Here is a 113729-nt window from a genome sequence, read left to right on the forward strand (position 1 = left end):
CCGCGAACGACCACTCAGCACTCAGGAATCACCAAAGCGTTCCAGTCGGTGGTTCGGCCGCCCGCAAGGCACACACCTAACCTAAATGTCGGTGGACGGTTCTAGGGTGGGGTCATGACTGTGAAGCTGGGTGCGCACGTCGATCAGCAGGACCCGCTGGCCGAGGCGGCCGATCGGGGCGCCGACCTGGTGCAGTTCTTCCTCGGCAACCCGCAGGACTACAAGGCGCCGAAGCTCGCGTACGCCGACGGCGAGGAGGCACTGCGGGAGCGGTCCGCCGCCGCGGGCGTCGACTTGTACGTGCACGCGCCGTACCGGCTGAACGTGGCGAACACGAACAACCGGATCCGGATCCCGAGCCGCAAGCTGCTCCAGCAGACCCTCGACAAGGCCGCCGAGATCGCCGTCAAGGGCGTGATCGTGCACGGCGGGCACGTCGGTGACGAGGACGACCCCGAGGCCGGCTTCGACAACTGGCGCAAGTGCATCGAGCGGGCCGAGCTCCCGGTGCCGCTGCTGATCGAGAACACGGCCGGCGGCGAGAACGCGATGGCGCGTCAGCTGGACCGGATCGCGCGACTCTGGGACGCGGTCCAGTCGTCCGGCAACGACCGCCTGGAGAACGTCGGCTTCTGCCTCGACACCTGTCACTTCCACGCGGCCGGTGAAGAGCTGCCGTCGATCGTCGAGAAGGTGCTCGCGATCACCGGCCGGATCGACCTCGTGCACGCCAACGGCTCACGCGACGAGTTCGGTTCCGGTGCCGACCGGCACAGCAACTTCGAGGAGGGCCACATCGACCCGGCCGACATCGTCGCGGTCGTGCAGGCCGCCGGTGCTCCGGTCGTCGTCGAGACGCCGAACGCCGACCACGGCCAGAAGGCCGACATCGACTACCTCAGGGCGCACCTGAGCTAGTCGGCTCGAGGTTGTGCAGCCAGTAGGTCAGGCCGAACGGGAGCAGTAGCGCAAGCCCAGTGCTGTTCCGCGTGGGTATCAGGACGCCGGCGACGATCGCGACGAGGAGCAGGATCGTCGTGAGCTGGAAGACGTCGACTCGACCGAGCACCCGGGTGCGCAAGGTGAGACGGCCGATGGCGCACGCACTGTAGATGACGACCAGCGCGAGCAGGCAGATCCCCGCGACGGCCACGCCGACCCAGGCGAGTACGTCGTACCCGTCGGCGCCACTGAGGATGCCGGAGAGCTGGAAGACACCGACGAGCACCGTGAGTCCGGCAGCGGACCACAGCAACCGCGCAGTGGTACGACGAGCCCGCTCAGGATCAGGCACGGGGTCCGGTTCCGAGGGCGCCATGGGGGCGACGGTAGCGCAGGGAGACAATGGCGCGCATGCAGACCTGGGCCGAGCGGTTCCCCGAGCTCTTCGCGCCGGACCACTGGGCCTGGGGCGAGCTCGACGTCCGGTACTCCACCGAGCGCGCGCCGGACGAGCTGATCAGCAACGTGCACGTGGTCGGCCGCGCCGACGGCGGAATCGTTGTCTGTAGCAACGATCTGGGCTGGCGCTTCCTCCCCGGCGGTACTCGCGAACCGGGCGAGACGATCGAGCAACTCGTCCACCGCGAACTCCTCGAGGAGGCCGGTGCCCGGCTGACCGGTCCGTTGACGTGGCTCGGCGCCCACCGCGCCGAGCACGGCCGGCCCGCTCCGTACCGTCCACATCTCCCGCACCCGATCTCGTACTGGGCCACCGTCGTCGCGGACGTCGTGGTCGACGCACAGCCGACCAACCCCGACGACGGCGAGCAGGTGGTCGAGGTTCTCGTCCTGCCACCGGACCAGGCGGCCGGCTACCTCGACGCCCAGGCCGACGGCGGGGCGATGGGCAGCCAGGTCAGACTGGCTCAGGCAATGGGGCTGGTTTAGCAGACTGCCACGGCAGTACGGCGGCACTCACCGCACAGCAGCCACCCGCGACCCACAGCGCGCCGCGAAGCCCGACCAGCGCCGCGAGCACCCCACCGAGCGCCATCAAGGCAGGCTGCACGCAGCGCGAACTGATCGACCACGCACCGACCACCCTGGCCATGAACCCGTCCTCGGTCACGTCCATCCGGTACGTCGCGAACGACGGGTTGAACACACCGGAGGCCACCAGCAGGCAAGTCTCCGCCGCAGTGAGCAGCACGAAGCCGCCCAGACCGTGTGGAGCCAACGGGAAGAGCAGCAGCCACGGAGCCCGCAGAATGCCGAACACGATGAGCATCCGATGCAGTCCGTGCCGACGCGTGAGCCGAGGCGCCAACTGGGCGCCCAGCACGCCACCCAGGCACGCGAGACCGAGGAACAACCCATAGCTCCACGGCGCCAGGCCGAGGTCACGCAGCATGAACACCGTCAGCAGCGGCACTGTCATCATCACCGGCCCGCCGAACAACTGCGAGTTCCAGAACAGTGCGCGCAGTCCGCGATGGCCAAGGATGTACCGCCACCCGGCGGTCACATCCGCCTTCCCGTCCCGCCGTACGGGCGTCGGCTCGGGCTGCTCGATCCGCCGGACGCCGATCGCGGACAGGAGAAACGACACCGCATCGACCGCCAGCGTGGCGGTCGCGCCGACCAGGCTGACCAGCGCACCGCCGATCGCCGGACCAATGCTCAGCGAGATCCAGTTGGTCTGCTCGAACCGGCTGTTCGCCTCGGCCCGCCCCTCGGCCGAGATCAGCGCCTTCAAATGTGCACCGCTCGCCGACTGGAACGCGATCATCGCGGCGGCTTGCACGATGCCGACCACGCACAGCTGGACGTACGTCAGAACGTCGAACACCGCGGCCAACGGAACAGAGATCAGTACGACGAACCGCACCAGGTCCGCCGCGATCATCACCGGCCGCTTCCGCCGCTGCTCGATGAAGTCACCCATCGGCACGCCGAGCACCGCCCCGATCGCGGACAGCGCGGCGAGCATCGAGACCTGGAACGTGCTGGAGTCCAGAGCGAGTACGGCGATCAGCGGCAGGGCACCGAGGCCGACCGCCGATCCGACAGCGCTGACAGTGAACGCGAGCCACAACCGGCGGAAGTCCCGACCCAAAGACATCCCGCGATCGTAGGAGGCGGCACCGACAGAATCAGCGCAGGTTCAGGCCGCCGTCCAGCAAGATCACTTCGCCGGTCAGATACGTGTTGTGGACAAGGGCGGAGATCAGGTCGGCGACGTCCGACGGCTGAGCCGCTCGGCGCATCGGGCTGGCGGTTTTCCACAACTCCTGGGCCTCGGTCCACGAGGCGGTCAGGGGTGTGTCGACCAGACCGGGCGCGACCGCGTTGACGCGCACCGATGGTCCGAGGGCGGCGGCCAGCAGCCTGGTGACGTGGTTCAGCGCGGCCTTCGAGGCGGCGTACGCGACCGAGCTTCCCTTCGGCCGGACGCCTGCATGACTGGTCACGTTGACGATGCATCCGCCTGATTCGCGGAGCGCGGGCAGGGCCGCCGTACACAGCAGCCACGGCGCGATCAGGTTGACGTCGAGCAGCCGCCGCCAGTCGTCCGCGGTCAGGCCGTCGAGCTCGGCATGCGGCACCGGCCAACTGATCCCCGCGTTGTTCACCAGTACGTCGAGCCGCCCGTGCTCGGCCACGACCTGAGGGACCAACTCGGCCGCCGCGGCGTCGTCGGCGAGATCAGCCTGGTGGTACGACCCACCGAGCTCGTCCGCCAACGCGATCCCGGCCTCCCGGCTGCTGCGCGAATGCACCGCGACCGTCATCCCGTCCGCCGCCAACCGCCGAGCCGTCGCCGCACCGATCCCCGAAGCCGATCCCGTCACCAACGCCACTTTCTGCACCGGGTCAGCCTACGAAGGTCGGTGGCGGAGCCCGTCCAGCAGGAGGTTGACCAAGCGATCGGCCTGGTCGCGTTTGGCACCGGCGGCGAGGACGATGCCGCTGAGGCTGACCAGGACGTCGTCCGCCGAGACGTCGGGACGGATGTCGCCGGCTCTGACGCCCGCGTCCAGCAGGGGTTTGATCGCGCCGACCAGGAGCTCGAAGCTCTGGGCGTACGGATTGGCCCCGGAGGCGATCACGGCCCGGAGCGCGTCGGCCATGCCGAGCTTGCGGGTCATGTAGTCGATGTAGCGGTCCATCCACGTCCGAAGCGCGTCGGCCGGCGACAACTTGTCGAGCAGCTCGGGGGCCGCGGCGCAGACGGCGGCCAGCTCGTTCCGGTACGCCGCCTCGATCAGCAACTCGCGGGTCGGGAAGTGCCGGTACAGCGTGCCGATCCCGACGCCGGCGTCCTTGGCGATCCCCTCCAGCGTCGCCTCGAGACCGCATTTCGAGAACGCCCGGGCAGCGGCGGCCAGGATCTGGTCGCGATTGCGCTGGGCGTCCGCGCGCAGCGGGCGCTCACCGGTGCCCGTCATGTCCCCCTCCTCCATGGCGTCCTCAGACCCTAGCGGACTTGTTAACCGGAGGTTCCTCCGGTTAACTGGGTTCATCCGGAGGATCCTCCGTTTAAGCGTAGCTCGCAGAACAGGACAGCCCTGATGAGCAGGATCACCACACCTTTCACGCATGACTCCACCGCCGCCGAGGTGATCGACGGCGTCGACCTGACCGGTCGGCGGGCCGTCGTCACCGGCGGCGCTTCCGGTATCGGCGTCGAGACCGCCCGCGCCCTGGCCGCGGCCGGCGCGCAGGTCACCCTCGCCGTCCGCAACACCGCCGCCGGCGAGCGCACCGCGGCCGGGATCATCGAGAGCACCGGCAACAACCACGTCTTCGTCGCACCGATCGAGCTCGCCGACCGCGCGTCCGTACGCGCGTTCGCCGCCAACTGGGACGGCCCGCTGCACATCCTGGTGAACAACGCCGGCGTGATGGCCGAGCCACTCAACCGCACGCCGGAGGGCTGGGAGCACCAGTTCGCCACCAACCACCTCGGCCACTTCGGCCTCGCGCTCGGACTGTACGACGCCCTGGCCGCGGCCGGTGACGCCCGCATCGTCTCGGTCAGCTCGAGCGCGCACCTGCGCTCGGACGTCCACCTCGACGACCTCCACTTCGAACATCGGCCGTACGAGGAGTGGGCGGCGTACGGGCAGTCGAAGACGGCCAACGTGCTGTTCGCCGTCGAGGCGGCCAAGCGCTGGGCGAGTGACGGCATCATCACCAACGCCCTGATGCCGGGCGGGATCCGGACCGCGCTGCAGCGGCACGTGGACCCCGAGGTGCAGAAGGGCTGGGACAGGTTCCAGTGGAAGACCACCGAGCAAGGTGCATCGACGTCGGTGCTGCTGGCTGCCTCGCCCCTGATCGCCGGCGTCACCGGCCGGTACTTCGAGGACAACAACGAGGCCTTGCCGAACACGGGTGCGGAAATGAGTGGCGTCGCGGCCTACGCGCTCGATCCGGAGTCGGCCACTCGGTTGTGGGATATCTCGGAGACGCTGCTCGCCGGCTGACTTATCCACAGGCTTGATCAGGTCACCGGCCCAACCTGGGCCGCTAGGGTCTTTGGCTCCGGGCCGGTAACCTGACCGACCGTGAGTGACTTGAGCATCCGGACCATCTCGGCCGACGAGCATGCGGCGTACATCGCGACGCAGCCGTCGGCAAGCTTCCTGCAGACCCCTGGGTGGGCGGCGGTGAAGAGTGAGTGGAAGGCGGAGTCACTCGGCTGGTATGACGCCTCGAACCCGAGCGAACTGCGCGGCGTGGGGCTCGTCCTGTACCGGCAGATGCCCAAGGTGAAGCGTTATCTCGCCTACTTGCCCGAGGGCCCGGTGATCGACTGGGACGCCGTCGACCTCGGTGTGTACCTGCGCCCGCTGGCCGCTCATCTGCAGCAGCAGGGGGCGTTCGGCGTACGGATGGGTCCGCCGGTGGCGACGCGGCGGTGGGGCGCGAAGACCATCAAGGACGCGATCGCCGGCGGGCAGCAGCCGAAGCTCGGCGACGTCCGGCCCGACGTGATCGAGCCGTCCGGTGCGACCGTGACCGGCCAGCTGCGCACGCTCGGCTGGAAGGCGCCACGCGTCGGTGAAGGATTCGCCGCCGGGCAACCGCAGTACGTCTTCCAGGTCCCGCTGGCCGGCCGCGGCCCGGACGACCTGCTGAAGGGCATGAACCAGTTGTGGCGGCGCAACATCAAGAAGGCGGAGAAGGCCGGCGTCGAGGTGACGCAGGGTGGCGTCGAGGACCTGAAGGCCTTCCACCAGTTGTACGTCGAGACCGCGGAGCGGGACCACTTCACGCCCCGGCCGCTGCCGTACTTCGAGAAGATGCACTCGGCGATGGCGAACCAGCCGGCCGACTGTTGTGACTTCCGGATCTACAACGCCTACCACGAAGGCGATCTGGTCGCGTCGACGATCTGGGTCCGGGTCGGCGGTCACTCCTGGTACTCCTACGGAGCCAGCTCGACCGCCAAGCGAGACGTCCGTGGATCGAACGCGATCCAGTGGCGGATGATGTCGGACGCGCTCGCTGCGGGCGCATCCGTGTACGACCTACGGGGCATCACCGACACCTTGGACCCGAACGACCCGCACGTCGGGTTGATCCAGTTCAAGGTCGGCACCGGCGGCGAGGCCGTCGAGTACGTCGGTGAGTGGGATCTGCCGTTGAACAAGGCGCTCTACACCGCATTCGACCTCTACATGAGACGGCGTTGACACCATGCCCCTAGTCCTGCACGTCGATTCCGATCGCTGGCGTGATCACCTGCGTTCCACGTGGAACCCCGACATCGTCCCGGTCGCCAAGGGCAACGGGTACGGCTTCGGCAACCAGCGGCTGATCGCGGAGTCGCGCGCACTCGGCGCCCGCACGGTCGCGGTCGGCACGTACTTCGAGGTGCCGCCGGACCCGCGCGAGGACATCGTCGTCCTCTCGCCGTGGCGGCCGTTCCTCGAGGTCCCGCAGAGCAAGAACGTGATCCACACGGTCAGCCGGCTGGCCGATCTGGTGTCGATCCCGGCCGGCAGCCGGGTGCTGATCGAGGTGATGACCTCGATGCGGCGGCACGGTATCGGCGCCCGCGAACTGCGGCACACGATGCTGCTCAACGCGCTCGACCGGATCAGGTTCGAGGGCTGGTCGCTGCATTTCCCGATGGGCGCCGGCGGTACGTCGGCCAACCTGAGGGAAGCGCAGCAGTTGGCCAAGGCGGCCCTCGATGTCCGCAAGGGCACGCTGTGGGTGTCGCACGTACCGTCTCAGAAGCTGGCCGACATCGGCGAGAGCGTGAAGCTGCGGATGGGCACCGGGCTGTGGCTCGGTGACCGCGGTGCGCTGACGGTTCGGGCGACGGTGCTCGACGTGCATTCGGTCCGCCGCGGTGAGCGCGTCGGCTACCGGCAGCGCCGGGTCAGCGGAGACGGCCACATCCTCGTCGTGTCCGGCGGTACCGCTCACGGCGTCGGCCTGGAGGCACCGACCGCCGCCGCGACCGTCCGTCAGCGGGCGATCGCGATGGCGAAGGGCAGCCTGGACGCGGCCGGCATGGCGCTCTCCCCGTTCACCATCGAGGGCAAGCAGCGCTGGTTCGCCGAGCCCCCGCACATGCAGGCCAGCATGCTCTTCCTGCCGTCCTCGGTCGCACCCCCCGCGGTCGGCGACACCGTCGGCGTGGACGTCCGCTACACCACCACCTCCTTCGACAAGGTCTCGATGGACTAGCTCACTGTTGACTTCAGGTGGACCTGAAGTTGCAGCGTGATCTCATGAGCTTTCTGGAACGGATCGAGGAGCGGCCCGGAGCAGCGGAGCTCCGGGCGGAGTCGTACCGGTTGCTGGGCCTGAAGCGCGGTGCGACCTGCGTGGATGTCGCGTGCGGTGCGGGCCATGCGGTTGCCGAACTGGCGGCCAAAGGGCTGAAGGTGACCGGGGTGGACACCGACCCCGAGGCGATCGACGCTGCCCGCGGCCGTGCGCCCGGGGCAATGTTTCACGTGGCACGGTCCGACGACCTGCCGCTGGAGGACGAGTCGGTGGACGGCTATCGCGCGGTCCGGCTCTTCCATCTCCTGGAGGACGCCGGGCCGACCGTGGCCGAGGCGTGGCGGGTGCTCCGACCGGGCGGGCGGATCGTGCTCGGCGGTCAGGACTACGGGTTCCTGCTCGTCGACAGCGCTGACCAGGACCTGACCGACGTCATCCTTCTGGGCCTCGAGTCGCGGTCGGTCTCTCCTCGCGCGGCGCGCAGCCTCCGCGACGTGCTCCTCGACACGGGCTTCCGTGACGTCGAGGTCGTCGTACACACGGAGGTCGTGACGGACCACCGGTTGATGGCCGGTCAGCTCGAGGGCGCAGCAGCCGCCGCGGTCGAGAAAGCGCTGATCACCCAGGAGGACGCCGACGCTTGGCTCGCCGAGCAGGCGGACCGAGGCCGGGACGACAGGTTCCTGGCCGCCCTCCCGACCCTTCTTGTCAGCGCACGCCGTTAGCGTTGTTTCAGGTGGCCCTTCCAGCGGACGGTCGGTAGCAGGGCGGCCGGGTCGACGCGGTCCTTGTTCGCGGCGACGATGTCGAACATCGAGTCGATCAAGGTGTCCGACAGCAGGTGCGGCTGCAGGCCGAGGCCGACCAGGCCGGTGTGCTTGACGTTGTAGTAGTGCTCGGCCTGCTCGACCCGCGGGTTCTCCAGGTGCTCGACCTGGACCGGGCCGGGGAAGCACTCAGCGACCTTGTCCGCGAGCTGGGCGACCGAGTAGCTCTCGGTCATCTGGTTGAAGACCCGGAACTCGCCGGCGTCGGCCGGGTTCTCGACCGCGAGCCGGATGCACTCGACGGTGTCCCGGATGTCCAGGAAGCCACGGGTCTGGCCGCCGGCGCCGTACACGGTCAGCGGCTCGCCGAGCACGGCCTGGATCGCGAACCGGTTGAGCACCGTGCCGAAGACCGCGTCGTAGTCGAACCGCGTCGCCAGCCGCGCGTCCCGGACCGTCTGATCGGTCTGCTGCCCGTAGACCACGCCCTGGTTGAGGTCGGTGACTCGCATCCCCCAGATCCGGCAGCCGAACTCGAGGTTGTGCGAGTCGTGCACCTTGCTCAGGTGGTAGAACGAGCCCGGCTTCTTCGGGTAGAGCATCCGGTCCTTGCGACCGTTGTGCTCGACCTCCAGCCAGCCTTCCTCGATGTCGATGTTCGGCGTCCCGTACTCGCCCATCGTGCCGAGCTTGACCAGGTGGATGTCCGGGTTCGTCTCGGCGACGGCGTACATCAGGTTCAGCGTGCCGACCACGTTGTTGTGCTGGGTGTAGACCGCGTGCTCGCGATCGATCATCGAGTACGGCGCCGCCCGCTGCTCGGCGAAGTGCACGATCGCGTCCGGCTGGAACTCCTCCAGCACGCGGTAGGTGAAGTCCGCGTCGAGCAGGTCGCCGGTGTACGCCGTGATCCGCCGGCCGGAGACCTCCTCCCACGCCGCCACCCGGGTGTCGAGGTCCTGGATCGGCACCAGGCTCTGCACGCCCAGCTCACGGTCGTAGCCGCGGCGGGCGAAGTTGTCGAGGACGGCCGTGTCGTGGCCGGTGTCGGACAGATGCAGCGCGGTCGGCCACCCTAGGTAACCGTCACCGCCCAGGACGAGAACACGCACGGCTCGGCCGCCTTCCGGTGGGACATTGGCTGTCACAGTCCTTCCTATCCCGAGTACCCACTCCAGTAACGTGATCAGCCCCACTGATTAGCTGGCAATCGGCTGAGAATCCCCGCCGGGAGGCGTACGCCAGGCGCGGGGGTGCAGAATAGGCGGCGATGCGTCTGCTCACCAGGATCAGGAACGGCTCCGGCCCACGCCGGGGCCGATGGTTGCTGTGGGCGAGGTATTCGGCCTCTTCCGTAGTCGCCACCGTGGTCAGCCAGCTGGCGTTCGCGCTGTGTTACTGGTTCGGTTCGGCGGCGATCGTGGCCACGCTGGTCGCCTGGCTGGCCGGCGCGGTGCCGAACTACGTGATGAACCGCCGCTGGGCCTGGGGCCGGGGCGGACAGCTGTTGCCCTACGCAATCATCGTGATCGGCACGGCCGCGACTGCGGCGCTGGTCACGACGGTGACCAGCCACCTGGTCCAGGGCATCGACTCACACGCGTGGAAGACCCTGCTGGTGACCGGCTCCTACTTCGGTACCTACGGCGTGCTGTTCATCCTGAAGTTCTTGCTGTTCGATCGGTTCGTGTTCGCCAAGCCCGCGAATGCCGACCCCGCCGCAGCACGTACTCCCGTAACCACGTCGTAGTCATCACCCGCCCGTAGTTCGCGCCGTACACCAGGCCCGGGCCTTTCTTGCTGGCCCCGTCGCCGCGGCGCCGCATTGTCATCGGCAACTCGACCACGCGCGCACCGAGCGCGAGGGCCCCGAGCAACAACTCCGACGACTGGTACTGCGGCTCGCGCAACGTCACCGCGGTCGCCAGCTCAACCCGCAACGCGCGGAACCCGAACGACGTGTCCGTGAGCTTCCGCCGCGTCAGGATCGACGCGAGTACGGCGAACACCCGTACGCCGACCCACCGCAGCCGACTGTCCGCGTCCTCCGCCCCGAGCCGCCGTGACCCGGTGACGAAGTCGGCCTCGTCGTCCAGGATCGGCCGCAGCAGGACGTCGAGCTCGTCGTTGTCGTACTGCCCGTCCGCATCCGTGGTCACGACGTACCGCGCGCCTCCCTCGGCGGCGAGGTGGTACCCGAGCCGGAGCGCGGCACCCTGACCACGGTTGCTCGGGGCAACACACACGAAAGCCCCATGCTTGCGGGCGATTTCCGCCGTGTCGTCGGTGGCCCCGTCCACGACCACCAGCACGTCGACGGGCAGACCGGCGCAGGTGCGCGGCATGTCGGTCAGCACCGGACCGATCCCGCCGGCCTCGTTGTACGCGGCTATCACCACGACGACAGGCGCGAGGTTCGGTTTCCCGAAGTCCTTCACAGCAAGGGAATCCACGGTGTCCGGGTAGTCGGCCATCGCCGGCCGGGCCTGGTCCTTGCCGAGGATCGCCCGCAGGCCGATCGCGCCCGCGAGCGGGAAGAACACGAGCCCCGGCAGCTGATAGCGCCAGGAGAACTCGAAGGCTGCCGAGGCCAGCAACAGGATCACACCGGACACAAGCGGGAGCAGGGCGGCCGATCTGAGGCCGGATTTCTTGGCACGGCCGAGTCCTGCGACCGCTGCCAGGGCGATCAGGGCGTAGAGCCCGAGGAGGGTTCCAGAGGTGTAACCGCCATGCAGTTGGTACGCGCGCAGGATCACAGCCGGCCCGTGGGCGACGTGTGGCTCCGATCCGCCCCACTTCACCGCGGCCTTGGCGGTGTTGGGGTCCTGCAGGTTCGGATAGGCGAGCTGGAACTGCCAGCGGTCCAGTGGCACGTCGTCCGGCGAGGTGGTCCGCGTCGGGGCGAAGCCCTTCGCGAAGTCCTTCAGCGCGGCCCACGTGACATCAAGCGGCTGATGCCGGATGACCAGGCGGGCGAACTCAGTGGCCAGCTCCCGCTTGGTGGTGCCGGGTGGCAGCGGTCCGGGCCAGTTCGGATCGCCGTAGTGGTTGTGCGCGTACTTGTCCACGCCCAGGCGCTGTCCCAGCGGCTCCTTGGGACAGAACAGCCTCGTGCCCTCGTTGAGCGGCAGCTTGGCGCAGTTGGCGACCACTGCGGTCCGTCCGTAGAGCACCTGGTTCTCAGCGCCGGTGAAACCCCATCGGCCGGTCTCCGCGTGGTAGTAGGTCGCATAGGCCCCGAACACGACCGCAAATCCGGCTATGGCTGCGGCAGTGCGTAGTACGAGGTGCATGCGGCGCTTGCGCCAGGCGTTGCCGACCACGATCAGGTAGAGGACGACGGGGATGATCAGGACCATGCCGATCGCGCGGACCGCGAAGGCCGCGCCGATGAGGACGCCTACTACCGCTGCGCGCTTCCAGCCGGGCGCACCGCGGCCGAGGAGCAGCCAGAGGATCGCCACCAGCAGTACGTCGAAGGTGGTCTCGGCCATGATGTTCTGCTCGATCTGCACCTGGTAGGCGTCGAGCAGGATCGGTGCGGCCGCCACCGCGGCCAGCCAGCGGTAGACGGTGAGCTGGCGGGCCAGTGCGTAGATGGCGATGCCCAGGAGCAGTCCGACCACGTGCTGCACGATCACGACGAACGTGAGGCCGCCGAGGGCGACCATGGGACGCAGGACGAAGTCGTAGCCGATCGGGTTGAGCTGGTCCGGGCTCAACTTGTGCATGTTGTTCAGGTACTGCTGAGAGTCCGTGTAGACGATCGCGGGACGGTAGGCGATCGTCGCGAGAACCCGCAACACAGTGCCCGCCACCAAGAAGACAGCGAGCAGCCAGTGGGTTCGGAGAACCCGCTTCACTGTGCGCGGAAGTACTGCCACGTGCGGGCCAGGCCGTCCTCGAGCGACACCGTCGGGGCGTAGCCGAGGTCGTTGGTGATGTCGACGACGACCGCCGGCATCTCACCGGTCGGTGCCTCGACGTGCTCGGCCGGAACCGGGCAGCCGGTCGCCGTACGTACGGTGTCGATCATCTCGAGCACCGACACCGACCGACCGGATCCGATGATCGCCCGGCCGTCGTACCGCTTGTCCAGCGCGAGCAGGATCCCCGCGACCACGTCATCGATGAAGACCAAGTCACGCCGCTGCTTGCCGTCGCCGTAGACCCGGACCCCTTCGTCTTTCAGCGCGGCCCGCATCATCCGGGGCACGAAGCTGTCCTTGTGCGACATGCCCGGCCCATAGACGTTGGTGAACCGCAGTGCGGCGGTGGCCATCCCATAGCTGCCGGAGTACGCCGAGAGCAGCATCTCGCAGGCCGCCTTGGTCGCGCCGTACGGCGTGAGTGGCCGGAGCGGGAGGTCCGCGGTAATGGTCGACGTACCGACGTTGCCGACGACCGCATTGGTCGAGGCGAGGACGAACCGATCCACACCACTGCCGCGCGACAGCTCCAGCAGCACCTGAGTGATCGTCACGTTCTGCGCGAACGTCTGCATCGGCGCATCCACCGACCGCAGTACCGACGTCAACGCGGCCAGGTGCACCACCGCGGTTGGCCGAGTCTCGAAGGCCGAAATACAGACCTCCTGCTCCGCCAAATCCCCGGTCACCACGGTCACACCCTCGTCCCAGGACGCATCCGGCGGCTCCCGATCCACCGCCGTCACAGCCACCCCACGCCCCCGCAACGCAGCCACCACGGCCCGTCCGATAAACCCGGCCGCCCCGGTGACCAGCACACGTTCGTCCATGTGCTTCAACCTACCGCTCACAGACCAACTGCAAGACACGGGCGAACGGTGTGCGACGAACCCTTGACCGCGGGTGATCATGATGGGCAGGATCACCCCGGGCGCGGGCTGACAACCTTGTCATCGGGGCCGCGTAACCCACTGGCGGACAGCTCGCGCTGTCGCGCCGGTCCGGCCGTGCAAGGAGCGTAGATGGATCTCCGCCGCCCACTGGGGCTCGTCGCGTCTCTAGGGCTCGTTGTGACAATGTCAGCTTCCATGACGCCAGCGCATGCTGTCTCACCCACGTCGGAGGATCAACCGGTGGTTTCCGGGTCCTCGTTCTTCACCTCGTTCGAGCCCGGGCAACCGCAGCCCGGCTATACCGATGCCGTCGAGACCGGTCCGGACGGGAAGCCGCGGACCGACGGGGTTCGCGGCCCGACGCCGACCGGGATCGGCGGCAGCGAGATGGACAAGGTCACCAAGGTGACCGCGAACGGCGAGAACACCGGTGGCGGCGAGATCGCCACCAACGCCGCCGACGGTGACAAGTTCACCAAGTGGCTGGTGTTCGAGCCGACCGGCTGGCTGGTCTACGAGACCTCGGCCCCGGTGGTGATCCGCAAGTACGCGCTGACCTCGGCCAACGACGCCGACGGCCGCGACCCGCAGAACTGGACCGTCTCCGGTTCGAACGACGGGACCACCTGGACCACGCTGGACACCCGGACCGGCGAGAGCTTCGAGAACCGGTTCCAGACCAAGGAGTACAGCTTCACGAACGAGACGGCGTACAAGTTCTTCAAGCTGGACGTCACGCTGAACCACGGCGAGAACATCGTCCAACTGGCCGACTGGTACCTGTCCAACGGCGCCCCGCTGCCGCCGCCCGGCCCGGTCGCCGAGTCGCGGCTCGACTCCGGGCCGACCAGCGCCTACAACGCCCGCGCCCGGGTCGGCTTCACCGGCGTCAAGTCGTTCCGGTACGCCGGCCACCAGGAAGCCGAGGGCCGTGGCTACACCTGGAACAAGATCTCTGACGTGGACCTGAAGGTCGGCAAGGACACCCGGCTGTCCTACAAGATCTTCCCCGAGCACGTCGAGGGTGACCTGAGCTACCCGAGTACGTACGCCGCCCTCGACCTGGCGTTCTCCGACGGCACGTACCTGAGCGACCTCAAGGCTCGCGATCACCACGGGTTCGAACTGAGCCCGCGTGGTCAGGGCGACGCCAAGGACCTGTCGACCAACCAGTGGAACAACGTCGAGGCCGACCTCGGCAGCGTCGCCGCCGGCAAGACGATCAAGCGGATCCTGATCGGGTACGACAAGCCGTCCGGGCCGGCCGACTTCCGCGGCTGGGTCGACGACATCCGGATCGCGGCCGCGATCAACCCCGACCGCGCGGCCCAGAAGACCGCGGCCAAGCACCCGTCGGACCTCGGTTTGACCACCCGCGGTTCGAACGCGACCGGCGGCTTCTCACGGGGGAACAACTTCCCGGCGACCGCCGTACCGCACGGCTTCAACTTCTGGACCCCGGTGACGAACGCGGGCTCCACGTCCTGGCTGTACGACTACGCCAAGGGCAACAACGAGGCGAACAAGCCGACGATGCAGGCGCTGTCGATCAGCCACGAGCCGAGCCCGTGGATGGGTGACCGGCAGACCTTCCAGGTGATGCCGTCGACGGCGGCGACCCCGACCGCGGACCGCAAGGCCCGCGCCTGGTCGTTCAGCCACGACAACGAGATCGCCCGGCCGTACTACTACGGCGTCACGTTCGACAACGGCAACGCGGCCGAGATCGCGCCGACCGACCACGCCGCGATGATGCGGCTCAGCTTCCCGGCCGGCCAGGCGTCGCTGATCTTCGACAACGTGAACAACAGCGGTGGCCTGACGCTCGACCCGGAGACCGGTGTGGTGACCGGCTTCAGCGACATCAAGAGCGGCCTGTCCACGGGCGCCGGAAGGCTGTTCGTGTACGGCGTGGTGGACCAGAAGGTGGTTGCCTCCGGCAAGCTGTCGAACGGCGGCGGTGCGAATGTCGGTGGCTACTTCTCCTTCGACCCGAAGGTCACCCAGGTGCAGTTGCGGATCGCGACCTCGCTGATCGGCACCGCGCAAGCCAAGAAGAACCTTGAGCTGGAGCTGCCGGCCGGATCGAAGTTCGGCAAGGTCAAGGACGCCGCGCAGGAGCTGTGGGACGCCAAGCTGCGCACGATCGAGGTCGAGGGTGCGACTGCCGACCAGCTGACCACGATGTACTCGAACCTGTACCGCCTGTTCCTCTACCCGAACAACGGCTCGGAGAACACCGGTACGGCGTCGAAGCCGGTGATCACCTACGCGTCGCCGACGTCGCCGAAGGTGGGCACCGACACGCCGACCACGACCGGGTCGAAGATCGTGGCCGGCCAGACGTACGTGAACAACGGCTTCTGGGACACGTATCGCACCGTGTGGCCGGCGTACTCGCTGTTCGCCCAGGACGAGGCGGCGGACCTGGTCAACGGGTTCGTCCAGCAGTACAAGGACGGCGGCTGGATCTCCCGCTGGTCGTCCCCCGGCTACGCGAACCTGATGGTCGGTACGTCGTCCGACGTCGCCTTCACGGACGCCTACCTCAAGGGGATCAAGGGCATCGACGTCCAGGCGGCGTACGACGCCGCACTCAAGAACGCGTCCGTCGTGCCGCCGTCGCAGAACGTCGGCCGCAAGGGCATGGACCTGTCCACCTTCAACGGCTACACGGCCAACACCACCGGTGAGGGCTTCAGCTGGTCGATGGACGGCTACATCAACGACTTCGGCATCGCGAACATGTCGAAGAAGCTCTACGACACCGCGAAGAAGAGCGACCCGCGCAAGCAGGAGTACCTGGACAACTACAAGTACTACCTGAACCGGGCCCGCAACTACGTCACGCTGTTCGACCCGGCGATCAACTTCTTCCAGGGCAAGGGCCCGGACGGCGTCTGGGGCTACTCGCCCAGCCTGTTCGACCCGCAGGACTGGGGTCACGACTACACCGAGACGAACGCGTGGAACATGGCGTTCTCGACCCCGCAGGACGGGGCCGGCCTGGCCGCGATCTACGGCGGCCGCGACGGCCTGGCGAAGAAGCTCGACGAGTTCTTCAGTACGCCGGAGGACGCGCTGCACCCCGGCGGGTACGGCGGCACGATCCACGAGATGCTCGAGGCCCGCGACGTACGGATGGGTCAGTACGGGCACAGCAACCAGCCGTCGCACCACCTGACCTACATGTACGACTTCGCGGGTCAGCCGTGGAAGACGCAGGAGAAGGTCCGCGAGGTGCTCTCCCGGCTGTACCTGGGCTCGGAGATCGGGCAGGGGTACCCGGGTGACGAGGACAACGGTGAGATGTCCTCGTGGTACCTGTTCAGCATGCTCGGGTTCTACCCGTTGCAGGTCGGGTCGCCGACGTACGCGATCGGGTCGCCGCTGTTCACCAAGGCGACGGTGCGGTTGGCCGGCGGCAAGAAGCTGGTGATCAGCGCGCCGGGCAACAACGCTCGGAACATCTACGTGCAGAGCGTCCGGGTGAACGGGAAGAAGTGGACGTCGACCGCACTGCCGCACGACCTGATCGCGAACGGCGGCAAGATCGAGTTCGAGATGGGTGACAAGCCGTCGACGTGGGGCACCGGCCGGAACGACGCACCGCCGTCGATCACCACCCCCGGCGAGGACCCGATGACGTGGCGGGACTCGACGTCCGACGAGGGCGCCGTGGTGGGTGCCGGTGACGCGGACGTGACCGCGCTGACCGACAACGACGCGAAGACCCAAGTCACGCTGCCCGGCGCGCAGTCCACCGTCACCGTCGCCCTGCCGCAGGGCCGGCCGGTCGGCATGTACACGCTGACCAGCGGTGCCACCGGTACGGCGCCGTCCGCGTGGGTGCTGCAAGGCTCCAACGACGGTACGACGTGGTCGACAGTGGATCGCCGGACCGGCGAGAGCTGGGCGTGGGCGTCGTACACCCGGTCCTTCAGCGTCGCATCGCCGAAGGCCTACACGCAGTACCGCCTGGTGTTCACCCCGGCGGCGGGCGCTGACGGCGTCACGCTGTCCGAGCTAGAGCTCCTCGGCACCTTGAAGGGCGTCGAACCCGGCACACACCCGAGCGACAAGCGCGTCGCCGAGACCAAGCCGAGCCCGACCCCCTCACAGTCGATCGACCGCAACTACGGCTGACCGTCTGAGGATTGCCCGGCGAAGCCTGCCCCTGAAAGGTTCCGCCGGAAATTAATGAGGGGTGGCGGTCCCCGCCCGGACTGCCACCCCTTCATCCCTAACGACGCTCGAGCCAGGTCAGGGGTTGCCTCTGCCCGAAACTGTCCACATGCCGGACACAGTGAGGTCCGCGGCAGTCGCCAGGAACCAGGCGAGGTTCAGCGCGAGCACGACAGTGGTGGCCACGGCGGCGACCACCCAGCCCAGCCTCGCGCGGAGTGCCAGCACCGGCAGCGCGAGCGCCATCGCGACTCCGCCGAGCTGGATGGCGAACAGAACACCCCAGGTGTCGACCGCGCAGTCCGTCGCGGTCGGCGGACACAGCGGCGCCTGCAGGTGGAGCATCAGCCCGTACGCCAAGCCCGCCACCACCCCGACGAACCCCGCCTGCAGCGCCACCTTGCCGATCGACCGCCCCCAGCTGTCCATGGCCTCACGCTAGGCGTGCGACGAACGGCGTACCTGAGCAGAACTACTCAGCCGGACCAGCGGCCGGTGAAGAAGCCGGCGGCCCAGATGGCGGCCAGCGGTATCGCGAGGGCGAGGTAGAGGCGGCCTAGCCAGGGTTTTCGGCGGGCCGCGACGGCGAGGCCGATCCACAGCGGCCACCAGAGCAGGGTCGCCCGGGTGAGTGAGTAGATCCAGAACGACGTACAGAACGCGCCGACGGTGGCGGCGACCCAGGCGGCCTCGCCCCAGGAGCGGCGCCAGAGCAGCCAGGCGAGGAGCAGCAGGCCGATGAGCAGCGCGACCAGCTCGGCCCGGAACATCCAGGTCCAGTCGCTGCGGTCGGCGGCGAAGTGGCCCTTGCTCGCGGCCTCGAACGTGTGCACCAGGGAGGTCCACGGCCAGGTGAACTCGCGCGCCCAACCCTTCTCCTGCGCCTCTTGCCAGGCGAACCAGGAGCCGTGGATCTGCTTCAGGTACGCCATGAAGCCGAGTACGGGGACGGCCGGCAGCGCCAGCCACGGCAGCGAGAGCCAGTCCCGCTTCTTCGAGGTGACGAACTCGACGATCAGCGCGAACGCGAGGAAGATCCCGGACACCCGCACGGTCGACGCGAGCGCGACGAAGATCGCCGCCCGGCCCCACCGCCCCTGCCGTGCCGCGAGCCAGCCGGGGAACGCGAACGCGCAGAACAGCGCCTCCGTGTACCCGGCAGCCAGGAAGACGCCGACGGGAGCGACGTACCAGATCATCGCCGCGTTCGGACCGATTCCCTTGAGCTCCGGGAACTCGTACTGCGCCAGTCGCGCCAGGTACACGCCCGCGACCGCACTGGCGACCGCGGACACGACGATGCCCGCAGCAACGTATCCGATCCCGGTCCAGCTGACGATCCGAACCAGCACCGGGAACCCGGGAAAGAACGCCGCCAGTGGAGCGCCCGACGGCTCCCCGTGGTTGTACCCGAACTCAGCGACGGCCTTCAGATGCCAGACGTCCCACTGCAACCAGGCATGCCAGACGTTCGGGTAGTCAGTCCCCCGGTTGAACAGCAACGGCGCCGAGATCGACAGCAGGAACAGTCCGGCCCGGGTGACCAACCACCACCCCAGCACCTCCCGCGTCATCGCGGTCGGCATCCACCGTTGCCACCCCACCCGATCAACCCGGGCCCGCCGCGCCCGCCCGGACCGCTGCGGCTCGTCGGCAGCCGTCCGCTCAAACACGGCAGCACCACCGCACACCACAGTCCGCCCGAGTCACCCCCCTATCGTGCCCCATCCGTTCCACTGGGGACGCTGCCACGGCCGAACTGCCGCAAACGAGAACGGCACCCCGGGTGGGGTGCCGTTCGCCGGAGCTATTGGCCGCCGCCGGGGTTCTTCGGGGTGTTGGTCGGTTGCGGTTGGCCGGTGGGGATCGTCGGCCAGATCGGCGTACGCGTCGGTTTCGTCTTGGTCGGCGTACTGCTCGGGGTGTTCGACGGGGTGTTGCTGGGGGTGTTCGACGGGGTGTTGGGCGGTGGGGTGTTGGTCGGGGGCGTGATGGTCGGCGTCTGCGGCGTGAACGTCGGGGTCGGGCTGTCCTTGATCGCGTCCTCGTCCGGCTCGGCGAAGTCCGCGGACTCCACACCGTCGAGAGCATCCGTCATGTAGGCCAGCCAGGTCTTCAGCGGCCAGTTGCCACCGAAGAACGCCGGATCGTCGCTGTAGGGGTCGAGGTCCGACTCACCGGAGTTGCCGGCCCGATAGAGCACGGACGTGGACAGCTGTGGGGTGTACCCGGTCCACCATGACGTCAGCGTCGCCGTGCCCTCCTTGCAGCCGTCGCACTCCGCGTTCTTCTTCCGGTCCTCGAGCGCGACACCACCGGCGGTGCCGGTCTTCCCGGCGACCGGACGATCGAGCTCCTTGGCTCCGGTTCCGGTGCCCTTCTTGACCACGTCCTGCAGCACGTAGTTGACCATGTTGGCGATCTCGGGCGGGAACGCCTGCTTCGACTTCAGCTTCGTCTCCGACCACAGCACCTTGCCGTCCGGTCCGCGGACCTCCTTGATGGTGTGCAGCGGCACGTATTTGCCACCGGCAGCGAACGTCGCGTACGCGTTCGCCATGTCGACCGGCGACGCGTACGCATCCGGGCCGAGCACCGTGGAGGGGTTGCTCTTGTCGCCCTCGAGGGTCTTCGAGGCCGGGATGCCGGCCGCCTCGGCCGCGGCCACGACCTTCTCCGGCCCCTGGTCCATCTGGTTGTCCACCAGGTCGTAGAAGGCGGTGTTGATCGACTGCTCGGTCGCCTTCAGCAGGCTGACCTCGCCGTAGTCCCGGTTGAGCTCGTTGCCGAGCTTGAGCCCCTGGACCACGATCGGGCTGTCACCCTGGTACGTGTCGTAGATCGACTTGCCGTCCTCGAGCGCCGCCGCGAGCGCGAACGGCTTGAACGACGAGCCCGGACGGGCCCTCGTGGTGGCCCAGTTCAGCTGACTCTTGAGGAAGTCCGGTCCGCCGTACATCGCCAGCAGCTGACCGGTCCCCGGTTGCACGGTGGCCATCCCGACGTGCAGCTTGTCGCGCTTCTCCGGCAGTTCGTCCTGGGCGGCCTTGACCATCTTCTTCTGCTGATTGTAGTTGAACGTCGTCGTGACCTTGAGGCCGCCGCCACTGATCTGGTCCTGGTCGAAGCCCAGCCGCAGCAGCTCGCTGCGCGCCATGTCGAGCAGGAAGCCCTTCGGGCCCTGGTACCGGCTGTTCTTGTCCTTCTTGGTGATCGCGGGAAGCCTGTTCGCGTACTTCGTCTCCTGGGCAGCGGTGATCGTGCCCATCTGCTGCATGCCGTCGAGGACGTAGTGGTACCGGTCGATGATCCGCTTCTGGGTGCGCGGATCCTTGTCGTCGATGTCGAACAGCGTCGGGTTGTTCAGCACGGTCGCGAGGAAGGCGGCCTGCGGCACGGACAGCTTCTCCGGATCCGGCTGCTTGAAGTAGGCGTCGCCGGCGGCGGAGATGCCGTAGGCGCCCTCACCGAAGTAGATGGTGTTCAGGTAGCCCTCGAGGGTCTTGCTCTTGTCCTGCTGCCGGCTCAGCTTCGTCGCGATGAACAGTTCCTGGAGCTTCCGGGAGACCGTGCGCTCCTGGGTCAGGTACATGATCTTCACGTACTGCTGGGTGATCGTCGACCCACCCTGCAACTGCTCACCGTTGGCGATGTTCCACGCCGCCCGCACCATGCCCGACGGCGAGATGCCCGGGTTGGTCCAGAAGGTCCGGTCCTCGGCGGCGATCACCGCGTCCTGGACGTGCTTGGGGACGTCCGCCAGCGGGACCGTGTGCCGGTTCTGCTCGTAGAACGAGCCCAGCGGAGTCTTGTTGTCCGAGTACATCACCGTGGTGGTGTTGGTCGCGAACTCCTTGTTCGGGTCCGGGATCTTCGTCGTCTGGTAGACGATGAAAAAGGTGGCAACGGCGCCGATGATGCCGACGAAGAAGAGCGCGGCCAGCCAGCCGAGGACCCGCAGCGCCCAGTGCTTCTTCAGGCGCGGGGGCTTGGCGGCCTTTCTACGAGCTTCACTCACAGTGCAATCCTCGACGATCTCGCGGAAGTCATTGCCCGCCAGACTACGGTGGGTGTGGTAACGCGCCCGAATCCGCTCCGGATGCTAGCAAGCCAGGCGGTCAGGCACGATTCGAGTGCGATCAGCCTTACCCAGATCTTTCCCGGGCCTTCGGCAAGCGATTACCGCGACACGTGCGGTGCGAGCAGAGTCACAGCGATCAGCGCGGCCGGGAAGCAGGCGAGGAACATCGTGAAGGTGTAGCCCATGATGTCCCGGGCCTTCAGCCCGAGGATCGCGAGCGTCGGCAGCATCCAGAACGGCTGGAGCAGGTACGCCGGCCGCCGCGGGCGCACCGTCTCGGACAGCCCGGGCCATCCGCCACGGCCGCCAGTGCAGGAGCAGTGCGAGCAGGAACAGGATGAGGTTGACTGTGTTGAGGTCGAGTGCGTTGAAGAAGCTCTTCCCACTGAAGTAGCGGACCAGATAGACCGCACCGAGCAGGACGATCAGCAGACTGAACAGCGGCGAGTGCTCGAGCCAGTCACCCGGCCTGCGCGTCCCACTGTCTTCACGCTGCCCGTTGTACGCCGATCCGCGGCCGATGAGCGGGCGCAGTTCGATGCCGAGGTGCTCGGCGGTACGGGAGTTGTCCTCTCCCGGCGCGATGAACCAGGCCATCGTGACGCCGACGACATACACGATCAGCGTCGCGACGATCGCCTGCCAGGTGAAGATCGTGTCGGTGAGCGGGATCAGCCCGCTGGGGTGTCCGCTCGCCTTGATCACTTCCTGCACCGGCGCCGGGCTGCTGCTCGCACTGGCCACCTGCAGTGCGGCCGAGCCGGACAGACCTTGTGCCCATACAGTGCCGAGCCTCAGGAACGCCATCGCACCCAGCGCCCGGTAGTCCGCCTTCGGCACGTTGCGAGCCACCTCGCGCGCCGGGATCGCGGCGAAGATCAGACTGAACGCCCAGTTCAGGTACGACGCCAGCATCGCGACCGCGGCCACGAACGCCACCGCGGTCCGCGGGCTCTTGGGGATCCGCGCCAGCCGGGTGATCAACCGGGCAACCGGTCCGCTGGTCGCGACGGCGTACCCGCCGATGATGATCATCGCCATCTGCAACGTGAAGGTGATCAGCGACCAGAAGCCGAGGCCCCAGGCGTCGACCAGGCCGAAGCCCTTGGTCGCCGCCGGATCGTCCGGCCGCTTCAGCAGCGGCTCACCGGTGACGAGTCCGAACAGCAGCACCACGAACGTGCCGACCAGCACGAACCCGAACGCGTCGGGCAGCCATTTCTCGGTGAAGGCGGTGAACCGGAGCGCGATCTGGGCCGGCGGCCCGCCGCCCGCCGCACCGTTCCGGACGTCCAGCTTCGTGTGCTTCCCATGGCCGTCGGCCATGACCCTCCGCTTCTGCGTCGCGACTCTTTGTGTCAACCGATTAACGCAGATCGGCGTCTGACGTAACAGGTTTCCTAGGCGTGCCGCGTGACGCAGGTGACAAAGCCCGGCTTTGTCAAGAGTTGTCCACAGGCCTTGGCTGTGCTTACCCTGGCAGCACGATGTATCGAACCGATACATCAGGTCATGACAAACTAGACCGAGGAGGTGGGGGTCATGGGAAACCGCAGTGGGGTCCTTGAGCTCGCCGTACTCGGTCTGCTGCACGAAGCGCCGATGCACGGTTACGAGCTCCGCAAGCGCGTCAACGCCCAGTTCGGCTGGGGGCGCGTGCTGTCGTTCGGGTCGCTCTACCCGTGTCTGAAGGCGATGCTCCGCAACGGCCTGATCACGGCCGACTCCGGTTCGCCGGAGTCCGGTCGCCGGCCGAAGATCGTGTACACGATCACCGCCGACGGCAAGGACTACTTCGCGCACGCGATGCACGACGCTGGTCCGTCAGCCTGGGACGACGACACGTTCGGCGTCCGGTTCTCGTTCTTCGGCCGGACCGATCCGGCCACCCGGTTGCGCATCCTCGAGGGCCGCAGGGCCCGGATGGAGGAGCGGCTGGCCAACTTCCGGGCCGCGATGAACCGCACCGCGGAGCGGGTCGACGCCTACACCCTCGAGCTGCAACGGCACGGCCTGGAGTCGGCCGAGCGCGAGGTCCGCTGGCTGAACGAGCTGATCGACGGCGAGCGGCGGCAGCAGCGGCCCCCTGACCTGCACCAACCGCCTACCTAAGGAGTTCAGATGACCTCGATCCGCGTAGCGATCGTCGGTGTCGGCAACTGCGCCAGCTCGCTCGTCCAGGGCGTGCACTACTACCGCGACGCGAAGCCCGAGGAGCGTGTCCCCGGTCTGATGCACGTCCAGTTCGGCGACTACCACGTCCGCGACGTGGAGTTCGTCGCCGCCTTCGACGTCGACGGCAAGAAGGTCGGACTGGACCTCGCCGACGCGATCGGCGCCAGCGAGAACAACACCATCAAGATCTGCGACGTGCCGCCGAGCGGCGTCACGGTGCAGCGCGGTCACACCCTCGACGGCCTCGGCAAGTACTACCGCGAGACCATCACCGAGTCCGACGCGTCGCCGGTGGATGTCGTCGGCGCGCTGCGTGAGGCGCAGGTCGACGTACTGGTCTGCTACCTGCCGGTCGGCTCGGAGCAGGCGGCGAAGTTCTACGCCCAGTGCGCGATCGACGCCGGCGTGGCCTTCGTGAACGCGCTGCCGGTGTTCATCGCCGGCACCAAGGAGTGGGCCGACAAGTTCACCGCGGCCGGGGTGCCGATCGTCGGTGACGACATCAAGTCGCAGATCGGCGCGACCATCACGCACCGCGTGCTGACCAAGCTGTTCGAGGACCGCGGTGTCACCGTCGACCGCACGTACCAGCTGAACGTCGGCGGCAACATGGACTTCAAGAACATGCTCGAGCGCGAGCGCCTGGAGTCCAAGAAGATCAGCAAGACCCAGTCCGTCACCTCGCAGCTGCGCGACGAGATCGACCCCCGCAACGTGCACATCGGCCCGTCCGACTACGTGGCCTGGCTGGACGACCGCAAGTGGGCGTTCATCCGGCTCGAGGGCCGCAACTTCGGCGACGTCCCGCTGTCGCTGGAGTACAAGCTCGAGGTCTGGGACTCGCCGAACTCGGCCGGCATCATCATCGACGCGATCCGCGCGGTCAAGATCGCCAAGGACCGTGGCATCGGCGGCCCGATCCTGTCGGCGTCGTCGTACTTCATGAAGTCGCCGCCGGAGCAGTACGCCGACGACGTCTGCCGCGACCTGGTGGAGAAGTTCATCCGCGGCGAGGTCGAGCGCTGAGCTAGTCGTCCCTGCAGCCCCGCGGCCGGCCTTTGGGCCGGTCGCGGGGCTGTTTTAGATTGGGCCGATGCGACTGCATGTGGGGTGTGCGCAGTGGACCCACCCTGGCTGGCCGCAACCGTCCCGCTCGAGGCTGCAGTGGTACGCCTCGTGGTGCAACGCGGTCGAGAGCAACACCACCTTCTACGCGACACCGTCCCGCTCGACCGTCGAGAAGTGGGCCGGGCAGACGCCGACGGACTTCCGCTTCGTGGTGAAGCTGCCACAACTCATCAGCCACGAACGCCGCCTCTCAGGTGTCGAGGTGGAGCTGCGAGCTTTCCTGTCCGCGATCGAGCCGCTGGCCGAGCGCAACCATGCTCTGTGGATCCAGCTCCCGGCGTCCTTCGCGCCGACCGACCTCGGGACGCTCGCCGCGTTCCTGCACCACGCGCCACGCGACTATCGGTACGCCGTCGAGGTCCGGCACCCGGCGTTCTTCGACGATGCCCGGTCGGCCGGTTTGCTCGAACAGGTCCTGGGCCGGATCGGCGCAGAGTGGATCCCGTTCGACACCGGCACGCTCTTCGAGCATCGCCCGACCAGCTACGCCGAACGCGACGCGTGGATGAAGAAGCCTCGCGTCGCCCGCCGCACGCGAGCGCTGACTGCGCATCCGATCGTCCGCTACATCGGCCGCGATTCCGTGGCTGAGACTGTCGACGGGTGGGGTTATCTGGTCGAGCTGGTCGTGAGCTGGCTGGCCGAGGGCCGCTCACCGACGATCTTTCTGCACACTCCCGACAATGTGGAGGCGCTGAACCTCGCCCGCCGGTTCCACGCCGAGGTCCGTGCGCTCCATCCCGGCGTCGAACCGCTGCCTGAGCCGGTCGAGGTTGAGCCGCCGACGTTGTTCTAGTTATCCACAGGTTGGTTATCCACAGCTGAAAAGTTCGTCGCCGGGACTGGGGCGAATCTCCATATGTTCTCCGCCGAGACCACACCTCGGGAGGACTGACCATGGAGCACTTGAATTCGGCGGACGTGTCTTCGAGCGACTCGACGCGGGCGGAGCGGCAGGCTCGGGCCGACTGGCTCGTCACCGAACTGGCCCGGCGCGCGGCCTCGGCCGACGATCCCCAGGAGCAAGCCCGCCTGCGACGTACGGCGGACTCGCTCGTCCGCCTCGCGATCGCCTTCCGCTCATGACCGCCGAGCCACCGGGGTCGGTGGACGAACTGTTGGCCCGGAGTGGCCGGGTGGCGCTGGAGCTCTCTGGGGCGGGCCAGTCCGCGTGGAACGGTGAAGTGATCAAGACCGACGGCAGCATCCTCGGGCTCGCGCACTGGGACGGCACGCTGTATCTCGACCGCGAGTGCATCCTCGATCCCCTGCAACGGATGTACGAGCACTCCGGGGAGAAGCAGCCGGTCCAGACGCTCGTCAGCTACCGCGAATCGCTCGCCACCCTGTTGCACGAGCAGGCCCACTTCCTCGGTCCGGCCGGCTCGTCACAGGAGGCTGCGCAGGAGGCGTTCACCCAACCCGGCGCCCGCCAATTGGAGGAAGGTGTCGCGGAGGCCTGGGCACAGGACCACCTCGACGAGTACCTGACCCGCCTCGGCATCGACAAAGTTGCCCCAGGCATCAAAGACGTCCGGGCCGGTGGGTACTACGCCGCCTTTGTCCCCGCCGTCCGGCGGCTCACCACCGACCTCGAGGACCGTAACGACCTCGATCCCGGCCAGGTCCTCAATGCCCTGAACCGCGAAACTGCCGCCGGCCAGTTTCCGCTCCTGGTCAGCGTCGTCTACAACTCCACCCGCCTACCCGACCTGGAGCCCAGCGACGCCGATACCCGCCACCGCCTCGAAGCCATCCTCCGCAGCGGCCTGGCCCACCTGGACTCCTTCGACCTCCACCCACCCGGCTATGCCGCCGCCAAGTCCCACTCCACCGCCGGCCAAGTCCTGGACCACCTCCACCACGAGGTCCACTCCGCCGAGTCCTCGTACCACTCGCACGCCAGCGCCTGTGCCCTCCCACCACCTTCGCCTGACCAAACCACCGCGCAGGCCGCCACCCACCTCAGCCCACGAGACCCCGCCAACGCAGAGGCTCGCCTGGCCCCGCATCCACTGCAGACGGCTTTGGCCGGGGTTTCGCCGCCCGGACAGAAGCCCATCGGAACGCCTGCAACTGCTGCGCCGCGGCGGTCCGGCAGGCTCTCGATCAACTCCCGGGACTGGTGTAGTAGCGCATCATCCTGGTGAAGAACAGGTAGCCCAGCACGAACCACACCAGTCCGACCAACGGCGAGCAATAGCTCAGCCACAGCGGCAACGGTGTCTCGTCGGCGCGGTCCAGGAGAACGGTCGCCGGCAGGAAGGCAATGAAAGCCATCGGGAAGAGGAAGGTGAGTGAATACAGACCCCATCGCCCGAAGATCGTCAACGGGTAGCCGGAGAACTGAGTGATGGTGTTGTCGGCGAAGATTCGCAATGAACTCGTCGACGTCATGATGAAGGACAGGCCGCACAGCGTGGTCTGGATGCCTGCCTCGACCAGCCCGCCGGCGATGACCGCCGCCACGAGGAAGACCACCTTGCCCGGGCTCCAGTCGATGGGCGCCGAGATCGAGAAGATGACCAGTGCAGCGAAGCCGAGGAGTGCATCGCCCAGCGCCATGAGCGGGAAGTGGCGGGTGATGAGTTGAATGAACGGGTTGACCGGGCGGAGGAGATAGCGGTCGAAGTCGCCCTCCTGCACGGCCACGTCGGTGTAGAGGAGGGCGCCGAACGGGACCACGTAGAACGAGTGTGCCGCCAGGCGGACCGCGAAGACGAAGGCCACCTCGGTGAAGTCCCAACCGGCAATCACCTTGAACTTGGCCAGCAGGACTCCGAGGAACAACAACTGGATCCCCTGCAGCGTGACGCCACCCAGGATGACGGTGAGGAAGTTGGAGCGGTACTGCAACTGGGCTCGCCACGCCAGTCGCAGAAGCAGCCGGTAGTGCCGGAGACCGTCCGCGAACTTCTCCCGGGTCCGCGGGGCACGAGAGGCGCCCGCAGCCGCTCTGCTCGCGTCGGCCGTTCTGTTGGCGTCGGCCGTTCTGCTCGCGTTGGCGCTTGCCTTCGGTTCAGCCCTCCTGTTCGCGTCAGCCACCTTGGACCACCACTCGGAGGAGGGCTCGGCTCCAGACCAAACGCAGCACTGCGATCACGATGACGATCCAGGACGCCTGTACTCCGATGGCGACAGCTAGATCGATTCCGGCGAGCTTGCCGGAGTAGATGCTCAGGGGTGTGAACGTCTGGGCCTGGAACGGGAGCCACCGGAGGATGTCCGCGAGCCAGGAAGGCATGAACCACAAGGGGATGAGTGCACCGGAGAAGAAGGCCGAGCCGATGCGGTAGACCATCATCGGCCCGCCGATCTCCATCGTCCAGAACGCCACCATCGACACGGTCAGGTTGAGCAGCAAGGCGATGGTCACAGCCAGAGCGGTCGAGCACAGCCAGGCGAGGAGGTAGCCGACATTCGGCGGGGGCAGTACGGCGCCGAGGAGCAGCGCCCAGATCACGCCGGCCGCCCCGATCGGCAGTCGCGCCAGCATCGTGCCCGCGTTCCGCGCCAGGGTGGTGGCGATCAGACCGTGCGGCCGGATCAGGTCGACGCCGATCTGTCCCTGCCGGATGCGTTGCGGGATCGATGAGAAGTTCCACGGCATGACGATTGTCTGGAAGCAGGCGGCGAGGATCGCGTAGCTGATCATCTGGTTCCGGCTGACACCGGAGACTTGGTCGGCGTCGCCGTACACCGTGTCCCAGACGATCATCACCAGCGTCACCTGGACGAGCATCGAGGCGATGCCGAGCAGCAGGTCGCCGCGATAGACCAGCACCGACCGGGCACCGACGCGGACGAGGCCCCGCAGACCCGACAAGTGAGGGCGCCCCGGTGCCGGCAAGTGGGCGAACCGATCGCCGGTGTCCAGGTGATCGCCGGTGTCCACGTGATCGCCCGGGTCCACGTGATCGCCGGGGTCCACGTGATCGCCGGGGTGTCCCGATCCGGTGGGCGGCGGCGACGTCATCCGGCACCTTCGCCGTAGAGCCGGTGAATGACGTCCTCGAGGTCGGGCTCGCGAACGGTCAGGTCCACGATCCCGTGCGCCGAGGTGACCTCGCTGATCAGCTTGGGGCTCGGGATCTCTGCCGGGTCGAACCGCAGCAGGGCCCGCCCTTGATCGTCGATACGGGTCTGGGCCAAGGGCATCCGGATGGTGGACGGGTCGACGCCGTCCGCGGGCGTGACGACCAGGTCTCGATAGGGGACGTAACGCGCCTTCAGGGTGTCCAGATCGCCGTCGTAGAGCACCCGCCCAGAGTCGATGATGATGATCCGGCGGCAGAGCTGCTCCACATCGTCCATGTCGTGGGTCGTCAGCATGATCGTCGTACCCGAGCTGGTGTTGCTCTCGGCCACGAACTCACGGATCCTCGCCTTGGCCACCACGTCGAGCCCGACCGTGGGCTCGTCCAGGTAGACGATCGGCGGGGCGTGCAGCATCGCGGCGACCAGATCGCCCCGCATTCGCTGCCCCAGGGACAGCGAGCGGACCGGCGTATCGATGAACTCGTCCAGGCCGAGCATCTCGGTGAACGTGCCCATCCGCTGGAGGTAGGTCGCGGCATCGATCTCGTACAGGTCGCGGAGGGCCTCGAACGAGTCTCGCAGCGGCAGGTCGTACCAGAGCTGGGTGCGCTGCCCGAAGACCACACCGATATTGCGCGAGCTGGACCGCCGGTCCTGCCACGGCACCTGCCCGGCGACCACCAGCCGCCCGGAGGTGGGGACCAGGATGCCGGTCAGCATCTTGATCGTGGTCGACTTCCCCGCGCCGTTCGGACCGAGGTAGCCGACCAGCTCCCCCGGCTCGATGTCGAAGGACAGGCCGTCGACGGCTCTGGTCACGGTGCGCTCGGTCGTGAACAGGGATCGAAGGCCGGCGAAACGACCCCGCTGCACGGCAGGGCGGGAGAACTCCTTGACGAGGTCCTGCACCTGAATCATCACCATTTCGCCCCATCCTGCCGCACGGCCGCTCGACCGCGCAGACCTTTTCGCGCGTCGGCTCACCGCGTGACCCGCGGCTGGTGCGGGTACGGTGACGGCGGGATCGTCGATCGAGGGAGTTGTTGTGGAGCTGGTCGCGGAGGGTGCGGGGATTGCGCCTGGGTTGGTGACGTTGCGGCGGGAGTTGCATCAGATTCCCGAGGTGGGACTGCAGTTGCCGAAGACGCAGGCGATGGTGCTCGACGCGCTGGCGGGGCTGCCGTTGGAGATCAGTACGGGCAAGGAGCTGACCTCGGTGGTCGGCGTACTGCGGGGCGGGCAGCCGGGGCCGACGGTGTTGCTGCGAGGTGACATGGACGCCCTGCCGGTGGTCGAGGAGACCGCACTCGAGTACGCGTCCGAGAACGGCAACATGCATGCCTGCGGCCACGACCTGCACACCGCCGGGCTGGTGGGTGCGGCGCAGTTGCTGAGCGCGCATCGCGAGGAGCTGCACGGGAACGTGCTGTTCATGTTCCAGCCGGGCGAGGAAGGTCTGGGCGGCGCCGGGTACATGCTCCGGGAAGGCTTGCTGGGAGCGACGGGTGACAAGCCGGTCGCGGCGTACGCGGTCCATGTCTGGTCGCAGGAGGCCAAGGGGATCTTCCAGACCCGGCCCGGAACGATCATGGCCGGCTCGAACCAGCTGCACATCACGGTGCACGGGAAGGGTGGGCACGGCTCGTCGCCGGACAGGACGATCGATCCGGTGCCGGTGGTGGCCGAGCTCGTACTGGCGTTGCAGACGTACGCGACCCGGCGGGTCGACGTGTTCGACCCGGTGGTGATCACCGTGACGCAACTCGAGGCCGGGCTAGCAATCAACGTCATCCCGAACAAGGCCCGGCTCGGTGCGACCGTGCGTACGCTCTCGAATGAGACGTTCGAGCAACTGTCTCGCGAGCTGCCGGCGTTGGCGGAGAAGATCGCGGCGGCGCACGGGTGCACGGTCGACGCGACGTTCGCCAAGCAGTATCCGGTGACCGTCAACGACGCCGGGCGTACGGCGGAGACCTCGAGCGTGCTGCAGCAACTGTTCGGCGTGGATCGGGCGCAGGCGTTGGACAACCCGTTGATGGGGTCGGAGGACTTCTCGATGGTGCTGGCCGAGGTGCCCGGGACGTTCGTCATGCTCGGCGCGCGGCCCGATGATGTCGACGCGGACGACGCGCCGTCGAACCACTCGAGCGTGGTCCGCTTCGACGACGCCGTACTCGGCGACGAGGCCGCGGCCCTGGCTCAGTTGGCAACGACTCACCTGATCTCCGCCTGACCGACGCGCTGGGGCCTGTGGCTGGCCGGCCCGCCAGAGACCGGCCAGCCACAGGGTTCAGGAGGGCGAAATGCCAAGGGTGTAGGCGCCGCGGCTGCCGTACGCCGAGTAGCCCCGTTGAGCGGGTCGCCGTAGCCCACGTTGTCGATCCGCAGGTAGTACCTACCCGGCTGGAGTGTGCTGCTAACACTCGCGCCGAGGCCCGTCGGCGTCCCCGCGTCCCTCTGGCGGACGCCGCCGCGCTTGCGGTCGCGGTGTAGTTGCCAGCGGCACCGACGTCGACGCTGTACACGTGTGCCGGGAGGGCCTCAGCCGGAGGTGACGCGGACCGTGTAGGCGCCGCGGCTGCCGTACGTCGAGTAGCCGGTGTTCAGCGGATTGCCGTAGCCGGTGTTCTCGACGCGCAGGTAGTAGCGGCCGGCGGCGACCTGGCGGCTGATGCTCGCGCTCAGGCCGGTCGGAGTGGCGGAGTTCGACTGCCCGGCGGCCGGGTCGGCGGTGGCGACGACGGTGCCGGCCGAGTTCAGCAGCTGGAGCTTGATGTCCAGGTCGGCGCCGGACGCGGCGGACGACGCCGCGAAGGTGAAGGTGCCGGCCGACACGTCGATCCGGAACGTGTCGACATCGGAGTCGTTGGCGTAGATGCCCTTCACGCTGGTGCCGAGGGTGAGCGCGGTTGCGTCGGTCGTGCCGTTGCCGTGGTCATCGGCCCGCAGCGCCAGGCCGTTCTGGCCGATCACCGCGAAGTCGTCTTCCTTGTTGTTCGCACCGGAGTACTCGCCCTTGCTCCACTGGCTGATCGCCTTGGAGTAGCCGACACCCATGATCGGCGCCCACGCGCCGTGACCTGCGTAGTACCCGACGGACGCCGTACCGTCGTGGCTCAGTCCGACGTTGTGACCGGCCTCGTGGGACGCGGCCTCGGCGATGTTCTTCGCGCCGGTGCCGACGCCCTTCGTGAAGACCAGGGCCGGCTGGTAGTACGAGTGCTGGCTGGTGTTGTCGTACACACCGACGTACGCGACCCCGCCGCAGCCACAGCCGGACTGGTACCAGGTGGTCGGGTCGATCAGGACGCGAGTGCCGTACTGCTGGTCGGACGAACCGGACCGGGTGATCGCCGCGGCGGCCGGCTCCTGCGTGGTCACATCCACGTCGAACGGCGCGTAGTCCTCGGCCACCCGAGCCCAGACATCGCGTACGACGTCCTGCTCGGCGGTGCTCCAGTTGTTCGTGTTCCCGTCGGTGTCGTACGCCGTGACGTTCACGGTGGCCGGTTTGCCGCCGGTGTTCCACGCCGTCCCCGAGATCGTGTGGCCGTCGAAATCGAGGTAGATCACCCGGTTGGAGCCGGGCTTGCTGTGCAGCTCGAAGGCCGGCCCGGTGGCGGCCGCGACGGCACGGGTGGCCCAGCGCGGGGACGGTGCGGCGGCGGCCTGCCGGGAGGCGGCGCCGGCGACCGGCTCGCGGTAGAAGAGCTTGCCGTCGCGGTCCAGCCAGCTGGTCTTGTCGGTGGCCAGGATCCGCTCCAGCTGGGCGGCCGGCATCCCGTTGCGGCCGGACAACTCGGCGAGTCGGGACTGGACCCTCCCGAGGGCGGTCCTACCCTGAAGCTCCTGTCCTAGCAGTTGGTCGATCGGGGTCGGGGCGGATTGCTGGGCGTCGGCCTGGTTTCCGGCCACTACGGCCAGCGCACCGAAGACGACTGCGCCGGCGCCGACGAGGGCGCCGATGCGGCGGGGGCGGGTTCGCATCGCGGGGGTCCTCCTCAGGGACTCCGTACTACCTCACATCTCGTGCGCGGGCACGCACTTTCCGTAGCCTGCCCGACCGGCCCTCGAGCTGTATAGATTCGGCTGGGGATTTAACGCCTACTTGCGGAGGTTCCGATGCGCTTCATGATGGTGTTCAAGGCCAGCGAGGAATCCGAGGCCGGAGCGATGCCGAGTGAGAAGAGCCTGACCGAGATGGGTCTGGTGATGGCCGAAATGGCCGAGAAGGGCGTCCTGCTGGCCGGCGATGGGCTGCTGCCCAGCTCGAGCGGCGTCCGGCTCCAGCTGGACGGCGGCAAGCGCCGGGTGGTCGACGGCCCGTTCGCTGAAACCAAGGAGCTGATCGCCGGGTTCTGCCTGATCGAGGTGGCCTCCCGCGAAGAGGCGCTCGAGTGGGGCTGGCGCTGCATGGCCGCCGACGAGGGCCCGGCCGGCACCGGTCGGGGCACCGGCCTGGAGATCCGGCAGGTCGCGACCCCGGGCGATTTCGGCGCCGAGTTCACGCCAGAGGCGCGGGACCGCAACGAGCAGACCTTCCACAAGGCCGCCGAGAACCTTCAGAACAGCAACACCTGACGGATCGACGTGCCGGCGGCCAGGTCGTCGAAGGCCGGGTTGAGGTCGTCGAGACCGACCGTCGCGGTGAGCAGCCGGTCGACCGGGAGCCGGCCGGCCCGGTACAGCGCGATGTATCGCGGGATGTCCCGCGAAGGCACCGATGAGCCGAGATACGACCCCTTCACCGTGCGCTCCTCGGCGACCAGGCTGACCGCGGGCACGCTGAACGACTGCGACGGATGTGGCAGCCCCACCGTGATCGTCGTCCCGCCTCGACGCGTGGCGGCGTACGCCTGCTCGAGCACCTGCGCACTCCCGACCGTTTCGAGGGCGTAGTCCGCTCCGCCCGCAGTTGCCGCCCGTACCTCCTCGACCGCTGAAGGATCCCGGGCGTCGACAACGACGGAAGCGCCCAGGGACCGGGCCAGCGCGAGCTTCTCCGGTACGACGTCGACCGCGACGACCGGATGCGCGCCGACCAGCACCGCACCGAGCAGTGCTGACAACCCGACGCCGCCGAGGCCGAACACGACGGCACTCCGGCCCGCTCTGACCTGCGCGGTGTTCACGACCGCGCCGACCCCGGTCATCACCGCGCAGCCGAAGAGCGCCGCGATCTCTGGTGGGAGCGACGGATCGATCTTGACCGCCGAACGCGCGGACAGAACGGCATGATCCGCGAACCCGGACACCCCCAGGTGGTGGTGGAAGCCGTTCAGTCTTCGGGTGCCGCCGAGGAGGGTGCCGGCGGTGTTTGCGGCGGCGCCCGCCTCGCAGAGGGCGGCTCGGCCTTCGGCGCAGGGGCCGCAGGCCCCGCAGGCGGGAACGAAGGCGCAGGCGACCACGTCACCCGGCGCGAACCCGGGCGCCGCCGACTCGAGCACCTCGCCAGTAGCCTCGTGGCCGAGGAGCATCGGCATCACGCGCGGGCGGGAGCCGTCGATCACGGACAGATCCGAGTGGCACAGGCCGGCCGCGCGGATCCGGACCAGCAGCTCCCCCGGACCGGGCGGGGCCAGCTCGACCTCCTCCACGCGCAGTGGCCGCGACTCGGCGTACGGGCGGGGCAGGCCCATCTCCCGCAGTACGGCGCCGCGCACGATCATCCGGTGATCCCTTCGAGTGCGATGCGGATCCGGTCCGGGACCGGCACCGGGCGGCGGTCCTCCCGGCCGACGAACACGTGCACGAACCGCCCGGTCGCGGCCGGCTCGTCCGAACCTTCACGGAACAGGCCGATCTCGTACCGCACGCTGGAGTTACCCAGCTGCCCGGCTCGCAACCCGGCGTCGACCACGCCCGGGAACTCCAGCGACTGCTTGAAGGTGCACTGTGAGTCCACACACAGCCCGATCACCTCGCCGCCGTGGATGTCGAGCCCGCCCTGCCGGATCAGGAAGTCGTTGATCACGGTGTCGAAGAAGCTGTAGTACTCGACGTTGTTCACATGTCCGTAGACGTCGTTGTCCTTCCACCGCAGCGTGATCGCCAGGAAGTGCGGGAAGGCGCTCCGATCCATTGCCCAACCATAGAAGGGTCTACAACCTACGGTTGCGTAACTTACGGTGCCGTAGGGTGGGGGGACTGCCGACGAAGGAGACCCTGGTGGACGACAAGCTGGTGACGAACCTGCTGCACGAGCTGGAACCCGTCGTGGAGCAGAATCTCGAGCGCCACCTGGCCATCACCAAGGACTGGAACCCGCACGACTACGTGCCCTGGAGCGAGGGCCGCGACTTCGCCTTCCTGGGCGGCGAGGACTGGTCGCCGGACCAGTCCCGGCTGGACCCGGTCGCCAAGGTCGCGATGATCACCAACCTGCTGACCGAGGACAACCTGCCGTCGTACCACCGGGAGATCGCGACCCAGTTCGGCCTCGACGGCGCGTGGGGCACCTGGGTCGGCCGCTGGACCGCCGAGGAGGGCCGGCACGGTATCGCGCTGCGCGACTACCTTGTGGTCACTCGCGGCGTCGACCCGGTCGAGCTCGAGGTGGCCCGGATGGCGCACATGACGGCCGGTCACGAGGTCGACAAGAACATGCTCGAGGCGATCGCGTACGTCAGCTTCCAGGAGCTGGCCACCCGGGTCTCGCACCGCAACACCGGCAAGGCCACGGGCTGCGAGATCGCGGACCAACTGCTGGCCCGGATCGCTACCGACGAGAACCTGCACATGATCTTCTACCGGAACCTGGTCGCCGCGGCGTTCGAGACGGCGCCGAACGAGACCATGCGAGCGGTCACCAACGAGGTGACGGACTTCTCGATGCCGGGCGCCACGATGGACGGGTTCGCCCGCAACTCGGTGACGATCGCCAAGGCCGGCATCTACGACCTGCGCCTGCACCATGACGAGGTGGTCGCGCCGATCCTGCGGATGTGGAAGGTCTTCGACCGCGAGGACCTCAGCGGCGACGGCGCCAAGGCTCGCGACGAGCTCGCCGAGTTCATGGCCGGCCTGGACGCCCAGGCCACCCGGTTCGTCGAGCAACGCGACCGCCTCCGCGCCCGCCAGGCCGCCCGCGCGACGGCCTGACGCTGTCGGACCTGCTGGTTGGCGACCTGATTGTTGTTCATGCTGTACCTCGATGGGCCTGACCAGGAGAGGTGGGGCGGATGAGCGTGCTGGAGGGGCGACAGACAGCGGCGTACGACGGGGATCTGGTCGTGTTCCTGATCGGGTTTCGAGTGAACTCGGTCCGCAAGGTGCGTGAGTGGCTGCCGGTGGCGAACGCGATGGGCCCGATGCTGCGGCAACTCTCGAAGGATCCGGCGAGCGGGCTGCTCGGGTTCCGGACGTTGCCGACGTGGCGCGGGGTCACCATGATCCAGTACTGGGAGTCGATCGAGAAGCTGCAGGCGTTCGCGAACGACGACGATCGGACGCATCGGCCGGCCTGGGTCGACTACTTCCGGAAGTCCTACAAGGGCGGTGCGGTCGGCATCTGGCACGAGACGTACGTCGTCCCGGCCGGCAGCGTGGAGACGATCTACGGCAACATGCCCCTGTTCGGTCTTGGCAAGGTCGCCGGGGTCGAGCCGGTCAACAAGCGCGGCGAGACCGCCGCCGAGCGCCTGCACCTGTCCAGCGACGGCTGACGCGGCAGCCGGGCTAGGCTGCGGGCGTGCGGTTCATCCGGGATCTGGGAACGCTGCTCAAGCGCCGAGACTTCCGGCGGTTGTTCGCGGTGCGGTTGACGTCGCAGTTCGGGGACGGCGTGTTCCAGGTCGCGCTGGCGTCGTACGTGCTGTTCTCTCCGGAGCGGGCTCCGGACGCGGCAGCGATCGCGGGCCTGTTCGCGGTCGCACTGCTGCCGTACTCGATCCTCGGACCGTTCACCGGGGTGCTGCTGGACCGATGGTCACGGCGGCAGATCCTGTTCGGCGCGAACCTGACCCGGGCCGCACTGGTGATCGGGGTCGGCGCCATCGTCGCGACGGGCAACGCGGGCGTGCCGTTCTACCTCGCCGTACTGCTCACTCTCGGCGTGAACCGCTTCCTGCTGTCCGGTCTGTCCGCCGGTCTCCCGCATGTGGTCGAGCGCGACGAACTCGTGATGGCCAACGCCGTCACCCCGACATCCGGTACGGCGTCCTTCCTCATCGGCGGCGGGGTCGGCGCTGGAGTGAAGCTCATCGTCGACTCCGATCTCGCGGTCCTCGCGCTCACCGTCGTCATCTACACCGCCGCCGCACTGCTCGCCCTGAGGCTGCGGCGCGACCAGCTCGGCCCCGACCTGAACGGCGACGAACCGGGCATTGCCGAAGCGCTCCGGACCATCGCGTCCGGCCTGATCGACGGGGCCCGGCACCTGAGGGAACGCAAGCAGGCGGCTCTCGGCCTGGCCGCGATCGGCTCGCTGCGGTTCTTCTTCGGCCTGATGACCGTCATGATGATCTTGCTCTACCGCAACTACTTCTACGGCCCGGATCGGCTCGACGAGGCCTTCGGTGCGTTGGCTATCGCGACCGGCGCGGTCGGCGCCGGCCTGTTCCTGGCAGCCCTCGTCACGCCATGGGGCACGCGCGTGATGACGCTGCGGCAGTGGATCACCTGGCTGTTCGTGGCCGCCGCGGTGGTGACCGCCGTACCGATCGGCCTGTTCACCCAGCCCGCGCTGATCGTCGGCGGCTTCCTCACCGGCTTCTGCGCGCAGGGCGTGAAGATCAGCGTCGACACCCTCGTCCAGACGGGTGTCGACGATGTCTACCGCGGCCGGGTGTTCTCGCTGTACGACATGATCTTCAACGTCGGGCAGGTCTCCGCGGCCGCACTCGGCGCGTGGATCCTGCCCGACGACGGGAAGTCGTACGCGGTCCTGGCCTTCATCGTGCTCGGCTTCGCCGTCACCGCGGTGGTGTACGCACGGCTCAGCCGGGACGGATCAGGTTCCCCGGAGCGCGGTGATGGGCTGGATGGCGGAGGCCTTCCACGCGGGGTACGTACCGGCGACCAGGCCGATGAACGCACCCAGCAGGGGTGACCCGAACGCGAGCCGGTTGTCCAGGATCGGAGTCCAGTCCCGGACCCACGACACTCCGACGGTGAGCAGTACGCCGACCGCCGTACCGAGTAAGCCACCGAGGAAGCCGACGATCACGCTCTCCACCAGGAACTGCACCGCGATATGTCTTCGGGCGGCCCCGAGCGCGCGACGCAGGCCGATCTCGGAGATGCGTTCGAGCACCGACAGCAGCGTGACGTTCGCGATGCCGAGTCCGCCGACCAGCAGCGCGACCGCACCCAGCAGCAGGAACAGCGCGTTCAGGTCGGACTCCACACCTTTGCGTACGGCGCCCTGCTTCGGCGGGGCGTCGACGCGCAGCGTGCTCGGATTGTTCGGCTCGATCGCGAGCGGTGCCTGCTCGGCGATCAACTGCGCTGCACCGACCTGGGTTCGGATCTCGACCGCGTCCGGGGATTCCAGGTCGTACGCCGTCCGGGCCGTGCCGTTCGGCATGATCACGGCGTCGTTGAGCTCGGCCCGCCCGGTGACGGACTCGAGGATGCCGATCACCGTGTAGGCCTCGTCGCCGATGAACACCGCGGGCTGCGAGTCGACCCGGTTGATGCCCAGCCGCTCGGCGGCGTGCTTGCCGAGGACAACGACCTTGTCACCGCGCTTGTCGTGCCCGGTGTCGAAGAACCGCCCGGTCGCGAGCACCGCGCGGACCGCGTCCCACAAGCCGGCCGAGCCGGCCATCACCTGCAAGGCGTGACCGTTGCGCTGATCGTCCAGCGCCTCGACGCTGCGGACCAGGTCGTCGCCGACGTCGAGGGTGCTGACCGTGCCGGCCGCCTCGACGCCGTTCAGCCGCTGGATCCGGGCCGGCGCGTCCCACGGCAACTGCGTCGCCGCTTCGCCTTCCTGCCCACCTTTGTCATCAGGTTGTACGACGACGCGCGTGGCGGCCGCGAGGTCGAACCGCTGGGTGATCTGCCCCGACGCGGTCTGCCCGAGGCCCACCGTCCCGACCAGAGCAGCGATCCCGAGCACGGTACCGAGTGTTGTCAGGATCAATCGGGTCGGCCGGGCGGCGACACCCGCCAGCGCCTCGTCCAGCAGGTCCCGAACTGCTGGTCTGGATCTGAGACGCCGACGGGATCGCCGGGACGTGGACGGCCCGCCGGCGGGATCCGGGGGGCCTGCTGTGGGGGTTACCACTGGAGGGTTCCGTCGACGATGCGGACCTGACGCTGCGCCCGGCGGCTGACATGGTCGTCGTGGGTGATGACGGCCAGCGTCATCCCGTCGGCGTGCAACTCGTCGAACACGTCGAGGATCGCCTCCGCGTTGGCACTGTCCAGGTTGCCCGTCGGCTCGTCGGCGAGCAGCAGACTCGGTTCCGCGACCAGCGCCCGCGCGATCGCCACCCGCTGCCGCTCCCCACCGGAGAGCGTGGTCGGCCCGAACTCCATCCGGTGCGCCAACCCGACCCGCTCCAGCGCGACCCGCGCTCGGGCCATGCGCTCGCGGCGCGGCACTCCGACGTACACCATCGACAGCGCGACGTTCTCCAGCACAGTCCGGTGGTCGAGCAGGTGGAACGACTGGAACACGAACCCGATCCGCTCACCCCGCAGTACGGCGCGCCGCCGCTCACGCAGGCTCATCGTGTCCACACCGTCGAGCCGGTAGACACCGCCGGTCGGGTTGTCGAGCAACCCGAGTAGATGCAGCAATGTCGACTTCCCCGACCCGGACGGCCCGACGATCGACAGGTACTCCCCCTGCCCGATCGACAGGTCGACCTCCCGGATCGCCTGGACTTCGGGCGGCCCGGGGAAGAACCGTCGTACGCCGATCATCTCGACGACCGGCGCCGGCAGGGCAACCGCTGTCGCGCTCATCGCCCGACCACCACCTGATCGCCCTCGGACAGCTTGGCGTCACCGGCCGGTGTGACCTGGGCGAACCCGTCGGCGGACAGCCCGACCGTCACCGGCACGAGGTCGACCTTCCCGTTCCGCAGCACCTCGACGCGCGAGCCGCCGTCCGACCCGGACGACAGCGCCGCCACCGGTACGGCGAGCACCTTTCCGCTGGTGCTCTTCACGGGAATCGTCACCCGTACGTTCGCATCCCGGAGCAGCGCGAGCTGGCTCGCCGTCAGCGCGTTGGGCCCGACCACGACGTCGTACTGGTTGCCGTTCTTGGTGATCCGGCGGACCTTCGCGGCGACCGCCGTACCTTCGCCGAGGTCGAGGGTCGCGGCCATACCGGCCTTCAGGCGCTGGGCGGTCTCGGCGTCGACCTTGACCGTGACCACCAGGGACGCGCCGCTGGCGGACATGACCACGCCGTTGACCGTGCCGCCGCGTTCGACCTTCACGTCGTCGACCCGGCGCGGCAGCGTCTTCACGTAGACGATCTCGGACACCGGGAGCGGGGTGCCGGCCTTGAAGTCGGCCTCGTTCTTGGCCTCCTGCGCGTCAGCGAGGTTGTCCTCGGCATCGTCGACCGCGCCCTGCTGCACCGACGTGTCTGTGTTTCCGCCGGCCTTCGCAGCGCTTTTGGCTTGCTTCAGCTGGGCCTTGGCCTGCCGGAGCTGGTTCTTCGCCGCGTCGACCTGCTTCTTGGCGGCGTCGACGGCCTGGGTGAGGCGCTCCTCCGGCTCGGGAGCGTCGTACCCGGCGTTCTCGTAGAGGCGCTCGACCGCTTGCGAGGTGTCGGTGTCGTACTCGTCGTCGACCGTGCCCGGGTCGAGGCCGAGCCGGTCCAGCGTCTGCTCGAGCTGCAGCACGTCGGGTCCCTTGCTGCCGGGCGACAGCGTCCGGTACATCGGGAGTACGCCGGCCAAACCGATGACCGGACGCCCGGTGATCTCGAGCAGGGCCTTGCCCTCGGTAATGGTCGAGCCGACCGTCGGGACCTTGCCGGTCACGATGGCCGGAGTGGTCAGGCCACTCGTCTCGACCCGGATGTTCACCGCGCCGTCGAACGAGGCGTCACCCCGGCCGACCACCTTGCTCGACAGCGCCTTCTTCTCCACCGGCACGGTGATCTGGGAGGCCTTCGGGGCCGCGGTCTTGGCGGCGGCGTCCTCGGGTGAGGTGATCCGGCTGCCCGCGGCCACGCCCACTCCGAGCGAGACCGCGGCCACCGCGGACACACTGACCAGAACCCGGCGCCGGGACTTGGGCGAAGTGGTCACCGGTCCGCCATCGCGTCACGGTATGCCTCGAGCTCGGCCTTGTGCTGCGTGACGAACTCCTTCTCCTGCTCGTACTGGACCTTCTTGTACGGCTCGTCGTACACCTTGGCCTTGCACTTCTGGTCGGCCACCGCGAGGTCGATCTCGAACTTGCGCAGGTCGGCCAGCTTGGTGGCGTCGACCTTGTCGAACGACGGCGGGCCTTGCAGCGTCTTGCCCTGGCCGTTCTTCGGCGGTGCCTGGTTGCCGGTCAGCGCGTCCAGCTTCTGCTGGACCTTCTCGCGCGGCTCGTCGACCTTCTTGTACCCGGCCTGCCCCGCGTCGGCGAGGCAGTCGGACCAGGCGGTGGTCGCGTCCACGACTCGCTGGTCGGCCTCGATCCGCTTCGACAGCGCCTGGATGTCCTTGAACAGGCTGTCGAACTTCTTGAAGTCGGCCGTCCGGTCCTGGCCCTTGCCGTACACCTGCTCGACCGCTTTGCCCCGGCAGCCCAGGTCCATCTTCCCGCTCGAGTTCGGACCGTCACCGCCTTCCTTGGGCGCGATCGCGATGGCCCCGTTCCCGAGCGCGTTCGGGCCGTTCAGGGCCTTGTCGTACGCCTTCTTCGCGCTGGCCGACAGCGCGTTGCGGATCTTGGTATTCGGATTGGTGTCGTCGCTGTCCGCACCGGCCTTCGACCAGTCGATCGTGCTGATGCCGTAGCCGTACTGCTCGGCGAACTTGTCGGCCGGCAGGTTGAACGCGTCGCTGAACTTGCTCTTCGGGTTGGACTCCGGCGGCACCGCGACGTACTCGAACCCGGCGTCCTTCATGCAGGCGGCGGTGGCGTCCTCGACCTTGCGCTGCTTGGCCAGCTCCTCCTCCGACGGCTGCTGGCCGCCGCCGGCGGCCCGAACCGTCATCCGCATGCCGCCGGAAGAGCTGACGAAGCCTTCGCCCATGTACTCCGCGAGCGGGCTCTTGTCGCTCTTCTCGTCACCGGACGCGACTGGGCTCTGGTTGTTCCCACACCCGGCCAACGCCAGGATGGCGACCAGGGCGAGTGCTTTCCGTGAGGTCTTCATGGTGGTGGAGCGTGCCTGCGCGGCGGTGAAGAACCTGTGAAGGACCGATTTGCACCCGATGCTCTCAGCCGATCTTCATAGGATTCTCATCAATCTCGGCGAGTCTGATTCCTATGCCAGCGCGGATTCTCGTCGCCGAAGACGATCTGAAGCAGGCGGAGCTGATCCGGCGGTATCTCGAGCGGGAGGGGCATCTGACCGTCGTCGTGCACGACGGCCGGGCCGCGATCGACGAGGCGCGCCGGCGCAGCCCGGACCTGCTGGTGCTCGACGTGATGATGCCGAAGGTCGATGGCCTGGACGTCTGCCGAGTACTGCGCGCGGACGGCGAGGTGCCGATCATCATGCTGACCGCCCGCGCGACCGAGGACGATCTGCTGCTCGGTCTCGACCTGGGCGCGGACGACTACCTGACCAAGCCGTACAACCCGCGCGAGCTCGTCGCCCGCGTCCGTACGGTGCTGCGCCGGACCCGGAGCCGGGCCGAGGGCGAGGTGTACCGGGTCGGCGATCTGGAGATCGATCCCAGCCGGCACGAGATCCGGCTGGCCGGCCGGCTGGTCGAGGTGACGCCGGCGGAGTTCAAGATCCTCGCCTGCCTGGCCGCCTCCCCCGGGCGGGCTTTCTCCCGGCAGCAGTTGCTCGAGCACGCGTTCGGCTTCGACCACTACGTGTTCGACCGGACGATCGACGTCCACGTGATGAACCTGCGGAAGAAGATCGAGCAGTCCCCGGGCCCACCGGCGTACCTGAAGACCGTGTACGGCGTGGGCTACAAGCTGGCCGAGAAGGCGGTGACCGTCGATGCGTCGTAGCGTGCTGATCAGGTTCCTCGGGCTGTCCCTCGCGGTGGCCCTCGGCGCGGTGATCGCGACGGCGGTGCTCGCGACGTACAGCACGTCCGAGAAGCTGCAGGGCGAGATCGACGCGAACACCGGCCAGCTCCAGGTCGACGGGCAGATCTACGCCGAGCTGTCGAAGTACGCCTCGAACCACCCGACCTGGTCCGGAGTGGACAAGCTGGTGCACGACCTGGCCGACAAGCTCGGCCGCCGGATCGCCGTCACCGATCCGGACGGCACGGTGATCGCCGACTCGGCCCGGATGCTCGGCGCCGGTCCCGAGCTCCCGTCGGTGCCGGCGGCAACCATCGACGCCCGGAGCGAGGGGTTTGCCAAGCTGACCGGGTACACCGCCCGCAAGACCATTGCCGCGGGCAAGGTGAACGACCTGGTCGCGACGGCCGGGGTGACACCGGCGAGCGCGATCTATCCGGGCTGGGGTCTGACCGACGAAGAGCTGCGAGAGCAAGAGAGGCTCGCCCAGCAGGTGGTGGACTGCTACCGCGCGAAGGGCAAGATCGCGAGTGTGGCCGCCGGCGGCACCAACGTCCCGCAGGTGCTGATCGAGTCGGGCCGATCGGCCGAAGGCATCAGCGTGATGCAGAAGCCCGGGTTCGCCGGGGACGACGCATGTACGCCGCAAGGGCTGAACGCGCCGAGCGCCAAGGCCAAGATCGTCAACGACGACGAGATCCGGCGGGCGAAAGCCTGCCTCGACGCCGTGGGCCTGAAGTACTCGGTCAACGAGATCGAAGGCCTGAAGATGGTCGAACCCAAGGACAAGGTCTCGGACCAGTTCTTCACGTGTACGACGCAAGCCCGGTCGCAGGCGTTGACGCCGTACGTCGCTCCGCCCGCGAAGCTGTACCTGGGTGCGAAGAGCACGTTCAACGTGTTCTCCGGGGAGGGCATGCTGCGGACCGCGGCGACCGCGCTCGGCGTACTGCTGGTCGCGGCGCTGGTGATGGTGTTCGCCGGGCGCCGGTTGGTCCGGCCGATCGTGGCGCTCACCGGTGCGGCCCAGCGGATGCGGAACGGCGACCACGCCGCCCGGGTTCCGGTGACCGGGAAGGACGAGGTGTCCCGGCTCGGGCACGCGTTCAACGACATGGCCGAGGCGATCCAGCGGCACGACTTCCAGCGCAAGGCGATGGTCAGCGACGTCGCACATGAGCTGCGGACGCCGCTGGCCAACATCAAGGGATATCTGGTCGCGTCCGAGGACGGCGTCGTACCGCTGGATCGTGAGCTGGTGACGTCGCTGCTGGAGGAGACCGAGTTGCTCGAGCACCTCGTCGCGGACCTGCAGGACCTCGCGCTCGCGGATGCCGGCATGCTCCGGATGCACCCAGCGCCGCGTGATTTGTCCGAGCTCGCGCACCAGGTAGTGCTGGCGCATCGGCCGGCCGCCGAGACGGCCGGGGTGTCACTGACGGCCGAGGTCCAGGGGCCCGCGACGGTGTCCGTCGACAGCGCCCGGATCCGTCAGGCACTGGGCAACCTGGTCTCGAACGCGATCCGGTTCACGCCACTCGGCGGGAACGTCGTGGTCGGCGTACGGCGGGTGGACGACGGCTACAACCTGACCGTGACGGACAACGGCACCGGCGTCGCGGACGAGCATCTGCCGCATCTGTTCGACCGGTTCTACCGCGCCGAGCAGTCCCGCAGCCGGAGCACGGGCGGGAGCGGACTCGGCCTCGCGATCACCAAGCACCTCGCCGAGGCCCACGGCGGCCGGATCGCCGTCACCAGCCGCCTCGGGTCCGGATCGGTCTTCACGATCTGGATCCCGGCTGGTTAACCTCGGCGGGTGGCCGGACGGAAAGCTCGGGTGGCGGATGTGCACGAGATCGCCCAAGGGATGCCGCACGTCACGGTCTGGAAGCGGGACGACGGCACCGATCGCCCGGTCTACCAGGTGGGAGGGAAGTCGTTCGTGTTCTTCCGGACCGCGCGGCCAGACGCCTTCGACCCCGAGACCGGTGAGCGGTACGACGACGTGATCGTGATCTGGGTCGAGTCCCAGGACGAGAAGCTGGCCCTGGTGTCGGACGAGTCCACCCCGTTCTTCAGCACCCCGCACTTCGACGGCCATCCCTCGGTCCTGGTCCGCGGCAGCCGCCTCGGCGAACTGACCAAGCAGGAGCTCACCGAGGTGATCCAGGACGCGTGGTTGTCCCGGGCATCCAACCGCCGCGCCAAGACCTGGCTCGAGGAACACCGGCTGAGCTGAATCAGGCGACGGGTTGCACCTCGCTGCCACACTGAACATCGTGAGCTACCCACCGCCCGTCTCCGCGGCGCCCAACTACGATCGGCCGCCCCGGAAGAACCGGGCCGGGCTGATCATCGTGCTGCTGGTCGTGCTCCTGATCGGCGTACTGGGCGTCGGCGGCGTCCTCACCTACCGCCTGATCTCCGACAAGCTGCACAATTCCGCGGCACCGAGCCCGGGCACCTCAGCCGCGCCACCCGTGAGCTCGCCGACCCCGAAGCCCTCAGTGCCGGCACCACGTCCCACCAAGACAGTCCAGCCGCGTCCCGCCAAGACGACCGTGCCGCCGACTACCAAGCCGCCCGCGCCCACACGGCCGGGCAGTGCTGCCGAGCTGGCCCGCCGCTTCGTTGCCCAACTCAACGCGAACAACCCGACCGCCGCGGCCGCCTACGCCTGCCAGGACTCGAAACAGCTGATCCCCACCCTCATGGGCCAGTACCTCCAGCCCCCGACCAAACTCACCCCCGGCACCTCGATCGGCGGTCAGCCCACCTACGCCGTCCGCCTCACCGGCACCACCAAGGGCTCACCAGTCACCGGCGTCATCATCATCCAGCAACTCACCCCAGAACCCCTCTGCGTCCGCATCTTCTCCATCACCGGCACCAGCTAGCCGGACTCGCGCGTCCTGATCGCAACATCAATCTCCTCGAACACCCAGTCCCACCGGAATCCGTCGACCACCCGCGAACCGGTCCCGGGCATCATCGGCTCCAGCGATGTAGGCGAGCCGTCGTGTGGATCAAGGATTCGGACACCCGCCTGACGAAGTATCGCGAGTGAGGCCGGCCAGGCAGGATGCCCGGTCAGCTCTTGACTGGCGTACGGCACGGCGACAGTAGGCGTTCGGGAGCCAAGGGCCGCGCACAGCGTGGTCAGCGGATACGAGTATGCGTTTCCAGTCGCCCAAGCATTCAGGGTGTGGAACGTCGTCGGCACCACGGCTATGGCATCGGCGGCCGGAGTTCGTCTGGGCTCGGTCGGTTTGCGGTTGCCGACGATCACCGGAGCGTTGGCCAAGTCCTGCTCCGCCAACCAAGGAAGCGCAGCATCGGTTGGAACGACGTAGGGGTCCCATCCCTGGTCGTACGCAGCCCGTACGCCGTCTCCCAAACGGGAAGCCAGTGGCGCGCCGCAGGCGACAAGTAGAAGGATGGGGTTGCTCATGCAAGATCACCTGCCAGCGTTAGCGATGGCACGGGCACCAATGAGCTCACAGTTGTACGCCGACCCAGTTGGCATAGCCAATGAGATTGTCCGGTGTGTGACGGCTGGCGTGGACAAGGCTGGCGATGGTTTCTCGAACGCTAGGGTGATATCTGGTCTTCTGAGGTGCGACCTGGCGCGCGACCAACAGCGAGTTCATCGCACCCTCGTTGTCACCGATCAGCAACTGCGCGCGGGCTGTGTCGATGTGATGGTGACCAATCCGGTCCGGCGGATAGCCTCCGGGTGTGTGGACCTGGTCGGCGAGTGCGACTGCGATGCCGTGGTTGCCAAGCTCCATCTCGATCGCGGCGGCATGGATTGCGACATTCGTGGCACCGAAAGACATCGCGCCCGCGTAGCCAGTTGCCAGATCGGTGCCGGTCACTTCACGGCCAAGCACGTCCGCGAGATGCCGAGCCTCGTCGAGTTCACCGCGGGCGGTGTCCTCATCGCTTTGGCGCGTAGCGAGAATCGCGGCGCGCAACCGCAGGTTGCCGGCCGCACAGATCGCTATCGGATCGACCGCCCGGACCGCGGCATCGATGTCGGCGAGCGCCGTCTCGATGATTCTCCGACCGAGCTCATGGCGGCCCGTGGTGAACGTGGAGTAGGCACGCATGTAGCGATAGGTCGCGACCTGGTAGGGATCACCGCAGCGGGAGGCAGAGAAGTCCATGCGGGCAAGCAGTAGCGAAACGAGATCGACCAAGCCAAGGGCGTATGCCACGTCCGCAGCCGAGCGGTAGAGCTGAACGAGGAGATGGTGGGCCTGCTCGACATCGCGACCGGTCAGTGTCTGCGACAGCTGGACCAGTTCATCGATCAGGGCAGGAGCTCGGCCGAGAATACGGGCGTACTGCGCATCGCGCCGGGCGAGCACCATGCCACGTACGCCAGGCCGGATCTCTGCGAGCGGTCGCACAGGTAGGTCGTCGAGAGTGAGATCGAAGTTCTCCAGCGACGCCCGCAGATCGTTGATCGGGCCAGAGAGCCGGTCCTCACTCTGCTCCTCGATGAACGGCTGACCGGTCAGCTGGGTGACCGGGATCGACATCGCCCTGGCACACGCGGCCAAGAGCGACTGGGAGGCCGGCCTGGAGCCGGTCTCGACTTTGGTCAGAAGGCTGTGGGACACGTTTGCCCGGGCGGCGAGCCCTCGCTGGGTCAAGCGGTTCAAACGACGGTACGCCGCGATTCGGGCACCGGTGCTCAGCATGCGATCTGACATTGCGTGCCTCCGGTTCCGGCAGCTGCGGATCTCCGCGGAACGATACCCGAGCCCTCGCGTCGCTACTTGCTGAGTGTGCTGACTGTTGCACCAAGTGTGCAACTCGACGGCTCGCGCACTGGCAACAATTGACTACACAGCGCGACGGACACGTAGAGGTGGAGGGCACGAACGTGGCATCGATGAGCCGGCGGGTGTACGGCGCGCCGCTGAACGAGGAACAGATCGGCGAGTACGTCAGGCGCTGCCCTGCCGAGAACCGCTGGGCCTTCGAAGGCTGGCTTCGCGGAGAACGGCAGCTTGATGGCGATCGGATCGAGTCGGAGCCCACCAAGTGCAAGCCACTGCGTACTGACTGAATCAACCCTGTGGAAGGAAGATTGCCATGAATACCACCTCTCAGCGCCCGTGGGGCGTGCGCCGTGCCACCGAATGCAGTCCGCTGCCCGACAGCGACGCGATGGTTCTGACCGCCATGACCATTGATCCGGAAACCCAACTCGGAATCTATCGCGACCCGACCGGCAAGGTCGTGCAGGCCGGGCCTCCGAAGCACGGCACGCAGCGAGCACAGTTCAAGAGCCTCCCGACCGGTGGCGGCGACGGTTCGAAGCCCGGCAGTGGAGACGACACCAAGGTCGTCGAGTACGTTCCCGACTGATGGGTATCGACGGACCTGTCCTGGTCCTGACATGCGCGGACGATCCGACGTCGGATGTCGTCGTGAGTGAATTGAACAATCGCGGCGTACCTGTGTTCCGGTGTGATCCGGCAGATGTGCTCACAGGCCGGCTCGAGATATCGACACACGCAGGCGCCGACGGCCTGCGCGGCCGTCTGTACACAGAGGCGACGTCCATGGACCTCGCCTCTGTCCGATCGGTGTACTACCGGCGCCCGTCGTCGTACCTGGCCCCAACGACGATGACCGAACAAGACGGACGGTTCGCGAAAGAGCAGGCGAAGCACGGTATGGCGGGCATCATGGCCGGTGTGCGGGGCCGGTGGGTCAATCACATCTGGCGGACGATGGAAGCCGAGTTCAAGCCAGCTCAGCTGATCGCGGCACGCGAGGCAGGCTTCGTGGTATCGCCCACAATCATCACCAACAGAGTCGACGACGCGCGCGCATTCGCCAAGGAGCACGGGTCGATCGTGTACAAACCACTCCAGAACACAGATCTTGCGGGACCTGGCGGTAGGGCGGCTGCGATCTGGGTGAACGAGGTCGACCCTGCCGATCTGGACGACAGTCTGAGCTTGACTCTGCACCTGTTCCAGCGCCGCGTGGATAAGGTTGCTGATGTACGGGTGACTGTCATTGGCGACGAACCCTTCAGTGTCCGGATCGATTCACCGCACCTCGACTGGCGTCGTGACTACGGTCAGGTCGGCTACACCGTGGTCGACACACCCGAGTACATCGCTCGGCGATGCCGCCGCTACCTCGACAGGTTCGGGCTCCTGTTCGGCGCCTTCGACTTCGGGCTCACGCACGACGGCTCGTGGATCTGGTACGAGTGCAATACCGGGGGCCAGTGGCATTGGCTCGAACTCGAGACAGGGCTACCGATGACGGCGGCCCTCGTGGACCTTCTGGAGATCACACGATGACCGACTCGATCGACCGACTGACCTGGCGGAGCCTGGCCGGCGAACTGGTTGCCTCGATCCGACAGAAGGGGCACCTGAGCGACCCACGTTTAGGGGCGGCGTTCGCAGAGGTTCCACGACACCACTTCGTGCGCGAGTACCTGCGCCTGGACGTGAATCCCGCGGGTGCAGCTCGCGTGGACGGAGTCGTCGACAGCTCGAGCCCGGAGTACATGGACACCATCTACTCCGACCAGGCATTGATGACGCAGACCAAGCCTGTCCAAGGACAGCCGGACAGCTTCGTGTGGAGCTCCTCGACATCCATGCCGTCAGTGATGGCGGACATGATCGAAGAACTGGACATCCAGCCAGGCATGACCGTGCTGGAGAGTGGGACCGGCACCGGCTACAACGCGGCGATCCTGTGCCTCCTGCTCGGCGACACGTCAGTCACCACGGTCGAGATCGACCCCGATCTCCTGCGCGCCGCACTCGAACGCCTGGCCGATCTCGGGTATCAACCCTCCACCACTCCACGGCCTCGCAGCTATGACCGAATCCTCTCAACCCACGCGGTCGACAACATTCCGATCGAGTGGGTCGAGCTGGGCAAGCCGGGGGCCGTCATCCTGACCGACCTCCGGCCACCTTCGAACACCCAGATCGGCGCCTGGGCGAAACTCACCATCGACGGAGGCGGCCGCGGCGCGACAGGCCGCCTGATGCCTCCGCGCGGCTACTTCATGAGCGCCCGCAAGGTGCCCGAGTTCGCCGACGACGGCCAGAACCTGCCCGAGTTGACCCTCGAAGAGCACCAACGCAGAGCCCAACTGATGGTCACCCGGACAACCGACCTCGCCCCCGAGGTCTTCGACGACCCAGCGTTCAGTCTGTACTTCTGGCGCCGTCGCCCGGAGGTCTGGTCGTGGTCCCACGACGGCGAGATCAGCCTGAGCGCCGCCGATGGCACCTGGGCCCAGGTGCGCGAAACTACGGTCAGCCTCATCGGCGACCGTGACCTCTGGGCCGAGGTAGAGGACGTTCACCGAGACTGGCTGGCGTCAGGCCAGCCGCCGATGACGGAATGGACCCTTCGGGTCACCCCTGAAGGATCCACCGAGATCGAGCTGCCTGACTGATCGCATGTCATGGCTGGTGCGGGATCACAGCTCAATCCGCACAGACCACGATCTCCGCCAGCGCACTCCGCGCGCCGCCGGAGGCGGCCGAGAGTCAGCCGCCGCGGAGCGGTGTCCTTTGAGCGCGGCGCGAAGGTGTCTTTCAGCTGGGGGCGAGGGCGCGGGCGGTTTCCAGGAGGTCGGTGCCGGTGGGGAGGGTGGCGATGATCGGGGTGTCGAGGCCGTTGTCGACATAGCGATTGATGTGGTCGCGGCACTGCTCGGCGGTTCCGTGGACGATCAGGTCGTCGAGGACCTCGAGAGGTACCGCGGCCATCGCGGCGTTGCGGTCGCCGGCGGCCCACGCCTCGCGCATCTGCTTCATCGCAGCGCCACGGCCGAGCCAGTCGTGGAAGCCGGCGTACCCGGGAACGGTCAGGTAGGTCGCGATCAGGAAGCGGCCGATGTTGCGGGCCATCTCCGCGTCCTCGGTGACACAGACGAAGATGCGCGCGGCAAGCTCCTTGTCCGGGCCCAGTTCGTCACGGACCTGGCGTACGTCGTCCGCCGACAGCCAGTTCGTGATCGCGCCATCCGCCTCGCGCGCCGCCAGCTTCAGCATCTGCGGCCGCAGCGCGGCGAGCATGATCGACGGCGGTACGTCGGGCGCCTTCTCCAGCCGGAACCGCTGGATGGTGAAGCTGTCGAACTTCCCGTCCACCTTCTCCCCCGCGAACGCCTGCCGCAGGAACCGCAGTACGTCGCGGGTCCGGGCCAGCGGCGGGTCGTACGCGATCCCGTTCCACCCGGTCACGATCGTCTCCGACGACGCCCCGATCCCGAGCACGAACCGCCCGGGCGCGAGGTCCGCGAGCGCCGCCGCACTCATCGCGAGCGCCGCCGGTCCGCGCGTGTGCACGGGAACGACGGCCGTCCCCAACCGCAACCGGTCGTCCCACTCGGACGCGAGTACGAGCGGAGTGAACGCATCGGCACCGGCGACCTCAGCGGACCACAGGTCGGTGTAACCCAGCAAGGCCAGATCTTTGATCAGCTCACGGTGGTCCCGCAGCGGCACCCCGGTCAGCGGAACGGTGAGACCCCAGCGCATCAGATCATCCTCTTCAGCAGCGGCAGTGGTGCGAACCGCATCACCCGGGCGAGCGGGATCCACGGCCACGGCGGTACGTACGCCTTCGCCTTCTCGGCCTCGATCGCGGCGACGATCGCACGGACGCCGGGAACAGTGTCGACGATCAGCGGGGTGTTCGCGACGTGCTCGTTCATCTCGGACCGGATGTAGCCGGGGAAGATCGTGCTGACCTTGATCGGCTTGCCGAGCAGCTCCAGCTGCAGCCCCTCCGCCAGCGACGCGAGCGCGGCCTTGGTCGCGGCGTACGTCGTGACCGTCTTCGGCAACCCGCGCAGCGCGGAGATCGACGAGATGAAGACGAGATGCCCGGCGTTGCGCGCCCGGAACAACTCCATCGCCGCCTCGGCCTGGGCGAGCGCGCCGACGAAGTTCGTCAGCGCGGTCTCCCGGTTGGCGTCGAACCGGCCGGTGCCCAGCGGAGCGCCCTTGCCGAGGCCGGCGTTCACGATCACCCGGTCCAGCTGACCCAGCTCCGCGTCGGCCTTGCGGAACACCTCGAACACCTGGTCGTGATCGGTCACATCCAGCCTGTGGATGACGACCTGAACCTGTGGATGACGCTCGGTCAGCTCGGCCCGCAATGCCTCCAGTCGCTCCTCCCGGCGCGCGGTCAGCGCCAGGTTATGGCCCTTGGCAGCGAACTGCCGGGCCATCTCCGCGCCGAGACCGGCGCTGGCACCAGTGATCAAGATGTTCCGTCGCATCGGAGGCCTTATCTATAGGAGAGCAGGTCGCTGCCGTCGAGGTGTCCGTGCTCGTTGTAGCTGACCATGGTCAGCCCACTCCGGCCGGACACGACCTTGGTGATCGCTGTGTTGATCGTGACCGGGTTCAGCTTCGCCCACAGCCCGTCGCCGCCGGACAGCAGCCGGCTCACCACGACGGAGATCGGGCCGCCGGAGGTGTAGACGAGCGCGGTCTCACCTTTCCCCAGTCGTTCGGCAGTACGGCGTACTGCCGCGTCGGACCGTTCGCAGAAGGTGTGGAAGGACTCGGTGTAGCCGTCACCGCCATCGATCCACCGCTGCGTGGCGGCGGTGAACATCTCCTGGAACGCGTGCCGCGGGTTCCCTTTGCGGGCCATGTCCGCGAGCAGCACCGCGCGGACCCGGTACGCCGGTTTGTGGGTCACGATGAGCTCGTCGTGGTCGAACTCGTCGAAACCCTTGTCGACTTCGGCAGTGAACCCAGCCAGCGATGCGGTCTGGGCATGTCTGCGCATCGAGCCGGAGACGACGAGATCCGGCCGCACTCCCCGCGCCGCCAATGCCTCGCCCAGGCGCGCCGCCTGCTGCTCACCCTGCGGCGAAAGCTTGTCGTAGTCACTCGCGCCGAACGACGCCTGCGCGTGCCGGATCAGGTAGACGACGGCCATGCTGTTCTCCTTCCCCGCCCCGCCGCCCCGGTCAGGTCACGCCTGCCGGATGATCCGGCGGCAGCGCCGCTCGAGCAGGTTGACCGGGAGCCAGAAGTTCTTGAACCGCGGGTTCCGCGTCTGCTTGTGGTGGTAGCGGTAGTAGATCTGCTGCGCGATCACCGCCAGCCGGAACAGCCCGAACACCTCGTAGAACGCCCAGTTCTCCGGCTTCAGCCCGGACCGCTCGGTGTAGTAGGCAACGATCTCGTCCCGCGTGATCATGCCGGGCACGTCCGAGGGCTGCAGCCGAAAGCGGCGGAACGCCCAGTCGTCGTCGGCCTGCACCCAATACGCGAGCGCACTGCCCAGATCCATCAGCGGATCACCCAGCGTGGCAAGCTCCCAGTCGAGTACGCCGACCACGCGCAGCGGATCGTCCGGCGCGAGTACGACGTTGTCGAGCCGGAAGTCGTTGTGGATAACGCAGGTCCGGACGTCGGCCGGCTGGTTCTCCGCGAGCCACGCCATCACGCGCTCGTAGCTCGGCACGTTCCACGTCTTCGCCTTGCGATAGCGCACCGACCAGCCGGTGACCTGGCGTCCGACGTACCCCTCACCGCGACCGAGATCAGTCAGGCCGGCCCGCTCGGGGTCAACTTGGTGCAGGTCGACAAGTGTGTCGACCAGGGTGAAGCCGAGCTGCCGGGTCTGCTCGGGCGTCAGGTCGACACCCAGCTGGTGATGGCCCGGGATCGTCCCCACGACGCGCTCCATCACGTAGAACTCGGAGCCGATCACCGCGTCATCGCTGCAGTGGGCAAGCATCGCGGGGACGTAGGGGAAGACGGGCTTGAGGCCCGCCTGGATCCGGTACTCGCGGCCCATGTCGTGCGCGCCCTTGGCCTTCGTCCCGGCCGGCGGGCGACGCAGGATCAGGTCGTGATCGCCGTACCGCAACAGATAGGTCAGGTTCGACGCGCCGCCGGAGAACTGCTTGACCTCGGGCAGACCGGCCGGCAGGTCCGTCTGTTGCCGCAGCCAACCGTCGACCGCGGGCACGTCGAAGGCATCCTCGTCCCGGACCGGGCGGGCACCGTCCGTCGCACTCGTCACGACTCGCCCGGTGTCCGGCTGTCCACCCCTCCGCCGGCCGGCTCGCCCGACTCCGCACGCTGGCGAGCTCGAGCCGCGATCTTGCGCATCTGGCGGTTGTACAGCGGACGGGCGAATTGCTTGGTCCGCCAGGCCATCAGCGCCGGCCGATCGGGGATGATCAGGAACTGCTGTTTCTTGATCCCCGCGATCACCGCGGTCGCGATGTCGTCGGCCGACCGCGGCGACTTCTCGATCAGCTGCCGCGCGGTCGCGCCCATCGCGGTGTCCTGGCCGCGGATCGAGTCGGCCAGGTTGGTCCGGAAGAACGACGGGCAGACCACCGACACGGTCACGCCGTACGGATGCAACTCATGTGACAGCGTCTCCGAGAGCGCGACGACTCCGGCCTTGACCGTGTTGTACGAGCTCATCATCGGCGGGTGCACGAGCCCGGCCGCGGACGCCGTGTTGACGATGTGACCGGAGCGCTGCCGTTTGAAGAGCGGTGTGAACGCACGGCAGCCACGGACGACACCCATCAGGTTGATGTCGACGACCCGATCCCACTCGTCGAGCGACTCGACGTCGATCCGGCCGCCGGTCGCGATGCCGGCGTTGTTCACCAGGATGTCCAGGCCACCCCAGTTCTGCTCGACCCACTCGGCCGCCGCGGCCCAGTCCTCCGGGCTGCGAACATCGAGCTGCCGGTACGACGCTCCGTCGTCCGGACCGTCCGCCGCGACATCGGTGCTGAGCACTTGGTGGCCTTCAGCAATGAATTTGGCGACCAGCGCGGCCCCGAGACCGCTGGCGCCGCCGGTGACGAGGATGCGGCTCACTTCGCCTCCTGAGCAGTAGCCAGGTACGACGCCAGTTCGATCCGGGCGATCACGCCGCGATGCACCTCATCCGGCCCATCCGCGAGCCGGAGTGCCCGAGCACTCGTCCACGCAGCCGCGAGCGGGAAGTCGTCGGACAGCCCACCACCGCCGTGCAACTGCATCGCCATGTCGATGACGTCCTGCGCCATCCGCGGCACGGCAACCTTGATCTGGCTCACCTCGCTCAACGCACCCGCCAACCCCTTGGTGTCCAGCAGGTACGCCGTCTGCAGCACGAGCAACCGCGCTTGGTTGATCGCGATCCGGGCGTCGGCGATCCGCTCCCGGTTGCCGCCGAGGTTGACCAGCGGCTTGCCGAACGCGGTCCGGCTGGTGCCGCGCTCGATCGCGAGCTCGAGGGCCTTCTCGGCCAGGCCGACCAGTCGCATGCAGTGGTGCACGCGTCCGGGTCCGAGGCGGCCCTGGGCAATCTCGAACGCCTTGCCCGGTCCGACCAGGATGTTCGACGCGGGCACGCGGACCTCGGTGAACGACACCTCGCCATGTCCGTGCGGCTCGTCGTACCGGTGCATCGCCGGGAGGAGGCGCTCGACCTTCACGCCTGGGGTGTCGCGGGGGACGAGCACCATCGTGTGCCGCGCGTACCGATGGGCGTCCGGATCGGTGAGGCCCATGAAGATGAGCAGCTCGCAGTCCGGGTGACCGACGCCGGTGCTCCACCACTTGCGGCCGTTGATGACGACCTCGTCACCGTCGACGATCGCGGTCGCGGCCATGTTGGTGGCGTCGGACGACGCGACGTCGGGCTCGGTCATGCAGAACGCGGACCGGATCGTGCCGTCGAGCAACGGCTCCAGCCACTGCTTCTTCTGCTCCGGGCTGCCGTAGCGCAGCAGGACTTCCATGTTGCCGGTGTCCGGTGCGTTGCAGTTGAAGATGTACGGCGCGATGAACGAGCGACCGGTGAGCTCGGCGATCGGGGCGTAGTCGAGGTTCGGCAAGCCCTCGCCGTACTGCTCGTTGCCCGGCTCGGACACCGGGAGGAAGAGGTTCCACAGACCGCGGTCCCGCGCCTTCGCCTGCAGCTCCTTCATCACGGGCTGCGGCTGCCAGGGGTCACCGGCCGCCTTGATCGCGGCGTGCAACTCGGCCTCGACGGGCTCGATCTCGGTGCGGAGGAACTCCTCCACAGCTACGATCAGCCCCTGTGCGTGGGCCGAAGGTTCGAACCCCATCAAGACTCCCTCCGGTTTTCTTGACCGTAGCGCAGCGTCTAAGCAATGCTCAATAGCGTGAGTGAGCGATGGACGTCCGACGACCGGCGCAAGCAGCTGATCAGGATCGGGCTGATGATGCTGAGGACCCAACCGATCCATGAGCTGTCGATCGACGCCGTTGCAGGCCAGGCCGGGATCTCCCGTGGCCTGCTTTTTCATTACTTCCCGAGCAAGCGGGACTACTACGTCGCCGTGATCTCCGCCGCCGGTCGCCGGCTGTTGCGGGTCACCAAGCCGGATGAGTCACTCCCACCGGATCAGCAGCTGCGGGAGATGCTGACCCAGTTCGTGGCGTTCATCACCCGGCGGCGCACGGCGTACATCTCGTTCGTCCGGGGTGCGGCCGGCGGCGACGACTTCGCGGTCGAGGTGTACGACGAGACTCGGGCCGGCCTCACCAAGCGCATCCTCACGTACCTCGGTACGCCGGAAGTCGCCGACGAGCCCGCGTCCCGTGAGTACATGCGGGTGCATGCCTGGCTCGCCTACACCGAGGACCTGGCCATCGAGTGGTCCGGCCTCCCCGAGGAAGACCGCCCGTACTCCGACAAGTTCCTGGTCGACCACGCGATCGACGCGCTCCAGACCTTGCGCAAGCTCTAGCTCCGGGTGGTTCGGTAGCGGCCCGGGGTGGTGCCGATGAGGGCGGTGAAGGCGGCGATGAAGCCGCTGGGGTTCGCCCAGCCGCAGGCGGTGGCGACGTGGGTTGTGTCGTGGCCGTCGGCGAGCAGGACGAGTGCGTGATAGATGCGGACTTGGGTGCGCCACTGATAGAAGGTCATGCCGAGTTCGTCGTGGAAGAGCCGACTGAGTGTGCGGGCGCTGGCTCCGATCGTCTGCCCGAGCTCGGCCAGTGGGGTGTTGTCGGCGGGCTTCTCGTACAGGATCCGGGCGATGGCTTGGAGCCGATCGTCCTGCGGTTCCGGCAACTGCAGTGGCTGCTCTTGTGCTTCCTGGAGTTCGTCGACGAGGACTCTCCTGAGGCGAGCGCTCACGGCGCGATCGTGGGTGGTCGCCGCGCGCTCGTAGTTGCGTGGACCCGTGAGCGTCAGCAGGAGCTCGCGGGCGAGGTCGGAGGCGAGGAAGACGGCCGGATGGCCCGCGATGAGCCGAGCTAGGGATGGCGGCAGGAAGACGATCCGCATGTCGGTGTGGCCGTGCGCCCGGTGGTAGTGCGTGAACCCGGCGGGAGTCCAGGCGACCCGGTTGGCCGGAACGATCGACGTACCGCGCTCGGTGTGCACTGACAGGACGCCACGGGCCGCATACACCAGATGTCCCCGTGGATGGGTCTGCACTTCGCTCGTTCCCCCGGGCTGCCAGAGGTGAACCCCGCCGGACGGCCAGAGCTGTGATTGCGGGATCTGGCGGCTAACGGGCATAAGTTGGCATTCTATCGGTGGTCCGCCGCAGCGTGTGCCGGCGACGATGAACGCATGAGTACGACGATGCGAGCGGCGGTCTGTGTCAGGTGAAGACGTTGACCGCGCGGGCTACCACGAGGCCTACGACGGCCAGGGAGATCAGGGACTGGAGGCCCATGGACATCTTGGCCCAGAGGGCGAGGGGCATCACGTCGGTCGGGCTGAAGGCCGTCGAGGTGGTCATCGCCAGGTACAAGTAGTCGCCGAACCCGGGTCGCCAGTCCGGTCGCGCGATCTCGGGGCTGAGCTGCTGCGTAAAGGCGAGGTCGAGGTACTGCGGCATCCGGTGAGCCCGGTTCGCGGCGCCGCCGGCGTCCAGTTCCCAGTACAGCAAGGCGAACCCGATCAGGTTCGACAACCACACGATGCCGCCGGCCACGAGCAGCGCCTCGGGTGAGTTCGTCATGGATCCGCCGCGGATCAGAGCCGTGATGAGCCGCACCGTCGCCACCATCGCGTCCAGTACCAGCAACGCCACGACCGCGATCGATACGCCGCGCAGAAACGACGACCGCTTGTCGATCCGTCCCGGATCCCGCACGATCAGCACCGCCAGCAACACGGCCTCGACCGCCGGCAGCACGTACGCCGGCGCCACCCGCATGTCCTTCGGTCGCGCGAGCGTCAGCACCATGGCCACCAGCACGGCCGCCACACTCGGCCACCGAGCCTCTCCCCGAACCGGCCGCCCTAGTTCCCCGTCGCCACCAGCACCCATGGCACCCCCGCCTGCCAGCGTACGTCGGCCGGAGCCCGTGGTCGGTCCCAGGTCAGATCGACAGGACGTACACGCCCACTACCCGGCGACGCACGCCTGCGCGGGCGAAGACGCCAGCTCGATCACCGGATACGCCCTGTCGAACTGCCCGCCTACTCGGACGGCAGGAGGAGTTCTGGGGTGAGGTTGGGGTCGGCCATGGTGGGGTCGAAGGGGAAGAGCGGGCGGAGCACGCCGTGGTGGCCTAGGCGGAGGAGGTCTTGGTCTACGCCGCCGGGGGTCAGCGCCAGGAGCCAGTCCTTGGCGAGGTTGTAGAGCTCCGGCTCGAGGTAGCCGATCTTGACGATGACCAGGTCGGTGGCGCTCGGGTCGAGGCCGAGGAGGGTGAAGTCGGCGATGTGGTGGTACGGCTTGCGGCGTGAGGTGAGGATCGAGTGCAGACCGCCGGCCTTGATCACCGCGACCGTCCCGCCGACCGGGTCCTCCGACAGGGAGAACACGGTGCCCTCGAGGTCGACCGGACCGGACGGACCGGGGTCGACCTTGCCGCCCGCGGACACCCGGACCGGGTTGCCGACACCGGCCGCGACACAGGCGTCCACCGCGTCGGGGTCGGTGATGCTCGCGTGGATCGCGGTCGCGTTGCCCTTGGTCAGTTCGTCGACCGTGAGCAGTTGCGCGAGCGTCCACGAGACATCCCCGGCTCCACCGGCGGTCGGGTTGTCACCGGAATCGCTGATCAGGAACGGCCGCGCCGTACTCGCGAGACCGGCGCTCACGCACTCCTGCAGCGTCCCCGTCGGAGCGACGAACGCGAAGTCGTCCCGCGCACCCCAATAGGCCTGAGCCAACTCGGTCGCACGGGCGGTGATCAACTCCTGGTCGTCGCCCGTGACGACCACGGCCGCGCGACACCGCGGCTCGTCGGCCCACGCGTAGCCGACCCAGACGGCAGCATCAAGTACTCCGGGCTCGTCGGCGATCTCCGCGACCCGGTGGTAGATCGACGCGGCCGGCTCGATCCGCGTCGACGTCTTCTCGCCGGGCAGCAGCACCGGCACCTGGATCCATGCCTTCCCCGGCTTGCCCAACCCGGACTGGATCCGCTCAACCAGATTGCGGGCCGCCCGTTCGCGGCTCTCCATCGCGTCCTCGTGCGGCGCCATCCGGTAGCAGGTGATCAGGTCGACGGCAGTACCCAGCTCGCGGGACACGTTCCCGTGCAGGTCCATCGAGGTCGACACCAGGACGTCGGGCCCGAGTGCGGCCCGAACCCGGGTGGCCAGGTCTGCCTCGGCGTCCTGCCGGCCGACCACGCTCATCGCCCCGTGGATGTCGAAGAAGAACCCGTCCAGCTCACCGGCCGTCCCGATCAGTTCGATGATCTCGGCGGACAGATCGTCGTACACCTCCGGCAGCACGGCGCCGCCCGGCAGGGAGCGCGCATGCAGCAGCGGCACCCACTCGATGCCATGCGCCCACTCCTTGTCGAGGAAGTCGTACCGCCGCAGCAGGTCCTCACCACGGCGTACGTCGAAGTCCGCCAGGCCGGCCCGGTGCGGCGAGAACGTGCTGGACTCGATAGCGATCCCGGCAATGCCGATCCGAAGGTTCATGACTAGAACTTGCCACAACCGAACCGTTTCGCGCACTGCCTAGCTCCGGATTGTGGACACCCTCGGCCCGGTGGTCCCGCGGACGATCAGCTCGGTCGCGAGCTCGACGTGCAGCGCCTCGAGCTCGTGGCGGTCGAGCAGACGGATCAACAGACTGACGGCCATCCGGCCCATCTCCTGCAAGGGCTGGCGGACGGTCGTGAGCTGTGGAGTGGTCGCGCGGCTCAGATCGATGTCGTCGAATCCCGCTATCGACAAATCTCCAGGGACGGAGAGTCCGCGCTCGGTGGCGGCCTGCAGCGCACCGATCGCGGCTTTGTCGTTGAAGGCGACCAGCGCGGTCGGCCGGGGATCGAGGTCGAGGAGCTCGGTGGCGGCCCGGTGCCCCTGGGCGACGGTCGGCTCGACGTGCCGGGTGAGCGACGGATCGCGAAGGATGCCGGCCTCGGCGAGCGCGGCCGCATGACCGCTCAGCCGGGCATCCGCGGCGAGCCACTCGTTCGGACCCGCGATGACGCCGATTCGGGTGTGGCCAAGCGAGGTCAGATGAGCTGTCACCTGCCGGACGCCGGAGTGGTGGGCGGCGGAGACCGACGGGATGTCTCGCGGCAGGGTCGTCCGTGGATCGACCACGACGAACGGGAACCGACGGGCGCGGAGCTGAACCAGCTCCTGGCTCGGCTCCGGCGGCAGGATCAGGATCGCGCCGCCGACGTCGCGCTGGGCCGGCAACCGGGACAGCACCTGCTCGTGCTGCGCCGCCTCACCCGCGTTGAGGACCAGCTGCCGTCCGTGCCGGTCGAGCGTCTCCGCGATCGACGACACGATCAGCCCGAAGTAGTCCGTGAGTACATAAGGACAGCGCACGTACACGGCTCCGGCGACGGGCTTCGCCGTACCGCCGCGAGGGCTCGGAGCGCGCAGGCCGAGCTCCTCGACAGCGCGCTCCACCAGCCGGCGGGTCTCCGGGGCCACGCTGCCCTGCTGGTTGAGAACCCGGGACACGGTCGCGATCGAGACGCCGGTCGCCGCCGCGACCTCGCGAACGGTCGCCCGATCCCTAGGCATTTGTTACATCGCCTTGTTTCACGCTCAGCACTCTATGGCACCGCTCCCAGACCTTGACAGGGGTGGAGGGCGAGCGTTTCCTGTGGCCGTTTGTTTCATTCGAGGAGCTGCGATGAAAGCACAGGCATTCGGCGTCGCCCTGGCACTGGCCACCGCCTCGCTCACCGTTCCCGCCGCCCAAGCCCATCCCCCGTCGTCGGCTCGGGTCCGCGTGTGGGTCACTACCCCCGACCGGGCCGAGCTGTTGCACGAACGGACGCCGGTCACGTTCCAGAGCGGAGCGAGCGACCGTACGACGATCACGGTCGACCCGAAGACGTCGTACCAGACGATGGACGGCTTCGGAGCCTCGCTCACCGACTCGTCGGCAAGCGTCCTCTACCGACTCAGCCCGGCCGACCGCGAGCAGACGCTGCGCAAGCTCTTCGACCCGAAGCAGGGCATCGGGGTGAGCTTCCTGCGGCAGCCGGTCGGTTCGTCCGACTTCACCGCCGAGGCCGAGCACTACACGTACGACGACGTACCGGCCGGGCAGACCGACTTCGGCCTGAAGCAGTTCAGCATCTCGCACGACCAGCAGCAGGTCCTGCCACTGCTGCGCCGAGCCAAGCAGCTCAACCCGGCGCTCAAGGTGATGGCGACGCCGTGGAGTCCGCCGGCCTGGATGAAGACCGGCGACTCGCTGGTCGGCGGCCGGCTCAAGGACGACCCGAAGGTGTACGACGCCTACGCGCGCTATCTGGTGAAGTTCGTGCAGGCCTACGCGAAGGCCGGCGTACCCATTGACTTCCTCTCGGTCCAGAACGAGCCGCAGAACCGCAAGCCGAACGCGTACCCAGGGACCGACGTACCGGTGCGCCAGGAGGCCGCGGTGATCTCGGCGCTCGGCCCGCTGCTGCACAAGGCGAGCCCGCGGACGAAGATCCTCGGCTACGACCACAACTGGACCACGCACCCCGGCGACATCGCCTCCACGCCGCCCGGCGAGGACCCGGAGACCGATTACCCGTATAAGTTGCTCCAGACGTCAGCGGCCAAATGGATCGCGGGTACGGCGTACCACTGCTACTCCGGTGATCCGTCGAAGCAGACCGACCTGCACAACGCCTTCCCGACGAAGGGAATCTGGTTCACCGAGTGCTCGGGGTCTCACGGGCCGACCGACACTCCGCCGCAGATCTTCCGCGGCACGCTCACCTGGCACGCCCGGACCCTGATGCTCGGCACCACGCGGAACTGGGCGAAGTCGGTGGTCAACTGGAACATCGCGCTCGACTCCACCGGCGGCCCGCACCTCGGCGGCTGCGACACCTGCACCGGCCTGGTCACGCTGCAGCCGGACGGGACGGTCAGCACGGATGCCGAGTACTACACGATCGGGCACCTGTCGAAGTTCGTGAAACCGGGTACGGTCCGGATCGGGAGTACGTCGTACGGGACGACCGGGTGGAACGGGCAACTGATGTCCGCGGCCTTCCGCAACCCCGACGGTTCGACGGCGCTCCTCGTGCACAACGAGAACGACGACCCGCGGAGCTTCGCGGTGGCGGTCGGCGACAAGTCCTTCGAGTACGAGCTTCCGGGCGGCTCGATCGCGACCTTCACCTGGGACCGGGTGACCGCGGACGTGCCACAGCCGGTCTCGCTGGACGGCGCAACGGCGACCGCGTCGGCGAACGGTGCCGAGGCGGGCATGGCGATCGATGCCGACGGGTCCACCGTGTGGACGAGCAAGGAAGCACAGGCTCCCGGTCAGTGGTTGCAGGTGGATCTCGGTCGCGAGCGGACGTTCCGGCAGATCGCACTGGACAGCGGCGGGAACATCGGCGACTACGCTCGCGGCAGGGAAGTTGCTGTCAGCAATGACGGCGTTCACTGGCGGACCGTGGCGAGCGGTACGTCGACCAGCCAGCTGACGACGATCGACGTACGGCCCGTGTCCGCGCGGTACCTGCGGATCACCTCGACCGGCAGTGCCGGCAACTGGTGGAGCCTGGCCGACCTCCGGCTCTACCGCTGACCCTCGATCCACCCCGCGACCGCCGCGGCCTTGTCGTTGCTAGCAGCAATGACCTGCAGCCCGACGGGAAGGCCGTCAGCCGGAATCGGCAGGCTGACGGCCGGGTGTCTGGTGAGGTTGGCCAGGCGGGTGTTGCGGAGCAGTTGGGCTCGTACGGCGAGCGCGGAGTCCTCGGTGTCCGCCGCAGTTATGAGAGGTGCTGTGGTGAGAACAGTCGGCATGAGGACGGCGTCGACGCTCGCGAACAGCTCGTTCAGCTCGGCCGTGATCGCGGTAGCTCTGGCCCGGGCCGCGTCGTACTCCTCGGGTGAGACCTGCGCCGCCTCGCGGAGGCGTTGCCGCACATCAGGCTGGTAGTGCTCGGTGGATCGCCCGGCGTGGTTGGCCACCGCCTCAGGTCCTTGGATGTCCGCGGCGGTGCGGAAGCTGTCGGCCCAGTCCGGAAGCTGGACGTCGACGAGGACGGCACCGGCCGCGGCGAGACCGTCCAGTGCGGCCGACCACGCAGCGCTGACTTCCGGAGTCGCCTCGAGGTACTCGCGATTGGTGACCACCCCGAGTCGTGGGGCCGTGGCCCGGGCGTCCAGACGAAGGCCGGCGAGGGCAGCTAGTGCGTAGGCAGCGTCCGCGACGGTCGGCGTCAGTACGCCGACGTGGTCGAGGCTCTGCGACAGCGGAAAGACTCCATCGGCAGACAGCGTGCCGTACGACGGCTTGAAGCCGACCACACCACACAGCGCGGCCGGGATCCGCACCGACCCGGCCGTATCCGTCCCGATCGCCAACGGCACCACACCGGCCGCCACCGCGACCGCGGCGCCGGAACTGGAGCCGCCCGTCATCCGCGCCGGGTCATGCGGATTGCGGCACGGCCCGACGCGGTTCGACGTACCCGTGCATCCGTAGGCGAACTCATGGCTGAAGCTGAGCCCGATGATGATCGCACCGGCCGCGCGGAGCCGTCGTACGACGTCTGCGTCACGGCGGGCGACATCGTCCATGGCAGCGGATCCACAGCGGTACGGCAGACCCTCAACCTCGACGATCTCCTTGACCAGCACCGGCACACCCGCGAGCGGTCCGCTCCGGTCGTGGCCGGCCGCGGCCTTCCGGGCACCCTCGGCGTCCAGGTGCACGACGGCGTTCAACGCAGCGGTCTCGTCCGCCCGCGCCAGCGCCTGCTCAACCAACTCAGCGGGATCAAGACTGCCCGCACGAACTCCCGCGGCGATTTCCTCCAGCGACGTCACTCGCACATCAGACCACGTCGACCTCACGGCTGTCCGGAAAGCGCGAGAGGAAACGGAAACAGGAGCGTCATGCCGTCTTGCTACCGTCGCGGTCATGACGGCGGAGTTGATCGAAGGAACAGAGCTCCGGTCGGTGCCGGGCACCGACCCCGCAGTGCTGGCCCTCACGACCGCCCAGCAGGCCGAACTGGCCGCGATGTACGGCGAGGACCAGCCACTCGTCGCCCTCCACCCGGACATCGCGTTCACGCTGCTCCTGCTCGACGGAACCCCCGTCGGCTGCGTCGGCCTGCAACCCGTCTCCCCCGGTCTCGGCGAGATCAAGCGCATGTACGTCGACCCGTCGGCCCGCGGCTGGGGTCTGTCCCGAGTCCTCCTGAAAGCCGTCGAGACCCAGGCCCGCGCCACCGGCCTGACCCGCCTCCGCCTCGAAACCGGCACCCACCAAACCGAAGCCATAGCCCTCTACACCAACCACGGCTACACCCCCACCCCGCCGTACCCGCCCTTCGACACCGAACCCGCCTCCCTCTGCTACGCGAAGGATTTGTAGAGCTCGTCGAGTCCGATGGTCAGCACCTTCGGGTCGAGACCGGGCTCGAAGCCGGCTCCGCTGTAGCAGGCCAGCACCGTGTCCGACGTGTCGTAGTCCCTCGACAACAACTGCCGGGCCCGCTCGAGCCGCTCAACATGCCGCCTCCCCATCACCTCGCCCCACTTCACTTCACCGAGCGACAAAAGCTTGCGCCGCTGACCCGGAACCGTTGGTGCGAGGACGACGACGTCGATCTCGATCTGCGTGCGTCGACCGTGATCCGGGACTATTCCGGCGCCGATCTGCCCCGGCAGCTCACCGAACAGCTCCGCCGGCGCGGAGAGCGCGAAGTCCCGGCAGAGTTGCTCGAAGTGCGGGCCGACGACCTGCGAGGAGAACCGCGCTCTGGCCGCTTCCCAGACGTTCTGCGCGCGGCCGCTCTCCAAGAGCCCCCACTGCGGCCGCATCACCACGTGGTAGAAGACGACGAGCGGCTCGGCGACCCGATAGGTCGAGCGACGCGAGCGGAAGACGTCGTCCTGCCTTCGCACCAGGCCGCTGTCCTCGAGGACGGTCAGATGGTGTCCGATGTCGGTCGACTTCCGGCCGACATAGTTCGCGATGCCGCCTCTAGTGCCGTTGCCGGCAGCAACTGCCGCGAGGACCGAGTGGTAGAGGGCGCTGTCGCGGACATCCATCTCCTCGTCGAGCAGATACCGCGCCTCCCGGAAGAGTGGATTCACCGGGCTGAGCACGGTCCGCAGGACCCAGTCGTCGAAATCGCCGACCGACTCCGGAACGTCGTCGTCGACGAAGCGCCGGTACGCCGGGGTCCCGCCGGCCACCGAATGCACGAGAGCGGCCAGCCGCGGATCCGTCAGGCCCCAGAACTTCGCGGCCAAGGGGTAGTCGAAGGGCCGAACGATCATCTCCAGACTCGCTCGGCCGCGCAGCGGAGCGCTGCCTGTCAGCAGTCCACCCATCACCGACATCGCGGAACCGCACAGCAAGAGACTGGTTCGGCGCCCCGCCGACGCGGCTTGATCGATCTCTCGCTGCAGGATCGAAGGGAGCGCCGGCGAGACCTTGCTCAGGTACGGGAACTCGTCGATGACGAACGGACCACTGGCGGGATCGAGCGAGAACACGAAACGGACAGCCTCGTCCCAACTCTCGAACCGAGGCGGTGAGGCCAGACCGAGATGGACTCCCACCGCCATCGCGAAGAGGCCGAGCGACTCGGTCTCGGTCGCCTCGGTCGCGCCGAAGTACAGGCCGCCGGTCTGCTCGGCCAGCGCCTGCACCAGATACGTCTTTCCCTGACGCCGGCGGCCACTCACCACACCCAATTGAGGGCGGTTCGCGGTCCGGCTCGCGAACCGCTCCAGGTAGCTCCACTCGTCGTCACGCGCGAAGATCCGCTCTGGCTTCCGCATATTTGATAACTATACTTATAATAAGTGAACTTCTCCAACTTCACCCGCCGACTCAGGACACTAAGGCAGGTCCAGGACGAGGTGGTCGCCGGTTCGGTGGAAGCCGAGTTTGGTGAGGTAGGGGGTGGCTTCGCGCATCCGGGGGGAGGCGAGGACCTGGTGGAAGCCGCGGTCGGTGAAGACGTCGCTGCGGCGGTAGACGAACTCGCCGGGGGTGAAGTCGCGGTACTTCGGCAGGACGTAGTCGAGATCGATCTGAGCCCGGCCGTCGCCGGCGTCGTGGGCCAGGACGACGCCGACGGTGCGGTCGCCGTGCTGGACCAGGAACGCGTACGGGCTGGAGCTGGGCGTGAAGCCCGGGTTGAACCGGCTGATGTCCTTCTCGTGCCGGGTCAGGACGTGACCCAGGTACGCATCGGCCTCGTTGACCGGCAGGACCGTGTACTCGGCCTCGTCATGCCGATGCCCGAGCAGCCGCCACAGGTGTACGACGTTGATCACGGCCAGGACCGCGTTCATGCCGACCATCGGCCAGACACCGATCGCGAGGTTGAAGCCGACCAGGATCACGCAGCCGATCAGGTTCAGGAGCCGCAACCGCAGGATCCGGGTCTGCAGCAGCGACAGCACGACCAGCGCGGATCCGCCCCACCCGATGATGCTTAAGACGTCCACAGCGCGAGGGTAGACCAGCCGATCGGCTGGACTGCTCACGGAACACTATGCATGTGACCGAGTCGCTGCTGCTCGACGGTGAACCCCTGCGGACTGTCGATCCAGGCTTGCTGAGAGCAACCGGCTACGGCCACTTCAGCTCGATGCAGGTCCGCCGCGGCCAGGTGGACGGCCTCGATCTGCATTTCGAGCGTCTCGACCGCAGCGCTCGCGAGGTGTTCGGTCAACCGCTACCCGCCGATCGCGTCCGCGCCGACCTTCGCGCGGCCCTCGAGTACGCCGGCTCCGGCGATCTCTCGCTGCGCGTCAACGTCTTCAGCACCACCGAGCTGCACCTTCTTATCCGCGTCGGCCCGCCGGTCGACCCCGGCGTACGACCGCCACGCCTGCTCGCCTTCCAGCACGAGCGCGCCGTCCCTCACCTCAAGCACACCGGCACCTTCGACCTCATCTACTACGGCCGCCAAGCTGCGCTCGCCGGGTACGACGACGCCGTCTTCCACACCTCGTCCGGCGAGATCTCCGAGGCCTCGATCTGGAACATCTGCTTCGCCCGCGGCACCACGATCGTGTTCCCGTCCGCCCCGGTCCTCGCCGGCATCCGCCAACAACTCCTGCAACACGGCCTCGGCGACTTCGACCTCACCCCGGTCCCGCTGACCGACCTCCCGACGTACGACGCCGCCTACCTGACGAACTCGATCGACCCGGCCCTCCCAGTCGCCTCGATCACGGTCGGCCCCGAAACCACGTCATACGCACCACACCCAGAGTCGGCCAACCACATCGCCACCGCCTACGCGTCGACACCGCCCCAGGCGATCTAGCGCTCGGACCACCAGCGGAGGAGTGCCTCGCGGGCTCGGTCCTCGTCGAGGGGGCCTTGGTCCAGGCGGAGGTTCATCATGAACTTGTAGGCCTCGCCGACCTCGCGGCCGGGTGGGATGCCGAGGATCTCCATGATCTGGTTGCCGTCGAGGTCGGGGCGGAGGGCGTCGAGCTCCTCCTGCTCGCGCAGGCGCTCGATCCGCGCTTCCAGGTCGTCGTACGCGGCCCGCAATGCCTCCGCCTTGCGGCGGTTGCGGGTGGTGCAGTCGGCTCGGGTGAGGACGTGCAGCCGCTCCAGCTGGTCGCCGGCGTCGCGGACATAGCGCCGTACGGCGGAGTCCGTCCACTCACCGTCGCCGAACCCGTGGAAGCGGAGGTGGAGCTCGATCAGCTTGCTGACCTGGTCGATCTGCTCGTTGCTGAACCGCAGCGCCTTCATCCGCTTGCGGGCCAGTTTCGCGCCGACGACATCGTGGTGGTGGAAGGTCACCTTGCCCCCGTCCTCGAAGCGCCGGGTCTTCGGTTTGCCGATGTCGTGGATCAGCGCGGCGAACCGAACGACGAAATCGGGCGTCGGAACAGACAGACGAGATTCCAGATCGATGGCCTGATCGAGGACGGTGAGCGAATGCTGGTAGACATCCTTGTGCCGGTGGTGCTCGTCCACCGTCAGCCGCAGAGCGGGCAGCTCAGGCAGCACGTGGTCGGCCAGCCCGGTGGTCGCCAGCAGGTCGAGGCCGATCCGGGGGTGGTCCGCGCAGATCAGCTTGATCAGCTCGTCACGGACCCGCTCGGCGGACACGATCGTGATCCGGTCAGCCATCGCGCTCATCGCGGTCACCACGGCCGGGTCCGGCGTGAATCCGAGCTGCGCGGCGAACCGGGCCGCCCGCATCATCCGCAACGGGTCGTCGGAGAACGAGTCCTCCGGGGTGCCCGGGGTCCGGATCCGCTGGTTCGCGACGTCCTCGATTCCGTCGTACGGATCGACGAACTGGTGCGACGGCAACCGGACCGCCATCGCGTTCATGGCGAAGTCGCGGCGGGCCAGATCGCCCTCGAGGCTGTCGCCGTACGACACGTCCGGCTTGCGCGAGGTGGGATCGTAGGACTCCGACCTGTACGTCGTGATCTCCAGAACCCAGTCGCCCTTACGACAACCGATGGTGCCGAAGGCCTTGCCGATGTCCCAGATGTGGTCCGCCCAGCCGGCCAGCAACCGCTCGATCACGTCCGGGTGCGCTGAAGTGGCGAAGTCCAGGTCCTTGCTCCCCCGGCCGAGCAGAATGTCCCGGACGGGACCGCCGACCAGGGCGATCTCGTGGCCGGCATCGGCGAACCGGGAACCGAGCTCGTCGACGACCGGGGCAATCTGCAGCAGCGCCTGGACCGCCCGCCGCTGGACGGCGGACAACGATCCGGCAGGGGCTGACTGGTCGGCAAAGGGTGACACGGGGAACTAGGTTACGGTGACGGCGTGTTCAGACGGCGACTGAGGCTCCCCGCGGTGGCGGGTGCGGGCCTGCTGATCGCTGCGACGGCAGCGACTCTCGGTACCCCGGCGACGGCGGCCCCGGCCGACGACCCGGCCGTCCAGGTCACCATCGACTCGTTCGGGCCGACCGCCCCGAAGCCCGGCCAGCCGGTGCTGATCAAGGGGACCATCCGGAACACCAGCACCGAGACCATCCAGGATCCACAGGCGCTCGCGTGCATCGACCGTACCCGGCTGTCCACGGCCGCCGAGATCGCCGAGATCTCGCCCGAGCAGAACGTGGCGCCGAACGATCAGAACAGCTGTTCCCGGCTCACCACACCGGACAGCGGGGTGTTCCAGGAGTTCGACGACCCGCTGGCTCCGGACGCCTCCGTGCAGTTCAGCCTCACCGTGCCGTGGAACGAGTGGCGGATCACCAAGCAGACCGGGGTGTACGTCGTCGGCGTTGTGGTCCGCGGCACCCCGCAGGACCAGGGGCGGGCCACCATCGGCCGGGCCCGCACGCTGATGCCGGTGATCGGCACCCAGCCGTTGACCCGCAAGGTGAAGACCGCGCTGGTGATCCCGTTGCGGCACCGGCCGACCCTGCTCGGCGGCAAGAAGTTCACGAACGACTCGCTGGCCGAGGCGATGGCCCCGACCGGCCGGCTCGGCAAACTGCTGGCCCTCGGCCGGCAACGCAAGGTCACCTGGCTGGTCGACCCCGCGATGCTCGACGAGGCCCGCCGGATGCGCGACGGGTACGAGGTCGGCGAGAGCAAGCCGACGACCGGCACCGGGCAGAGGGTCGCCGCCGCCTGGCTGCAGGAGCTGGATGCCAGCCTGGCCCGCGGCAATCAGGTCGTTCTGCTTCCGTACGGCGACCCGGACGTGGCCGGGCTGCTCGACGCGGGCGATCCGCTGAAGGACCTGGTCCGAGACGCGCGGATCCGCTCCGAGGGCTTCAACCTGTCGCCGTACGGGTTCACCAACGGGCTCTGGCTGGAGGGCGGCGCCGCCGCCAGCCGGTACCTCGCGGCCGCCTCGACCGGTTTCCCCGGCGCGACCGCCAACGACGTGAACCTGGTCAGCAGCGCGTCCTGGCCGGCCGCCGAGCAGCCGAGCCTCACGTCGACCTCTCCGGTCTACGACATTCGTACGCCGGAAGGCCCGCGGGACACGGTGCGCACCGTCGTGGCCGACGCGGCGCTGACGTCCGGCGGACCGGATGCCGACACCGACGAGAACCCGCTCCAGGTCCGGCAGCGGTTCGCCGCCGAGACCGCGCTGATGGCCGCCAGCGGCAAGGGCACCGCCTCGGTGGTCGCCGTACCGGCGCGTGGCTGGGATTCCGACGGCCGCGCCACCGCCGCGCTGGCCGCGGACCTGTCGCTCCCGTGGATCAACGCCACCAGCGTTGACGAGGTGGTGACCAGCACGCCGAAGCCGCCGGCCGTCAAGGCGCCGGCCGCGCCGCGGACCAACGCGACCATGACCGCCGACCAGCTCGACGATCTGAACCAGCTCGACCAGGCGACCACCACGCTCGAAAACCTGCTGGCCGACCCGCAGGACCTGCCCGAGAACATGCCGCAGGCGTTGCTGCGGGTTGCGTCGACCAGTTGGCGCGGGTTCCCGGACGAGGCACGGCGGTACGCCGAGATCGAGCTCGGCTCGGTGAACGGACAGCTGGGCAAGGTGCACCTGGTCAACAACGTGGCGAACGGGGAGCGCCGGGAGATCAAGGTCAACCTGGCCGGCAGCAAGGGCACGTTCCCCCTGACGATCACGAACGAGACCGACTGGTCCGTCCGGGTCGGCATCGTCGTCACGCCGTCGACCCGGACCGACCTGCGGATCGAACCGCAGCAGACCAGGATCCTGGCGCCGAAGCAGAAGTACACCCCGCGGATCAACGCGAGCGCGGAGCAGAACGGCCTGATCCGGGCCAACGCCCAGGTCATCACGGCGTCCGGCCGCCCGGTCGGCAAGTCCGAGGAGTTGCTGATCCAGGCGAGCCAGTACGGCAGTGTCGGCTGGATCCTGGTCGGCGCAGCCTGCGCGCTCCTCTTCGGTACGTCGTTCGTCCGCATCTATCGGCGGGTCCGGACCGAACGCCGCAGCCCGTCGGCCGGTCCGTCGGCCGAGGCAGAGGCGGCGGCGACGGTCGACCCGTTGCACCCCGAACCACTGGATCCACCGCCCGCCGGCACGCCCGCCGACGAGACCCTGAGAGAAGGAGTCGGTTCGAAGGATGGCTGACCGCACCCTGCGCTCCGCGGGGGTGATGGCAGCCGGAACGGTGCTGTCCCGCCTGCTCGGATTCGTTCGGATCGCCCTGCTCGCGGCCGCCATCGGCACCGCGCTGCGCGGCGACATCTTCACGGCCGCGAACACGATCCCGAACAGCCTCTACATCCTGCTTGCGGGCGGGGTGTTCAACACCGTGCTGGTGCCGCAACTGGTTCGTGCGATCAAGAAGCACGACGACGGCGGCCAGGACTTCACCAACCGGCTGCTCACCTTCGGCTTCGTGGTGCTGGCGGTCGTGACCGTCGGGTGCGTGCTGCTGGCGCCGGCGATCGCCAACCTGTACATGCCGGAGGAACTGAAGGACCCGTCGATGGCGTCCGAGCGGGCGTCGATGGTGATGTTCGTCCGGCTGTGCCTGCCGCAGATCTTCTTCTACGGCGCGTTCGTGCTGGTCGGCCAGGTGCTGAACGCGCGACGCCGGTTCGGTCCGATGATGTGGGCGCCGATCGCGAACAACATCGTCGCCTGCGCGTCGATCGTGATCTTCCTGCTGGTCTACCGGGTCGGCGACAACCCGCCCACCTACAGCCACGGCGAGGAGCTCCTGCTCGGTCTCGGGCACACGCTCGGCATCGCCGTACAGCTGCTGGTGCTGCTGCCGTACCTGCGGGCGAGCGGGCACACGTTCCGGCCGAAGTTCGGCCTGCGCGGTACCGGGCTCGGCCACACTGCCCGATTAGGTATCTGGACGGTTCTTTTCGTGGCCGTGAACCAGGTGACGCTGGTGGTGGTCACGCGGCTCGCGATCGCCGGGAGCGCGTCCGGCGACCCGGGCGCGAAGGCCGGTCTGTTCGCCTACAGCACCGCGATGCTGATCATCCTGGTGCCGCACGGCATCGTCACGGTCTCGCTCGCGACGGCCGCGCTGCCACAGATGTCCGCGCTCGCGGCCGACGGCGACGTAACCGACCTCGAGCGGCTGTCGGCCCGGTCGGTGCGGCAGACGCTGGCGATCGTCGTGCCCGCGGCGGCCGCGATGGTCGCGTTCGCGTATCCGATCGTCACGGTGATCACCGGGTACGGCTCCGGCAAGAACAACCTGACGCTGATGGCGTACACGCTGATGACGCTCGCGCTGGGGATCGTCCCGTTCACGATCCAGTACTTCCAGCTGCGCACCTTCTACGCCTTCGAGGACACCCGGACGCCGTTCTTCTTGCAGTGCGTGATCGCGACGACGAACATCGCGGCGGCCGTGATCGGGGTCCGGGTGCTGCTGGACGCGGAGCACCTCCGGTTCAGCGGTGTAGTCCTGGGTGCGGCCTACGCGCTCGCTTACCTGGTCGCCGTACTGATCTCCCGGCCGGTGCTCCGGCGCAAGGTGCCGCGGGTCCCGGGCGCCGGGATCGGCCTGCCGCTGCTCGCGATGGTGATCGCCGCCGTCCTCGGAGCGGGAGTCGGCCGCGCGGTTCTGTGGGTCTTCGACCAGGTGATCGACTGGTCCGGACCGATCGGCGCCATCCTCCAGCTCGCCATCGCGGGCGCCGTGATGCTGCCGGTGTACGCCGGGGTGGCCCGGGTGCTGCGCATCCACGAAGTGAACGACGTGGTGTCCCTGGTCACATCGAAACTGCCGGGCCGCCGCTGAACCAGAGCGCTTGTGCAATCGTGCACCACTTGTCGGGTCAGGAGGGCACTAGCATGGGGGCTGCGATCAGGCCCACCAGCTGATCGCGCCGGATCCCCGCCGACCGGGTCCGGAGCGCCAGACGCAGGCCGACCAGTGCATCGAGGAGGGCGAGAGACACCGTGTCGAACCAGACTGTCAGTCCTGGTGCCCTGCTCGCCGGCCGCTACCGGATCGCCGAGCTACTCGCGGAGATCGACGGTGCGCGGGTGTGGCGAGCAGTGGACGAGGTACTCAGCCGGGCCGTCGTCGTGGATGTTCTGCCGGTCGGCGATCCCCGGACGAACCTGCTCTTCGACGCCGCCCGGCGGGCGGCCGCCGCGGCCGACCCGCGCTTCCTCCGGGTGCTCGACTGCGACATGCACGACGGCGTCACCTACTGCGTGCGCGAGTGGGCGGGCGGCCGGCCCCTCGAGCGAATGCTCGGCACCGGCCCGCTGACCGGACAGCAAGCGGGCTGGCTGGCTCGCGAGGTGTCCGAAGCGCTGGAGAACCTGCACCGCACCGGCCACGCGCACGGATCCATCAGCCCGTCGACCGTGGTGGTCACCGACGCCGGCGCGATCAAGGTCGTCGGACTGGCCACCGAGGCCGCGCTGCGGTCGTCCGGCCCGGGTTCGCCCGAGCAGGACGTGTACGCGCTCGGTGAGCTGCTCTACGCCTCGCTCACCGGCCGCTGGCCCGGTCCGGCGCCGGCCTGGGGTCTGCAGCCCGCGCCCGTCGAGCACGGCCGGCTGCTCAGTCCGCGTCAGGTGCGGGCCGGCGTACCGCGCTCGCTGGACGACATCTGCGACCGGCTGCTGAGCGACCCGCCGCGGCACCACGCCCCGCCGATCACGAGTGCCGCCGGCTTGTCCGCGGCGCTGTCCGGAGTAGTCGGCAGCTCGCACGAGCCGCCGAACCAGATGGACGAGACCGTTCAGGTCGCCCGGCAGAACGGCAGCATCGACGACGCGACCCAGGTCGTCCCGCAGACGCAGCCGCCGGCGCTCGACCCGACGCCGCCACCGGCGCACCAGTCGGACAACGGTCACCAGCAGCACGCGGCGTACGCGAGCGCTCCCGAGACCCGGCCGATCCGGCGCCAGCCACCGCCGCCGCCGAACGGCAACGGCCGGCGCCGCGCCGACGAACCGAAACCGAAGGGCTCGTGGGGTGGCCGGATCCTGATCCTGCTCGCCGTCCTGGCCCTGCTGTCGGTGGTCGCGATGGCCCAGTTCCTGCTCAAGGGCGCGATGAACAACGACCAGGACAGCGGTGACGGCACCAAGACGAGCAACTCGCCGCAGACCAGCACCACTCCGTCCGCGACCGGCGGGGCGGCCAAGATCGTCGGCGCCAAGGATTTCGACCCTAAGCCGGACGGCAACGGCGAGGAACACCCGGAGGACGTCCGGAACACCTACGACGGCAAGGCCGGCACAACCTGGACCACGATGTCGTACAGCAAGGCGAACCTCGGCGGCCAGAAGCCGGGTGTCGGCATCATCTATAACCTCGGCGCGCCGACCGCGGTCTCCAAGGTGACGGTCGCGCTGCAGGGCGACGGCACGAGCGTCCAACTGCTGGTCCCGAAGGGTGACACCAGCAACTCGCCGGGCGCGGTCAGCGGCTGGCAGCCGGTCGCCACCGAAGAGGACCAGCCCGAGGGTACGGTGAGCCTGACCCCCTCGGCACCGACCGAGACGCAGTACGTACTGGTCTGGTTGACCAAGCTGCCCAAGGAAGACGGTGGCAAGTACCGGGGCACGATCTCGGAGGTCACAATCCAGAAATGACGGCTCACCTCGATTCGGGGCCGACCCCTCCGCCCCGGTCAGACGTCTCCCGGATCGGCACGGCCGAGCCTGTGCCGCAGCCTGCCACGCCGGATGGGCCGACCAGCTACGACCAGCTCGACGACCACGAGCTGCTCCGTCTGCACGTAGCCGGTAACCCGGACTCGTTCGGGTTCCTGGTCAAGCGGCACCGGGACCGGATGTGGGCGGTCGCGATCCGCACCCTCGGCGAACCCGAGGAGGCGGCCGACGCGCTGCAGGAGGCGTTCATCTCGGCGTTCCGCCGGGCCGACTCGTTCCGTGGCGACGCGAAGGTGACCACCTGGCTGCACCGGATCGTGGTGAACGCGTGCTTGGACCGGATCCGCCGGCGCCAGGTGCGGGCCGCCGATCCGCTACCCGAGGACGAGGACCGTGCGGCCGAGCTGGCCGGGCCGGCCGAGGAGGACCCGGCCGAGGTCCGCGAGCGCCGGCTGGACGTGCTGAACGCGCTCAAGCAGATCAACGTCGACCAGCGCAGTGCCCTGGTGCTGGTCGACATGGAGGGCTACTCGATCGAGGAGGCGGCCGCGATCCTCGGCTGCGCCCCCGGCACCGTGAAGTCCCGCTGTGCCCGCGGCCGGGCCCGGCTGCTGCCGTTGCTGCGGCACTGGCAGACGACCAGGGCCGGTTCCGGCGACACCGGCGTACCGGAGAAATCCGCCGCCGAAACGGTGGGAACCGAATGAGTGGGTACTCCGTCGAAGCGAAGTCGCCTACCTGCGACGTAGCCTCCATGCCTCTACCCGGAGCACTCCGATGACCACACCGCGTTCCTCCCGTGGGGAGGCGAGTCCCCGATGACCGAATCCGGTCTGCCGACCAGTGAGCACCTCGAGCACCTCGATACCGACACGATCGCCGATCTGATCGAGAACCTGCTGCCCGCCGCCGAGGCACACCGCGCTCGTGAACATGTGAAGGCCTGTCCGGACTGCCAGCAGACGTACGACGCTCTCGTCGAGCTGTCCGAGGATCTCGCCGAGGAGGGCCGGACGGACATCCCGATGCCGGCCGACGTCGCCGAGCACCTGGATGCGGTCATCGTCTCCGAGTCCGTCCTGCGCGCGTCGACGGTCGGCGTGCACTCGCTGGCCCAGATCCGCGAGGAGCCGCGCCGGCACCTGCCCAAGTTGCTGGGCGCGGCGGCGGCCGTCGTGCTGGTCGCGGCGATCGGCGTCGGCGTGGTGATCGCCACCAAGGACCAGGCCGGCGAGAACGCGGCGAACACCAATCCGACCGAGGTGCCGACCGGTGCGGTGGTGACGATGACCACCAAGGACATCGGCCCGGAGGCGCAGCGATGGCTGGAGCACACCCCCGATCCGGTCCTGAACGCTCCGGCCGCCGAGGTCGACTGTGCCCGGGTCTTCGCGTCCGGCCGGCCGAACCCTCAGCTCCAGCTCGTCCAGCCGGTGAAGATCGACGGCAGGCGTGCCACGCTGATCGGCCTGCAGAGCGGTTCGGCGCGCGACATCCAACTGTTCGCGGTCACCGGATGTAGCGATCCGGGAGGCGTCGCCACGCCCTTCTACGACACCACGGTGACACTGCGCAATCGCTGAGCTGCCAATGCGGTGCCGCGGCCCGGTGATGGGTACCGTGGGAATGGTCGGCCTCTAGGATCCGTTGAGTACGACGTACCAGTCTCGACGACACGAGGAACGCCTTTATGACCGACGCAGGAGTTCGCAACGTCATCATCGTCGGCTCCGGTCCGGCCGGTTACACGGCCGCCGTGTATGCCGCGCGCGCCCGGTTGGAGCCGCTCGTGTTCGAGGGCTCCGTGACCGCCGGTGGCGCACTGATGAACACCACCGAGGTGGAGAACTTCCCCGGTTTCGCGCAGGGCATCATGGGCCCGGCGCTGATGGACGAGATGCGCACCCAGGCCGAGCGCTTCGGCGCCGAACTGGTGCCCGACGACATCATCAAGGTCGACCTGACCGGTGACATCAAGGTGGTCACCGACTCGGCCGGCACCGAGCACCGGGCGAAGACCGTCATCCTGGCGATGGGGTCGGGCTACCGCAAGCTGGGCCTGTCCGACGAGGACCGGATGTCCGGCCATGGTGTGTCCTGGTGTGCGACCTGTGACGGCTTCTTCTTCCGCGACCACGAGATCGCGGTCGTCGGCGGTGGCGACTCCGCCGTGGAGGAGGCCACCTTCCTGACCAAGTTCGCCAAGAAGGTGCACCTGGTGCACCGTCGCGGCGAGCTGCGGGCCTCGAAGATCATGGCCGACCGCGCGTTCGCGAACGACAAGATCGAGTTCCAGTGGAACTCCGAGGTCGACACGATCCACGGTGAGGACAAGCTGACCGGCGTGACGCTGAAGGACACCGTCACCGGTGAGACCCGGCACCTGCCGGCCACCGGACTGTTCATCGCGATCGGGCACGACCCGCGCTCCGAGCTGGTCAAGGGCCAGGTCGAGCTGGACGCCGAGGGCTACGTGCTGGTCAGGCCGGACAGCACCGCGACCAACCTGCCCGGCGTGTTCGCCGCCGGCGACCTGGTGGACCACACCTACCGGCAGGCGATCACCGCCGCCGGCACCGGGTGTGCGGCCGCTCTGGACGCCGAGCGCTACCTGGCCACCCTCGAGGACGCGGCCACGGCCGCCGCTGCGGCGGCCACCGAGCCTGTCTCCGTCTGAACCTCACAACCACTGAAGGAGTTACGCCCGTGGGCGAGAAGATGAACGCCGTCACCGACGCCGAGTTCGACCAGACCGTACTGAAGAGCGACAAGCCGGTGCTGGTCGACTTCTGGGCCGAGTGGTGTGGACCGTGCCGCCAGGTATCGCCGATCCTGGAGGAGCTGAACCAGGACCACGGCGACAAGCTCACGTTCCTGAAGATGAACGTGGACGAGAACCCGGTTACCCCGAGCAACTACCGCGTTACCGGTATCCCTACCATCAACGTCTACGTGAATGGTGAACTGGCCAAGTCGATCGTCGGCGCCAAGCCGAAGGCGGCGCTGCTGAAGGAACTGGCCGCCTTCACCGAGTGACAGCGCACGGCTGACGTTTGCACCCCCGGCCGCCACACGGCAAGGAGCAGTCTCTGATGGAAGCCCCCCACGGCGTGTACAGGATCGGCGACAGCGGTGAGGCCGTCGCCGAGATCGTCGGCAAGCTCCAGCGGCTCGGGCTGCTGGCCGGTGGTCACGACGTCTACGACGAAGCGACGGCGCACGCTGTCCGGGGCTTCCAGCAGCAACGCGGGCTGATGATCGACGGGATCGTCGGCCCGCAGACGTACCGGGCGATCGACGACGCACGATGGCGGCTGGGCGACCGGCTGCTGACGTACGTCGTCTCGCACCCGCTGACCGGTGACGACGTCTTGGCGCTGCAGGCGAAGCTGCAGGAGCTCGGGTTCGCGGTCGCCCGGATCGACGGGATCTTCGGCCCGGACACCCAGCGCGCGGTGACCGACTTCCAGCGCAACATGGGCCTTCCGGGCGACGGCACCTGTGGTCCGTCGACGTTCAAGGCGCTGCAGCGGATCCGGCCGATGGCGACCGGCGGGCGGCCGGACGCACTGCGCGCCTCGGAAGCCGTGCGGGCCGCTGGTCCCCGGCTGTCCGGCAAGACCGTGGTGATTGACCCGGGCCACGGCGGGTTCGACTACGGCTGGGAGGGCTTCGGCCTGCGCGAGTCCGACGTCGCCTACGACCTGGCCGCCCGGATCGAGGGTCGCCTGGGTGCGACCGGCGTACGCGCGTATCTGTCGCGTGGGCGCGATCAGGGGCCGGACGAGCTGGCGCGGGCCGCGTTCGCGAACGAGACGGACGCGAACCTGTGTGTCTCGCTGCACACCGACGGGTCGATGAACCCGGAGGCCCAGGGCGTCGCGACGTACTACTACGGCAACGACCTGCATGGCGCGTCGTCGAGTGTCGGTGAGCAGTTCGCCGGCCTGGTGCAGCGCGAGATCGTCGCGCGCACCGACCTGCTGAACTGCCGTACGCACGCCAAGACGTGGGACCTGCTGCGCCGGACGAAGATGCCCGCGGTCCGCCTCGAGATCGGCTACGTCACCAACCCGCACGACTCCGCCCGACTCGCCGACCCGGCCTTCCGGGACGTGATCGCGGAGGCGATCGTGGTGGCCATCCAGCGCGTCTACCTGCCGCCGGAGCAGGACGCCGCGACCGGCATGCTCCGCTTCGGGCAACTCACCGTCTAGTCCTTCTCGAGCGCGATCTTCGGCAGCACCCTGTCGAGGCGGCGCGGCAGCCACCAGGCGCGGTTGCCGAACAGGCGCAGTACGGCGGGCACGATAACGCAGCGGATCAGCAGCGCGTCCAAGAGCACCGCTGTCGCCAGGCCGAGCCCGAACTGCTTCAGCATCCGGTCCGGGCTGAGCAGGAAGGCACCGAACACCACGATCATGATCGCCGCCGCCGCGGTGATCACGTTGCCCGTGGTCGCCAGCCCTTCCCGCACCGCCGCCCGAGCGTCCTGGGTACGGCGCCACTCCTCATGGATCCGGGAGACGAGGAACACCTCGTAGTCCATCGACAACCCGAACACGATCGCGAAGATCATCACCGGTACGAACGCCTCGATCGGACCCGGCTGCGCGCCGAACCAGCCCTGCTGGAAGACCAGCGTGATCACCCCGAGCGAAGCGCCGATGCTGAGCAGGTTGAGCACTGCCGCCTTCAGCGGGATCAGGATCGACCGGAACACGGCCATCAACAGCAGCGCGGACAGGCCGACCACCACCAGCACGAAGATCGGCAGCCGCTTGCTCACCGCCGAGGCGAAGTCGTCCGCCGCCGCCGTCGCACCGCCGACCAAGTACGTCGCCCCGGTCTGCGACTCGAGCGCCGGCAGGGCGGTGTCCCGCAGTCGGTCCACGAGCTCACTGGTCGCGGCGTCCTGTGGTGCCGACTTCGGGAACGCGAGTACGGTCGCGATCTTGCCGTCCGGGGTCAGCTGCGGCTGAGTCACCGCCGCGATCCCGGGATCGGCGGCGAGCGTCTGCCCGAGTGCCCGAGCTGCCGCCTGGTCCCCCTCGGACACGACCACAAGCGGGCCGTTGAAGCCCGGACCGAATCCGTCGGCGAGCAGGTCGTACGCCTTCCGGCTGGTCTTGGCCGGATCGTCCGTCCCCGCGTCGGCGAACCCGAGCCGCATGTCGAGGGCCGGCAGCGACAACGCCACCAGCGCCACCGTCCCCAGGACCAACGGCACCCATGGCCCGCGCTGCACGGCCGCCGCCAGCTTCCGCCAGCCGTCTCCCGGCGTACGGCGCTTCTTCGCAGCGTGCTTGCGGACACTCCGCTCGATCCGCTTCCCGAACAGCGTCAGCAAGGCCGGCAGCAGGCTCACCGCAGCCAGCATCGTCATCAGCACGGTCAGCGTGACACCGAGCGCAACGCCTTGCAGCGAACCGAGTCCGAGGGCGAGCAGACCGAGCAGCGCGATCACCACCGTGCATCCCGCGAACATCACCGATCGGCCGGCGGTATCTAGAGCAGTCATCGACGCCGTCGCCCGATCCGTGCCGTCCTTCAGCAGTTCATGGCGATAGCGGGAGAAGATCAGTAGCGCGTAGTCGATCCCGACGCCGAGACCGACGAGCATCATCACCGGCGCGGTGTAGTCGGGCACGGTGAACAGGTGCGAGGCGAGGACCAGCAGCCCGAGCGTGCTCCCGACGGCGAACACCGCGGTCAACAGCGGGAGAGTTGCCGCGAGCAACGATCCGAACAGCAGCACCAGGATCACCAGCGCGGCCAGGATGCCGGCACCTTCGGAGGCACCACCCGCGCTCTCGGCCGCGGACCGGGCCAGGTCGCCACCGACCTCCACCTGGAATCCGGGGCGCGCGAAGTCCTGAGCCCGGTGGATGATCGTCCGCACGTCCTCCACCGGCATGTCCGCGACGGCAACGTCCAAGTCGACCGTCGCGTACGCCGTCCGGCCGTCCTGCGACAGCGATCCGGGCGCGGTGAACGGGTCGGCGACCGATGCGACGTGCGGGAGATCGCGGACGACGGCCAGCATCGAGGCGACCCGGGATTTCTCCGCTGCCAGTCCGCCATCGGCCCGCAGGACGATCTGCACCGAAGCCGTCTCCCCCTGGGGCTGGTGCGCCTTGAAGGTGTCGGTCACGCGCTGGGAATCGGTGCCGGGGAGCGAGTTGTCGTTCTTGTAGCTGTCGCCGACCACGGTCGAGGCCGCGGTGACGGCGACGAGGGCGACCACCCAGAGGAGCAGAGCGAGACCGGCATGCCGCATCGACCAGCCGGACACCCGGTGCAGCAGCCCAGGTCGTGCGCCCTTGTTCCCGGGCGGTCGTCGTACGGGGGTGTCCACGGTCATCGCCGTGCCTCCTGCCTTGATAAGTAGATCGTCTACATGTCGCCTCTCGACAGTAGCAGGCGTATGAGTAGACTGGCTACATGAAGGCGGATGCGTTGCGGGGACACCTGGACCCGATGATCCTGGCGGTCGTCGAGCACGAGCCGCTGCACGGGTACGCGATCATGGAGGCGCTGCTCGAGCGCAGTGGCGGCGAGCTCGACCTGCCGACCGGGACGCTCTACCCGGCGCTGCGGCGGCTGGAGCGCGCCGGGTACCTGGCCAGCGAGTGGAGCACGGTCAGCGGGCGAAAGCGCCGTACGTACCAGCTGACCAGCGCCGGGGTGAAGACGCTTGCCACGGGCAAGCAGGAGTGGCTGACCTTCCGGGCTGTGGTGGAAGGCGTTCTACGACCGGGCGAGGCGTAGGCAGCGGCCCGCCTGAAGACCCACGAAGACCAGGGGCAGCACGACGAAGCTGCCGACCACCGCCAAGTCCAGGGCGCCGACCGGACGGCCGCTGGTCGTCGCCATCGCGACACCGATCAAGCTGATGACCGTGGCACTGACGAGCGCGAACAGTGCGGTCACCCTGCTCACGTGGTCCCGGATGATCGGGTGGCGCAAGCCGATGCCGGCCGCGATCACGGCCAGCACTGTGCCGGCGATCGCCAGCATGCCGATGGTGCGGACGAACGACTGGAGGAAGTCGTTCAGCGCGTTGCCGGCGGCCGGGTCCTGGTTCCAGCTCCAGGCACCTTCCTGCCAGACGATCGGCTGGATGATCAGGGCCAGGAACAGCAGCATCGCCGTCCGGCGGCTCTGACTGATCGCGAGCTCGGCGCGATAGCCCGGTACGACCTCGGCCAGTTCGCCGAAGTCGGCCACGGCTTCCCGCTCAGCGTCGTACCGCTCGAGACCGTCGGCCTCGAAGGCCTCGATCGCGTCGGTCAGGTGGTCCCGTGCCTCGGCCAGCAGGTCCGCCCTCCGGCGTCGTGGACCGCCGAGCGCCTTGTTCAGCGCTGTCAGGTACTCGTCGACCGGGGTGCTGGACACGCCTTCAAGTATGGGGAAGTGCCGGACCGATCACGTCCGGGGTCCCACTGAATCTCCCCTGACCTTGGCCTGTCCGGCTTTGCGACGCCGGCGGAGGACGAAGAAGCCGATGTAGGAGATGACGACGAGCACGAAGCCGATCTTCTCGACGGTCGGCGTCGCCCCTTCAGGCCAGAGCCGGCCGTCGAGGTAGTGCTCGATGTAGCCGGCCGCGTACGGCGTCTCGCCACCACGCCGGCGGAAGTACTTCTCGGTCGCAGTGACCGGACAGCCGAAGTCGACGACCACGATGACGATGTTCCAGACCACGATGGCCAGATGCGCCCAGATCAGCTTCGGCCAGCGCCAGGCGAGGAAGCCGCCGATCAGGAAGAACACCAGCAGGGCGGCGTGCACCACCATCACGACGTCGGCCAGGAACCGCCAGATCATGATGGCCTCGCCGTCAGGTGGTCGAGTCGCGAGTGAGGGCGTCCCGGACCGTGACTGGACCCGGCGGGGAGTGTTCGGGACGGATCGCGCCCATCAGCCGCTCCACGGCGGCCTCCATCTCGCTGCGCCAGGTGATCGCCGACCTCAGGTCGAGCCGGAGCCGCGGATTGCGTGGATGTTCGCGGACGACGCCGAAGCCGACGGCACGAAGGAACTCGGTCGGCCAGACACAGCCCGGTCCGTCCCACCGCGAGTCACCGAACGCCTCGACGGCCCGGAAACCACGCTTCAGCACGTCCTTCGCCACCGCTTGGACGAGGATCTTCCCTAGCCCGAGCCCCAGGTAGCGCGGCTGGATCCGTCCGGTCGCCAGTACGACGGCATCCGGACTGACCGGCGCGGTCGGAAACGCTTGGATCCTGGGCAGGTACGCCGCGGGCGCGTACACCGCGAACCCGGCCGGATCCTCGTCGACGTAGAGCACGACGCCCGCCGTACCCCAGTCGAGCAGCAACTGGGAGAGCCAGGCTTCCTTCTCGAGGCCGGTGTCGCCGTTCCGGTCGGCATGCTTGGCGGCGACCGGATCCAGCTCCCAGAACACGCAGCCACGGCACGGCACCGGCAGCTCGTCGAGATTGGCGAGCGTCAGCGGTTCGAGCCGTCGGGCCATCAGCGCATCCGGTCCGCGGTGACCGGCGTCCGGTCTCGCGGAGTACTGGTTGTTACCTTCATCACGGCGGGTATCACCCCGTGGCTCATTGAGTGGCCGGTTCCGGTGCGGGAGCCGGAGTCCGCGCGTCCGTGGTCCTGGTCGCCTCCGGAGCGACATAGCGCTGTTGCACCTTCGCGGCCGGCTGCCGCCGCAGCAGTTCGCCGGCGAATCCGGCCAGCACACCCAGCAAAAGTCCGCAGAACGTCCACCCGGCTGTCTTGCCCACGCTCATCCGATCATGCCTTCCGGTTGCACCTCTCAGGCCGCACCACACCCGCCCGCCGTCTCAGCAGCCAGATCACGGCATGGTCGAACCTGCCCCTATAAGGCATGGTAGTGAGAGGTCGCGCCGATCCACAGCCCGGACACAACTCGGGTCTGCCGACGTAACCTGGTGACTTCCCCCTCGACTCACCGTTGGAGTGGCCCCCGTGAGTGCTGACGTGCCCGATGTCCGGCAGACCCGTCTCGACAACTACGTCGACCGGTACGCAGCCCGGACGAAGGGCATGACCGCCTCGGAGATCCGGGCCCTCTTCTCGGTCGCCAGCCGGCCCGAGGTCGTCTCCCTCGCGGGCGGGATGCCGAACATCGGCGGCCTGCCGCTGGACGTGGTCGGCGGCGCGGTCCGCGATCTCGTGATCGACAACGGTGCCACCGCGATGCAGTACGGCTCCGGTCAGGGTGATCCGACGTTGCGGGACCAGATCTGCGACGTGATGCGGCTGGAGGGGATCGACGCCCATCCGGACGACGTCGTGGTCACGGTCGGCAGCCAGCAGGCGGTCGACCTGGTGACCCGGGTGTTCTGCGATCCGGGCGACGTGGTGATCTGCGAGGCCCCGTCGTACGTCGGTGCCCTCGGCGTCTTCCGTGCGTACCAGTGCGAGGTCGTCCATGTCGCGATGGACGACGACGGCGTCGTACCGGAGGCGCTGGAGCAGGCGATCGCGGCGGTGCGCGCGGCGGGCAAACGGATCAAGTTCTTCTACACGATTCCGAACTTCCACAACCCGGCCGGGGTTTCGCTGGCCGACGAGCGCCGGCGTCGGGTCCTGGAGATCTGTCAGCGCGCGGATCTCCTGATCCTGGAGGACAACCCGTACGGTCTGCTCGGCTTCGACGGTGAGCCGCAGCGGGCGCTGCGTGCGGATGACCGTGAGGGCGTCATCTACCTCGGCTCGTTCTCCAAGACGTTCGCTCCGGGGTTCCGGGTCGGCTGGGCGGTCGCGCCGCACGCGGTGCGCGAAAAGCTTGTGCTGGCACAGGAATCGGCGACTCTGTGTCCCCCGGTGTTCAGTCAGCTCGCTATCTCGTCGTACCTGAGCCGGCACGACTGGCTCGGGCAGGTCAAGCAGTTCCGGGAGATGTACCGGGAACGCCGCGACGCGATGCTGGCGGCCCTGACCGAGAAGATGCCTGCGGCAACGACCTGGACCAGGCCGGGCGGCGGGTTCTATGTCTGGCTGACCCTGCCGGACGGCTTGGACGCGAAGGCGATGCTGCCGCGGGCGGTCACCGCCCGGGTGGCGTACGTCCCCGGAACGGCCTTCTTCGCCGACGGTTTCGGCTCCCAGTGCATGCGATTGTCGTACTGTCATCCGACGCCGTCACGGATCATCGAGGGGGTCGGCCGGCTGGCCGCGGTGATCCACGAGGAGCTCGAGTTGCGGCAGACGTTCGGGCCGCTGACGCCGGGTCCGGGCCGCGAGTACGACGCTCCGGGGCCGGAGCTGAGCTGACGGTTTGTCTGGTCCGCTGCGCAAGCCTCGAGCTGCTGCCAGGGGCCGCAGCTCGAGGCTTAAGGTTGCGCAATGGATCTGCGGGCGGCCGGGGGTCACTGACGCGGTCGCGGTACCGTTCCAGTGGGCCTCGGGACCGGCGGCCGTGCCGGAGTCGCCCACGAGTGATCGGGATATTTGTGATGAGTGATCTGGGTCGAGTCCTGGTACTGGCCGGCGGACTGTCACACGAGCGGGATGTCTCGCTCCGGTCCGGCCGGCGGGTCGCCGACGCCCTGCGCAGCGTCGGCGTCGAGGTCGAGCAGCGTGACGTCGACGGCAATCTGGTCGAGCGTCTCCGCGACGACCCGCCGGATGCGGTCTTTCCTGTCCTGCACGGCGTCACCGGCGAGGACGGCGCCCTCCGCCAGGTCCTCGACCTGTACGGCGTTCCGTACGTCGGAGCCGACGCGGCCGCCTGCCGGACAGCCTTCGACAAGCCGGTCGCGTCGACGATGGTCGGAGGGGCCGGACTACGTACGCCGGCCTCGGTGGTGCTCGGGCACGACACGTTCCGCGAGCTCGGTGCCGCGGCGCTGATGGAGGCGGTGATCCACCAGGTCGGCCTGCCGCTGGTCGTGAAGCCGGCTCGCGGCGGTTCGGCGCTGGGCGCCTCGATCGTGCGGTCGGCCGACGAGCTGCCGTCGGCGATGGTGAACTGCTACGCGTACGGTCCGGTCGCGCTGATCGAGCAGTACATCGACGGGACCGAGGTGGCCGTGACGGTGGTCGACACCGGCGACGGGCCGCGGGCCTTGCCGGCGGTGGAGATCCGGCCGGACTCCGGGTTCTACGACTACGAGGCCCGGTACACGGCCGGGGCGACGCAGTTCGTCGTACCGGCTCGGCTGGATCCTTCGGTGGCTTCCGCGTGTGCAACGGCCGCGGTCGCGGCGCACGAGGCGCTGGGTCTGCGGGACCTGTCCCGGTCGGACCTGGTCGTCGACGCCGCTGGGGTGCCGTGGTTCCTGGAGGTGAACGTGGCGCCGGGGATGACGGAGACCTCGCTGGTGCCGCTCGCGGCCGAGGCCGCGGGGATCGAGCTGGGTGTGCTGTGCCGCGACTTGCTGGCTGCCGCCGCGGCGCGTTGAGGTCCTGATGTCCTCGGGGGATCCGCGGTCGTTGTGGCGGACGGTTCTGACACCGCGATGGTCCGGATTGCTGTTGCTGGCGCTGGCGATCGCCGCGGTGATGTCGGTGATGGGCGTGTGGCAGCTGGACGTGTACCAGTCGAAGACCGCGTCCGCGACCGCCAAGCGGGCCGACGCTGAACCGGTCGCTCTGCAGTCGCTGTTCTCGATCGACGAGGGCTTGCCGGCCAAGGCCGTCAGCCGTCGCGTGACGGTGACCGGCACCTGGGGACCGGCCGCGGACCAGGTGTTCATCTCCGACCGCCGGCAGGGCTCGGCGGACGGCTTCTGGGTGGTCTCCCCCGTGATGCTCGACGGCTCTGGTGCCGGCGCGGTGATGGTTGTTCGAGGCTGGGTCCCAACGGTGTCCGACCCGGCCGCCACGGCTCCTTCCGGCCCGGTCCAGCTGTCCGGGGCGGTCGTGTCCTCTGAGGCGGAGGACTCGTCCGACGATGCCGCCAAGGGCCGCGTGCTGTCATCCCTGCGGATCCCCACGATCGTGCATCTCGTCGACTACCGGCTGTACGACGGATTCGTGATCCAGTCCTCGGTCGACTCAGGCGTCGTACCTTCACCGGCGCCCGCCGTCGTACAACCGCCGTTGCCGCCGACGGATCACGCCGGGCTGCGGAACATCGCGTACGCCTTCCAGTGGTGGGTTTTCGCGGCCTTCACGCTGTGGATGTGGGCCCGCATGGTGCTGGACGCGCACCGCTCCACCGACGGCGGGGATGAGGCTGACGACCAGGCGGTGGAGCCCGTGGAGCCGAGCGGTACCGTTTCAGCGTGACCTCATCAGCCGATCCCGCCACCTCCGCTACCCCGCAGCCCATCACCCCGGCCGTCCGCGGCGCCCTGACCCGGTACCGCGTGATCGCGTACGTCGTCGGCGTGATGCTCCTGCTGCTGGTGTTCGTCGCGATGCCACTGAAGTACTTCGCCGACAACCCGGCCGCGATGGACGTGATCGGCCCGCTCCACGGCTTCCTCTACATGGTCTACCTGGTCGGCACCTTCGACCTGTTCCGCCGGGTGCGCTGGTCGTTCCCGCGGCTGGTGATGATGGCCCTGGCCGGCACGATCCCGTTCCTGTCGTTCTACGCCGAGCGCAAGACCACCCACGAACTGCTCGGCCGATAAGTCCCCTTGGAGGTCCGGCCACTCTGACCTAGCTTCGGATCCGTGCCGAACCTCCGTGACATCACGCAGTCGAATCGCGCGAGCTGGAACCAGATCCATCACGCCCGCCCCGGCGAACCCCCGGCGTTCTTCACCTCCGGCGGCTCGGCCCTCGACGCCGGGGAGATCGCCGCGGCCGGGGAGGTTGCGGGCCGGCGGGTGCTCCAGCTCGCCTGCTACTGCGGCGACCAGGCACTGTCCTGGGCGATGCTGGGCGTCGAGGTCACCGGCGTCGACATCTCCGAGGTCGCGGTCTCGATGGCCCGTGAGAAGGCTGCCGCCGTGGGTCTCGCGGTCGACTTCCGGCAGGCCGACATGCTCGACCTCCCAGCCGAGCTCACCGGCTTCGATCTCATCTACTTGAGCTGGGGCGCGATCTGCTGGGTCCCGGACCTGGCCGTCTTCGCGCAACTCGTCGCCGAGCGGCTGGCTCCTGGTGGGTCCGTCCTGCTGGCGGACCATCACCCGATCTGGGAGGTCCTCGCCGTCCGCGGGCCCAACCACCTGACCGTCACGGCCGACTACTTCGGCCGCTCGACGCCTCGCGCGACCATCGACAACGCGAAGCTCCCCACCGGCGCCCGCGACAACCCGGCCGCCCCTGACTTCACCGCGTTCATCTGGCCGCCGAGCGACATCATCACCAGCCTCTTGTCCGCCGGCCTCCACCTCGCGGAGTTCCGCGAGGCCCCCGCCGCCGACATGTACCCCGAGCTTGGTCCCGCGGCGGGTGACCTCCCCGCGACCTACCTCATCAAAGCCACTCGCAATGTTTCACATGAAACATCGCCGCGAGTCACCAAGTAGTTTTGTCGACAAATCCCAGGTGTTGCCCTCGGCGCTGACCCCGGAATTCCTCTGTGAGCGAGATCCTCGGAGCCCTAGCCGTTCTGCTTGTTGGGGTCCATCAGGGTGACGATGCGCTCGAGGTCGTCCAGGGACGCGAACTCGACGGTGATCTTGCCCTTGGTCTTGCCGAGGTCCACCTTGACGCGGGTCTCGAAGCGGTCGGAAAGCCTGTCGGCCAGGTCGACCAGGCGTGGCGCTACCGGCTTGTTGCGTCGGCGCTGGGCCGGCGTCGGGTCGTCGCCATTCATGTCGCCCAGGGCAACGATCTCCTCGACGGTGCGGACCGAGAGGCCCTCGGCGACGATGCGCTGAGCGACCCGCTCGATGGCGTCTCCGCTGGGGAGGCCCAGGAGTGCACGGGCGTGCCCGGCGGACAGGACGCCGGCGGCGACGCGACGCTGGACGGACGCCGGGAGCTTCAGCAGCCGAAGCGTGTTGGAGATCTGCGGCCTCGAACGACCGATCCGCGTGGCGAGGACCTCTTGCGTGCAGCCGAAGTCGTCGAGCATCTGCTGGTACGCCGCCGCCTCTTCGAGCGGGTTCAGCTGACTGCGGTGCAGGTTCTCCAGCAGCGCGTCGCGGAGCATCACGTCGTCCTGGGTGTCCCGGACGATCGCGGGGATCGTGGTCAGGCCGGCCTGCTGGGTCGCCCGCCAGCGGCGCTCCCCCATCACCAGCTCGTACGTGTCCGCGGTCAGCCGGCGTACGACGATCGGCTGCAGCAGCCCGATCTCCTTCACCGAGTGGACCAGCTCCTCCATCGCCTCCTCGTCGAAGACGGTGCGCGGCTGCTTCGGGTTCGGGGTGATCTTGTCGACCTCGATCTCCGCGAACTCCGCCCCGGGGACGGCGGCCAGCTCCGGCTCGCTCGGCGGCGCGATCGGCGGCGCACCCGGAATCGAGTGGGACTTGCTGCCGAGCGTCGTCGTGCTACCGGGGGCGGGTGAACTGGGGATCAGCGCACCAAGTCCGCGTCCGAGTCGGGTGTTCATCGCGCTCCCTCGTGTTCGACAGCCTGCTGAGCTACTGCTGACCTACCGCACCTGCCACCGTCGGCCGCGGTCGCTCGTTTCACGTGAAACGGTGCCACAGCGATCAAGCGGATCAGGAGTTGTTCCGCATCGCGATCTCGCGGGACGCCTCGAGGTACGAGAGGGCTCCGGCGGATGCCGGGTCGTAGGCGAGCACGGTCTGGCCGTGGCTCGGTGCCTCCGAGATCCGCACCGACCGCGGTACGGCGGTCCGCAGCACGGCGTCGCGGAAATGACCACGGACCTCGGCCGCGACCTCACCGGCCAACTTGGTACGGGCGTCGTACATGGTGAGCAGGATGGTGGAGACATCGAGCCCGGGGTTCAGGTGCGACTTCACCATGTCGATGTGCCGGAGGAGCTGGGACAGACCCTCGAGCGCGTAGTACTCGCTCTGGATCGGGACCAGGACCTCGCGGGCGGCGGTCAGCGCGTTCACCGTCAGGAGGCCGAGGGACGGCGGGCAGTCGATGAAGACGTAGTCGTACTTCTCGCCCGCGGCCTCGGTCTCGGCCAAGTGCGCGTCGAGCGCTCGCTTCAGCCGGCTCTCCCGGGCCACGATGCTGACGAGTTCGATCTCGGCACCGGCCAGGTCGATCGTCGCCGGGACGACCATGATGCCGGGGTGCTCGGCGCACGGCTGGAGCAGTTTGCTCAGCGGCTCGTTCTCGATGACCGCCTCGTAGACACCCGGGGTGCCCTCCGAGTGGTCGATGCCGAGCGCGGTCGAGGCGTTCCCCTGCGGGTCGAGGTCGATCACCAGGATCCGTGCGCCGTACAGCGCGAGGCCGGCGGCGACGTTCACCGTCGTGGTGGTCTTGCCGACGCCGCCCTTCTGGTTGGCGACGACGAAGACTCGGGTCTCAGCGGGCAGCGGGAACTCGCGTCCCATAGTGCGTCCTTCATTCACCAGCAGGGTCCGTTCGGTGGCGGCGGCGATCGGAGTCTCGAGAAGTCGTCGCTGAAGCTCGTCCGACGTGGCCCGCGCGGCGATCTGTGCGGCAGTCATAGCGCCCATTCCGATAGGTGCGGGACTTGGCCCGAAGAGGATGTCAGTGGGGGTCGGGGCGGCTCTGCCCCCAGCTTCGTCCACAGGCCTCTGTGGACGAATTCCCGTGTGCGAGGGCAGTTTCATGCGGTCGTCATCCACAGGCGGTGGAGACTCGGAGAAGTCCGGTTCGGCGTCCACCAGTGACGCCGCCTCCGGTGCGGAACCATCATCTACCAACTCGCCCGTTTCACGTGAAACGGGCGCCGGACCGGCCGCGGAATCGGCGGCCGGAGCCGGCGACGCGAGTACGTCGAGACCCGCAGCGGCAGCCGCCCGCAACCCAGAGGTGTCGACCGGCACCCTGCGCTCGAGCGGCACGCGTGCGTCGAGTGGCTCCGGGAGCGAGATGGTCGTGGCCGGACTGGGAGAGGTGAGGACGGGAGTTGCGGGAGCCGGACGAGCGGAAGTCGGTGGGTCTTGGGTGATCAGACGGACCGTGGAGTCCGGATCGGAGGGCCAGCCGATGGCTTGGGATGTTCTCGGTTCACCGGTGCTCTTCTCGGGCCACCCGAGGGCACGACTCACCAACCCGCTCACCTCCCGCGTCTTCCGTGCCGGGATCCCCCTGCAGCACGTCCGGCCACAATACTCACGACAGTCGTCGGCTGGGCCAGTTCATCGACGCCGAGTTGGTGAATGTGCCACAGCTCGGCTCCGAGCGACGCGAGTTCCCGCTCGGACGAGTCCAGCTCCTCCTCGGCGGACGATCCCTTCATCGCCAGCATCAGCCCCCCTTCGACGCACAGTGGCAAACACCACCGGGCCAGTTTGCCCAAGGGAGCCACCGCCCGAGAAGTCACCACGTCGTACGACGCCCGCGGAAGTTCCTCGGCCCGTGCCCGGACCACGGTCGCGTTGTCGAGCGCGAGTACGTCGACCGCCTCTTCGAGGAAGGTGGTGCGCCGGAGCAAGGGCTCGACGAGCGCGACCTGGAGGTCCGGACGAACCAGCGCGAGCACGATCCCGGGCAGACCCGCGCCGGTGCCCACATCGGCTACCGACGACTCTTCCGGAATGAGGCGCTCGAGGACGGCACAGTTCAGCAGATGCCGATCCCACAACCGCGGAACCTCGCGCGGTCCGATCAGGCCGCGGAGCGTGCCCTCGGTCGCCAGCAACTCGGCATAGGCCGCAAGCCGAACCGCCGCCCGTGGAAACAGCTCTTCCACGAGCGGCGGCGGCGTTTCACGTGAAACGGAGTCGGTCACCGGTCGACCTGACCCCGGAATCGGCCGATGGTCATCGCATCACGACGGCTGGACAACGACGCGGCGACGGGGCTCCTCGCCCTCGGACTCACTCGTCAGGCCGGCGGCCGCGACAACGTCGTGCACCACCTTGCGCTCGAACGGCGTCATGGGGTCCAGGCGCACCGGAGTACCGGTGGCCTTCGCCTCCTCGACCGCCTTGCGACCGACCTCTTCCAGCTCGGCCTTGCGGTTCGCCCGGTAGTTCGACACATCGAGCATCAGCCGCGACCGCTCGCCGGTCTCGCGGTAGACCGCCAGCCGGGTCAACTCCTGCAGCGCCTCCAGGACCTTGCCGTTCTCGCCGACGAGGTTGTTCAGCTCCGCACCCACGATCGAGACCGCGGCCCGGTCGCCGTCGATGTCCATGTCGATGTCGCCGTCGAGATCGGCGATGTCGAGCAACTCCTCGAGGTAGTCGGCGGCGATGTCGCTCTCCGCCTCCAGTGCCTTCAGACGCTCGTCTGCCGTGCTATTCGTACCGGCGGACTGCTCCGCCGCCTCGTTGTTCTGCATGCCGTCGCTCACGGCCACTCCTTCACAATGTCGAGATCCGCCCCACGGGGACCCAGGTCGAACACAAGCAGGGAGGCAATCAGGGCGCGCCGATCAGCGCGAGCCACCGGACTTCTTCTGCGCCGCCTTCCGCTGCGCGGCCGACTTCGCCGCGGGCTGGCGCTTCGCGCCTGCACCCTTCTTGGCGGCCGGCTGCTTCTTGGCGGCACCGGCCTGAGTCTTCTTGGCCGCACCCTGCTGGGCGTTCGAGGACGTCTGCCCGTTACTCGCGGCCGCCTCGGTCTCGGACGGCGTCGCAGCGGTTCCGCCGCCGGCTGCGGGACCGCCCTTGCGGTCGCTGCGCGACTGCCGCTTCGGCTGCTGGCGCTGCGCCGGACGACGGTCCGTCAGAGTGTCCGTCGTGCCCTCGGCTCCGCCCAGGCCCTCCTCGGCCGGCCGGCCCGCGCGCAGGTTGTGCTCGCGCTTACGAGCCTCCATCGCGTCGTACGCCGGAGTGCCCGGGGCCGGGTTGCGGCGGATCACGTAGAACTGCTGGCCCATCGTCCACAGGTTCGAGACGAACCAGTAGATCAGCACACCGATCGGGAAGTTGAAGCCACCGATGAGGAAGAAGATCGGGAAGACGTACAGCATGATCTTCTGCATCTGCGCCGCCTGGCCGGTGAGGGCCTCCTTCGGCATGTTCTTGCGCATCAGCTGCAGCTGCGTGATGAACATCGTCGTGGTCATCAGAATGATGAGCACGATCGCGACGATCTTGACGTTGTTGGCGCCCGGGCCGCTCGCCTTCAGGAAGGTCTGCGAGATCTCCGCGCCGAAGATCTTGGCGTGCTGCAGCGACGACACGTACGGCTGCATGATCGCGCTGTGCGCCTTGCCGTTCGCCGCGTAGTCCAGCACCCGGAACAGGGCCAGGAAGATCGGCGACTGCAGCAGCAGCGGCAGACACGAGGAGAATGGGTTGGTCCCGGTCTCCTTGTACAGCTTCATCATTTCCTGACCGAGCTTCTCCCGGTCGTGGCCGTACTTCTTCTGCAGCTCCTTCATCTTGGGCTGCAGCAGCTGCATGTTCCGGCTGGAGCGAATCTGCCGGACGAACAGCGGGATCAGCAGGGTCCGGATCACGACGGTAAGGCCGGCGATGGACAGTGCCCAGGCCCAGCCGCCGTTCGGATCGAGCACCTGGCTCCACAGCCAGTGCCAGCCGACAAGCAGGGCCGACACGGCCCAGTACAGCGGCGTCATGACGGTGTTGAACAGGTCTACGATTCCGTCCCACACCGCGAGCCCGGGGATGGCCAGAAGAGTCACTCATGCACCTCGCTGCACAGGCCCGCCGTCAGCTGACGATCCGGGCTGGTTGGCGGAGACCGAGTCTCCGCGCTGGTCGACATCTTTGGGTGGAACGGGGTCGTAGCCTCCGGGGTTCCACGGGTGGCAGCGGGCGAGTCTTCTCGCCGCCAGCCAGCTACCGCGCACCGCACCGTGGCGCTCGACCGCCTCCAGGGCGTACGCCGAACAACTCGGGTAGAACCTGCACACCTGCCCGTACATCGGGCTGATGGTCAGCCGGTACAACTTCAGAAAACCGATGATCCCGCTTCGCACGGGATTGAACCGCATCATGGCGCCAACAACCGGCCGAGGGCGCCGTCGACGTCCGCCGCGAGTTCGTCGTACGACGCCGAGGCGGACGACGGGAGCGCACGGACGACGGTCAGGCTGCCGGCCGGCAGCTCCAGGAGCCGCGCGGCCAGGACAGCACGCAGACGGCGGTGGACCCGGTTCCGCAGAACCGCGTTGCCCACCGCCTTGTTCACCACGAATCCGACGCGAGCGGGCTCGGCCCCGGAGTTGTCCGCCCGGCCGTCCCGCACCAATAGGTGGAGCACCACCGCGCGCCGGCCCGCGCGCCGTCCGGACCGGACAGCGCGGCGAAAGTCGTCGGACCGGCGTAACCGGTTCGACGCGGGTAACACGAGGTGGTCACCGTCGAGAAGGTCGCTCAGGCCGCGAGGCGCTGACGACCCTTGCCACGGCGGGCAGCGATGATGGCGCGACCCGCACGGGTACGCATCCGAAGACGGAAGCCGTGCTTCTTGTGCCGGCGACGGTTGTTCGGCTGGAACGTCCGCTTGCTCACTGGAATGACTCCGGTTACTCGAGATCACAGAATTGTCGACAAATCCACTGATAGATCTGCCGCTGGTGCAGTCCTGCACACCGTCGGAGAACCAGAGAAGGGTCCCGCAGCGAGCGCAGCACGAAACGGCCGGCTCAACACCGACTGATCCACGGTACGTGGCCGCCTGTGGACAGGTCAAACCGGCCATCCCCATACTTTTCCACAGGCCTGTGGACAGAATAGTGGACGGCCGATCGGCGCAGTGGTCGTCACTGGTCCGGACCGGATCGCCACCGACAGCGATCACGCACCATGACTACGCTCCGGCGTCCACCCGACACGCCGGAGGTTGCCCCCAATTTCCTGTTCATAGCCTGTGGATGACGGCTTGAAGCAGCCAGTGTGAACTTGTTAGCGTCAGCCCCTCACACCAGAGGTCCCACACCCCGCGATTGGTAACCAACCTGCTCCACCCGTCGTTCACAACTGTGGACAACTGTGTGGACAATGAGGTGATCGGCTGCGGAAACCAGCTACCCGCGCTGAGCCGAACAGCATCACGACTCGCCGGCCGCACGGTGTCGGGTCGAATGGTCGCGCCACCCGGGTCCCCCCGGGGCGACGCCGGCCACCGTAGCGATGGATTCGGGGAGCAACGCGTGGTCGAGGACCATTCCGCCAGTGCGGAATTCACACCGGCGGAAGAGACACCGCCGCAGTACACAAGGCCCGATCACGCCGGAGCGCACCCCGGGAACGGGCAGGACCTCCGGCCGGACCCGGTCGCCGACTTCCGCACCGAGGTCGCGCCGACGGAGTTCCGGACCGAAGGCGTCTCCGCCGACTACCGGCCGGACTTCCGGACCGAGGTTCCCCGGACCGAGTTCCAGCGCGAGGCTCGCGCGGCCGAGACCGCCGTACCTCCGGCCGCATTTCGAGCCGAGCAGGCGCCCCGGACGAATCCACCTGATGAGCGGTCGCCGCGGATGGATCCGGCTGATCATCTGAGCCCTTCGCTGCCGATTCCGATGCCCGAGCCGCCGCAGTCCGGTTACCGGCCGGCGCCTCGCCCGGAGTACGACGGCTATCGCTACCGCTCCGACCTGGAGCGCGCTGCGACAGACTTCCCCACCGGCCCGGTGTCCGAGCCACCTCCTGGTACGGCGTACTTCGGTGCCGCACCGGTGATCGGCAACCTCGGATACCCCGAAACGAACAACGGCAATGCCTGGAGTGGTCAGCGATACGCCGCTGGGGGTACTGGCAGCGGCGACGTAGCGGCGCGAAACGAGGGTGATGCACGTGTGGACGGTGGAAGCGGAAGTCCTGAACCTCGAATGCCAGAAACCCGGATGCCAGAATCTCGGGTCCCGGAGGCACAGATCCCAGCAGCACCGGCCCCCGAGCAACGGCCGATTGATCAGCGCCCGATTGATCAGCGCCCGATTGATCAGCGCCCGGTTGACCAGCGGCCGATCGAGCAGCGCCCGGTCGACCAGCGCTCCGTTGATCAGCGGCCGGTCGAACAGCGCCCGGTCGAGCAACGGCCGCTTGAACAGCAGCCCGTTGAACAGCAGCCCGTTGAACAACGGCCAGTCGGGCAGCGGCCTGTTGACCAGCGGCCGGTCGAACCCCAGCTCCAGCCCCGGCCGGCTGAACCTCGACCGGAAGTGGCAGGACCGGTGATGGACCTCGGCGACGCCTGGACCCGGGTGCTCGCGGGCCTCCCGCCGAACCAGCGCGCCTGGCTGACGAACTCGCGACCGGTCACGCTGCACGAGAGCACCGCGATCGTGGCGGTGCCGGACGACTTCACCCGCGGCCAACTCGAGACCCGGCTGCGCCCGGATCTCGAGCGGATCCTCACCGAGAGCTTCGGTCGCGACATCCGGATCGCGGTCACCGTCGACCCGTCCCTCGACCCGGAACTGCGCGAACCACAGGCGCCACCGCCGCCCGTCGTACGCGAACCGCTGCGGACCGACGGAGCGTTCCAGCCGACGATCCAGTCCGCGCTGACCGACCCGGATCAGGGACCGCAGTTCGCTCCGCCGCGTCACGAGCAGCCTCAGCACTACGAACAGCCCGCACCGCAGCGGTACGACCAGCCAGGCCGGCCCGCCCACCCACCGCAGCAACAGCAGCCGTTCGGCTCAGTCGCGCCGCCGCCGAACGGATCGGCGCCGTCGTACCCGGCCACCGAGGCACAAGGTGAAGCTCGGCTGAATCCGAAGTACACCTTCGAGACCTTCGTCATCGGCAGCTCGAACCGGTTCGCGCACGCGGCCGCGGTCGCCGTCGCCGAGGCACCGGGCAAGGCGTACAACCCCCAGCTCATCTACGGCGACTCCGGTCTGGGCAAGACCCACCTGCTGCACGCGATCGGGCACTACGTCCGCAGCCTCTACACCGGGGCCCGGGTCCGGTACGTGTCCAGCGAAGAGTTCACCAACGACTTCATCAACGCGATCCGCGACGACAAGGCGTCCCAGTTCCAGCGCCGGTACCGCGATGTCGACGTACTCCTGATCGACGACATCCAATTCCTCGAGGGCAAGATCCAGACCCAGGAGGAGTTCTTCCACACCTTCAACACCCTGCACAACGCGAACAAGCAGATCGTGATCAGCTCCGACCGGGCGCCGAAACGCCTGGAGGCGCTGGAGGACCGGCTGCGGAACCGGTTCGAGTGGGGCCTGATCACCGACATCCAGCCGCCCGACCTCGAGACCCGGATCGCGATCCTGCGGAAGAAGGCGGCCACCGAGCGGCTGACCGCGCCGCCGGAGGTGCTGGAGTTCATCGCGTCGAAGGTGCAGACGAACATCCGTGAGCTCGAGGGCGCCCTGATCCGCGTCACCGCGTTCGCCAGCCTGAACCGGCAGCCGGTCGACCTGAGCCTGGCCGAGATCGTGCTGAAGGACCTGATCCCCGAAGGCAGCAAGCCCGAGGTGACGGCCTCCATGATCATGGGCCAGACCGCGTCGTACTTCGGCCTCTCGATCGACGACCTGTGCGGATCCAGCCGCAGCCGGGTGCTGGTCACCGCGCGCCAGATCGCCATGTATCTGTGCCGCGAGCTCACCGACCTGTCGCTACCGAAGATCGGCCAGCAGTTCGGCGGCCGCGACCACACCACGGTGATGCACGCCGAACGGAAGATCCGTCAACTGATGTCCGAACGGCGCAGTGTCTTCAACCAGGTCACTGAGCTGACCAACAGGATCAAGCACCAAGCGAAGCAGCAATGAGCCGGCCGGTGACCGCGTTCAGAATCCTGTACGCCGAGCGCTACAACGCGGTCACCGGAACCACACAGGGTGGGGATACACCTGTGGATAACTGTGGGTATCGCGGTGGATACTTCGGTCTGTGCTGTGGATTCGCTGTGGGGACAGAATCCGTCGTACCCAGGCGTCCTCAGACAGACCGAGCGTCGTCCACACGCCGTACACAGGCCGAATCGTGGTCTGACCTGCGAAGTCGGCGCTTTTCCACACTATCCACCGGTGCGAAGAACACTATGGAATCTGTAGAGAGATCCCAGTCCACAAAACGATGGTGCGGCCCAACCTGGGGAAAACTCCGGACTCGCATCGGTTTGACGTACCTGTCAGGCTGTCTTCAGAACCATCGGAACACCGTCTTCAGAACCCACTCGCACGACGCCGACGCGACCCGCCCGAAGCGCCACGTCAGGCCCGATTGGCGCAGAGCACACTTGTCCGTGGCAGGATCTGCCTGGCACACAGCCGAATCAGGAGGCACCCAGCGGTGAAGTTTCGCGTCGAGCGCGACGTACTGGCCGAGTCGGTGGCCTGGGCCGCGCGTAGCTTGCCCAGTCGTCCCAGCGTCCCGATCCTCGCCGGCCTTCTGGTCGAGGCCGAGGACGGGCAGATCACCTTGTCCGGCTTCGACTACGAGACCTCTGTGCGCGTCACCGTGCCCGCACAGGTGGCCGACTCCGGTAAGTGCCTGATCTCCGGTCGGCTCGCCGCCGACATCTCGAAGAGCCTCCCGAACCAGCCGGTGGACTTCGCCATCGACGGCGCCAAGGCGCAGGTCACCTGTGGCAGTTCGCGGTTCACGCTCCAAACGCTTCCCACAGAGGAATATCCGGCGTTGCCGGAGCTTCCGGCCGCGAGCGGAACGGTCAAGGCCGACGTTTTCGCCCAGGCTGTCTCCCAGGTGGTCACCGCCGCCGGGCGTGAGGACACGCTGCCGGTGCTGACCGGTGTCCGGGTCGAGATCGAGGGCACCACGATCTCGCTGCTCGCCACCGACCGCTACCGGCTCGCGATCCGTGAGCTCGAGTGGAACCCGCAGTCGCCCGACGCGTCCGCGGCCGCGCTGGTGCCGGCCCGGGTCCTGTCCGAGACAGCGAAGGCGATGACCGGATCGGACGTGATCGTCTCGCTGGCCGCGCCCGGCACCGGCGACGGCATCGTCGGCTTCGAGGGCGAAGTGTCCGGCGGCAACCGGCGCGCCACCACCCGGCTGCTCGACGGCGAGTTCCCCAAGGTCCGCGGCATCATCCCGACCGACGCCGCGATCGCGACCCGGGTCCGGATCGACACCGCGACCCTGGTCGAGGCGGTCAAGCGCGTCGCCCTGGTCGCCGAGCGGAACGCACCGGTCCGGCTGACGTTCGCCGAAGACAGCGTGACGCTGGACGCCGGCAGCGGTGACGAGGCCCAGGCCTCGGAGTCGATCGAGGCCCGGGTCGCCGGTGATCCGGTGACCGTAGGCTTCAACCCGACGTACCTTCTCGACGGCTTGAACGCGATCGGCACGCCGGTCGCACACCTGGCCTTCACGCAGGCGACCAAGCCGGCCGAGCTGACCGGTGTGCGGGACTTCGACGGCGAACCGATCACCGAGTTCCGGTACGTACTGATGCCGGTCCGCCTGAACAGCTGAACGCCAACAGAACAAGGGGATTCACGATGGAGCTCGGCCTTGTCGGTCTCGGCAAGATGGGCGGCAACATGCGCCAGCGGATCCGCAACGCCGGCCACACCGTGGTCGGGCTGGATCACAACCAGGACATCTCCGATTCCAAGGACCTGGCCGACATGGTCGGCAAGCTCACCGCCACCGACCAGCCGAAGGTGGTCTGGATCATGGTGCCGGTGCAGGCCATCGACCCGGTCGTGACCGAGCTGGCCGAGCTGCTCGCTCCCGGCGACATCGTCATTGACGGCGGCAACAGCCGCTGGACCGACGACACCCGGCGGGCCGCGCAGCTCGCCGAGAAGGACATCAAGTTCGTCGACTGCGGTGTCTCCGGCGGCGTCTGGGGCCTGGAGAACGGCTACGCGCTGATGTGCGGCGGCGACAAGGACACCGTCGAGACCGTGATGCCGATCTTCACCGCGCTCAAGCCCGAGGGTGAGTTCGGTTTCGTGCACGCCGGCAAGGTCGGCGCCGGGCATTTCTCGAAGATGGTCCACAACGGCATCGAGTACGGGATCATGCAGGCGTATGCCGAGGGTTACGAGCTGCTCGAGGCCTCGGATGTCGTCGAGAACGTGCCGGAGGCCTTCGAGTCCTGGCGTGAGGGCACCGTCATCCGGTCCTGGCTGCTCGACCTGCTGGTTGCCTCGCTGAAGGACGACAACCACCTCGCCAAGATCCGTGGGTACGCCGACGACTCCGGTGAGGGCCGCTGGACCGTCGAGGCCGCGATCGACCACGCCGTACCGATGCCGGCCATCTCGGCCGCGCTGTTCGCCCGGTTCGCGTCCCGGCAGGAGGACTCGCCGGCGATGAAGGCGATCGCCGCGATGCGGAACCAGTTCGGCGGGCACGCGGTGAAGGGTGCGGAGGCCGCGGATCCGTCGTACGCGACACCCCCGATCAAGCACTGAGGTGTACGTCACCGCCCTGGGTCTGGTCGACTTCCGGTCCTACCCACAGGCGGAGGTCGAGCTCGCTCCGGGCGTGACGGCCTTCGTCGGCCCGAACGGCCAGGGCAAGACCAACCTGGTCGAGGCGATCCACTACACCGCGACGCTCGGCTCGCACCGGGTGGCGAACGACGCCCCGCTGGTGCGCGCCGGTGCCACCCGCGCGATCGTGCGGACCGAGATCCGCAGCCAGTACGACCGCGACGTGGTCGTCGAGCTGGAAATCAATCCTGGGAGGGCAAATCGGGCCCGGGTGAACCGTTCGCCGGTGCCACGACCCCGGGAAGTGCTCGGCCTGCTCCGGACGGTGCTGTTCGCGCCGGAGGATCTGGCCCTGGTGAAAGGCGATCCGTCCGAGCGGCGTCGGTTCCTGGACGAGCTGCTGACACTGCGGTCGCCGCGGATGGCCGGCGTACGGCAGGACTACGACCGGGTGCTGAAGCAGCGGAACTCGTTGCTCCGCAGCGCCTCGATGGCCCGCCGGCAGAACCGGTCGGGCGCGGCCGAAGGACAGTTGCGCACGCTTGAGGTCTGGGATTCGCACCTGGCACGGTCGGGTTCGGAGTTGCTTGCCACCCGGCTGGAGTTGCTGGAATCCCTGCGCCCCTTGGTCTCCGGCTCGTACGACGCTGTTGCCCGAGGCAAGGGTGATGCGCGGCTCGAGTACAAGTCGTCGGTGCCGCTCGAACCGGGCGTGGTCTCGCGGGAGCAGTTGGCCGAGGTGCTGATGCAGGCGGTCCGGGACAAACGCCAGGACGAGCTCGACCGGGGTGTGTCGCTGGTCGGTCCGCATCGCGACGACGTCGTACTGGGGCTTGGGGACTTGCCTGCGAAGGGGTACGCGAGTCACGGTGAGTCTTGGTCGTTCGCGCTCGCGCTGCGGCTGGCGTCGTACGAACTGCTCAGAGCGGACGGGGGTGAGCCGGTGCTGATCCTCGATGACGTGTTCGCCGAGCTCGACACGCAGCGCCGGGACCGGCTGGCCGAGCTGGTCGCGCCGGCTGAGCAGGTGCTGGTGACCGCGGCGGTCGGCGCGGACGTGCCCGCTGAGCTCAGCGGAGCCAGGTTCGACGTCGGTGACGGGGCCGTTCAACGTGCCTGAACCCCGGAATTCCTCTGAGAGCGGCTTCGAGAGCGAGGCCGCTCCGGAGTTGCCGGAGGAGGTCGAGCACGACAAGCAGGGACTGGACCTGGCGAAGTCGCTCGCCGGGCGACTGAAGCAGCAGGCGGCCAGCGGCGGCATCAAGCCGGTCAAGCGGCGACGGCGACCGCGCATCGACGGCGCGCAGATCAGCAGCGCCCGCCCCGACGACCGCGATCCCCAGAAACTCACGAACACCCTCGGCCGGCTGATGCGCGACCAGGGCTGGGAGGTCGACGTCGCCGTCCACGGCGTGATGGCGCGCTGGCCGTCGATCGTCGGCCCCGAGATGGCCGAGCACTGCAAGCCCGAGTCCTACGACGACACCGTGCTCACCATCCGCACCTCCTCCACCGCCTGGGCCACCCAACTCAAACTCCTCGCCCCCGACCTGGTCCGCCGCCTCAACGCCGAACTAGGCGAAGGCACCGTCACCCGCGTCAACGTCCAAGGCCCCCACACCCCCAGCTGGCGCAAAGGCCCCCGAACAATCCGAGGCGGCCGAGGCCCCCGAGACACCTACGGCTGACCGGTAACAGCACGAAGCTCCCGCCGTCGGACGAGTTCTGCGCTCAGGACCTCTTCTCGCAGTGGGGAGACCGGCGGAGCACCGCGAATAGCGGTCGGCAGACGCGGAGACGTCGCCCTCAGATGCCCTAGGATCGGGCGCGATGCGCACGATCGTCGATGGATTTCGCCAGATGGTCCACCTGATCGGAGACACCTTCCGGTTATGGTGGCGGAACCTGCTGCCCATGACGATGTGGTGGGTGGCCGGGTTCGTCGGCCTGACCGTGTGCATCAACGGCGCGATCTGGCTTGCCGCGCACGCGCACTCGAGTCTCGGCACCGGCCTGTTCGCGGTCGGCGTACTGCTGCAGATCACCGCCGCGGTCGGCATGATCCGCACCTGTGCGATGTCGCTCTACCGCTGGCGGGACGCGGCGAGCAGCGAGACCGAGGAGACCGCCGACCCGACCGAGCGCGGCTTGCTGGAGTTGCTCGCGGTCACGCTGCTGCCGCTGGTCGCGGTGTGGTCGGCGTGGGGATTCTTCGACGACCAGGTCAGTCGCCTGAGTGCCACCTACCTGGTGCAGAACGGAACCCAGCCCGGTTCGGCGTTCTTCCACGTGGGCATCCACGAGTGGCACAAGTATCTGCCGGCCCTCGTCATCCTGCTGGTCGTGCGCCGGCTGCTCCAGGCGGTCGACGACCGCTGGCCGAGCCGGCCGGTCAAGCTCGCCCAGGTCTGGGCCGAGTCCTTCTTCATCCTGCTCACCGTCATCTGCACGCCGTACGCCATCGCCGAAGCCAAGGTCTGGTTCAAGGAACGCAGCTTCTGGTACTGGTCGCTCGACTGGTGGGACGGCGTGAAGGACTTCTTCGCGGGAATCAAGATCCCGCTGCCGGCAGGCATCGAGTTCCTGTGGGGCTTCTTCTGGGAATCGCTCTGGCCGTTGTTCAAGCTCGGCGTCGCGGAGCCCTTGACCTGGCTGGCGATCACCACGGTCGTGTTCGGCCACCGCGTGCTGTCCAGTGGTGGTGTCTTCAAGGGCACCAGGCTGGAGCGCCGGCTCGGCGGGAAACTCGCGTCGGAGGAGGAACCGGCTCAGAACCGGTTCGTGGCTCTGACCTACAAGGCTCCCGACCTCGTCCTCGGCGGACTGCGGGAGAAGTTCTACCCGGCGCTGAACGCGTTCCGTCTGCTGGTGCGGGTCGGCCCGGTGTTCCTCGGCGTGGTCTGCATGGTCTACACGCTCTGGCTGCTCGGTGACGACTGGGGATTCGTCCTGATCCAGCGGCTGCTCGGCATCCACGGCCAGTACTGGGGCCTGATGAACCACGAGATCGCGGGCTTCGTCCGGGATCTGATCTTCGAGCCGCTGCGGATCGCACTGCTCGCAGCCGCGTTCGATCTCTGCATCTCGGTCGGGACGCAGCGCCGGGCCGAGGTCGCCGCGGCTGCGCAGGCGAAGGCCGAGGCTGCTGAGCAGCCGGTGCCGGCCACCGTCTGATCGTCGTCCGATCCGCTGGTACGGCGGTGTCGTACCAGCGACCGTGTCACGGCGTGATCAGGAAGCGGTTGCGCTCGTCGAGGTTCTCCACGACGACGCCGGTCAGGTGCGGTACCGCGGACTCCGGCACGATGTAGATCTGCGCGATCGTGCCCGGCTTGTCGAGCTTGAATGGGTGGTCGTCGTCGCTGCAGGAGGTCGGCAGTTCGAAGCCGTACGCCCCCTGGCTCTGCCAGGTGTTGCCCCGGTCGTCGCGCAGGACCGCCGAACAGCTGAACCCACCGTCTTTCAGGAAGATCCCCTGGTGCGGCGTCACGGTCAGCGTGGCCAGCATGATCACGGATCCGGCTGGCTGGTCCATGCTGATCTTCTCGCCCTCGTCGTCGACGAGCATGGTGTACGCCTGCAGTTTGTCCAGCTTCCACTCGACGTTCCCGATCGTCACCGGGCCGCCGCTGTTCACGACCTGGTTGATCCGGCCCTCGGTGTACAGCCGCTCGTCGTCGTCCAGGTAGCTCCGCAGCATGACGAACAGCCCGGTCGCCAGCAGTGCCACGAGCAACGAGATCTGCGCGGTCAGCCGGGTCGCCCGGCCCGCGATCCTCATGACGCCACCCGGGTGACCGGCCGCGGTACGACGTACTGCGGGACTGCTCCGTCGACCATCCGCTGGGCGATCGCATCGGTCGGGATGCCCAGATCGACCTCGACATTGGTGTTGTAGACGTTGAACAGCATCATCGGCCGCAGTTTCAGGGTCAGGTTCTTCATGTCGCTCGGGTTGACCTCGAACACCATCGCGCCGGTCCGGGCGAAGCCCGCGTCGGGGAAGTCGAAGCTGCTGCCGGTCACGCCCTCGATCGGCGTGTACACAGTGCCGCCGTCGGCGGTCAGGGTGGGGATGATGTTGTCCGGCTTCTGCACGCCGCGGACGGTGTCCCACTCGATCGCGACGTACACGCCGTTGGTCTCCAGCGGCTTGTCGTCATCACTTGCTCCGCTGTCGAGCACGGACTGCGCGAACGCGATCCGGGTGACCTCCACCGTCGACCCACTGCCGGTGTAGTTGAGCGGCTGGCCGATCGTGCCGTGCACGATCTTGATGTTCTGCTCGTCGTACACCTGGTCCGGTGTGGCCAGGCGGGTCAGGCCGCCGAGCAGGACGAACAGGACGCCGACCAGGATCGTGGCGGGTCGGTAGAGCTTCACTATTTCTCCCCGCTGGCCACGGTGACCGTCGGCTTGAGTTGGACCACGGCTTCCGGGCTCGGGTTGTGCCAGTACGGATCTTCATTCGCGCCGAGCAGGCCGTTGTCGGACTCGTAGTGCTCACCGAGTACGCCGATCTCCACCAGGTCGGCAGCGAAGTCGGCCGGTACGTCGAACTTGGTGAAGCAACTCTCCGGCGGCAGTCCGTAGACCACCACCCAGTTCAGCTCTCCACGGCAGTCGGCGCCGTTCGACTCGATGGTGTCCTTGCCACCGCCCGGGACCAGGACGAGGAGCTTGCCGGGCAGGCTGTCCGAGGTCTGTTCCTCGGTGTCGATGTTCTTCAGGTCGAAGTAGACGCGGAGCTCGGCCTTGGCCTCGGTGTACTTGTCCTTCGGGGTGCGGACGATCTCGGCCTTGCTGAAGCTGAACTCCCACTTGCCGGCCGACACCGTCGTCGCGGTGCCGACCTTCGTCGCTTCGTCCACAGTGGTGACGAGGTTGGTCAGCGTCGGGACCGTGCGGCCTTCCTTTTCTTTCCAGCCGCCGGTGAAGAAGATGACCACGGCGAGGACGACGACGAGGGCGATGGCGATCAGCCATTTGCGACGGTGCCGGTGGATCACCCGGTCGGCGATCATGGCGTCGATGACGTCGTCGAGACTTTCCACGGCAGCGATCCTAGAGGCCTGTGGGTGCGCGGCGGGCACCCTTGTCCGTCGCGGTCTGAGTGGTCTGGACCGGTCGGCCCGGTCTCGGTCTCCAGACCGTCAGTGGCGAACTGCCCGGAGGCCACTGAGCGCCCGTGAGCGCTTTCTGGCCCCCCGTCCGTGAGTGGGGACATGGCGAGGAGGGAGAAAAGACGCCCTGTCCACAGTTTCGGGCGCCTGATGGCCGGTTCTGCTTCGGTCGACAGGTAAGATGGACCGTGTAGGACGAGCCGCACCTCTATTACCACTGTAGGGGGCGGCTCCCACTGTGCAGCGATGCCTCGCGAACGCGGGGTCCGAGGAGGACAACAGCCGGTGACCGACGAGCCGACCGAGATCGACGCCAACCAGTCCGCCGACCCCATCGGCACCGCCGCACCCAACACCCAGGAGCTCCCCGCGCTGCTCGACGCGATCCCGTCGAACGTTGTCGAGCGTGAGTACGACGCGAGTGCGATCCAGGTCCTGGAGGGTCTGGACGCGGTCCGGAAGCGACCGGGCATGTACATCGGGTCCACCGGTGAGCGTGGTCTGCACCACCTCGTCACCGAGGTGGTCGACAACGCCGTCGACGAGGCGATGGCCGGGTTCGGCGACCGCATCGTCGTCACCCTGCTGCCCGACGGCGCGGTCAGGGTCGAGGACAACGGCCGCGGTATCCCGGTCGACATCGTCGAGTCCGAGGGCAAGCCGGCCGTCACCGTCGTCCTGACGGTCCTGCACGCCGGCGGCAAGTTCGGCGGCGGCGGGTACAAGGTGTCCGGCGGTCTGCACGGCGTCGGTGTGTCCGTGGTGAACGCACTGTCCACCAAGCTCCGCGTCGACGTGAAGTTGAAGGGCAAGCTGTACACGCAGTCCTTCACCCACGGCGTCCCGGACGCCGAGCTCGCCGAGATCGGTACGTCGGAGTCGAACGGGACCACCGTCACGTTCTGGGCGGACCCGGACGTCTTCGAGACCACGACGTACTCCTACGAGACGCTGGTCACCCGGTTCCGCGAGATGGCCTTCCTGAACAAGGGCCTGGAGATCGTGATCCGGGACGAGCGTCCGGACCACACCGAGGACGGCCACCCGGTCGAGCAGTCCTTCCGGGCCGACAACGGCCTGGTCGACTACGTGAAGTACCTGACCGGGATCCGCGAGACCGTGCACCGCGACGTGATCTCGTTCGAGGCGGCGCAGACCCAGGGCGAGAACAGCATGAGCCTCGAGGTCGCGATGCAGTGGAGCGGCTCGTTCCAGGAGTCGGTGCACACCTTCGCGAACGCGATCAACACCCACGAGGGCGGTACTCACGAGGAAGGCTTCCGGGCCGCGCTCACCTCATTGGTCAACTCGTTCGGCGAGGACCAGGGCATGATCAAGAAGAAGGAGGACAGGCTCACCGGTGACGACATCCGGGAGGGCCTGACCGCGATCATCTCGGTCAAGCTCGCCGAGCCGCAGTTCGAGGGCCAGACGAAGACCAAGCTCGGCAACACCGAGGTGAAGGGCTTCGTCCAGCGGCTCGTGAACGACAGGCTCGGCGCCTGGTTCGAGCAGAACCCGGCGGAAGGCCGCGAGATCATCCGCAAGGCGACCGCGGCGGCGAGCGCCCGGATCGCGGCCCGCAAGGCGCGCGACCTGGCCCGCAACCGCAAGGGCCTGCTGGGCGGCGGCGGCCTACCGGGCAAGCTGGCCGACTGCCAGTCGACCAACCCGGAGGAGTGCGAGGTCTACATCGTCGAGGGTGACTCGGCGGGTGGCTCCGCGAAGGGCGGCCGGGACCCGAAGTTCCAGGCCATCCTGCCGATCCGCGGCAAGATCCTGAACGTCGAGAAGGCCCGGATCGACAAGGTCCTGCAGAACAACGAGGTCCAGGCGATCATCTCCGCGCTCGGCACCGGCATCCACGAGGACTTCGACGAGGACAAGCTCCGGTACCACAAGATCGTGATCATGGCCGACGCCGACGTCGACGGCCAGCACATCCGGACCCTGCTGCTGACGCTGCTGTTCCGGTTCATGCGGCCGCTCATCGAGCGCGGTCACGTGTACGCCGCGCAGCCGCCGCTGTACAAGATCCGCTGGAGCAACCAGCCGGACGAGCTGGCCTACACCGACCGGGAGCGGGACGGTCTGCTCGAGGCCGGCCACGAGGCGGGCAAGAAGCTGCCCAAGGAGAACCCGATCCAGCGCTACAAGGGTCTGGGCGAGATGAACGCGAACGAGCTGTGGGACACCACGATGGACCCGGCCAACCGGGTGCTGCTGCAGATCACCCTGGACGACGCGATCCGCGCCGACGAGACGTTCCAGACGCTGATGGGCGACGACATCGAGGCGCGGCGCAGCTTCATCCAGCGCAACGCCAGGGACGTCCGCTTCCTCGACATCTGACGGATCCGCGGTCCTTCGGGACCGCGGTTCCTCGCGCCACTCACCGACGTACTGATTCGAACGGGACGAGCTTTTCATGACCGAGACCCCCACGACTCCGGGCCACGACCGGGTCGAGCCCTTGGACCTGCAGACCGAGATGCAGCAGTCGTATCTCGACTATGCGATGGCGGTCATCGTCGGCCGCGCGCTGCCCGAGGTCCGCGACGGCCTCAAACCGGTGCACCGCCGCATCCTCTACGCGATGTACGACGGTGGCTATCGGCCGGACCGTGGCTTCAACAAATGCTCCCGCGTCGTCGGTGACGTCATGGGTCAGTACCACCCGCACGGCGACTCGGCGATCTACGACACCCTGGTCCGGCTGGCGCAGCCGTGGGTGATGCGGGCACCGCTGATCCAGGGCCAGGGCAACTTCGGTTCGCCGGGTAACGACCCGGCCGCCGCGATGCGGTACACCGAGTGCCGGATGGCGCCGCTGGCGATGGAGATGGTCCGCGACATCGACCAGGACACGGTCGACTTCCGGCCCAACTACGACGGCAAGTCGCAGGAGCCGGTGATCCTGCCGGCCCGCTTCCCGAACCTGCTGGTGAACGGCTCGTCGGGGATCGCGGTCGGCATGGCGACGAACATCCCGCCGCACAACCTGCGCGAGGTTGCCGCAGCGGTCGACTGGGCGCTGGAGAACCCGGATGCGACCCCGGAGGAGCTGCTCGACGCCTGCCTGCAGTACATCAAGGGCCCGGACTTCCCGAATGGTGCACTGATCGTCGGATACAAGGGCATCGACGACGCCTACCGCACCGGTCGTGGCTCGGTCACGATGCGCGCGGTCGTCGACATCGAGGAAGACGCCAAGGGTCGGACCAGCCTGGTCGTCACCGAGCTGCCGTACATGGTCAACCCGGACAACCTGGCGTTGAAGATCGCCGAACTGGTGAACACCGGCAAGATGAGCGGGATCGCCGACATCCGTGACGACAGCTCGTCCCGGACCGGGCAGCGGCTCGTCATCGTGCTGAAGCGGGACGCTCAGCCGCGCGTCGTACTGAACAACCTGTACAAGCACACGCAGCTGCAGGACACCTTTGGCTGCAACATGCTCGCGCTCGTCGACGGCGTACCGCGCACCCTCAGCGTGAACCTGTTCATCAGCCACTGGATCGACCACCAGATCGAGGTCATCCAGCGACGGACCCGCTTCCGCCTGCGCGAGGCGGAGAAGAACGCGCACATCTACCGCGGCTACGTGAAGGCGCTGGACGCCCTCGACGAGGTGATCGCGCTGATCCGGCGCAGCCCGGACGTGGACGAGGCGCGCACCGGCCTGATCCAGCTGCTGGAGATCGACGAGATCCAGGCCCAGGCCATTCTCGACATGCAGCTGCGCCGGCTGGCCGCCCTCGAACGGCAGAAGATCATCGAGCGGTTGCAGGAGCTCGAGGCGATCATCGCCGACCTCGAGGACATCCTGGCCAGCCCGGAGCGGCAGCGGACGATCGTCAAGGACGAGCTCGCCGAGATCGTGGACAAGTACGGTAACGAGCGTCGTACCGAGATCATCGCGGCCGACGGCGACCTGTCCGTGCAGGACCTGGTGCCGGACGAGGACGTCGTCGTCACCATCACCCGCGGTGGGTACGCGAAGCGGACCAAGACCGACCTGTACCGGACGCAGAACCGGGGCGGCAAGGGTGTCCGCGGCGCCCAGTTGCGGGCCGAGGACGAGATCAACCACTTCTTCGCCACCACGAACCACCACTGGATGCTCTTCTTCACCACCAAGGGCCGGGTGTACCGGGCCAAGGTGTGGCAGCTGCCCGAATCGGCGCGCGACGCGAAGGGCTCGCACGTCGCCGGCCTGCTGTCGTTCCAGCCGGACGAGGAGATCGCGCAGGTCCTGACGCTGCGCGACTACGAGCAGTCCGACTACCTGGTGCTCGCGACCAAGCGGGGCCTGGTCAAGAAGACGGCGCTGACCGACTACGACTCGGCCCGGCAGAGCGGCATCATCGCGGTCAACTTCCGCGAGGAGGACGACGAGCTGATCGGCGCCGACCTGGCCACCGCCGAGGACGACCTGCTGCTGGTGTCCCGCAAGGGCCAGTCGATCCGCTTCACCGCGAACGACGAGCAACTCCGGCCGATGGGTCGCGCGACCTCGGGTGTCACCGGGATGAAGTTCCGCTCGGGCGACGAGTTGCTGTCGATGTCGGTGATCCGGGCCGGCGCGGACGAGGACTCGCAGTTCGTCTTCACGGTGACCGACGCCGGGTACGCCAAGCGTTCGCGGGTCTCGGAGTACCGGCAGCAGGGCCGCGGCGGTCTCGGGATCAAGGCCGTGAAGCTGAACGACGAGCGTGGTTCGCTGGTCGGCGCGATCATCGTGGTCGACGAGGACCAGGTGCTGGCGATCAAGGCGAGCGGCCAGGTGGTCCGCAGCCGGGTGGACAGCGTTCCGGTCAAGGGTCGCGACACGATGGGTGTCCGGTTCGCCGGGGTCGGCGAGTCCGACGCGGTGGTCGCGATCGCGCGGAACACCGATCTGACCCTGAACGGGGAGGAATCAGAGGACGCCGAAGCGGGTACAGCTCCGGAAAGTGTTCAGGATGTGGACGGATCGACAACCGAATCCACCCCTGAGAGCGTCCAGAATGATGACCAGCGTTCGACGGACGGGGACGGCGCGGCTACCGTCGAAGACGACGAAGCCGGCCAGGAGGGGTAACTGATGACCAACCGCGCGAGGCCGACATGGCCCGAAGGTGCGGCGGACAGCTCCAAGAGCCAGCGGACATCGCAGGGCGGGAAGCAGTCCACCGGACCGGCCGGTCCGGCTTCCAACGGTCGTTCCGGCGCCGCCCCCAGCGGCAACGGCCAGCAGAGGACCGGCGCTGCTCCGAACGGCCAGCGGCCGTCGGAGTTCCGCCCACAGCCGCGACCGGCCGCCGCAGGCGGGCCAGGTCAGGCCGGCGCCCCTGTGCGCCCGCAGCAGCAGCCAGGGCCCAGTACGCCGGGTCGCCAGGAACCGTGGTCACCCACCCACACGCCGGTCCCGCAGGCGTCGAGCGCTCCGTCGGCAGCGTCGTACGGGCTGACCGGGAAGACCGAGGCCAAGACCGAGTCGTTCGGTGACCGGGTGAGTGCGGCGCGTCAGGCGGTGCTCGACAAGGCTGCCTCGGTGAAGGCCGACAAGGCGGACAAGACCGAGAGCCGGGTCGCCGTGAGGGCCGAGAAGGAACCGAAGACTTCGAGCAGGCACCAAACCCGCAAGGCGCGGCTGCGGATGTCCCGAATCGACCCGTGGTCGGTGATGAAGACGGCGTTCCTGCTGTCGATCGCCTTCGGGATCGTGACCTGGGTCGCGGTGTTCATCATCTGGTCCGCGATTGGTGCGGCCGGGGTGTTCGACAACATCAACAGCACCGTCCAAGAGGTGCTCGGTACGCCGACCGCCGAGCCGTTCCGGATCGAGAACTACATCAACACCGGCAAGGTGATGGGCTTCACGACACTGCTGGCGTGCGCGGATGTGCTGATCATCACCGCGCTGGCGACGCTCGGATCCTTCCTCTACAACATCGCCGCCACGCTGCTCGGCGGCCTGGAAGTCACGCTGGCGGCGGAGGACTGATGCCGACCGGCCGGGCCGCGGGTGGGTCCGGCCGGAACCGGTTTGGGAGACGGGCACTTGGTGCGGTAATCTCTCCCGGGTTCGACCCCGCACTGCGGGCCTATAGCTCAGACGGTTAGAGCGCTGCCCTGATAAGGCAGAGGTCACTGGTTCAAGTCCAGTTAGGCCCACCATCACTTTGCGAAACCCTGATCCGAGGAGTTCCAGTGCTGAGAAAGATCCTGCTGGTGCTGCTGGCCGGCATCGGTGGATACTTCGCCTACAAGAAGACCCAGCAGTCCCGCGCCGAGAAGGACCTCTGGGCCGAGGCCGTCGACCCGGTCGCCCCGGGCCGCTGACGACCACCCCGTCACGGGGGCGTAGCTCAACTGGCAGAGCACTGCCTTTGCAAGGCAGGGGTTAGGGGTTCAAGTCCCCTCGTCTCCACCAATCTCGGAGCCGGCTCCCTCGGGAGACCGGCTTTTCCTGCAACCGTGGTCGACCCACTCGGCCGGCTACGCGCGCTCCTGTCGTCGCGTGCTACGCCGGCCGCTCCCACCCACCCTTCCTGTGCGCGCTACCGCGCGCGTCCAGGCTCCTTCCTCGCCAGGAATCGACTCCCCGGTGGTTGCCGCCGGCCCGCAGGTCGTCAATCCAACCTGGTCATGCGTGTCGGCCAGCGTGGAAGCGCGGACCCGCCTCGAGCCGTGCACCGTGACCGCGCCCCAGGGCGCGAAAGCGAACCGACCAGACTGTTCGCCACCAGCTCCGCGCGGCTCAATCCCACCCGAGGGTGACCAGACGGGCGTGAGGTGGAATGTCGATCTGCTGTAGCGGGGATGCACCGTTCCACCAGGCGTCCCATGGTTCGTCTGGACGAGGGCGAGTGCCCACGACCCGACCTCGGCCGGGGAGGCTGTCGTGACGACGTAGACGTGATCGCTGAAGGGCCAATCGTCTGGTGCAATCACTTCGGAGACACCTACCCAGACGGCGCCCTCAGAGAGGAGATGGCATGCAGTTGCCGGAGGTCAAAGGCACGGTCGAACGCCGACTCTTGGTGAACTACCGAGTGGATCCCGAGACCATCGCACGCGTCCTGCCGCGACCCTTTCGTCCACAACTCGTCGGCGGCGCGGCGGTTGCGGGTATCTGCCTAATCCGCCTCGGTGAACTTCGTCCCCAGGGAGTGCCGCGATGGGCGGGGCTTCGCAGCGAGAACGCTGCCCACCGAGTCGCGGTCGAGTGGGATAGCCCGAAAGGCACGCAGGTGGGCGTCTACATCCCCAGGCGACACAGTGACTCCCGGGTCAACGTCGCCATGGGCGGTCGCCTCTATCCCGGCGAACACCACCGGGCACGCTTCCACGTCGCCGAGACAAGCAACACCCTTCACGTCGGCTTCGCAGCCGCGGACGGTTCGGCCGAGGTGGAGGTCGCCGTGCGCCTCACCGATGGGCTCGAGAACAGCGCCTTGTTCGCCGACATCGAGGCAGCGTCCGCCTTCTTCGAACGAGGCTCGGTCGGCTACTCATCCACACGTGACCACCACCGATTCGAGGGGCTCAAGTTGGAGACCTCGGCTTGGAAGGTGGAGCCTGCCGCGGTGACCCAGGCGCACTCGTCGTTCTTCGAAGACCCGGCGATCTTCCCAACCGGCACCGCCGAACTCGACTGTGCGCTTGTCATGCGGGAAGTCCCGGTGGCCTGGAAGTCGCTCGCCGGCCTACGAGTCCGCGCCGAGGCAATCGCTTAGTCCACCCATCACTCCCGGAAATGCCCGCCGAGAGTGATACGCGACTGTGCCGAATCGAGGTCGCGTCTACGCCGGGGCTGATGCCGAGCCAGAGGTCTGGACCACGGCTGTTTCGAGCTTGCCCTGGTTGCCGTTCGAACACTGGCCTACGTGAGCTAGGTCGCGGCGAGCATGGTGTCCCAGAACATCAGCTCGTACGCCTGCAGGAGCCGGGCCGCGGTTCGCGCCCGAGCCGGGGAGTCGCCGGCGCTGAGCCCGGCTTCGATCACCGCGAGCGCCCGCTCCTCGAATCCGGGTGCGGGGGTGGCGAAGACGTCGAAGAATGCGACGGCTGTGTCGTCGGCGTCGTACTCGGATCGCAGCGCCGCGGCGGCCCGGCCACAGTTCGCCCCCCAGGCGGCGAGGTTGGCCACGAAGGCGACGGCCACATCGGTCGCCGACCCGTTGAGGGCGAGCCACGACACGTACGCGGTGTAGGCATGCGCTCCCGGCGTGGGCTCATACTCGCTGAGCCGTCCGGGATCCAGCCCCAGCCACCGAGCAAAGCCGCCCAGAAGGCCGAGCGCGGTTCCTTCACCCT

Annotated in this window: 108 protein-coding genes, 2 tRNA genes and 2 pseudogenes (1 of these 112 running past the window's edge); 57 read left to right on the forward strand and 55 right to left on the reverse strand. The window is 68.1% G+C overall.

Going from position 1 to position 113729, the window contains the following annotated elements; genetic code table 11:
- Positions 1-114: 114 nt before the first annotated feature.
- The gene (locus AB0E63_RS08620) at positions 115-918 is read left to right on the forward strand and encodes a deoxyribonuclease IV (protein WP_360363275.1); all 804 of its coding nucleotides are present in this window, start codon (positions 115-117) and stop codon (positions 916-918) included.
- Here AB0E63_RS08620 and AB0E63_RS08625 read toward each other — a convergent pair.
- On the reverse strand, positions 899-1318 hold the full coding sequence (locus tag AB0E63_RS08625) for a hypothetical protein (RefSeq protein ID WP_360363276.1): 420 nt from the start codon (positions 1316-1318) through the stop codon (positions 899-901). The two genes, AB0E63_RS08620 and AB0E63_RS08625, sit on opposite strands and share 20 nt — an antisense overlap.
- A 35-nt stretch (positions 1319-1353) precedes the next feature.
- Between AB0E63_RS08625 and AB0E63_RS08630 the strand changes: the two genes are divergently transcribed.
- Entirely contained in the window at positions 1354-1890 is a 537-nt protein-coding gene (locus AB0E63_RS08630) for an NUDIX domain-containing protein (RefSeq protein ID WP_360363278.1), read from the forward strand.
- Here the strand turns inward: AB0E63_RS08630 and AB0E63_RS08635 are convergent.
- From AB0E63_RS08635 to AB0E63_RS08645, 3 genes are read right to left on the reverse strand one after another with little or no spacing between them, the layout of a single operon-like run.
- A complete protein-coding gene (locus tag AB0E63_RS08635; RefSeq protein WP_360363280.1) occupies positions 1859-3064 on the reverse strand; it encodes an MFS transporter in 1206 nt (401 codons plus the stop codon). The genes AB0E63_RS08630 and AB0E63_RS08635 overlap by 32 nt on opposite strands.
- Positions 3065-3095: 31 nt before the next feature.
- Positions 3096-3812: an SDR family oxidoreductase gene (locus tag AB0E63_RS08640; protein WP_360363282.1), complete on the reverse strand. Its 717-nt coding sequence runs from the start codon at positions 3810-3812 to the stop codon at positions 3096-3098.
- Between the two features lie 9 nt (positions 3813-3821).
- Positions 3822-4391: a TetR/AcrR family transcriptional regulator gene (locus AB0E63_RS08645; RefSeq protein WP_360363284.1), complete on the reverse strand. Its 570-nt coding sequence runs from the start codon at positions 4389-4391 to the stop codon at positions 3822-3824.
- 123 nt (positions 4392-4514) lie between these two features.
- Between AB0E63_RS08645 and AB0E63_RS08650 the strand changes: the two genes are divergently transcribed.
- The 4 genes from AB0E63_RS08650 to AB0E63_RS08665 all read left to right on the forward strand — a co-directional run bounded on the left by AB0E63_RS08650 (position 4515) and on the right by AB0E63_RS08665 (position 8417).
- Positions 4515-5432: an SDR family NAD(P)-dependent oxidoreductase gene (locus AB0E63_RS08650; protein ID WP_360363286.1), complete on the forward strand. Its 918-nt coding sequence runs from the start codon at positions 4515-4517 to the stop codon at positions 5430-5432.
- Between the two features lie 81 nt (positions 5433-5513).
- The gene (locus AB0E63_RS08655; protein ID WP_360363288.1) at positions 5514-6644 is read left to right on the forward strand and encodes a peptidoglycan bridge formation glycyltransferase FemA/FemB family protein; all 1131 of its coding nucleotides are present in this window, start codon (positions 5514-5516) and stop codon (positions 6642-6644) included.
- A 4-nt stretch (positions 6645-6648) separates the two neighbouring features.
- A complete protein-coding gene (locus tag AB0E63_RS08660; protein WP_360363290.1) occupies positions 6649-7650 on the forward strand; it encodes an alanine racemase in 1002 nt (333 codons plus the stop codon).
- A gap of 44 nt (positions 7651-7694) precedes the next feature.
- Entirely contained in the window at positions 7695-8417 is a 723-nt protein-coding gene (locus AB0E63_RS08665) for a methyltransferase domain-containing protein (protein WP_360363292.1), read from the forward strand.
- Here AB0E63_RS08665 and AB0E63_RS08670 read toward each other — a convergent pair.
- Positions 8414-9571: an NAD-dependent epimerase/dehydratase family protein gene (locus tag AB0E63_RS08670; RefSeq protein WP_360363294.1), complete on the reverse strand. Its 1158-nt coding sequence runs from the start codon at positions 9569-9571 to the stop codon at positions 8414-8416. The two genes, AB0E63_RS08665 and AB0E63_RS08670, sit on opposite strands and share 4 nt — an antisense overlap.
- Positions 9572-9825: 254 nt before the next feature.
- On the opposite strand from AB0E63_RS08670, the gene AB0E63_RS08675 reads away from it, so the two are divergent.
- Positions 9826-10209, forward strand: a complete 384-nt coding sequence (locus tag AB0E63_RS08675) for a GtrA family protein (protein ID WP_360363296.1) — start codon at positions 9826-9828, stop codon at positions 10207-10209.
- On the opposite strand, the gene AB0E63_RS08680 is transcribed toward AB0E63_RS08675, so the two are convergent.
- Together AB0E63_RS08680 and AB0E63_RS08685 are read right to left on the reverse strand one after the other, a co-directional pair.
- On the reverse strand, positions 10115-12280 hold the full coding sequence (locus AB0E63_RS08680; RefSeq protein WP_360363298.1) for a glycosyltransferase: 2166 nt from the start codon (positions 12278-12280) through the stop codon (positions 10115-10117). The genes AB0E63_RS08675 and AB0E63_RS08680 overlap by 95 nt on opposite strands.
- Positions 12281-12321: 41 nt before the next feature.
- On the reverse strand, positions 12322-13221 hold the full coding sequence (locus AB0E63_RS08685; protein WP_360363299.1) for an NAD-dependent epimerase/dehydratase family protein: 900 nt from the start codon (positions 13219-13221) through the stop codon (positions 12322-12324).
- Between the two features lie 303 nt (positions 13222-13524).
- On the opposite strand from AB0E63_RS08685, the gene AB0E63_RS08690 reads away from it, so the two are divergent.
- Entirely contained in the window at positions 13525-17430 is a 3906-nt protein-coding gene (locus AB0E63_RS08690) for a GH92 family glycosyl hydrolase (RefSeq protein ID WP_360363301.1), read from the forward strand.
- A 117-nt stretch (positions 17431-17547) separates the two neighbouring features.
- Here AB0E63_RS08690 and AB0E63_RS08695 read toward each other — a convergent pair whose 3' ends face one another.
- From AB0E63_RS08695 to AB0E63_RS08715, 5 genes and pseudogenes are all read right to left on the reverse strand, one after another.
- On the reverse strand, positions 17548-17898 hold the full coding sequence (locus AB0E63_RS08695; protein WP_360363303.1) for a hypothetical protein: 351 nt from the start codon (positions 17896-17898) through the stop codon (positions 17548-17550).
- Positions 17899-17945: 47 nt separating this feature from the next.
- Positions 17946-19142 (reverse strand): mannosyltransferase family protein, encoded by a 1197-nt coding sequence (locus tag AB0E63_RS08700; RefSeq protein ID WP_360363305.1) that lies wholly within the window; start codon positions 19140-19142, stop codon positions 17946-17948.
- Positions 19143-19276: 134 nt separating this feature from the next.
- Positions 19277-21487, reverse strand: a complete 2211-nt coding sequence (locus tag AB0E63_RS08705) for a transglycosylase domain-containing protein (RefSeq protein ID WP_360363307.1) — start codon at positions 21485-21487, stop codon at positions 19277-19279.
- A 161-nt stretch (positions 21488-21648) separates the two neighbouring features.
- Entirely contained in the window at positions 21649-21780 is a 132-nt protein-coding gene (locus tag AB0E63_RS08710; protein ID WP_360363600.1) for a hypothetical protein, read from the reverse strand.
- A gap of 79 nt (positions 21781-21859) precedes the next feature.
- A pseudogene (locus AB0E63_RS08715) lies at positions 21860-23056 on the reverse strand (TIGR00366 family protein); the annotation flags it as partial.
- 36 nt (positions 23057-23092) lie between these two features.
- Between AB0E63_RS08715 and AB0E63_RS08720 the strand changes: the two are divergent.
- From AB0E63_RS08720 to AB0E63_RS08740, 5 genes are all read left to right on the forward strand, one after another.
- The gene (locus AB0E63_RS08720; RefSeq protein WP_360363309.1) at positions 23093-23662 is read left to right on the forward strand and encodes a PadR family transcriptional regulator; all 570 of its coding nucleotides are present in this window, start codon (positions 23093-23095) and stop codon (positions 23660-23662) included.
- Between the two features lie 9 nt (positions 23663-23671).
- A complete protein-coding gene (locus tag AB0E63_RS08725) occupies positions 23672-24751 on the forward strand; it encodes an inositol-3-phosphate synthase (RefSeq protein ID WP_360363311.1) in 1080 nt (359 codons plus the stop codon).
- A 67-nt stretch (positions 24752-24818) separates the two neighbouring features.
- The gene (locus tag AB0E63_RS08730; protein ID WP_360363313.1) at positions 24819-25649 is read left to right on the forward strand and encodes a DUF72 domain-containing protein; all 831 of its coding nucleotides are present in this window, start codon (positions 24819-24821) and stop codon (positions 25647-25649) included.
- Positions 25650-25750: 101 nt separating this feature from the next.
- Positions 25751-25939 (forward strand): hypothetical protein, encoded by a 189-nt coding sequence (locus AB0E63_RS08735; protein ID WP_360363315.1) that lies wholly within the window; start codon positions 25751-25753, stop codon positions 25937-25939.
- A complete protein-coding gene (locus AB0E63_RS08740; RefSeq protein ID WP_360363317.1) occupies positions 25936-27003 on the forward strand; it encodes a hypothetical protein in 1068 nt (355 codons plus the stop codon). Before AB0E63_RS08735 ends, AB0E63_RS08740 begins: the two co-directional genes overlap by 4 nt.
- On the opposite strand, the gene AB0E63_RS08745 is transcribed toward AB0E63_RS08740, so the two are convergent.
- From AB0E63_RS08745 to AB0E63_RS08755, 3 genes are read right to left on the reverse strand one after another with little or no spacing between them, the layout of a single operon-like run.
- On the reverse strand, positions 26963-27898 hold the full coding sequence (locus AB0E63_RS08745) for an ABC-2 family transporter protein (RefSeq protein ID WP_360363319.1): 936 nt from the start codon (positions 27896-27898) through the stop codon (positions 26963-26965). The two genes, AB0E63_RS08740 and AB0E63_RS08745, sit on opposite strands and share 41 nt — an antisense overlap.
- The gene (locus tag AB0E63_RS08750; RefSeq protein ID WP_360363320.1) at positions 27891-28829 is read right to left on the reverse strand and encodes an ABC-2 family transporter protein; all 939 of its coding nucleotides are present in this window, start codon (positions 28827-28829) and stop codon (positions 27891-27893) included. Before AB0E63_RS08750 ends, AB0E63_RS08745 begins: the two co-directional genes overlap by 8 nt.
- Entirely contained in the window at positions 28826-29815 is a 990-nt protein-coding gene (locus AB0E63_RS08755; RefSeq protein WP_360363322.1) for an ATP-binding cassette domain-containing protein, read from the reverse strand. Before AB0E63_RS08755 ends, AB0E63_RS08750 begins: the two co-directional genes overlap by 4 nt.
- A gap of 121 nt (positions 29816-29936) precedes the next feature.
- Here AB0E63_RS08755 and AB0E63_RS08760 point away from each other — a divergent pair, with 121 nt between their 5' ends.
- Positions 29937-31124, forward strand: a complete 1188-nt coding sequence (locus AB0E63_RS08760) for a M20 family metallopeptidase (RefSeq protein ID WP_360363324.1) — start codon at positions 29937-29939, stop codon at positions 31122-31124.
- Between the two features lie 308 nt (positions 31125-31432).
- Here the strand turns inward: AB0E63_RS08760 and AB0E63_RS08765 are convergent, their stop codons facing one another.
- Entirely contained in the window at positions 31433-32878 is a 1446-nt protein-coding gene (locus tag AB0E63_RS08765) for a pre-peptidase C-terminal domain-containing protein (RefSeq protein WP_360363326.1), read from the reverse strand.
- Between the two features lie 135 nt (positions 32879-33013).
- Between AB0E63_RS08765 and AB0E63_RS08770 the strand changes: the two genes are divergently transcribed.
- Positions 33014-33472 carry a YciI family protein gene (locus AB0E63_RS08770; protein ID WP_360363328.1) on the forward strand — a complete coding sequence of 153 codons (459 nt, stop codon included), beginning with the start codon at positions 33014-33016 and terminating at the stop codon, positions 33470-33472.
- Here the strand turns inward: AB0E63_RS08770 and AB0E63_RS08775 are convergent.
- Positions 33454-34560 carry a zinc-dependent alcohol dehydrogenase family protein gene (locus tag AB0E63_RS08775; protein WP_360363330.1) on the reverse strand — a complete coding sequence of 369 codons (1107 nt, stop codon included), beginning with the start codon at positions 34558-34560 and terminating at the stop codon, positions 33454-33456. The genes AB0E63_RS08770 and AB0E63_RS08775 overlap by 19 nt on opposite strands.
- Positions 34557-34973: a thioesterase family protein gene (locus AB0E63_RS08780; protein ID WP_360363332.1), complete on the reverse strand. Its 417-nt coding sequence runs from the start codon at positions 34971-34973 to the stop codon at positions 34557-34559. Before AB0E63_RS08780 ends, AB0E63_RS08775 begins: the two co-directional genes overlap by 4 nt.
- 86 nt (positions 34974-35059) lie before the next feature.
- Between AB0E63_RS08780 and AB0E63_RS08785 the strand changes: the two genes are divergently transcribed.
- The 3 genes from AB0E63_RS08785 to AB0E63_RS08795 all read left to right on the forward strand — a co-directional run bounded on the left by AB0E63_RS08785 (position 35060) and on the right by AB0E63_RS08795 (position 37940).
- Positions 35060-35992 (forward strand): acyl-ACP desaturase, encoded by a 933-nt coding sequence (locus AB0E63_RS08785; protein ID WP_360363334.1) that lies wholly within the window; start codon positions 35060-35062, stop codon positions 35990-35992.
- A gap of 80 nt (positions 35993-36072) precedes the next feature.
- Positions 36073-36555, forward strand: coding sequence for a DUF4188 domain-containing protein (locus tag AB0E63_RS08790; RefSeq protein WP_360363336.1), 483 nt, complete (start codon positions 36073-36075; stop codon positions 36553-36555).
- Positions 36556-36581: 26 nt separating this feature from the next.
- Positions 36582-37940: an MFS transporter gene (locus AB0E63_RS08795; protein ID WP_360363338.1), complete on the forward strand. Its 1359-nt coding sequence runs from the start codon at positions 36582-36584 to the stop codon at positions 37938-37940.
- Here AB0E63_RS08795 and AB0E63_RS08800 read toward each other — a convergent pair.
- The 4 genes from AB0E63_RS08800 to AB0E63_RS08815 all read right to left on the reverse strand — a co-directional run bounded on the left by AB0E63_RS08800 (position 37842) and on the right by AB0E63_RS08815 (position 42176).
- Entirely contained in the window at positions 37842-38978 is a 1137-nt protein-coding gene (locus tag AB0E63_RS08800; RefSeq protein WP_360363340.1) for an ABC transporter permease, read from the reverse strand. The genes AB0E63_RS08795 and AB0E63_RS08800 overlap by 99 nt on opposite strands.
- Positions 38979-39115: 137 nt before the next feature.
- The gene (locus tag AB0E63_RS08805) at positions 39116-39808 is read right to left on the reverse strand and encodes an ABC transporter ATP-binding protein (RefSeq protein ID WP_360363341.1); all 693 of its coding nucleotides are present in this window, start codon (positions 39806-39808) and stop codon (positions 39116-39118) included.
- On the reverse strand, positions 39805-41112 hold the full coding sequence (locus tag AB0E63_RS08810) for a peptidoglycan-binding protein (protein ID WP_360363343.1): 1308 nt from the start codon (positions 41110-41112) through the stop codon (positions 39805-39807). Before AB0E63_RS08810 ends, AB0E63_RS08805 begins: the two co-directional genes overlap by 4 nt.
- Positions 41109-42176 (reverse strand): hypothetical protein, encoded by a 1068-nt coding sequence (locus AB0E63_RS08815; RefSeq protein WP_360363345.1) that lies wholly within the window; start codon positions 42174-42176, stop codon positions 41109-41111. Before AB0E63_RS08815 ends, AB0E63_RS08810 begins: the two co-directional genes overlap by 4 nt.
- Before the next feature lie 113 nt (positions 42177-42289).
- Between AB0E63_RS08815 and AB0E63_RS08820 the strand changes: the two genes are divergently transcribed.
- Genes AB0E63_RS08820 through AB0E63_RS08835 form a run of 4 tightly spaced genes read left to right on the forward strand, consistent with a single transcriptional unit; the run spans position 42290 to position 45912 of the window.
- Positions 42290-42991, forward strand: coding sequence for a response regulator transcription factor (locus AB0E63_RS08820; protein ID WP_360363347.1), 702 nt, complete (start codon positions 42290-42292; stop codon positions 42989-42991).
- Positions 42981-44822, forward strand: a complete 1842-nt coding sequence (locus AB0E63_RS08825; RefSeq protein WP_360363349.1) for an ATP-binding protein — start codon at positions 42981-42983, stop codon at positions 44820-44822. Before AB0E63_RS08820 ends, AB0E63_RS08825 begins: the two co-directional genes overlap by 11 nt.
- Before the next feature lie 9 nt (positions 44823-44831).
- Positions 44832-45254 (forward strand): MmcQ/YjbR family DNA-binding protein, encoded by a 423-nt coding sequence (locus AB0E63_RS08830; RefSeq protein ID WP_360363351.1) that lies wholly within the window; start codon positions 44832-44834, stop codon positions 45252-45254.
- Between the two features lie 40 nt (positions 45255-45294).
- Positions 45295-45912: a hypothetical protein gene (locus tag AB0E63_RS08835; protein ID WP_360363353.1), complete on the forward strand. Its 618-nt coding sequence runs from the start codon at positions 45295-45297 to the stop codon at positions 45910-45912.
- Here AB0E63_RS08835 and AB0E63_RS08840 read toward each other — a convergent pair.
- Positions 45909-46466, reverse strand: coding sequence for a hypothetical protein (locus AB0E63_RS08840; RefSeq protein ID WP_360363355.1), 558 nt, complete (start codon positions 46464-46466; stop codon positions 45909-45911). The genes AB0E63_RS08835 and AB0E63_RS08840 overlap by 4 nt on opposite strands.
- A 46-nt stretch (positions 46467-46512) precedes the next feature.
- On the reverse strand, positions 46513-47724 hold the full coding sequence (locus tag AB0E63_RS08845) for a helix-turn-helix transcriptional regulator (protein ID WP_360363356.1): 1212 nt from the start codon (positions 47722-47724) through the stop codon (positions 46513-46515).
- 194 nt (positions 47725-47918) lie between these two features.
- Here AB0E63_RS08845 and AB0E63_RS08850 point away from each other — a divergent pair, with 194 nt between their 5' ends.
- Genes AB0E63_RS08850 through AB0E63_RS08865 form a run of 4 tightly spaced genes read left to right on the forward strand, consistent with a single transcriptional unit; the run spans position 47919 to position 50471 of the window.
- Positions 47919-48095, forward strand: a complete 177-nt coding sequence (locus AB0E63_RS08850) for a hypothetical protein (RefSeq protein ID WP_360363358.1) — start codon at positions 47919-47921, stop codon at positions 48093-48095.
- 26 nt (positions 48096-48121) lie between these two features.
- Positions 48122-48397: a putative ATP-grasp-modified RiPP gene (tgmA, locus tag AB0E63_RS08855; RefSeq protein ID WP_360363360.1), complete on the forward strand. Its 276-nt coding sequence runs from the start codon at positions 48122-48124 to the stop codon at positions 48395-48397.
- Complete coding sequence (gene tgmB, locus AB0E63_RS08860) at positions 48397-49350, forward strand: ATP-grasp ribosomal peptide maturase (RefSeq protein WP_360363362.1); 954 nt, start codon at positions 48397-48399, stop codon at positions 49348-49350. Before tgmA ends, tgmB begins: the two co-directional genes overlap by 1 nt.
- Positions 49347-50471 carry an rRNA adenine N-6-methyltransferase family protein gene (locus tag AB0E63_RS08865; protein WP_360363364.1) on the forward strand — a complete coding sequence of 375 codons (1125 nt, stop codon included), beginning with the start codon at positions 49347-49349 and terminating at the stop codon, positions 50469-50471. The genes tgmB and AB0E63_RS08865 overlap by 4 nt, the downstream gene beginning before the upstream one ends.
- A 142-nt stretch (positions 50472-50613) precedes the next feature.
- Here AB0E63_RS08865 and AB0E63_RS08870 read toward each other — a convergent pair whose 3' ends face one another.
- From AB0E63_RS08870 to AB0E63_RS08895, 6 genes are read right to left on the reverse strand one after another with little or no spacing between them, the layout of a single operon-like run.
- Complete coding sequence (locus AB0E63_RS08870) at positions 50614-51561, reverse strand: LLM class F420-dependent oxidoreductase (RefSeq protein WP_360363366.1); 948 nt, start codon at positions 51559-51561, stop codon at positions 50614-50616.
- On the reverse strand, positions 51561-52307 hold the full coding sequence (locus AB0E63_RS08875; RefSeq protein WP_360363368.1) for an SDR family oxidoreductase: 747 nt from the start codon (positions 52305-52307) through the stop codon (positions 51561-51563). Before AB0E63_RS08875 ends, AB0E63_RS08870 begins: the two co-directional genes overlap by 1 nt.
- A gap of 8 nt (positions 52308-52315) precedes the next feature.
- Positions 52316-52978: a histidine phosphatase family protein gene (locus AB0E63_RS08880; protein ID WP_360363370.1), complete on the reverse strand. Its 663-nt coding sequence runs from the start codon at positions 52976-52978 to the stop codon at positions 52316-52318.
- Between the two features lie 36 nt (positions 52979-53014).
- Positions 53015-54073, reverse strand: a complete 1059-nt coding sequence (locus tag AB0E63_RS08885) for a phosphotransferase family protein (RefSeq protein ID WP_360363371.1) — start codon at positions 54071-54073, stop codon at positions 53015-53017.
- The gene (locus AB0E63_RS08890) at positions 54070-54894 is read right to left on the reverse strand and encodes an SDR family oxidoreductase (protein ID WP_360363373.1); all 825 of its coding nucleotides are present in this window, start codon (positions 54892-54894) and stop codon (positions 54070-54072) included. The genes AB0E63_RS08885 and AB0E63_RS08890 overlap by 4 nt, the downstream gene beginning before the upstream one ends.
- A complete protein-coding gene (locus AB0E63_RS08895) occupies positions 54891-56132 on the reverse strand; it encodes an acyl-CoA dehydrogenase family protein (RefSeq protein ID WP_360363375.1) in 1242 nt (413 codons plus the stop codon). The genes AB0E63_RS08890 and AB0E63_RS08895 overlap by 4 nt, the downstream gene beginning before the upstream one ends.
- 57 nt (positions 56133-56189) lie before the next feature.
- Between AB0E63_RS08895 and AB0E63_RS08900 the strand changes: the two genes are divergently transcribed.
- The gene (locus tag AB0E63_RS08900) at positions 56190-56777 is read left to right on the forward strand and encodes a TetR/AcrR family transcriptional regulator (protein ID WP_360363376.1); all 588 of its coding nucleotides are present in this window, start codon (positions 56190-56192) and stop codon (positions 56775-56777) included.
- Here AB0E63_RS08900 and AB0E63_RS08905 read toward each other — a convergent pair.
- The 4 genes from AB0E63_RS08905 to AB0E63_RS08920 all read right to left on the reverse strand — a co-directional run bounded on the left by AB0E63_RS08905 (position 56774) and on the right by AB0E63_RS08920 (position 61000).
- Positions 56774-57556, reverse strand: coding sequence for a helix-turn-helix transcriptional regulator (locus tag AB0E63_RS08905; protein ID WP_360363378.1), 783 nt, complete (start codon positions 57554-57556; stop codon positions 56774-56776). The two genes, AB0E63_RS08900 and AB0E63_RS08905, sit on opposite strands and share 4 nt — an antisense overlap.
- Positions 57557-57641: 85 nt before the next feature.
- The gene (locus AB0E63_RS08910) at positions 57642-58253 is read right to left on the reverse strand and encodes a hypothetical protein (RefSeq protein WP_360363380.1); all 612 of its coding nucleotides are present in this window, start codon (positions 58251-58253) and stop codon (positions 57642-57644) included.
- Between the two features lie 215 nt (positions 58254-58468).
- Entirely contained in the window at positions 58469-59932 is a 1464-nt protein-coding gene (locus tag AB0E63_RS08915) for a M81 family metallopeptidase (protein WP_360363382.1), read from the reverse strand.
- A 39-nt stretch (positions 59933-59971) separates the two neighbouring features.
- Complete coding sequence (locus AB0E63_RS08920) at positions 59972-61000, reverse strand: LacI family DNA-binding transcriptional regulator (RefSeq protein ID WP_360363384.1); 1029 nt, start codon at positions 60998-61000, stop codon at positions 59972-59974.
- Between the two features lie 112 nt (positions 61001-61112).
- Here AB0E63_RS08920 and AB0E63_RS08925 point away from each other — a divergent pair, with 112 nt between their 5' ends.
- On the forward strand, positions 61113-63020 hold the full coding sequence (locus tag AB0E63_RS08925; RefSeq protein ID WP_360363386.1) for a discoidin domain-containing protein: 1908 nt from the start codon (positions 61113-61115) through the stop codon (positions 63018-63020).
- Here the strand turns inward: AB0E63_RS08925 and AB0E63_RS08930 are convergent.
- Positions 63011-64270 (reverse strand): amidase, encoded by a 1260-nt coding sequence (locus AB0E63_RS08930; protein ID WP_360363388.1) that lies wholly within the window; start codon positions 64268-64270, stop codon positions 63011-63013. The two genes, AB0E63_RS08925 and AB0E63_RS08930, sit on opposite strands and share 10 nt — an antisense overlap.
- A 94-nt stretch (positions 64271-64364) precedes the next feature.
- Here AB0E63_RS08930 and AB0E63_RS08935 point away from each other — a divergent pair, with 94 nt between their 5' ends.
- Positions 64365-64823, forward strand: coding sequence for a GNAT family N-acetyltransferase (locus tag AB0E63_RS08935; protein WP_360363390.1), 459 nt, complete (start codon positions 64365-64367; stop codon positions 64821-64823).
- Here AB0E63_RS08935 and AB0E63_RS08940 read toward each other — a convergent pair.
- Together AB0E63_RS08940 and AB0E63_RS08945 are read right to left on the reverse strand one after the other, a co-directional pair.
- Positions 64805-66241: an ATP-binding protein gene (locus AB0E63_RS08940; protein WP_360363392.1), complete on the reverse strand. Its 1437-nt coding sequence runs from the start codon at positions 66239-66241 to the stop codon at positions 64805-64807. The two genes, AB0E63_RS08935 and AB0E63_RS08940, sit on opposite strands and share 19 nt — an antisense overlap.
- Before the next feature lie 60 nt (positions 66242-66301).
- Positions 66302-66916 carry a hypothetical protein gene (locus tag AB0E63_RS08945; RefSeq protein WP_360363394.1) on the reverse strand — a complete coding sequence of 205 codons (615 nt, stop codon included), beginning with the start codon at positions 66914-66916 and terminating at the stop codon, positions 66302-66304.
- Between the two features lie 53 nt (positions 66917-66969).
- On the opposite strand from AB0E63_RS08945, the gene AB0E63_RS08950 reads away from it, so the two are divergent.
- Positions 66970-67743: an aminotransferase class IV gene (locus AB0E63_RS08950; RefSeq protein ID WP_360363396.1), complete on the forward strand. Its 774-nt coding sequence runs from the start codon at positions 66970-66972 to the stop codon at positions 67741-67743.
- Here the strand turns inward: AB0E63_RS08950 and AB0E63_RS08955 are convergent.
- On the reverse strand, positions 67740-69158 hold the full coding sequence (locus tag AB0E63_RS08955) for a CCA tRNA nucleotidyltransferase (protein ID WP_360363602.1): 1419 nt from the start codon (positions 69156-69158) through the stop codon (positions 67740-67742). The genes AB0E63_RS08950 and AB0E63_RS08955 overlap by 4 nt on opposite strands.
- A 63-nt stretch (positions 69159-69221) precedes the next feature.
- Here AB0E63_RS08955 and AB0E63_RS08960 point away from each other — a divergent pair, with 63 nt between their 5' ends.
- The 8 genes from AB0E63_RS08960 to AB0E63_RS08995 all read left to right on the forward strand — a co-directional run bounded on the left by AB0E63_RS08960 (position 69222) and on the right by AB0E63_RS08995 (position 79177).
- Positions 69222-71483 (forward strand): hypothetical protein, encoded by a 2262-nt coding sequence (locus tag AB0E63_RS08960; RefSeq protein ID WP_360363398.1) that lies wholly within the window; start codon positions 69222-69224, stop codon positions 71481-71483.
- Positions 71476-73122: a murein biosynthesis integral membrane protein MurJ gene (gene murJ, locus AB0E63_RS08965; protein WP_360363400.1), complete on the forward strand. Its 1647-nt coding sequence runs from the start codon at positions 71476-71478 to the stop codon at positions 73120-73122. Before AB0E63_RS08960 ends, murJ begins: the two co-directional genes overlap by 8 nt.
- A 161-nt stretch (positions 73123-73283) precedes the next feature.
- Positions 73284-74939 carry a protein kinase family protein gene (locus tag AB0E63_RS08970; RefSeq protein WP_360363402.1) on the forward strand — a complete coding sequence of 552 codons (1656 nt, stop codon included), beginning with the start codon at positions 73284-73286 and terminating at the stop codon, positions 74937-74939.
- Positions 74936-75667, forward strand: a complete 732-nt coding sequence (sigM, locus tag AB0E63_RS08975; RefSeq protein WP_360363404.1) for an RNA polymerase sigma factor SigM — start codon at positions 74936-74938, stop codon at positions 75665-75667. The genes AB0E63_RS08970 and sigM overlap by 4 nt, the downstream gene beginning before the upstream one ends.
- A 111-nt stretch (positions 75668-75778) precedes the next feature.
- Positions 75779-76543, forward strand: coding sequence for a zf-HC2 domain-containing protein (locus tag AB0E63_RS08980; RefSeq protein WP_360363406.1), 765 nt, complete (start codon positions 75779-75781; stop codon positions 76541-76543).
- A gap of 107 nt (positions 76544-76650) precedes the next feature.
- Positions 76651-77637, forward strand: coding sequence for a thioredoxin-disulfide reductase (gene trxB, locus AB0E63_RS08985; RefSeq protein ID WP_360363408.1), 987 nt, complete (start codon positions 76651-76653; stop codon positions 77635-77637).
- 41 nt (positions 77638-77678) lie between these two features.
- Positions 77679-77996, forward strand: a complete 318-nt coding sequence (trxA, locus tag AB0E63_RS08990; protein ID WP_360363604.1) for a thioredoxin — start codon at positions 77679-77681, stop codon at positions 77994-77996.
- 56 nt (positions 77997-78052) lie between these two features.
- Positions 78053-79177 carry an N-acetylmuramoyl-L-alanine amidase gene (locus AB0E63_RS08995; protein WP_360363409.1) on the forward strand — a complete coding sequence of 375 codons (1125 nt, stop codon included), beginning with the start codon at positions 78053-78055 and terminating at the stop codon, positions 79175-79177.
- On the opposite strand, the gene AB0E63_RS09000 is transcribed toward AB0E63_RS08995, so the two are convergent.
- Complete coding sequence (locus tag AB0E63_RS09000; RefSeq protein WP_360363411.1) at positions 79174-81324, reverse strand: MMPL family transporter; 2151 nt, start codon at positions 81322-81324, stop codon at positions 79174-79176. The genes AB0E63_RS08995 and AB0E63_RS09000 overlap by 4 nt on opposite strands.
- Positions 81325-81404: 80 nt before the next feature.
- Here AB0E63_RS09000 and AB0E63_RS09005 point away from each other — a divergent pair, with 80 nt between their 5' ends.
- Positions 81405-81731 carry a helix-turn-helix transcriptional regulator gene (locus tag AB0E63_RS09005; RefSeq protein ID WP_360363413.1) on the forward strand — a complete coding sequence of 109 codons (327 nt, stop codon included), beginning with the start codon at positions 81405-81407 and terminating at the stop codon, positions 81729-81731.
- Here AB0E63_RS09005 and AB0E63_RS09010 read toward each other — a convergent pair.
- From AB0E63_RS09010 to AB0E63_RS09025, 4 genes are all read right to left on the reverse strand, one after another.
- Positions 81711-82358 carry a permease prefix domain 1-containing protein gene (locus AB0E63_RS09010; protein WP_360363415.1) on the reverse strand — a complete coding sequence of 216 codons (648 nt, stop codon included), beginning with the start codon at positions 82356-82358 and terminating at the stop codon, positions 81711-81713. The genes AB0E63_RS09005 and AB0E63_RS09010 overlap by 21 nt on opposite strands.
- Positions 82359-82388: 30 nt before the next feature.
- Positions 82389-82790: a DUF2784 domain-containing protein gene (locus AB0E63_RS09015; RefSeq protein WP_360363417.1), complete on the reverse strand. Its 402-nt coding sequence runs from the start codon at positions 82788-82790 to the stop codon at positions 82389-82391.
- A gap of 13 nt (positions 82791-82803) precedes the next feature.
- Positions 82804-83460, reverse strand: a complete 657-nt coding sequence (locus AB0E63_RS09020; protein WP_360363419.1) for a GNAT family N-acetyltransferase — start codon at positions 83458-83460, stop codon at positions 82804-82806.
- A gap of 85 nt (positions 83461-83545) precedes the next feature.
- Positions 83546-83734, reverse strand: a complete 189-nt coding sequence (locus tag AB0E63_RS09025) for a hypothetical protein (RefSeq protein WP_360363421.1) — start codon at positions 83732-83734, stop codon at positions 83546-83548.
- A 199-nt stretch (positions 83735-83933) separates the two neighbouring features.
- Between AB0E63_RS09025 and AB0E63_RS09030 the strand changes: the two genes are divergently transcribed.
- From AB0E63_RS09030 to AB0E63_RS09050, 5 genes are all read left to right on the forward strand, one after another.
- Positions 83934-85244, forward strand: coding sequence for a PLP-dependent aminotransferase family protein (locus AB0E63_RS09030; RefSeq protein ID WP_360363423.1), 1311 nt, complete (start codon positions 83934-83936; stop codon positions 85242-85244).
- Between the two features lie 182 nt (positions 85245-85426).
- Positions 85427-86374 (forward strand): D-alanine--D-alanine ligase, encoded by a 948-nt coding sequence (locus tag AB0E63_RS09035; RefSeq protein ID WP_360363425.1) that lies wholly within the window; start codon positions 85427-85429, stop codon positions 86372-86374.
- A 7-nt stretch (positions 86375-86381) separates the two neighbouring features.
- Positions 86382-87203, forward strand: a complete 822-nt coding sequence (locus AB0E63_RS09040) for an SURF1 family protein (protein WP_360363427.1) — start codon at positions 86382-86384, stop codon at positions 87201-87203.
- Positions 87200-87553, forward strand: a complete 354-nt coding sequence (locus AB0E63_RS09045; protein WP_360363429.1) for a DUF3817 domain-containing protein — start codon at positions 87200-87202, stop codon at positions 87551-87553. Before AB0E63_RS09040 ends, AB0E63_RS09045 begins: the two co-directional genes overlap by 4 nt.
- A gap of 42 nt (positions 87554-87595) precedes the next feature.
- Positions 87596-88399: a class I SAM-dependent methyltransferase gene (locus AB0E63_RS09050; RefSeq protein ID WP_360363431.1), complete on the forward strand. Its 804-nt coding sequence runs from the start codon at positions 87596-87598 to the stop codon at positions 88397-88399.
- Positions 88400-88473: 74 nt separating this feature from the next.
- On the opposite strand, the gene AB0E63_RS09055 is transcribed toward AB0E63_RS09050, so the two are convergent.
- From AB0E63_RS09055 to rpmH, 8 genes and pseudogenes are all read right to left on the reverse strand, one after another.
- Positions 88474-89433, reverse strand: a complete 960-nt coding sequence (locus AB0E63_RS09055; RefSeq protein WP_360363433.1) for a ParB/RepB/Spo0J family partition protein — start codon at positions 89431-89433, stop codon at positions 88474-88476.
- A gap of 112 nt (positions 89434-89545) precedes the next feature.
- Positions 89546-90481, reverse strand: coding sequence for an AAA family ATPase (locus AB0E63_RS09060; RefSeq protein ID WP_360363435.1), 936 nt, complete (start codon positions 90479-90481; stop codon positions 89546-89548).
- A gap of 575 nt (positions 90482-91056) precedes the next feature.
- Complete coding sequence (gene rsmG / locus AB0E63_RS09065) at positions 91057-91731, reverse strand: 16S rRNA (guanine(527)-N(7))-methyltransferase RsmG (RefSeq protein ID WP_360363437.1); 675 nt, start codon at positions 91729-91731, stop codon at positions 91057-91059.
- A 39-nt stretch (positions 91732-91770) separates the two neighbouring features.
- Positions 91771-92286 carry a R3H domain-containing nucleic acid-binding protein gene (locus AB0E63_RS09070; protein WP_360363606.1) on the reverse strand — a complete coding sequence of 172 codons (516 nt, stop codon included), beginning with the start codon at positions 92284-92286 and terminating at the stop codon, positions 91771-91773.
- Positions 92287-92613: 327 nt separating this feature from the next.
- Positions 92614-93588 (reverse strand): annotated as a pseudogene (yidC, locus tag AB0E63_RS09075) (membrane protein insertase YidC); the annotation flags it as partial.
- A gap of 9 nt (positions 93589-93597) precedes the next feature.
- On the reverse strand, positions 93598-93909 hold the full coding sequence (gene yidD / locus AB0E63_RS09080) for a membrane protein insertion efficiency factor YidD (RefSeq protein WP_360363608.1): 312 nt from the start codon (positions 93907-93909) through the stop codon (positions 93598-93600).
- A complete protein-coding gene (rnpA, locus tag AB0E63_RS09085) occupies positions 93909-94265 on the reverse strand; it encodes a ribonuclease P protein component (protein ID WP_360363439.1) in 357 nt (118 codons plus the stop codon). The genes yidD and rnpA overlap by 1 nt, the downstream gene beginning before the upstream one ends.
- A 26-nt stretch (positions 94266-94291) precedes the next feature.
- Complete coding sequence (rpmH, locus tag AB0E63_RS09090) at positions 94292-94429, reverse strand: 50S ribosomal protein L34 (protein ID WP_130386492.1); 138 nt, start codon at positions 94427-94429, stop codon at positions 94292-94294.
- Positions 94430-96096: 1667 nt separating this feature from the next.
- On the opposite strand from rpmH, the gene dnaA reads away from it, so the two are divergent.
- The 6 genes from dnaA (at position 96097) to AB0E63_RS09120 (ending at position 103476) form a co-directional block, all read left to right on the forward strand.
- Positions 96097-97662 (forward strand): chromosomal replication initiator protein DnaA, encoded by a 1566-nt coding sequence (dnaA, locus tag AB0E63_RS09095; RefSeq protein WP_360363610.1) that lies wholly within the window; start codon positions 96097-96099, stop codon positions 97660-97662.
- A 523-nt stretch (positions 97663-98185) separates the two neighbouring features.
- Positions 98186-99331, forward strand: coding sequence for a DNA polymerase III subunit beta (dnaN, locus tag AB0E63_RS09100; RefSeq protein WP_360363441.1), 1146 nt, complete (start codon positions 98186-98188; stop codon positions 99329-99331).
- A gap of 26 nt (positions 99332-99357) precedes the next feature.
- Complete coding sequence (gene gnd / locus AB0E63_RS09105; RefSeq protein ID WP_360363443.1) at positions 99358-100281, forward strand: phosphogluconate dehydrogenase (NAD(+)-dependent, decarboxylating); 924 nt, start codon at positions 99358-99360, stop codon at positions 100279-100281.
- 1 nt (position 100282) lies between these two features.
- Entirely contained in the window at positions 100283-101422 is a 1140-nt protein-coding gene (recF, locus tag AB0E63_RS09110) for a DNA replication/repair protein RecF (protein WP_360363444.1), read from the forward strand.
- Positions 101397-101990, forward strand: coding sequence for a DciA family protein (locus AB0E63_RS09115; protein ID WP_360363446.1), 594 nt, complete (start codon positions 101397-101399; stop codon positions 101988-101990). The genes recF and AB0E63_RS09115 overlap by 26 nt, the downstream gene beginning before the upstream one ends.
- A 142-nt stretch (positions 101991-102132) precedes the next feature.
- Positions 102133-103476, forward strand: coding sequence for a hypothetical protein (locus AB0E63_RS09120; protein ID WP_360363448.1), 1344 nt, complete (start codon positions 102133-102135; stop codon positions 103474-103476).
- 46 nt (positions 103477-103522) lie between these two features.
- On the opposite strand, the gene AB0E63_RS09125 is transcribed toward AB0E63_RS09120, so the two are convergent.
- Genes AB0E63_RS09125 through AB0E63_RS09135 form a run of 3 tightly spaced genes read right to left on the reverse strand, consistent with a single transcriptional unit; the run spans position 103523 to position 105356 of the window.
- Positions 103523-104083, reverse strand: coding sequence for a hypothetical protein (locus tag AB0E63_RS09125; RefSeq protein ID WP_360363450.1), 561 nt, complete (start codon positions 104081-104083; stop codon positions 103523-103525).
- Positions 104080-104685 carry a hypothetical protein gene (locus AB0E63_RS09130; RefSeq protein ID WP_360363452.1) on the reverse strand — a complete coding sequence of 202 codons (606 nt, stop codon included), beginning with the start codon at positions 104683-104685 and terminating at the stop codon, positions 104080-104082. The genes AB0E63_RS09125 and AB0E63_RS09130 overlap by 4 nt, the downstream gene beginning before the upstream one ends.
- The gene (locus AB0E63_RS09135; protein ID WP_360363454.1) at positions 104685-105356 is read right to left on the reverse strand and encodes a hypothetical protein; all 672 of its coding nucleotides are present in this window, start codon (positions 105354-105356) and stop codon (positions 104685-104687) included. The genes AB0E63_RS09130 and AB0E63_RS09135 overlap by 1 nt, the downstream gene beginning before the upstream one ends.
- Before the next feature lie 354 nt (positions 105357-105710).
- On the opposite strand from AB0E63_RS09135, the gene gyrB reads away from it, so the two are divergent.
- The 7 genes from gyrB to AB0E63_RS09170 all read left to right on the forward strand — a co-directional run bounded on the left by gyrB (position 105711) and on the right by AB0E63_RS09170 (position 113149).
- On the forward strand, positions 105711-107777 hold the full coding sequence (gene gyrB / locus AB0E63_RS09140) for a DNA topoisomerase (ATP-hydrolyzing) subunit B (RefSeq protein ID WP_360363456.1): 2067 nt from the start codon (positions 105711-105713) through the stop codon (positions 107775-107777).
- Between the two features lie 76 nt (positions 107778-107853).
- Positions 107854-110508: a DNA gyrase subunit A gene (gene gyrA / locus AB0E63_RS09145; protein WP_360363458.1), complete on the forward strand. Its 2655-nt coding sequence runs from the start codon at positions 107854-107856 to the stop codon at positions 110506-110508.
- A gap of 3 nt (positions 110509-110511) precedes the next feature.
- Entirely contained in the window at positions 110512-111414 is a 903-nt protein-coding gene (locus AB0E63_RS09150; RefSeq protein WP_360363460.1) for a DUF3566 domain-containing protein, read from the forward strand.
- Between the two features lie 96 nt (positions 111415-111510).
- Positions 111511-111587 (forward strand) — tRNA-Ile (locus tag AB0E63_RS09155).
- Positions 111588-111623: 36 nt separating this feature from the next.
- Positions 111624-111752 carry a DLW-39 family protein gene (locus AB0E63_RS09160; protein ID WP_360363612.1) on the forward strand — a complete coding sequence of 43 codons (129 nt, stop codon included), beginning with the start codon at positions 111624-111626 and terminating at the stop codon, positions 111750-111752.
- A gap of 15 nt (positions 111753-111767) precedes the next feature.
- Positions 111768-111843: transfer RNA gene (locus AB0E63_RS09165), tRNA-Ala, on the forward strand.
- Between the two features lie 565 nt (positions 111844-112408).
- Entirely contained in the window at positions 112409-113149 is a 741-nt protein-coding gene (locus AB0E63_RS09170) for a DUF2071 domain-containing protein (protein WP_360363462.1), read from the forward strand.
- A 155-nt stretch (positions 113150-113304) separates the two neighbouring features.
- On the opposite strand, the gene AB0E63_RS09175 is transcribed toward AB0E63_RS09170, so the two are convergent.
- Positions 113305-113729, reverse strand: the 3' portion of a protein-coding gene (locus tag AB0E63_RS09175) for a hypothetical protein (RefSeq protein WP_360363464.1). 247 nt of this gene lie beyond the right edge of the window; the window shows 425 of its 672 coding nt (coding positions 248-672); the start codon falls outside the window, past its right edge; it ends in the stop codon at positions 113305-113307.

This window comes from Kribbella sp. NPDC026596 (assembly GCF_040638415.1).
Classification (GTDB): domain Bacteria; phylum Actinomycetota; class Actinomycetes; order Propionibacteriales; family Kribbellaceae; genus Kribbella.

Bases quoted from the DNA above. Each gene is read 5' to 3' on its own strand.
- AB0E63_RS08620 (WP_360363275.1), top strand. From the start codon at position 115: ATGACTGTGAAGCTGGGTGCGCACGTCGATCAGCAGGACCCGCTGGCC.
- AB0E63_RS08625 (WP_360363276.1), bottom strand. From the start codon at position 1,318: ATGGCGCCCTCGGAACCGGACCCCGTGCCTGATCCTGAGCGGGCTCGT.
- AB0E63_RS08630 (WP_360363278.1), top strand. From the start codon at position 1,354: ATGCAGACCTGGGCCGAGCGGTTCCCCGAGCTCTTCGCGCCGGACCAC.
- AB0E63_RS08635 (WP_360363280.1), bottom strand. From the start codon at position 3,064: ATGTCTTTGGGTCGGGACTTCCGCCGGTTGTGGCTCGCGTTCACTGTC.
- AB0E63_RS08645 (WP_360363284.1), bottom strand. From the start codon at position 4,391: ATGACGGGCACCGGTGAGCGCCCGCTGCGCGCGGACGCCCAGCGCAAT.
- AB0E63_RS08650 (WP_360363286.1), top strand. From the start codon at position 4,515: ATGAGCAGGATCACCACACCTTTCACGCATGACTCCACCGCCGCCGAG.
- AB0E63_RS08660 (WP_360363290.1), top strand. From the start codon at position 6,649: ATGCCCCTAGTCCTGCACGTCGATTCCGATCGCTGGCGTGATCACCTG.
- AB0E63_RS08665 (WP_360363292.1), top strand. From the start codon at position 7,695: ATGAGCTTTCTGGAACGGATCGAGGAGCGGCCCGGAGCAGCGGAGCTC.
- AB0E63_RS08685 (WP_360363299.1), bottom strand. From the start codon at position 13,221: ATGGACGAACGTGTGCTGGTCACCGGGGCGGCCGGGTTTATCGGACGG.
- AB0E63_RS08695 (WP_360363303.1), bottom strand. From the start codon at position 17,898: ATGGACAGCTGGGGGCGGTCGATCGGCAAGGTGGCGCTGCAGGCGGGG.
- AB0E63_RS08710 (WP_360363600.1), bottom strand. From the start codon at position 21,780: ATGCTGCCGACGCTCGCGATCCTCGGGCTGAAGGCCCGGGACATCATG.
- AB0E63_RS08720 (WP_360363309.1), top strand. From the start codon at position 23,093: ATGGGAAACCGCAGTGGGGTCCTTGAGCTCGCCGTACTCGGTCTGCTG.
- AB0E63_RS08725 (WP_360363311.1), top strand. From the start codon at position 23,672: ATGACCTCGATCCGCGTAGCGATCGTCGGTGTCGGCAACTGCGCCAGC.
- AB0E63_RS08730 (WP_360363313.1), top strand. From the start codon at position 24,819: ATGCGACTGCATGTGGGGTGTGCGCAGTGGACCCACCCTGGCTGGCCG.
- AB0E63_RS08735 (WP_360363315.1), top strand. From the start codon at position 25,751: ATGGAGCACTTGAATTCGGCGGACGTGTCTTCGAGCGACTCGACGCGG.
- AB0E63_RS08740 (WP_360363317.1), top strand. From the start codon at position 25,936: ATGACCGCCGAGCCACCGGGGTCGGTGGACGAACTGTTGGCCCGGAGT.
- AB0E63_RS08750 (WP_360363320.1), bottom strand. From the start codon at position 28,829: ATGACGTCGCCGCCGCCCACCGGATCGGGACACCCCGGCGATCACGTG.
- AB0E63_RS08755 (WP_360363322.1), bottom strand. From the start codon at position 29,815: ATGGTGATGATTCAGGTGCAGGACCTCGTCAAGGAGTTCTCCCGCCCT.
- AB0E63_RS08765 (WP_360363326.1), bottom strand. From the start codon at position 32,878: ATGCGAACCCGCCCCCGCCGCATCGGCGCCCTCGTCGGCGCCGGCGCA.
- AB0E63_RS08770 (WP_360363328.1), top strand. From the start codon at position 33,014: ATGCGCTTCATGATGGTGTTCAAGGCCAGCGAGGAATCCGAGGCCGGA.
- AB0E63_RS08775 (WP_360363330.1), bottom strand. From the start codon at position 34,560: ATGATCGTGCGCGGCGCCGTACTGCGGGAGATGGGCCTGCCCCGCCCG.
- AB0E63_RS08780 (WP_360363332.1), bottom strand. From the start codon at position 34,973: ATGGATCGGAGCGCCTTCCCGCACTTCCTGGCGATCACGCTGCGGTGG.
- AB0E63_RS08790 (WP_360363336.1), top strand. From the start codon at position 36,073: ATGAGCGTGCTGGAGGGGCGACAGACAGCGGCGTACGACGGGGATCTG.
- AB0E63_RS08805 (WP_360363341.1), bottom strand. From the start codon at position 39,808: ATGAGCGCGACAGCGGTTGCCCTGCCGGCGCCGGTCGTCGAGATGATC.
- AB0E63_RS08815 (WP_360363345.1), bottom strand. From the start codon at position 42,176: ATGAAGACCTCACGGAAAGCACTCGCCCTGGTCGCCATCCTGGCGTTG.
- AB0E63_RS08820 (WP_360363347.1), top strand. From the start codon at position 42,290: ATGCCAGCGCGGATTCTCGTCGCCGAAGACGATCTGAAGCAGGCGGAG.
- AB0E63_RS08825 (WP_360363349.1), top strand. From the start codon at position 42,981: ATGCGTCGTAGCGTGCTGATCAGGTTCCTCGGGCTGTCCCTCGCGGTG.
- AB0E63_RS08840 (WP_360363355.1), bottom strand. From the start codon at position 46,466: ATGAGCAACCCCATCCTTCTACTTGTCGCCTGCGGCGCGCCACTGGCT.
- AB0E63_RS08845 (WP_360363356.1), bottom strand. From the start codon at position 47,724: ATGCTGAGCACCGGTGCCCGAATCGCGGCGTACCGTCGTTTGAACCGC.
- AB0E63_RS08850 (WP_360363358.1), top strand. From the start codon at position 47,919: ATGAGCCGGCGGGTGTACGGCGCGCCGCTGAACGAGGAACAGATCGGC.
- tgmA (WP_360363360.1), top strand. From the start codon at position 48,122: ATGAATACCACCTCTCAGCGCCCGTGGGGCGTGCGCCGTGCCACCGAA.
- tgmB (WP_360363362.1), top strand. From the start codon at position 48,397: ATGGGTATCGACGGACCTGTCCTGGTCCTGACATGCGCGGACGATCCG.
- AB0E63_RS08865 (WP_360363364.1), top strand. From the start codon at position 49,347: ATGACCGACTCGATCGACCGACTGACCTGGCGGAGCCTGGCCGGCGAA.
- AB0E63_RS08870 (WP_360363366.1), bottom strand. From the start codon at position 51,561: ATGCGCTGGGGTCTCACCGTTCCGCTGACCGGGGTGCCGCTGCGGGAC.
- AB0E63_RS08875 (WP_360363368.1), bottom strand. From the start codon at position 52,307: ATGCGACGGAACATCTTGATCACTGGTGCCAGCGCCGGTCTCGGCGCG.
- AB0E63_RS08880 (WP_360363370.1), bottom strand. From the start codon at position 52,978: ATGGCCGTCGTCTACCTGATCCGGCACGCGCAGGCGTCGTTCGGCGCG.
- AB0E63_RS08895 (WP_360363375.1), bottom strand. From the start codon at position 56,132: ATGGGGTTCGAACCTTCGGCCCACGCACAGGGGCTGATCGTAGCTGTG.
- AB0E63_RS08905 (WP_360363378.1), bottom strand. From the start codon at position 57,556: ATGCCCGTTAGCCGCCAGATCCCGCAATCACAGCTCTGGCCGTCCGGC.
- AB0E63_RS08915 (WP_360363382.1), bottom strand. From the start codon at position 59,932: ATGAACCTTCGGATCGGCATTGCCGGGATCGCTATCGAGTCCAGCACG.
- AB0E63_RS08920 (WP_360363384.1), bottom strand. From the start codon at position 61,000: ATGCCTAGGGATCGGGCGACCGTTCGCGAGGTCGCGGCGGCGACCGGC.
- AB0E63_RS08925 (WP_360363386.1), top strand. From the start codon at position 61,113: ATGAAAGCACAGGCATTCGGCGTCGCCCTGGCACTGGCCACCGCCTCG.
- AB0E63_RS08935 (WP_360363390.1), top strand. From the start codon at position 64,365: ATGACGGCGGAGTTGATCGAAGGAACAGAGCTCCGGTCGGTGCCGGGC.
- AB0E63_RS08940 (WP_360363392.1), bottom strand. From the start codon at position 66,241: ATGCGGAAGCCAGAGCGGATCTTCGCGCGTGACGACGAGTGGAGCTAC.
- murJ (WP_360363400.1), top strand. From the start codon at position 71,476: ATGGCTGACCGCACCCTGCGCTCCGCGGGGGTGATGGCAGCCGGAACG.
- sigM (WP_360363404.1), top strand. From the start codon at position 74,936: ATGACGGCTCACCTCGATTCGGGGCCGACCCCTCCGCCCCGGTCAGAC.
- AB0E63_RS08980 (WP_360363406.1), top strand. From the start codon at position 75,779: ATGACCGAATCCGGTCTGCCGACCAGTGAGCACCTCGAGCACCTCGAT.
- trxB (WP_360363408.1), top strand. From the start codon at position 76,651: ATGACCGACGCAGGAGTTCGCAACGTCATCATCGTCGGCTCCGGTCCG.
- trxA (WP_360363604.1), top strand. From the start codon at position 77,679: ATGAACGCCGTCACCGACGCCGAGTTCGACCAGACCGTACTGAAGAGC.
- AB0E63_RS08995 (WP_360363409.1), top strand. From the start codon at position 78,053: ATGGAAGCCCCCCACGGCGTGTACAGGATCGGCGACAGCGGTGAGGCC.
- AB0E63_RS09000 (WP_360363411.1), bottom strand. From the start codon at position 81,324: ATGACCGTGGACACCCCCGTACGACGACCGCCCGGGAACAAGGGCGCA.
- AB0E63_RS09005 (WP_360363413.1), top strand. From the start codon at position 81,405: ATGAAGGCGGATGCGTTGCGGGGACACCTGGACCCGATGATCCTGGCG.
- AB0E63_RS09015 (WP_360363417.1), bottom strand. From the start codon at position 82,790: ATGATCTGGCGGTTCCTGGCCGACGTCGTGATGGTGGTGCACGCCGCC.
- AB0E63_RS09020 (WP_360363419.1), bottom strand. From the start codon at position 83,460: ATGGCCCGACGGCTCGAACCGCTGACGCTCGCCAATCTCGACGAGCTG.
- AB0E63_RS09025 (WP_360363421.1), bottom strand. From the start codon at position 83,734: ATGAGCGTGGGCAAGACAGCCGGGTGGACGTTCTGCGGACTTTTGCTG.
- AB0E63_RS09035 (WP_360363425.1), top strand. From the start codon at position 85,427: ATGAGTGATCTGGGTCGAGTCCTGGTACTGGCCGGCGGACTGTCACAC.
- AB0E63_RS09040 (WP_360363427.1), top strand. From the start codon at position 86,382: ATGTCCTCGGGGGATCCGCGGTCGTTGTGGCGGACGGTTCTGACACCG.
- AB0E63_RS09055 (WP_360363433.1), bottom strand. From the start codon at position 89,433: ATGAACACCCGACTCGGACGCGGACTTGGTGCGCTGATCCCCAGTTCA.
- AB0E63_RS09060 (WP_360363435.1), bottom strand. From the start codon at position 90,481: ATGACTGCCGCACAGATCGCCGCGCGGGCCACGTCGGACGAGCTTCAG.
- AB0E63_RS09070 (WP_360363606.1), bottom strand. From the start codon at position 92,286: ATGCAGAACAACGAGGCGGCGGAGCAGTCCGCCGGTACGAATAGCACG.
- yidD (WP_360363608.1), bottom strand. From the start codon at position 93,909: ATGCGGTTCAATCCCGTGCGAAGCGGGATCATCGGTTTTCTGAAGTTG.
- dnaA (WP_360363610.1), top strand. From the start codon at position 96,097: ATGGACCTCGGCGACGCCTGGACCCGGGTGCTCGCGGGCCTCCCGCCG.
- gnd (WP_360363443.1), top strand. From the start codon at position 99,358: ATGGAGCTCGGCCTTGTCGGTCTCGGCAAGATGGGCGGCAACATGCGC.
- AB0E63_RS09120 (WP_360363448.1), top strand. From the start codon at position 102,133: ATGCGCACGATCGTCGATGGATTTCGCCAGATGGTCCACCTGATCGGA.
- AB0E63_RS09125 (WP_360363450.1), bottom strand. From the start codon at position 104,083: ATGAGGATCGCGGGCCGGGCGACCCGGCTGACCGCGCAGATCTCGTTG.
- gyrA (WP_360363458.1), top strand. From the start codon at position 107,854: ATGACCGAGACCCCCACGACTCCGGGCCACGACCGGGTCGAGCCCTTG.
- AB0E63_RS09150 (WP_360363460.1), top strand. From the start codon at position 110,512: ATGACCAACCGCGCGAGGCCGACATGGCCCGAAGGTGCGGCGGACAGC.
- AB0E63_RS09170 (WP_360363462.1), top strand. From the start codon at position 112,409: ATGCAGTTGCCGGAGGTCAAAGGCACGGTCGAACGCCGACTCTTGGTG.